This is a genomic window from Acinetobacter sp. GW821-FHT09D10, from assembly GCF_059416285.1.
The window spans coordinates 198,248-313,590 of sequence record NZ_JBWKOW010000004.1 but is presented as its reverse complement, the minus strand read 5'-3'; the positions used below and the strand labels follow the sequence as shown (position 1 = coordinate 313,590).

The 115,343-nt window shown below is 38.8% G+C and carries 108 protein-coding genes and 4 tRNA genes; 55 read left to right on the top strand and 57 right to left on the bottom strand.

The genetic code is table 11. The features are described 5' to 3' along the window. Positions 1–58: 58 nt before the first annotated feature. Both sodB and AC07M3_RS12255 read right to left on the bottom strand, forming a co-directional pair. Positions 59–685 (bottom strand): superoxide dismutase SodB, encoded by a 627-nt coding sequence (sodB, locus tag AC07M3_RS12260; protein WP_003650584.1) that lies wholly within the window; start codon positions 683–685, stop codon positions 59–61. Positions 686–830: 145 nt separating this feature from the next. Next, on the bottom strand, positions 831–1,589 hold the full coding sequence (locus tag AC07M3_RS12255) for a Nif3-like dinuclear metal center hexameric protein (protein ID WP_209734064.1): 759 nt from the start codon (positions 1,587–1,589) through the stop codon (positions 831–833). Positions 1,590–1,783: 194 nt separating this feature from the next. On the opposite strand from AC07M3_RS12255, the gene AC07M3_RS12250 reads away from it, so the two are divergent. Beyond that, the gene (locus AC07M3_RS12250; protein WP_004643516.1) at positions 1,784–2,959 is read left to right on the top strand and encodes a S1C family serine protease; all 1,176 of its coding nucleotides are present in this window, start codon (positions 1,784–1,786) and stop codon (positions 2,957–2,959) included. A gap of 43 nt (positions 2,960–3,002) precedes the next feature. Here AC07M3_RS12250 and AC07M3_RS12245 read toward each other — a convergent pair whose 3' ends face one another. From AC07M3_RS12245 to ahcY, 6 genes are all read right to left on the bottom strand, one after another. Then, positions 3,003–4,241, bottom strand: a complete 1,239-nt coding sequence (locus AC07M3_RS12245; protein WP_494567417.1) for a multifunctional CCA addition/repair protein — start codon at positions 4,239–4,241, stop codon at positions 3,003–3,005. A gap of 91 nt (positions 4,242–4,332) precedes the next feature. Continuing rightward, entirely contained in the window at positions 4,333–6,603 is a 2,271-nt protein-coding gene (locus tag AC07M3_RS12240; protein ID WP_003650593.1) for an NADP-dependent malic enzyme, read from the bottom strand. A gap of 237 nt (positions 6,604–6,840) precedes the next feature. Continuing rightward, a complete protein-coding gene (locus AC07M3_RS12235) occupies positions 6,841–9,693 on the bottom strand; it encodes a putative bifunctional diguanylate cyclase/phosphodiesterase (protein ID WP_494567416.1) in 2,853 nt (950 codons plus the stop codon). Between the two features lie 135 nt (positions 9,694–9,828). Next, complete coding sequence (locus AC07M3_RS12230) at positions 9,829–10,551, bottom strand: 16S rRNA (uracil(1498)-N(3))-methyltransferase (protein WP_307011595.1); 723 nt, start codon at positions 10,549–10,551, stop codon at positions 9,829–9,831. An 18-nt stretch (positions 10,552–10,569) separates the two neighbouring features. Beyond that, positions 10,570–11,406 carry a methylenetetrahydrofolate reductase [NAD(P)H] gene (gene metF, locus AC07M3_RS12225; RefSeq protein ID WP_004643512.1) on the bottom strand — a complete coding sequence of 279 codons (837 nt, stop codon included), beginning with the start codon at positions 11,404–11,406 and terminating at the stop codon, positions 10,570–10,572. Between the two features lie 74 nt (positions 11,407–11,480). Further along, positions 11,481–12,863 (bottom strand): adenosylhomocysteinase, encoded by a 1,383-nt coding sequence (gene ahcY / locus AC07M3_RS12220; RefSeq protein WP_494567415.1) that lies wholly within the window; start codon positions 12,861–12,863, stop codon positions 11,481–11,483. A 223-nt stretch (positions 12,864–13,086) separates the two neighbouring features. On the opposite strand from ahcY, the gene AC07M3_RS12215 reads away from it, so the two are divergent. Beyond that, positions 13,087–13,623, top strand: coding sequence for a cysteine peptidase family C39 domain-containing protein (locus AC07M3_RS12215; RefSeq protein ID WP_494567414.1), 537 nt, complete (start codon positions 13,087–13,089; stop codon positions 13,621–13,623). A 38-nt stretch (positions 13,624–13,661) separates the two neighbouring features. Here the strand turns inward: AC07M3_RS12215 and AC07M3_RS12210 are convergent, their stop codons facing one another. The 3 genes from AC07M3_RS12210 to lipA all read right to left on the bottom strand — a co-directional run bounded on the left by AC07M3_RS12210 (position 13,662) and on the right by lipA (position 17,910). Further along, positions 13,662–14,045, bottom strand: coding sequence for a carboxymuconolactone decarboxylase family protein (locus AC07M3_RS12210; protein ID WP_000043120.1), 384 nt, complete (start codon positions 14,043–14,045; stop codon positions 13,662–13,664). A 106-nt stretch (positions 14,046–14,151) separates the two neighbouring features. Next, positions 14,152–16,614 (bottom strand): acyl-CoA dehydrogenase, encoded by a 2,463-nt coding sequence (locus AC07M3_RS12205; RefSeq protein WP_494567413.1) that lies wholly within the window; start codon positions 16,612–16,614, stop codon positions 14,152–14,154. 282 nt (positions 16,615–16,896) lie between these two features. After that, on the bottom strand, positions 16,897–17,910 hold the full coding sequence (gene lipA, locus AC07M3_RS12200) for a lipoyl synthase (protein WP_003650609.1): 1,014 nt from the start codon (positions 17,908–17,910) through the stop codon (positions 16,897–16,899). Positions 17,911–18,106: 196 nt separating this feature from the next. Between lipA and sthA the strand changes: the two genes are divergently transcribed. Continuing rightward, positions 18,107–19,519, top strand: coding sequence for a Si-specific NAD(P)(+) transhydrogenase (sthA, locus tag AC07M3_RS12195; RefSeq protein ID WP_003650611.1), 1,413 nt, complete (start codon positions 18,107–18,109; stop codon positions 19,517–19,519). Positions 19,520–19,762: 243 nt separating this feature from the next. Here the strand turns inward: sthA and AC07M3_RS12190 are convergent, their stop codons facing one another. The 4 genes from AC07M3_RS12190 to map form a co-directional block, all read right to left on the bottom strand. Beyond that, positions 19,763–20,977: an MFS transporter gene (locus tag AC07M3_RS12190; RefSeq protein ID WP_494567412.1), complete on the bottom strand. Its 1,215-nt coding sequence runs from the start codon at positions 20,975–20,977 to the stop codon at positions 19,763–19,765. Positions 20,978–21,145: 168 nt separating this feature from the next. Further along, a complete protein-coding gene (locus AC07M3_RS12185; RefSeq protein ID WP_151743294.1) occupies positions 21,146–22,492 on the bottom strand; it encodes an MFS transporter in 1,347 nt (448 codons plus the stop codon). A 414-nt stretch (positions 22,493–22,906) separates the two neighbouring features. Further along, positions 22,907–24,025 (bottom strand): OmpW/AlkL family protein, encoded by a 1,119-nt coding sequence (locus AC07M3_RS12180; RefSeq protein ID WP_494567411.1) that lies wholly within the window; start codon positions 24,023–24,025, stop codon positions 22,907–22,909. Between the two features lie 206 nt (positions 24,026–24,231). Then, entirely contained in the window at positions 24,232–25,056 is an 825-nt protein-coding gene (gene map, locus AC07M3_RS12175; RefSeq protein ID WP_004643502.1) for a type I methionyl aminopeptidase, read from the bottom strand. Positions 25,057–25,266: 210 nt separating this feature from the next. Here map and rpsB point away from each other — a divergent pair, with 210 nt between their 5' ends. The 6 genes from rpsB (at position 25,267) to AC07M3_RS12145 (ending at position 29,643) form a co-directional block, all read left to right on the top strand. After that, the gene (gene rpsB / locus AC07M3_RS12170) at positions 25,267–26,019 is read left to right on the top strand and encodes a 30S ribosomal protein S2 (RefSeq protein WP_092706280.1); all 753 of its coding nucleotides are present in this window, start codon (positions 25,267–25,269) and stop codon (positions 26,017–26,019) included. 139 nt (positions 26,020–26,158) lie between these two features. After that, positions 26,159–27,034, top strand: a complete 876-nt coding sequence (tsf, locus tag AC07M3_RS12165) for a translation elongation factor Ts (RefSeq protein WP_042897221.1) — start codon at positions 26,159–26,161, stop codon at positions 27,032–27,034. Positions 27,035–27,099: 65 nt separating this feature from the next. Next, positions 27,100–27,585: a DUF3465 domain-containing protein gene (locus AC07M3_RS12160; RefSeq protein ID WP_494567410.1), complete on the top strand. Its 486-nt coding sequence runs from the start codon at positions 27,100–27,102 to the stop codon at positions 27,583–27,585. 104 nt (positions 27,586–27,689) lie between these two features. Then, a complete protein-coding gene (locus tag AC07M3_RS12155; protein ID WP_092706273.1) occupies positions 27,690–28,514 on the top strand; it encodes an AraC family transcriptional regulator in 825 nt (274 codons plus the stop codon). A 93-nt stretch (positions 28,515–28,607) separates the two neighbouring features. Continuing rightward, on the top strand, positions 28,608–29,324 hold the full coding sequence (locus AC07M3_RS12150) for an AzlC family ABC transporter permease (protein WP_494567409.1): 717 nt from the start codon (positions 28,608–28,610) through the stop codon (positions 29,322–29,324). Position 29,325: 1 nt separating this feature from the next. Further along, positions 29,326–29,643: an AzlD domain-containing protein gene (locus AC07M3_RS12145; RefSeq protein ID WP_005039193.1), complete on the top strand. Its 318-nt coding sequence runs from the start codon at positions 29,326–29,328 to the stop codon at positions 29,641–29,643. A 44-nt stretch (positions 29,644–29,687) separates the two neighbouring features. Here the strand turns inward: AC07M3_RS12145 and AC07M3_RS12140 are convergent, their stop codons facing one another. The 11 genes from AC07M3_RS12140 to AC07M3_RS12090 all read right to left on the bottom strand — a co-directional run bounded on the left by AC07M3_RS12140 (position 29,688) and on the right by AC07M3_RS12090 (position 38,851). After that, positions 29,688–30,137, bottom strand: a complete 450-nt coding sequence (locus AC07M3_RS12140) for an Mpo1 family 2-hydroxy fatty acid dioxygenase (protein ID WP_494567408.1) — start codon at positions 30,135–30,137, stop codon at positions 29,688–29,690. A 571-nt stretch (positions 30,138–30,708) separates the two neighbouring features. Beyond that, positions 30,709–31,320 (bottom strand): septal ring lytic transglycosylase RlpA family protein, encoded by a 612-nt coding sequence (locus AC07M3_RS12135; protein ID WP_045430069.1) that lies wholly within the window; start codon positions 31,318–31,320, stop codon positions 30,709–30,711. A 289-nt stretch (positions 31,321–31,609) separates the two neighbouring features. After that, positions 31,610–32,611, bottom strand: a complete 1,002-nt coding sequence (mltB, locus tag AC07M3_RS12130; RefSeq protein ID WP_092706268.1) for a lytic murein transglycosylase B — start codon at positions 32,609–32,611, stop codon at positions 31,610–31,612. Positions 32,612–32,630: 19 nt separating this feature from the next. Then, positions 32,631–33,773 carry a rod shape-determining protein RodA gene (gene rodA / locus AC07M3_RS12125; protein ID WP_494567407.1) on the bottom strand — a complete coding sequence of 381 codons (1,143 nt, stop codon included), beginning with the start codon at positions 33,771–33,773 and terminating at the stop codon, positions 32,631–32,633. A gap of 127 nt (positions 33,774–33,900) precedes the next feature. Further along, a complete protein-coding gene (locus AC07M3_RS12120; protein ID WP_133747034.1) occupies positions 33,901–34,551 on the bottom strand; it encodes a hypothetical protein in 651 nt (216 codons plus the stop codon). A 23-nt stretch (positions 34,552–34,574) separates the two neighbouring features. Beyond that, the gene (gene queF, locus AC07M3_RS12115; protein WP_494567406.1) at positions 34,575–35,387 is read right to left on the bottom strand and encodes an NADPH-dependent 7-cyano-7-deazaguanine reductase QueF; all 813 of its coding nucleotides are present in this window, start codon (positions 35,385–35,387) and stop codon (positions 34,575–34,577) included. Continuing rightward, on the bottom strand, positions 35,384–36,157 hold the full coding sequence (locus AC07M3_RS12110) for an ABC transporter permease (protein WP_016137528.1): 774 nt from the start codon (positions 36,155–36,157) through the stop codon (positions 35,384–35,386). The genes queF and AC07M3_RS12110 overlap by 4 nt, the downstream gene beginning before the upstream one ends. After that, positions 36,154–37,089 carry an ABC transporter ATP-binding protein gene (locus AC07M3_RS12105; protein WP_003650650.1) on the bottom strand — a complete coding sequence of 312 codons (936 nt, stop codon included), beginning with the start codon at positions 37,087–37,089 and terminating at the stop codon, positions 36,154–36,156. The genes AC07M3_RS12110 and AC07M3_RS12105 overlap by 4 nt, the downstream gene beginning before the upstream one ends. Before the next feature lie 116 nt (positions 37,090–37,205). Further along, positions 37,206–37,282 (bottom strand) — tRNA-Arg (locus tag AC07M3_RS12100). A gap of 101 nt (positions 37,283–37,383) precedes the next feature. Further along, positions 37,384–38,016, bottom strand: coding sequence for a hypothetical protein (locus tag AC07M3_RS12095; RefSeq protein ID WP_494567405.1), 633 nt, complete (start codon positions 38,014–38,016; stop codon positions 37,384–37,386). Between the two features lie 148 nt (positions 38,017–38,164). Further along, positions 38,165–38,851 carry a 3'-5' exonuclease gene (locus AC07M3_RS12090; RefSeq protein WP_004643492.1) on the bottom strand — a complete coding sequence of 229 codons (687 nt, stop codon included), beginning with the start codon at positions 38,849–38,851 and terminating at the stop codon, positions 38,165–38,167. Positions 38,852–39,099: 248 nt separating this feature from the next. On the opposite strand from AC07M3_RS12090, the gene AC07M3_RS12085 reads away from it, so the two are divergent. After that, entirely contained in the window at positions 39,100–40,329 is a 1,230-nt protein-coding gene (locus AC07M3_RS12085; protein WP_494567404.1) for an alpha/beta hydrolase, read from the top strand. A 59-nt stretch (positions 40,330–40,388) separates the two neighbouring features. Here AC07M3_RS12085 and AC07M3_RS12080 read toward each other — a convergent pair whose 3' ends face one another. Beyond that, positions 40,389–41,219 (bottom strand): DUF695 domain-containing protein, encoded by an 831-nt coding sequence (locus AC07M3_RS12080; protein ID WP_494567403.1) that lies wholly within the window; start codon positions 41,217–41,219, stop codon positions 40,389–40,391. Positions 41,220–41,378: 159 nt separating this feature from the next. Between AC07M3_RS12080 and glyA the strand changes: the two genes are divergently transcribed. Beyond that, positions 41,379–42,632 carry a serine hydroxymethyltransferase gene (glyA, locus tag AC07M3_RS12075; RefSeq protein WP_003650657.1) on the top strand — a complete coding sequence of 418 codons (1,254 nt, stop codon included), beginning with the start codon at positions 41,379–41,381 and terminating at the stop codon, positions 42,630–42,632. A 62-nt stretch (positions 42,633–42,694) separates the two neighbouring features. On the opposite strand, the gene AC07M3_RS12070 is transcribed toward glyA, so the two are convergent. From AC07M3_RS12070 to AC07M3_RS12060, 3 genes are read right to left on the bottom strand one after another with little or no spacing between them, the layout of a single operon-like run. After that, positions 42,695–44,170 carry an efflux transporter outer membrane subunit gene (locus AC07M3_RS12070; RefSeq protein ID WP_494567402.1) on the bottom strand — a complete coding sequence of 492 codons (1,476 nt, stop codon included), beginning with the start codon at positions 44,168–44,170 and terminating at the stop codon, positions 42,695–42,697. Between the two features lie 12 nt (positions 44,171–44,182). Further along, entirely contained in the window at positions 44,183–47,362 is a 3,180-nt protein-coding gene (adeG, locus tag AC07M3_RS12065) for a multidrug efflux RND transporter permease subunit AdeG (RefSeq protein WP_080027504.1), read from the bottom strand. 6 nt (positions 47,363–47,368) lie between these two features. Further along, entirely contained in the window at positions 47,369–48,589 is a 1,221-nt protein-coding gene (locus AC07M3_RS12060; protein WP_494567401.1) for an efflux RND transporter periplasmic adaptor subunit, read from the bottom strand. 197 nt (positions 48,590–48,786) lie between these two features. Here AC07M3_RS12060 and AC07M3_RS12055 point away from each other — a divergent pair, with 197 nt between their 5' ends. From AC07M3_RS12055 to AC07M3_RS12035, 5 genes are all read left to right on the top strand, one after another. Then, positions 48,787–49,815, top strand: coding sequence for a LysR family transcriptional regulator (locus AC07M3_RS12055; RefSeq protein WP_209734041.1), 1,029 nt, complete (start codon positions 48,787–48,789; stop codon positions 49,813–49,815). Positions 49,816–49,990: 175 nt separating this feature from the next. After that, positions 49,991–50,776: an ABC transporter substrate-binding protein gene (locus AC07M3_RS12050; RefSeq protein ID WP_133747001.1), complete on the top strand. Its 786-nt coding sequence runs from the start codon at positions 49,991–49,993 to the stop codon at positions 50,774–50,776. Between the two features lie 91 nt (positions 50,777–50,867). After that, the gene (locus AC07M3_RS12045) at positions 50,868–51,557 is read left to right on the top strand and encodes an ABC transporter permease (RefSeq protein ID WP_494567400.1); all 690 of its coding nucleotides are present in this window, start codon (positions 50,868–50,870) and stop codon (positions 51,555–51,557) included. After that, on the top strand, positions 51,554–52,267 hold the full coding sequence (locus tag AC07M3_RS12040) for an ABC transporter permease (protein WP_494567399.1): 714 nt from the start codon (positions 51,554–51,556) through the stop codon (positions 52,265–52,267). Before AC07M3_RS12045 ends, AC07M3_RS12040 begins: the two co-directional genes overlap by 4 nt. Before the next feature lie 12 nt (positions 52,268–52,279). After that, on the top strand, positions 52,280–53,056 hold the full coding sequence (locus tag AC07M3_RS12035; RefSeq protein ID WP_017387976.1) for an ABC transporter ATP-binding protein: 777 nt from the start codon (positions 52,280–52,282) through the stop codon (positions 53,054–53,056). Positions 53,057–53,128: 72 nt separating this feature from the next. On the opposite strand, the gene abeS is transcribed toward AC07M3_RS12035, so the two are convergent. Further along, positions 53,129–53,458: a multidrug efflux SMR transporter AbeS gene (gene abeS / locus AC07M3_RS12030; RefSeq protein WP_003650669.1), complete on the bottom strand. Its 330-nt coding sequence runs from the start codon at positions 53,456–53,458 to the stop codon at positions 53,129–53,131. 258 nt (positions 53,459–53,716) lie between these two features. Next, positions 53,717–55,177, bottom strand: a complete 1,461-nt coding sequence (locus tag AC07M3_RS12025) for an aminotransferase-like domain-containing protein (protein ID WP_307011723.1) — start codon at positions 55,175–55,177, stop codon at positions 53,717–53,719. Positions 55,178–55,408: 231 nt separating this feature from the next. Between AC07M3_RS12025 and AC07M3_RS12020 the strand changes: the two genes are divergently transcribed. Continuing rightward, positions 55,409–56,278 (top strand): PhzF family phenazine biosynthesis protein, encoded by an 870-nt coding sequence (locus tag AC07M3_RS12020; RefSeq protein ID WP_494567398.1) that lies wholly within the window; start codon positions 55,409–55,411, stop codon positions 56,276–56,278. Positions 56,279–56,331: 53 nt separating this feature from the next. On the opposite strand, the gene AC07M3_RS12015 is transcribed toward AC07M3_RS12020, so the two are convergent. Then, a complete protein-coding gene (locus tag AC07M3_RS12015; protein ID WP_080027497.1) occupies positions 56,332–57,111 on the bottom strand; it encodes a ferredoxin--NADP reductase in 780 nt (259 codons plus the stop codon). A 101-nt stretch (positions 57,112–57,212) separates the two neighbouring features. Here AC07M3_RS12015 and tsaA point away from each other — a divergent pair, with 101 nt between their 5' ends. Beyond that, on the top strand, positions 57,213–57,944 hold the full coding sequence (gene tsaA / locus AC07M3_RS12010; RefSeq protein ID WP_494567397.1) for a tRNA (N6-threonylcarbamoyladenosine(37)-N6)-methyltransferase TrmO: 732 nt from the start codon (positions 57,213–57,215) through the stop codon (positions 57,942–57,944). Between the two features lie 8 nt (positions 57,945–57,952). Here the strand turns inward: tsaA and AC07M3_RS12005 are convergent, their stop codons facing one another. Continuing rightward, the gene (locus AC07M3_RS12005; RefSeq protein WP_151826461.1) at positions 57,953–59,224 is read right to left on the bottom strand and encodes an MgtC/SapB family protein; all 1,272 of its coding nucleotides are present in this window, start codon (positions 59,222–59,224) and stop codon (positions 57,953–57,955) included. Between the two features lie 288 nt (positions 59,225–59,512). Here AC07M3_RS12005 and tfpB point away from each other — a divergent pair, with 288 nt between their 5' ends. The 4 genes from tfpB to AC07M3_RS11985 all read left to right on the top strand — a co-directional run bounded on the left by tfpB (position 59,513) and on the right by AC07M3_RS11985 (position 63,815). Then, positions 59,513–61,270 carry a type IV pilus assembly ATPase TfpB gene (gene tfpB, locus AC07M3_RS12000; RefSeq protein WP_494567396.1) on the top strand — a complete coding sequence of 586 codons (1,758 nt, stop codon included), beginning with the start codon at positions 59,513–59,515 and terminating at the stop codon, positions 61,268–61,270. A gap of 80 nt (positions 61,271–61,350) precedes the next feature. Beyond that, the gene (locus AC07M3_RS11995; protein WP_092706227.1) at positions 61,351–61,710 is read left to right on the top strand and encodes a NirD/YgiW/YdeI family stress tolerance protein; all 360 of its coding nucleotides are present in this window, start codon (positions 61,351–61,353) and stop codon (positions 61,708–61,710) included. 105 nt (positions 61,711–61,815) lie between these two features. After that, positions 61,816–62,478 (top strand): response regulator transcription factor, encoded by a 663-nt coding sequence (locus AC07M3_RS11990; protein WP_307011655.1) that lies wholly within the window; start codon positions 61,816–61,818, stop codon positions 62,476–62,478. Beyond that, a complete protein-coding gene (locus AC07M3_RS11985) occupies positions 62,475–63,815 on the top strand; it encodes a sensor histidine kinase (RefSeq protein ID WP_494567395.1) in 1,341 nt (446 codons plus the stop codon). The genes AC07M3_RS11990 and AC07M3_RS11985 overlap by 4 nt, the downstream gene beginning before the upstream one ends. Positions 63,816–63,887: 72 nt before the next feature. On the opposite strand, the gene hemP is transcribed toward AC07M3_RS11985, so the two are convergent. After that, complete coding sequence (gene hemP, locus AC07M3_RS11980; protein WP_002118129.1) at positions 63,888–64,058, bottom strand: hemin uptake protein HemP; 171 nt, start codon at positions 64,056–64,058, stop codon at positions 63,888–63,890. A gap of 136 nt (positions 64,059–64,194) precedes the next feature. Here hemP and AC07M3_RS11975 point away from each other — a divergent pair, with 136 nt between their 5' ends. Next, positions 64,195–65,097 (top strand): NUDIX domain-containing protein, encoded by a 903-nt coding sequence (locus tag AC07M3_RS11975; RefSeq protein ID WP_494567394.1) that lies wholly within the window; start codon positions 64,195–64,197, stop codon positions 65,095–65,097. A gap of 25 nt (positions 65,098–65,122) precedes the next feature. Here AC07M3_RS11975 and AC07M3_RS11970 read toward each other — a convergent pair whose 3' ends face one another. Both AC07M3_RS11970 and mrcB read right to left on the bottom strand, forming a co-directional pair. Continuing rightward, entirely contained in the window at positions 65,123–65,674 is a 552-nt protein-coding gene (locus tag AC07M3_RS11970) for a tetratricopeptide repeat protein (RefSeq protein WP_005039368.1), read from the bottom strand. 21 nt (positions 65,675–65,695) lie between these two features. Further along, positions 65,696–68,092 carry a penicillin-binding protein 1B gene (mrcB, locus tag AC07M3_RS11965; protein ID WP_494567393.1) on the bottom strand — a complete coding sequence of 799 codons (2,397 nt, stop codon included), beginning with the start codon at positions 68,090–68,092 and terminating at the stop codon, positions 65,696–65,698. Between the two features lie 185 nt (positions 68,093–68,277). Here mrcB and AC07M3_RS11960 point away from each other — a divergent pair, with 185 nt between their 5' ends. The 3 genes from AC07M3_RS11960 to AC07M3_RS11950 all read left to right on the top strand — a co-directional run bounded on the left by AC07M3_RS11960 (position 68,278) and on the right by AC07M3_RS11950 (position 69,925). After that, positions 68,278–69,186, top strand: a complete 909-nt coding sequence (locus AC07M3_RS11960; RefSeq protein ID WP_003650688.1) for an NAD(+) kinase — start codon at positions 68,278–68,280, stop codon at positions 69,184–69,186. Beyond that, positions 69,183–69,455 carry a YeaC family protein gene (locus AC07M3_RS11955; protein ID WP_004643467.1) on the top strand — a complete coding sequence of 91 codons (273 nt, stop codon included), beginning with the start codon at positions 69,183–69,185 and terminating at the stop codon, positions 69,453–69,455. Before AC07M3_RS11960 ends, AC07M3_RS11955 begins: the two co-directional genes overlap by 4 nt. Positions 69,456–69,517: 62 nt before the next feature. After that, the gene (locus tag AC07M3_RS11950) at positions 69,518–69,925 is read left to right on the top strand and encodes a hypothetical protein (RefSeq protein ID WP_003650692.1); all 408 of its coding nucleotides are present in this window, start codon (positions 69,518–69,520) and stop codon (positions 69,923–69,925) included. A 38-nt stretch (positions 69,926–69,963) separates the two neighbouring features. Here the strand turns inward: AC07M3_RS11950 and AC07M3_RS11945 are convergent, their stop codons facing one another. After that, the gene (locus tag AC07M3_RS11945; RefSeq protein WP_151798857.1) at positions 69,964–70,959 is read right to left on the bottom strand and encodes a glycosyl transferase family protein; all 996 of its coding nucleotides are present in this window, start codon (positions 70,957–70,959) and stop codon (positions 69,964–69,966) included. A gap of 503 nt (positions 70,960–71,462) precedes the next feature. On the opposite strand from AC07M3_RS11945, the gene AC07M3_RS11940 reads away from it, so the two are divergent. Beyond that, complete coding sequence (locus tag AC07M3_RS11940) at positions 71,463–72,821, top strand: dicarboxylate/amino acid:cation symporter (RefSeq protein ID WP_056481146.1); 1,359 nt, start codon at positions 71,463–71,465, stop codon at positions 72,819–72,821. A gap of 163 nt (positions 72,822–72,984) precedes the next feature. Continuing rightward, on the top strand, positions 72,985–74,130 hold the full coding sequence (locus tag AC07M3_RS11935) for an acyl-CoA dehydrogenase family protein (protein WP_003650697.1): 1,146 nt from the start codon (positions 72,985–72,987) through the stop codon (positions 74,128–74,130). Between the two features lie 50 nt (positions 74,131–74,180). Here the strand turns inward: AC07M3_RS11935 and AC07M3_RS11930 are convergent, their stop codons facing one another. After that, positions 74,181–74,807 (bottom strand): hypothetical protein, encoded by a 627-nt coding sequence (locus AC07M3_RS11930; RefSeq protein WP_494567392.1) that lies wholly within the window; start codon positions 74,805–74,807, stop codon positions 74,181–74,183. Between the two features lie 108 nt (positions 74,808–74,915). Continuing rightward, the gene (locus tag AC07M3_RS11925) at positions 74,916–75,860 is read right to left on the bottom strand and encodes an alpha/beta hydrolase (protein ID WP_494567391.1); all 945 of its coding nucleotides are present in this window, start codon (positions 75,858–75,860) and stop codon (positions 74,916–74,918) included. Positions 75,861–76,045: 185 nt separating this feature from the next. Between AC07M3_RS11925 and pheA the strand changes: the two genes are divergently transcribed. The 4 genes from pheA (at position 76,046) to AC07M3_RS11905 (ending at position 81,651) form a co-directional block, all read left to right on the top strand. Then, positions 76,046–77,155, top strand: coding sequence for a prephenate dehydratase (gene pheA, locus AC07M3_RS11920; RefSeq protein WP_003650703.1), 1,110 nt, complete (start codon positions 76,046–76,048; stop codon positions 77,153–77,155). 107 nt (positions 77,156–77,262) lie between these two features. Further along, on the top strand, positions 77,263–79,509 hold the full coding sequence (locus AC07M3_RS11915) for a bifunctional prephenate dehydrogenase/3-phosphoshikimate 1-carboxyvinyltransferase (protein ID WP_494567390.1): 2,247 nt from the start codon (positions 77,263–77,265) through the stop codon (positions 79,507–79,509). Between the two features lie 127 nt (positions 79,510–79,636). Further along, complete coding sequence (locus AC07M3_RS11910) at positions 79,637–80,020, top strand: hypothetical protein (protein WP_004643460.1); 384 nt, start codon at positions 79,637–79,639, stop codon at positions 80,018–80,020. Positions 80,021–80,190: 170 nt separating this feature from the next. Beyond that, positions 80,191–81,651, top strand: coding sequence for an aminoacyl-histidine dipeptidase (locus tag AC07M3_RS11905; RefSeq protein ID WP_494567389.1), 1,461 nt, complete (start codon positions 80,191–80,193; stop codon positions 81,649–81,651). A gap of 34 nt (positions 81,652–81,685) precedes the next feature. Here the strand turns inward: AC07M3_RS11905 and rtcA are convergent, their stop codons facing one another. From rtcA to AC07M3_RS11875, 6 genes are all read right to left on the bottom strand, one after another. Further along, entirely contained in the window at positions 81,686–82,732 is a 1,047-nt protein-coding gene (gene rtcA / locus AC07M3_RS11900) for an RNA 3'-terminal phosphate cyclase (protein ID WP_494567388.1), read from the bottom strand. Positions 82,733–82,991: 259 nt separating this feature from the next. Further along, entirely contained in the window at positions 82,992–83,450 is a 459-nt protein-coding gene (locus AC07M3_RS11895; RefSeq protein WP_336236616.1) for a DIP1984 family protein, read from the bottom strand. A 4-nt stretch (positions 83,451–83,454) separates the two neighbouring features. Continuing rightward, complete coding sequence (locus tag AC07M3_RS11890; protein WP_494567428.1) at positions 83,455–84,081, bottom strand: DUF5677 domain-containing protein; 627 nt, start codon at positions 84,079–84,081, stop codon at positions 83,455–83,457. 33 nt (positions 84,082–84,114) lie between these two features. Then, positions 84,115–84,315 (bottom strand): hypothetical protein, encoded by a 201-nt coding sequence (locus AC07M3_RS11885; protein ID WP_494567387.1) that lies wholly within the window; start codon positions 84,313–84,315, stop codon positions 84,115–84,117. Positions 84,316–84,319: 4 nt separating this feature from the next. Next, positions 84,320–85,588 (bottom strand): RtcB family protein, encoded by a 1,269-nt coding sequence (locus AC07M3_RS11880; protein ID WP_068526844.1) that lies wholly within the window; start codon positions 85,586–85,588, stop codon positions 84,320–84,322. Positions 85,589–85,842: 254 nt separating this feature from the next. Next, a complete protein-coding gene (locus AC07M3_RS11875; protein WP_494567386.1) occupies positions 85,843–86,817 on the bottom strand; it encodes a ribonuclease Z in 975 nt (324 codons plus the stop codon). A gap of 67 nt (positions 86,818–86,884) precedes the next feature. Between AC07M3_RS11875 and rtcR the strand changes: the two genes are divergently transcribed. Beyond that, positions 86,885–88,489: an RNA repair transcriptional activator RtcR gene (gene rtcR, locus AC07M3_RS11870; RefSeq protein ID WP_494567385.1), complete on the top strand. Its 1,605-nt coding sequence runs from the start codon at positions 86,885–86,887 to the stop codon at positions 88,487–88,489. A gap of 60 nt (positions 88,490–88,549) precedes the next feature. On the opposite strand, the gene AC07M3_RS11865 is transcribed toward rtcR, so the two are convergent. Next, positions 88,550–89,182 (bottom strand): alpha/beta hydrolase, encoded by a 633-nt coding sequence (locus tag AC07M3_RS11865; protein WP_309949269.1) that lies wholly within the window; start codon positions 89,180–89,182, stop codon positions 88,550–88,552. A gap of 125 nt (positions 89,183–89,307) precedes the next feature. Between AC07M3_RS11865 and yaaA the strand changes: the two genes are divergently transcribed. Together yaaA and AC07M3_RS11855 are read left to right on the top strand one after the other, a co-directional pair. After that, positions 89,308–90,081 carry a peroxide stress protein YaaA gene (gene yaaA, locus AC07M3_RS11860; RefSeq protein ID WP_494567384.1) on the top strand — a complete coding sequence of 258 codons (774 nt, stop codon included), beginning with the start codon at positions 89,308–89,310 and terminating at the stop codon, positions 90,079–90,081. A gap of 19 nt (positions 90,082–90,100) precedes the next feature. After that, entirely contained in the window at positions 90,101–90,730 is a 630-nt protein-coding gene (locus AC07M3_RS11855; RefSeq protein WP_494567383.1) for an HD domain-containing protein, read from the top strand. Positions 90,731–90,857: 127 nt separating this feature from the next. On the opposite strand, the gene AC07M3_RS11850 is transcribed toward AC07M3_RS11855, so the two are convergent. The 5 genes from AC07M3_RS11850 to AC07M3_RS11830 all read right to left on the bottom strand — a co-directional run bounded on the left by AC07M3_RS11850 (position 90,858) and on the right by AC07M3_RS11830 (position 93,589). Beyond that, complete coding sequence (locus AC07M3_RS11850) at positions 90,858–91,643, bottom strand: thiazole synthase (protein ID WP_005039404.1); 786 nt, start codon at positions 91,641–91,643, stop codon at positions 90,858–90,860. Between the two features lie 13 nt (positions 91,644–91,656). Next, positions 91,657–91,854 carry a sulfur carrier protein ThiS gene (thiS, locus tag AC07M3_RS11845; RefSeq protein WP_003650729.1) on the bottom strand — a complete coding sequence of 66 codons (198 nt, stop codon included), beginning with the start codon at positions 91,852–91,854 and terminating at the stop codon, positions 91,657–91,659. Positions 91,855–91,867: 13 nt separating this feature from the next. Then, positions 91,868–92,233 carry a DUF423 domain-containing protein gene (locus AC07M3_RS11840; protein ID WP_003650731.1) on the bottom strand — a complete coding sequence of 122 codons (366 nt, stop codon included), beginning with the start codon at positions 92,231–92,233 and terminating at the stop codon, positions 91,868–91,870. A 110-nt stretch (positions 92,234–92,343) separates the two neighbouring features. Further along, entirely contained in the window at positions 92,344–93,210 is an 867-nt protein-coding gene (rpoH, locus tag AC07M3_RS11835) for an RNA polymerase sigma factor RpoH (RefSeq protein WP_003650733.1), read from the bottom strand. Positions 93,211–93,343: 133 nt separating this feature from the next. Continuing rightward, positions 93,344–93,589, bottom strand: coding sequence for a sulfurtransferase TusA family protein (locus AC07M3_RS11830; protein WP_004643450.1), 246 nt, complete (start codon positions 93,587–93,589; stop codon positions 93,344–93,346). A gap of 375 nt (positions 93,590–93,964) precedes the next feature. Here AC07M3_RS11830 and AC07M3_RS11825 point away from each other — a divergent pair, with 375 nt between their 5' ends. Then, positions 93,965–94,177, top strand: a complete 213-nt coding sequence (locus AC07M3_RS11825; RefSeq protein WP_000126912.1) for a cold-shock protein — start codon at positions 93,965–93,967, stop codon at positions 94,175–94,177. A gap of 102 nt (positions 94,178–94,279) precedes the next feature. Next, a complete protein-coding gene (gene rhlB, locus AC07M3_RS11820; protein WP_003650737.1) occupies positions 94,280–95,431 on the top strand; it encodes an ATP-dependent RNA helicase RhlB in 1,152 nt (383 codons plus the stop codon). Positions 95,432–95,469: 38 nt separating this feature from the next. On the opposite strand, the gene AC07M3_RS11815 is transcribed toward rhlB, so the two are convergent. Then, a complete protein-coding gene (locus AC07M3_RS11815) occupies positions 95,470–95,850 on the bottom strand; it encodes a hypothetical protein (RefSeq protein ID WP_005046134.1) in 381 nt (126 codons plus the stop codon). A gap of 209 nt (positions 95,851–96,059) precedes the next feature. Between AC07M3_RS11815 and AC07M3_RS11810 the strand changes: the two genes are divergently transcribed. From AC07M3_RS11810 to AC07M3_RS11755, 12 genes are all read left to right on the top strand, one after another. After that, positions 96,060–96,635 carry a nitroreductase family protein gene (locus AC07M3_RS11810; protein ID WP_003650741.1) on the top strand — a complete coding sequence of 192 codons (576 nt, stop codon included), beginning with the start codon at positions 96,060–96,062 and terminating at the stop codon, positions 96,633–96,635. Positions 96,636–96,669: 34 nt separating this feature from the next. Then, positions 96,670–97,743: an NAD(P)H-dependent glycerol-3-phosphate dehydrogenase gene (locus AC07M3_RS11805; RefSeq protein ID WP_003650743.1), complete on the top strand. Its 1,074-nt coding sequence runs from the start codon at positions 96,670–96,672 to the stop codon at positions 97,741–97,743. Positions 97,744–97,799: 56 nt separating this feature from the next. Next, positions 97,800–98,255 (top strand): SixA phosphatase family protein, encoded by a 456-nt coding sequence (locus AC07M3_RS11800; protein WP_494567382.1) that lies wholly within the window; start codon positions 97,800–97,802, stop codon positions 98,253–98,255. Between the two features lie 23 nt (positions 98,256–98,278). Beyond that, the gene (gene gspL, locus AC07M3_RS11795) at positions 98,279–99,418 is read left to right on the top strand and encodes a type II secretion system protein GspL (protein WP_494567381.1); all 1,140 of its coding nucleotides are present in this window, start codon (positions 98,279–98,281) and stop codon (positions 99,416–99,418) included. Beyond that, positions 99,418–99,897 (top strand): type II secretion system protein M, encoded by a 480-nt coding sequence (locus AC07M3_RS11790; protein WP_092706174.1) that lies wholly within the window; start codon positions 99,418–99,420, stop codon positions 99,895–99,897. The genes gspL and AC07M3_RS11790 overlap by 1 nt, the downstream gene beginning before the upstream one ends. Before the next feature lie 89 nt (positions 99,898–99,986). Beyond that, positions 99,987–100,991 (top strand): quinone-dependent dihydroorotate dehydrogenase, encoded by a 1,005-nt coding sequence (locus AC07M3_RS11785; protein WP_494567380.1) that lies wholly within the window; start codon positions 99,987–99,989, stop codon positions 100,989–100,991. Positions 100,992–100,997: 6 nt separating this feature from the next. Next, on the top strand, positions 100,998–101,585 hold the full coding sequence (locus tag AC07M3_RS11780) for a CvpA family protein (RefSeq protein WP_080027468.1): 588 nt from the start codon (positions 100,998–101,000) through the stop codon (positions 101,583–101,585). A gap of 25 nt (positions 101,586–101,610) precedes the next feature. Next, positions 101,611–103,152, top strand: a complete 1,542-nt coding sequence (gene purF, locus AC07M3_RS11775) for an amidophosphoribosyltransferase (RefSeq protein WP_003650754.1) — start codon at positions 101,611–101,613, stop codon at positions 103,150–103,152. A 78-nt stretch (positions 103,153–103,230) separates the two neighbouring features. Further along, on the top strand, positions 103,231–105,120 hold the full coding sequence (locus AC07M3_RS11770) for a M48 family metalloprotease (protein ID WP_494567379.1): 1,890 nt from the start codon (positions 103,231–103,233) through the stop codon (positions 105,118–105,120). Positions 105,121–105,220: 100 nt separating this feature from the next. After that, the gene (locus tag AC07M3_RS11765; RefSeq protein ID WP_494567378.1) at positions 105,221–105,868 is read left to right on the top strand and encodes a hypothetical protein; all 648 of its coding nucleotides are present in this window, start codon (positions 105,221–105,223) and stop codon (positions 105,866–105,868) included. 11 nt (positions 105,869–105,879) lie between these two features. Continuing rightward, positions 105,880–106,845, top strand: a complete 966-nt coding sequence (locus AC07M3_RS11760; RefSeq protein WP_494567377.1) for a 2-hydroxyacid dehydrogenase — start codon at positions 105,880–105,882, stop codon at positions 106,843–106,845. 142 nt (positions 106,846–106,987) lie between these two features. Next, positions 106,988–108,415 carry a M48 family metalloprotease gene (locus AC07M3_RS11755; RefSeq protein WP_494567427.1) on the top strand — a complete coding sequence of 476 codons (1,428 nt, stop codon included), beginning with the start codon at positions 106,988–106,990 and terminating at the stop codon, positions 108,413–108,415. Positions 108,416–108,502: 87 nt separating this feature from the next. Here the strand turns inward: AC07M3_RS11755 and AC07M3_RS11750 are convergent, their stop codons facing one another. Together AC07M3_RS11750 and rpsU are read right to left on the bottom strand one after the other, a co-directional pair. Beyond that, the gene (locus tag AC07M3_RS11750; RefSeq protein WP_199964481.1) at positions 108,503–108,949 is read right to left on the bottom strand and encodes a GatB/YqeY domain-containing protein; all 447 of its coding nucleotides are present in this window, start codon (positions 108,947–108,949) and stop codon (positions 108,503–108,505) included. A 25-nt stretch (positions 108,950–108,974) separates the two neighbouring features. Continuing rightward, positions 108,975–109,190 carry a 30S ribosomal protein S21 gene (gene rpsU, locus AC07M3_RS11745; RefSeq protein WP_001136722.1) on the bottom strand — a complete coding sequence of 72 codons (216 nt, stop codon included), beginning with the start codon at positions 109,188–109,190 and terminating at the stop codon, positions 108,975–108,977. Positions 109,191–109,335: 145 nt separating this feature from the next. Between rpsU and tsaD the strand changes: the two genes are divergently transcribed. Next, positions 109,336–110,346 (top strand): tRNA (adenosine(37)-N6)-threonylcarbamoyltransferase complex transferase subunit TsaD, encoded by a 1,011-nt coding sequence (tsaD, locus tag AC07M3_RS11740; RefSeq protein ID WP_133746962.1) that lies wholly within the window; start codon positions 109,336–109,338, stop codon positions 110,344–110,346. 8 nt (positions 110,347–110,354) lie between these two features. On the opposite strand, the gene AC07M3_RS11735 is transcribed toward tsaD, so the two are convergent. Both AC07M3_RS11735 and AC07M3_RS11730 read right to left on the bottom strand, forming a co-directional pair. After that, positions 110,355–111,452, bottom strand: coding sequence for a DUF6670 family protein (locus AC07M3_RS11735; protein WP_494567376.1), 1,098 nt, complete (start codon positions 111,450–111,452; stop codon positions 110,355–110,357). Between the two features lie 110 nt (positions 111,453–111,562). Further along, a complete protein-coding gene (locus AC07M3_RS11730) occupies positions 111,563–112,444 on the bottom strand; it encodes an ATP-binding protein (protein WP_004643432.1) in 882 nt (293 codons plus the stop codon). A 177-nt stretch (positions 112,445–112,621) separates the two neighbouring features. Here AC07M3_RS11730 and AC07M3_RS11725 point away from each other — a divergent pair, with 177 nt between their 5' ends. From AC07M3_RS11725 to AC07M3_RS11705, 5 genes are all read left to right on the top strand, one after another. Further along, positions 112,622–114,130 carry a DUF3336 domain-containing protein gene (locus AC07M3_RS11725; protein ID WP_199990484.1) on the top strand — a complete coding sequence of 503 codons (1,509 nt, stop codon included), beginning with the start codon at positions 112,622–112,624 and terminating at the stop codon, positions 114,128–114,130. Next, the gene (locus AC07M3_RS11720; protein WP_494567375.1) at positions 114,117–114,923 is read left to right on the top strand and encodes a protein kinase domain-containing protein; all 807 of its coding nucleotides are present in this window, start codon (positions 114,117–114,119) and stop codon (positions 114,921–114,923) included. The genes AC07M3_RS11725 and AC07M3_RS11720 overlap by 14 nt, the downstream gene beginning before the upstream one ends. A 102-nt stretch (positions 114,924–115,025) precedes the next feature. Next, positions 115,026–115,110, top strand: a tRNA-Leu gene (locus AC07M3_RS11715). A 53-nt stretch (positions 115,111–115,163) separates the two neighbouring features. Continuing rightward, a tRNA-Trp gene (locus tag AC07M3_RS11710) sits at positions 115,164–115,237 on the top strand. 27 nt (positions 115,238–115,264) lie between these two features. Next, positions 115,265–115,343: transfer RNA gene (locus tag AC07M3_RS11705), tRNA-Leu, on the top strand.

The following is a 115,343-nucleotide window of genomic DNA, read 5'->3' as shown; positions in this document are numbered from 1 at the left end:
AGGTACTAAAAATAAAAAAACCACCCCAAATAGGGTGGTTTTTTATAAAGAAATAAAATTATTTCTCTACACCAGCTGGTTGACCTGCAAGTTTTGCATTCGCATAGTCCCAGTTCACAAGGCTTTCTAAGAAAGTTGCGATGTATTTAGGACGTAAGTTACGGAAATCGATGTAGTAAGCATGTTCCCATACGTCAATTGTTAATACAGCAATTTGACCATGTGCAAGTGGAGTGTCTGCATTAGAAGTTTTAGTAATAGATAATTTACCGTTTACTTCATCAGCAACTAACCAAGCCCAGCCTGAACCGAATTGAGTTGTTGCAGCAGCAGCAAATTCTTCTGCAAATTTTTCGTAGCTACCAAAAGCTTCTTCAATTTTAGCAGCGATTGCGCCAGTAGGCTTACCACCACCATTTGGCTTCATAGAATTCCAGTAGAATGTATGGTTCCAAACTTGAGCAGCGTTATTGAAAATACCAGCTTTAGATGCATCACCAGCAGTTGCTTTAATGATTTCTTCTAAAGTTTTACCTTCAAGGTCAGTTCCTTTGATTAAGTTGTTTAAGTTAACAACATAGGTATTGTGGTGTTTATCGTGATGGTATTCTAAAGTTTCTTTACTAATATGTGGCGCTAAATCATCATAGCCATATGGAAGTGCAGGTAAAGTAATGGTTGTCATGTTCCTATTCCTTGCATTTGCTGGGTTATACAATTAAGTGGCTCTATTGTAAATGATTCTGTTCACAATAGGGCATCGTTTTAAAGAACTATACACAATAAAGATCTAATTAATACGCATAACACAGATTGAAAAAAAGACTTAATTAAATCGGATTATTCAATTCAAAATATTCGGCTTCAATTGCAAACTGCTTTGAAATTGCTTGGGCTAAACGTTGAACTCCATAACGTTCGGTTGCATGATGACCACATGCAAAATAGTGAACTCCTAATTCTTTTGCTTCATAGAAAGTTCGTTCACTGACTTCGCCTGAAATATAAGCATCGCAATTTTGCAAAGCCGCTTTAGCAATAAAATCTTGAGCACCGCCAGTACAGAAACCTACTTTTTGAATGCTTTGCTTCTCGGCTGGTAAATGAATCACTTTAAAATCAAAGCTATCTTGTAATTTTGTTTTAAACTCTTCAACAGAAACAGCTTGCTCTAAATATCCAATATTTCCAATTGGATGTTTTTCGGCTAAATCGAGTGGTTCTAAATGGTGTAAGCCCAATTTTTCTGCAATGGCTACATTGTTACCCAAACTTGGATGTGCATCTAAAGGTAGGTGATAAGCCACGAGTGAAATATTATTTTGAATCAGCTTTTTAATGCGGTTACCGCGCATTCCTGTAATTGGGTACGGTTCGCCTTTCCAAAAATAACCATGATGTACGAGTAATAGATCAGCATTCTGAGCAATAGCTGCATCAATCGCATCTTCGGAAGCAGTAACGGCACAAACGATACGTTTTACTTCAGTTGAACCTTCAATTTGCAGGCCATTTGGTGCGTAATCTTTAAATTCTGCTGCTTTTAAGGTTTGATCGCACCACTGAATAATTTCATGCAAATTCGCCATGATATTTCCTGAATTGAGTAGTAAATAATTGCTAAAGCTATAGAAACATATTTTGTTGTGTAACTAAAGCTAGACAAATCTTTTTTGAGTTTTTTATGTATATCGACATATTTAATTTAAAATGCTTAACTGAAAACTCTTTTTGTTCAATATATTAATTTAATTAAAAGCTTCTTTGCGTAGAGGATATGAACGTGCGCCGCACCTTTACATGGTTACCTTGGGTGTTACTTATTATTGTAATTGCCAGTTTTATTGCATGGCAAAAATACCATCAGCCGAAACCAACTGTTGCAGTTGATGGGGTGCAAATGCCTGCCGAAAAAGTTGAACCACTGGTTGATACTTCACGAGCGGGTGGGGTGGTGTCTTATAGTGCTGCGGTAAAAGTTGCAGCGCCGGCAGTTGTTAATATTTTTACGACCCAGAAAGTTAAACAAAATCATCCATTGTTAAGTGATCCCGTATTCCGCGAATTTTTTGGAAATCAGGTTCCTGAACAACAACAGCAAAATGAAAATAGTTTAGGCTCTGGGGTTATTGTTCGTGCTGATGGTTATATTCTTACCAATAATCATGTGATTGCCCAGGCCGACCAAATTGTAGTTGCATTGCGTGACGGACGTCGTGCAGAAGCAACTATTGTTGGAACAGACCCTGATACGGATTTAGCCGTAATTAAAATCGATTTAGATAAATTACCCGTGTTGCCATTTAAGCTCAGCGGTAATGAAGTGGGTGATGTTGTCTTAGCAATTGGTAATCCATTTGGAGTAGGGCAAACGGTAACTCAAGGTATTATTTCTGCCACTGAGCGCTCTGATTTAGGCATCAATACCTATGAAGATTTCATTCAAACAGATGCTGCAATTAACCCTGGTAACTCAGGCGGAGCTTTAATTGATGTCGCTGGTAACCTAATTGGGGTAAATACCGCTATTTTCTCGCAGTCAGGCGGCTCTTTAGGTATTGGTTTCGCAATTCCAGCTAAAATTTGCCAACAAGTATTAAACTCGATTTTGAAAGATGGTCGTGTTGTACGTGGATGGTTGGGCATTAGTCTAGTACCGCCTACACAAGAAGATGTATTAGCACCAAAACAACAAATTGGTGTGGTCGTTGCTGATGTTTTGAAAAACGGTCCAGCAGCATCTGCGGGCATTAAAGTTGGTGATAAAATTATTCAGGTGAATAATGAATCAATTACCTCAGCTTCTCATTTGATTAATTACGTTGCATTACAAGCGCCTAATAGCGAAATTAATGTGGTGGTTGAGCGAGCTGGGAAGCAAGAAAACTTTGTGGTAGCAGTTGGGGAAAGAAAAAACCAAAATACTCAATCTCAATATATACCACTGCCTAAACAGTAAAAACAAAAAAGCCTCGTAATGAGGCTTTTTTTATTGGCTTAAATTAAGAATGTGTGGGTGTTTGATGTTGATGTTTGAAGGCAGTTAAAGCATCAATGCGACATTGAATTAACATTTCACCAATTTCAGCACCCTTAATATTCTCGGGTAAGTCCTGAACTTTAATAGAGCGAACCACTTGCATCGCATCTAACATATACTGAGCTTGAGGATAAGGACGATCTTCTAAACCTAGTCTTCCTCTAGCATCACACTCACATGCCTGTACAAAAGCTTCCACTCTCTCAGGGCGACGTAATACATCTAAACGCTGTAATAAACGCCATACCGTTCCGGGTTTTAACGACATAATCTGATGACATTTTAGATGTTCTTTACACACCGATAATGCCAACTGTCGAGTTTGAGTGGGAACCTTTAAACGTTCACATAATTCGGTAACGGGTTTCACTCCACGCTCTTCATGCATGATATGGCGAGGAAGTTCATCTATAGGCGTTAATGCTTTACCCAAATCATGTACTAAAACAGCAAACCGAACATCAAGCGAGTAGTTTGACTTACACGCTTGCTGTAAAGACATTAGGGTATGTATGCCGCAGTCTACTTCTGGGTGATATTCTGGACGCTGTGGTACACCAAACAAAGCGTCGATTTCAGGGAAAAGATGTTTTAAGGCACCGCAATCACGTAGTGTCTGAAAATAAATATCTGCATGATCTTCTAAAAGCGCACGTGAAGTCTCTTTCCACACACGTTCTGGTGTTAAGGCGTCGAGTTCACCTGATTCAGCCATTGTTTGCATCAATTGTAAGGTTTCAGATGCAATATGAAAGCCATATGAAGAATATCGAGCTGCAAAGCGTGCCACACGTAAAACACGTAAAGGATCTTCAGCAAAAGCTTCTGAAACATGTCGTAAGGTTTTATTTTCTAAATCAGTCTGACCACCATAGGGGTCATATATTTTGCCATCTTGATCCATTGCTATGGCATTGATGGTTAAATCACGGCGAATTAAATCTTCTTCTAAACTTACAGTGGTATCGGTAAAAAACTGGAAACCGTGATAGCCCTTACCGGACTTTCGCTCAGTACGTGCAAGTGCATATTCTTCTTTAGTTTTAGGATGAAGAAACACAGGAAAATCTTTGCCTACAGGTTGAAAACCTTGGGCGAGCATATGTTCAGGCGTTGCTCCGACCACAACATAATCTTTTTCTTGATAGGGATGCCCAAGTAGAGAATCTCGGACGGCACCGCCTACTAAATACACTTGCATGAAAAAACCTCTATTCTTCAAGCAATCATGCTACAGAATAGAGGTTTTCTCAAGTCATTAGACAGGCTTTTCGTAAAAAGCTCTTTCTAAATTACTTTTCTTGTTGTTGGATTTCAGCAACAGTTAAAGCAGTCATATTGATAAGACGACGAGTCGTTGCTGTCGGTGTCAAAATATGAACAGGTTTTGCTGCGCCAAGCAAAATTGGACCAATAGTAACGTTGTTACCAGAAGTCGCTTTCAACAAGTTAAATGAAATATTTGCTGCATCTAGGTTTGGCATAATTAGCAAGTTTGCAGAACCTTTAAAACGTGAACCAGGGAATGCAAATTGACGAATATTTTCGTCTAATGCTGCATCACCATGCATTTCACCTTCAACTTCAAGCTCAGGAGCTTGCTCAGATAAAATACGATAAACTTCACGCATTTTTTGAGCGCTTGAATCAGTTTGGTCGCTACCAAAACTTGAGTGAGAAAGCAGTGCTACACGTGGAGTAATACCAAAACGACGTACTTCTTCAGCTGCCAAAATAGTCATTTCAGCAAGTTGTTCAGCAGTTGGGTTAGTGTTTACATAGGTATCTGCAATAAATAAATTACGATCTTCAAGCATTAATGCATTTAACGTGAAGAAGTTGTTCATGCCTTCTTTAAGACCGATAACATTGCGTACAAAGTCAAGGTGAATGTTATAGCTACTGTAAGTACCACATAACATACCGTCTGCTTTACCGAATTTAACCAGTAGAGATGCAATTAAAGTTGAACGGCGACGAGCTTCACGTTGAGCATATTCAACAGTGATGCCTTTGCGTTGCATTGTTTGATAGTAGTCTTTCCAAAACTCTTCATACATCGGGTTTTGTTCTTGATCTACAATCTCAATATTTACGCCATGTTGTAAACGTAGGCCTAATTTTTTGATATTTGCTTCAATTACAGCCGTACGACCTACTAAAATTGGTTTAGCTAAATCTTCATCAACAGCAATTTGTACTGCACGTAATACGCGCTCGTCTTCACCTTCAGCATATGCAATGCGTTTTGGATCAGCTTTTGCTTGAGCAAAGATTGGTTTCATCAAGAATGCAGAGTTATATACAAACTCAGACAATTTTTGACGATACACAGCGAAATCTTCGATAGGACGAGTTGCTACGCCTGAGTCCATTGCAGCTTTAGCAACAGCTGGCGCAATTTCTAAAATTAAACGTTGGTCAAGTGGACGTGGAATTAAATAGTCACGACCAAATGAAGCAGATTTTTCACCATAAGTTGCTGCATCAGCTTCTACATGAGCCATCCGCGCAATTGCATGTACACATGCAATTTTCATGTCTTCATTAATCGTAGTTGCACCAACATCAAGTGCGCCACGGAAAATGTATGGGAAACATAATGCGTTGTTTACTTGGTTTGGATAGTCAGAACGACCAGTTGCCATAATGACGTCAGAGCGTACTTCATGTGCATGTTCAGGTAAAATTTCTGGATCTGGGTTTGCTAACGCAAAGATAATTGGATTCTCAGCCATCTGTTTCACCATTTCTTTGGTGAGAATACCAGCAGCAGAAAGACCCAAGAACATATCAGCGCCAGTCATTACTTCATGAAGCTGAGATGCTGTAATATCTTGAACATAACGTTTTTTAGATTCGTCTAAGCCTTCGCGAGAAGTCGTTAATAGACCACGAGAATCGGCAACAATAATATTTTCTTTTTTAGCACCAAGCGCACAAAGCAAGTCTAAACATGAAAGTGCTGCTGCACCTGCACCTGAAGCTACGATTTTGATTTCATCAATTTTCTTATTTACAAGTTGCAATGCATTGAGCAAAGCTGAACCTACAATAATACTTGTACCATGTTGATCGTCATGGAATACAGGAATTTTCATGCGTTCACGAAGTTTCTTTTCGATATAGAAACATTCTGGCGCTTTAATATCTTCGAGGTTGATACCACCGAAAGTTGGTTCAAGAGAGGCAACAATATCTACGATTTTATCTGGATCGTTTTCTGCAATTTCGATGTCAAATACGTCAACACCAGCAAACTTCTTGAAGAGAACGCCTTTACCTTCCATTACAGGTTTAGAAGCCAATGGGCCAATATTACCTAAACCAAGAACAGCAGTACCGTTAGTGACTACAGCAACCAAGTTTCCGCGTGCTGTATATTTAGCAGCAGTAGAAGGATCACGTTCAATCTCTAAACATGGCGCAGCAACTCCGGGTGAGTAGGCTAGAGCCAAATCTCGTTGGTTGACAAGTTGCTTACTTGGGGTGACGCTGATTTTCCCTGGGTTTGGATATTCATGGTAATTTAAAGCGGCCTGTTTTAAAGATTGATCGTCCATCTGAGTCTCTATTTGATACAAAAAAGCAAACTAGTCAAATCACTCATTCAGGGGAAGGCAACTCGGTTCTTTTACTATGCTTTAATTTTTACCAATTAAGAGAATAGTAGACGAATTGCCAATAGCCCTGTAGTGAGCTAAATGCTAAAGAATATAACACTACTTCTTTATTTCTCACAGTCAAAAACGCTCATTTTTGGAAAAAGCAGCGTATGTAAAAATAGTCTGTGAGAACTATTAAGAAATAGGCGAATTTGTTTGTAGATAAGGGATAATCTGCTCAGCCGGTATAGGACGACTAAAGAAATAGCCTTGTAAAAAATCACATTGCTGTTTTTGTAGATAGGCAACTTGTTCCTCTGTTTCTACACCTTCGGCAACCAGTTTAAGCCCCATACTTTTACCCATCGCAATCATGGCATTTACAATGGCTTCTTGTTTGTGATCACCAATTTTAGAAATAAATGCTCGGTCAATTTTTAATACATCAATTGGGTATTCTGTCAGATATGCTAAAGAGGAATAACCTGTACCAAAGTCATCAAGAGCAATTGAAATATCTCGTTGTTTTATTGCATGCAATAAGGTTTTTACATTATCCGTGTTATCTAAGAGCGCGGATTCAGTAATCTCAAGTTCAAGATCTGAACCTTGAATATGATATTTCTGCAAAATTTCATCAATATCATTGAGTAATAAGCCTCGATGTATTTGCTGGGCAACAATATTCACTGAAACTTGAATGTTTGTGTAGCCTTGGCTTTTCCATTCTTGTAATTGTTTTCCAACTTTATCTAAAACGACTTTACCAATATCCGAAATCAGGCTACTGCGCTCAGCAAATGGTATAAACATATTTGGCATGACTAATCCTTTTTCGGGATGTTGCCAGCGAATTAATGCTTCAAAACCAATAACTGAATGATCGAGTAGACTAATTTTTGGTTGGTAATAAACAACAAATTCATTATTTTGAATGGCTTTACGTAACTCTTGCTCTAAATCGGCAGATTTATATGAGTGAGTTGTTTGATTGCAATAGTAAGAAATGGTATTGCCTCCTAAGCGTTTTGCTTCTGAAAGTGCTTGTTCTGCATGATTGTTTAGATGATCAATTTGTCGTCCATGCTCAGGAAAGCATGCTACGCCAATAGATGCCGTAATAAAATATTCTTGATTATCAATATAAAAAGGGGCATTGAGTGCCTGCAAAATATTTTGGCAATATTGCTCAATATTTGGATGAATTGGAGAAATTTCATAAATGATTGCAAAATCGTCACTATTTAAATAGGCAACCAAAATTGCATTAATATTGATTAAGCGTAACCGTTGTGCAAACTGTTTAAGAAGTTCATCACCACTATCATTATTTAAAAATTCATTAAAAGCGCGAAAACGGTCGATATTTACTCGTATCAATGCTAAGTTTTTAATGTTATATGATGGATTTACAAGGTATTGATGAAGTTGGTTGTAATAGTAAAGACGATTAGGCAAGTGAGTGAGACTATCGTAATTTTTTAAGTAAGATAGATGCTGTTCCTGACGTTTTTGCTCAGAGAGGTCTCGTGCAAATCCAATATAATTTGTAATTTGATTGAACTCATCTTTGACCACATTGATGTGTAACCACAAATATACGCTTTTGCCAGAACTAAACTTTTCGTCAAATTGGCCCATATATTCTCCGGTTTCGAGGAGCTGTTGGGTAATTGAACTATGAAATTGTTGTTGGAGTTCTTTTTGATTAATTGTAATGCTAAACAACTCTTTATTTAGGAGTTCTGTTTTAGAAAATCCAGTTAATTTCTCATAGTAAGGGTTAATATCAATATAGTTCAGGTGTTCATCTAAAATAAATATGCCTTCTGCAGCTTGCCCAAGCACAATTGCCGAGAGTCTTAAGTGTTCTTGATCTTTTTTCTCTTGATGTATATCTCGGGTCATACCAACCATACGAAGCGCTTTTTGTGTTTTGGGATCTCTTGTAATGACACGACCTACATCTTGAATCCATCGCCATGAACCATCTTGACGTAAGATTCTGAAATTGATATTAAAATGATCTGTAATTCCTTCTAAATGTTGTTTCAAGCGCTCATCAAAAAGTTTTTTATCGCTCGGATGTATGCGGTCTAAAATGCTATTGAGATAAATAACGGTCGTTTGAGTTTGTTTTTGTTGATCGAAAAAAGTAATTTCTAGTTTTTGATTTTCAATATCCCAGTCCCATGGCCGAATTCCAGCCGTTTCATGTGCAAAAGCTAAATTGTAGTGATGGCTTTCGAGTTGCTCATTCATTTTTGTGAGATCGTAAGTGCGTTCACGTACCTTTTGCTCAAGTAAGTGGTTATTAAATTGGAGCTGGGCTTCAATATCTTTCGATTTATTCACTTCTTGTTGAAGCTGGACACATAACTCTTCAGCCCATTGTGTATGTTGATCAGAAATTTGAACGAGCTGTTTATTTTTTAATAATAGTTTAGAAATCTTTTGATAGTTACGTTGAGTTGCGTATGCGCAGAGTACTGTAGCCACGAAAGTTAAATTATAGGCAAAATAAAAAGGTAGCTGAGTAATGGGCGTATGCGTAAATTGAGCGATCAATAGGGGTGATGTACTTGGAATAAATAAAAGATAAAAGTATCGAGGTTGTTGCGTTAAAAAAGTAAGACCAATGATATGAGCAGAAGTGATAAACAAGGCAATTAAAATATGAGCATCTGGTAGCGAAACCAACTCTGGTGGAAGATAAAAATGAATAACCGTAACGTTTATCCCAATTAAGATTCCTGAAATAAAACAAATACTTTGTAAGATAAGATCAGCTTTTTTAATAAAATTAATAGTGCGGTAGTAGATTAAAATATTTGGAACAAATAATAGGCAAGTAAAAGATGCAATAGTAAGGCCAAGAGACCAGCTAAATGTTGTTATTGAAGATGAAAAATAATAAGAAAAAATAGCATATGAGATCAGACATAGCAGTATTAAGCTAATCAAATACCAACGTATATATTGAATTGAAAGTTTTAGCTGCTCAATTTTTGTTTGATGCTGTAAATATTCTTCCTGAAGCCCGGACATAAGATTTTTCTATCCTATTTTTTTTACATATATACAGAAAGAATCTGATTTATCAGTGATAAAGAATTTGAAATTTTATTCATACAATAAAAGTAAATTAACTTTAAATAACGATTTAATCAATGTTCAATGAACTTAGCTGGATAAAAATCGATAATTTAAAATAGATAAGGCAACGACAGGCGCAGTTTCTGTACGTAAGACACGGTCACCAATACACCAATTCATAAAACCAGCTTGATTGGCTTGAGTAATTTCATTTTCACTTAAACCGCCTTCTGGTCCAATCAATAAGGCAAGTTCAGGTTGGATGCCAGCTAATACATCTTTTTGTTCTTTTTCTGGTGCTAAAACAAATTTTGATTGAGGAAGTTCAGAGGAATTTAACCATTCGTTAAGAGAAATAGGCGCTAATACTTCTGGAACTAGGTTTAATCCACATTGTTCACAAGCAGCAATTGCAACAGCTTGCCAGTGATCTAATTTTTTTTGATCTCGGTCGTATTTTAAGCGCATTTCACAGCGCTCACTTGTGAGTAACTGAATTTGACTTACTCCAAGTTCAGTTGCTTTCTGAATGGCATAATCCATTCGGTCACCTTTACTCATGACCTGACCCAGAACAGCTTTAAATGGGGCGCTACGGTTATTAGGGTTAAAATTTTCAATCGTGACAAATGCATTTTTTTTATTAATTTCGGTCAGTGTCGCGAGATATTCGCCACCTTGACCATTAAAGAGAGTAGCTTGTTCTTGTAATTGTGCACGTAAAACACGCACCCAATGATGAAATACTGTTTCTGTCAGTTGAATTGTTGAGCCAACTGTAAGTTCAGTTTCGATAAAAAAACGATTCATTGGGTACGCCTTACAAAATTAATTTAAACCAAGATCAACGACGAGTTGACGAGTTGGTTCGACTTGATTCATTGAATAGAAATGTAAGCTTGGTGCACCACCTGCGATCAAGCGTTCACATAGCTTCACAACAACTTCATGACCAAAAGCTTTAATACTCTCACTGTCATCGCCATACGCTTGTAATTGCTTACGGATCCAGCGAGGAATTTCTGCACCAGTACCATCAGCAAAGCGAATTAAGTTGCTGGCATTGGTAATAGGCATGATGCCAGGAGCTACCGGAATATTAACGCCAGCTTTTTCTAAGCGCTCAATAAAATAAAAGTATGAGTCTGGATTAAAGAAGAATTGAGTAATTCCTGCATTAGCGCCAGCTTGTACTTTTTCAATAAAACGTTGGATATCTGAATCAAGGTTCTCAGCTTGAGGGTGCATTTCTGGATAAGCTGCAACTTCAATATGAAAATGATCACCTGAATGCTGACGAATGAAACGTACTAAATCTTGAGCATAAGGAAGTTCGCCAAGTCCGACTTGACCAGACGGTAAATCACCCCGTAAAGCGACAATACGGTTAATGCCTTGCGCTTTATAGAGGTCGAGTAGCTCAGCAATACGAGCTTTATCATCACCAATACAAGAAAGGTGAGGAGCAACTGGCGTACCTTTGCCATTGAAATCATCAATAGCAGCAAGAGTACGTTCGCGAGTAGAACCACCAGCGCCATAAGTAATCGAGAAGAAATCTGGATTTAAAGGTTGTAATTCTTGATGAACAATACGAAGTTTTTCAGCACCGGCATCAGTTTTCGGTGGGAAAAATTCAAAAGAAATAGGTATACGTTTAGTCATGTCAAATCCTTGTAAACAGCGAAACAATATTTTTAGAAAAAAGGGCATTCGGTTCACCGTCTGCCCTTAAGTTCTTAGTATTTGTAAGCGTCAGACTTGAAAGGTCCCTCAACAGCAACACCTAAATAGCCGGCTTGCTCTTGAGTTAATTGAGTAAGTACACCACCGAAACCTGCAACCATTGCCGCAGCAACTTCTTCGTCAAGTTTCTTAGGAAGAACTTCTACACGAATTTTTGCAGCTTTTTCGTTTGCAGGAAGGTCAGCAAATTTCTCTTGGAATAAGTGAATTTGACCTAACACTTGGTTAGCAAAAGAACCGTCCATCACGCGTGATGGGTGACCAGTTGCATTACCTAGGTTTACAAGGCGACCTTCAGAAAGAAGGATAAGGTAGTTATTTTCGTCTTCAGAACGATAAACTTGGTGAACTTGTGGCTTAACTTCAACCCACTTGTAACCACGTAAATAAGCAGTATCAATTTCTGTGTCGAAGTGACCGATGTTACATACAACTGCACCAGCTTTTAAGCTATCTAACATTGCAGCATCACATACGTGGTAGTTACCAGTAGTAGTTACAACAAGGTCAGTGTTGCCAAGTAAGTCTTGGTTAATATCTTCTTTTTTGCCTGTTTGTACGCCGTTTTTGTATGGAGATACAACTTCATAGCCGTCCATACATGCTTGCATTGCACAAATTGGGTCAACTTCAGTTACACGAACGATCATGCCTTCTTGACGTAAAGATTGAGCTGAACCTTTACCAACGTCACCATAACCGATCACAAGCGCACGGCGACCAGACAAAAGCATGTCAGTTGCACGTTTGATTGCATCATTTAATGAGTGACGGCAACCATATTTGTTGTCGTTTTTAGACTTAGTAACAGAGTCATTTACGTTGATTGCAGGTACTTTCAAAGAACCGTCTTTCCACATTTCGATAAGACGTTGAACACCTGTTGTGGTTTCTTCAGTAATACCGTGAATGCGTTCTAAAAGCGCAGGATATTTGTCATGAACAAGAGCAGTTAAGTCACCGCCATCATCCAAGATCATGTTGGCATCCCAAGGTTGACCATTAACATTGATTTGTTGTTCTAAACACCATACATATTCTTCTTCAGTTTCACCTTTCCAAGCGAAAACTGGAATACCGCGAGCAGCGATTGCAGCAGCAGCATGGTCTTGAGTCGAGAAAATGTTACATGAAGTCCAACGAACTTCAGCACCTAATTCAATAAGCGTTTCAATAAGAACCGCTGTTTGAATGGTCATGTGGATACAACCAAGAATTTTTGCGCAAGCAAGTGGTTTAGATGCTGCATAACGTTTGCGTAAACCAATTAAAGCTGGCATTTCTGCTTCAGCAAGTTTGATTTCTTTACGACCGTAATCAGCAAGTGAGATGTCAGCAACTTTATAATCTGTAAATGAAGCATTAACCGCGTTCATCAGGATCTCCTAGGGAAAAAATAGTATGGATCATTCTGTTCGCGGATGCCGTTGTTGGTTAAAAACGAGCGTTTAACCGATTGTCGAGCCTGGCAAATTGATCTTTAGTGCCGATCACTTGTCGCAGCATCCCTCGACTAGCGAAACATTGTACTTGGAAAAGCTTTTAGTGCCAATCCAGTTTTGTTTATTATCTGCTTAATTACGACTTTAGATTTAAATTATGGCCTTAAATATTCCCGAATCTTTGGCAAACCTCGAAGCGAATAGCGGTGTTTTTGCGGTTTGGATGGTACTTCGGCATCATGGGGTTCAAATTGATATTTCCGAGCTGATTCAAATTTGTCGATATGATGAAGACGGCACTTATACAATTGCCTTGGCTGTTGCTTTAAAGAAATTTGGGTTTGAGGTGTCATTTCATTCGGATAAAGACCCAAATATTAGCCCAAGCGAACGCATGAGTTATAAAGAAGCAAATGTATTGAAAATACCAACGAGCCCAGCGTTAAGCTATCAGGATATTCAAGTTGAAATTCAAAACGGGAAAATGATCATAGTCTATTACGACACTTTAGAAGGTATCGGAAATCAGTCACTCATTTATTCTATAGATCAAAATGAAATCTGCTTTTTTGATAGTTTTGAACCAATGTCAGCGGCAGTCTTTGAAAAGCAACGTCAAGTGGAAGGGATTTGTCGTCAGGCTATCGTGATTGATGATCGTAATTTTCAGATGCATTCAATCAAATTGAATTAGACAAAAAAGAGCCAGTAGCTTGCTGGCTCATATTAAAGTTATTTTTGTTGATATTCTTGAATCACCTCTAAAGCCGCTCGAAAGGCTTCTTGAGTAGCAGGGGCACCGCAATATGGCAGACTATGCAATAACGTTTCTTGAATTTCTTCAACTGTACAACCATTGTTGAGGGCGCCGCGAACATGGCCTTTGAGTTCTGTTGGTGACTTAAGTGCGGTTAACATTGCCAAAGTAATTAATGAACGATATTTACGCGGTAGCACACCTTCACGCTGCCAAGTTGAACCCCATGCATGTTCATTAATCCAGTCTTGCAATGGCTGAGTAAATGGTACCGTATTCTCTTGCGCACGTTTTACAAAAGCTTCTCCCATCACTTCTGTGCGAACTTTTAATCCATTTTCGTAATCTTGCTTAGACATTAATTTCTCCTAAAAATAAAAGCGTCGATTGACGCTTTTATGGCTGTTTATTAATTAATGCGAATCAAAAATGATTGCAATAGTGAATTAGTGGAGGCATCAGTCACTAAATTTGATGAGGGTTCGATAAAGGAAGATCTTTATTTAAGTTTTCATCAAAAATATCTGTAAGCATGCTGTCGAATCGAATTGCGTTGTATTGCAATAATTGCTGAGCTTCGCTTTCAGAAATAAAACCTTCTTTTGTAGCGTTTTCGATATTCTCCTCGAAAGTAAGTCCTTTAAATTTGCCTTTAGATTCAGCTTTTTTAAACTTATCCCAAAGTGGTTCAATGGTTCGTAAAATCTGGAATGCATGTTCTAAACGACCTGTCACATCATCGGCTTTGGTTGAGTAAAATACATGATGTTTGAGTTGTTCTCTAAAAGGATGCTCTTGCATCATGAGTTCAGCAACTTGCTGTTTTAACTCATCATCGGGTTTTGAAATCATACGACCAAACGGGAAACAGATCCATTTCACAAATGCTGCGGGGAGTTTAGCTGGGAAGTTTTCAAATAAACCCCAAAATGCTTCCTGAATATTCAAGAAAGCTTTTTGCAGAGCTAATTTAGCGTGAAGTTGTTCAGCTTCAGTTTTTTGACCAGCTTCATAAAATTTTAAAATTGCAGTAGAAATAAAAAGGTGCGCATGAATATCGGCCAAACGTCCTGACAGCATCTCTTTGCGTTTTAAGTCTCCTGCGAGTAAGCCAAGCGCCATATCTGCAACTAAAGCAAAGTTGGCACTAAAACGGTTAATCGTCTTATAGTAACTGGCAGTAAATTGATCTACTGATTGAGGAGCATCGCTTGAACCACCTGTCCAACCATAAGCAAATGATTTTGCGCCACGGTTAAAGGTGTAGGCTAAATGTTTAAATAACAGATCATCGAATTTTTTGACTGAAGTGCTTTTATCTTCAGACTGAAGTAGTTGCAACTCTTCAAAAAGGTAAGGATGACAACGCATTGAGCCTTGACCAAAAATCATCAATGAACGGGTTAAAATATTTGCGCCTTCCACTGTAATTGCAATTGGAATTGCTTGATAGGTGAGTGCAAGGAAGTTACGTGGCCCAAGTTGAATTGCGCGTCCTCCGGCAATGTCCATTCCGTGATTAACCACTTTGCGCATCGTTTCAGTGGCATAATATTTTGCCATGGCGGTCATTACGGCGGGTGTTCCACCTTGATTTAATCCGCAAGTGACTAAATAACGGAATGCCTCAAGCATATAGGCATCACTGGCAATTTCACTGGTTGCTTCTTGTACGCCTTCAAATTTACCTACTGAGATATTAAATTGCTGGCGAATTTTCGCAAAAGCACCAACGGTTAAATAGCTCATTTCACCAGCAGCGGTTGCTAGGGCTGGAAGTGAAATACCACGGCCAACACCTAAACATTCCATGAGCATGCGCCAGCCTTTACCGGCATTTTCTTGCCCACCAATAATCCAGTCAATTGGAATAAAAACATCTTCTCCTTCTACTGTTCCGTTCATAAATGGAGAACCTGGAAAATGACGTGCTCCTATTTTAACCCCCGCATGACTTGCAGGAATTAATGCACAGGTAATGCCGTATTCTGTTTTATTTTTATCGCCGAGTAGGCCTTCAGGGTCATACAGTTTAAATGCGAGGCCGACAACTGTGGCAATTGGGGCAAGCGTAATCCAGCGCTTAGAGAAATTCATGCGTAGACCAAGAACTTGAGCACCTTCATATTCGCCGTAACAAACAACGCCTGAATCTGGAATGGCGCCAGCGTCTGAACCCGCTTCTGGACTGGTTAAACCAAAGCACGGAATTTCTTCACCTTTGGCAAGACCGGGTAAATATTGTTGTTTTTGAGCATCGGTACCGTAATGCATGAGCAGCTCACCCGGTCCCAACGAATTTGGAACCATACAACTCACCGCGGTGGTGAGTGAGCGTGAAGCAATTTTGCTCATAATACGACTTTGTGCGAATGAGCTAAATTCTTTACCACCAAACGATTTCGGAATAATGAGTCCTAAAAAACCTTTATCTTTAATAAATTGCCAAACTTCAGGAGGAAGATCTTTTAAGTGATGATGAATTTCCCATTCATTGAGCATGCTACAAAGTAGTTCAACTTCATTGTCTATAAAACTTTGCTCTTCTTCTGACAACGTTGGGTAGGGATACTTTTCAAATTGAGACCAATCAGGTGCTCCCATAAATAATTCTTTTTCCCACCAACTGGTACCAGCCTCTAAAGCCTCTTGTTCTGTGGTACTAATGCTCGGCATTGAATTCGCTAACGTCTTATAGGCTGGCTTGGTAATCAGGTTAAATCGTAATGGCTCAACTAAAATAATGATGCTGAGCGCAATAATTGGAATACCTAAAAGCAGAGACCATGGTGTTAGCAAGAACGCCGAAAGTATGGCAATAATAATGGCCACACCGCTACCAAGAACTTTATTTAAGTTAAAAAAGAAAATTGCCCATACTGCAATAAGCTGAATAATAATACTTAATATAAAGAGTAGGAAAATCATACTTGCTCCTTACTAGCTAAGCCCTCAAGTGGATGAAGTTACAAAAGCGAGGAGATATTTAAGGCTTAACTAGCTATTTTGTTGCTGTTTAAATTTGAGTTTTTATGTCGCAAATATTGATGTATATGCTAGAGCAGGGATATATCGTACTTTTAGGTATAAGATATTTTTGAGTGAAAGTGTAAGGGGTTATTTTATTGATTTGTCAAGAAATGTTATTGATTTTCTTATACAAATAAAAAGCCCTCTAATACAGAGGGCTTTTTATAAATATTTAATTTATTAAGCTTCGACGACCTGAACAGCAATTTTCTTAGCAGGATCTACTTTACGACGAACTTCTGGTACTGGTTCACCATGATATTGGCGATCAGCAAAGTAACTTGAACGAACCATTGGTGCAGACCAAATATTTCTAAAACCAAGTTTGCGGCCATGCTCTGCATAACGTTCAAATTCTTCTGGCGTTACAAAGCGGTCAATTGGTGCGTGCTGTTTAGAAGGCTGTAAATATTGACCAATAGTGACATAGTCCACATCATGAGCGCGTAAGTCATCAAGTAATGCAATGACTTCTTCTTCAGTTTCACCAATACCTACCATCAAACCACATTTCGTTGGGATATCTGGACAATATTCTTTAAACATTTTGAGCAAGGTTAAAGAATGTTGGTAGTCTGAACCTGGACGCATTGCTTTATATAAGCGAGGTACCGTTTCAATGTTATGGTTAAATACGTCTGGCGGACATTCAGTCATAATGCGTAAAGCAATATCCATACGTCCACGGAAGTCAGGTACTAAAATCTCAAGCAATGTAGTTGGGCTAAGCGCACGAGCTTCTTTAATACAGTCCACAAAGTGTTGTGCACCGCCGTCAAGCAAGTCATCACGGTCAACAGAAGTAATTACTGCGTACTTGAGTTTCAGATTGGAAATGGTTTCTGCCATGTGACGAGGTTCGTCAGCATCTAATGCATTTGGACGACCATGTGCAACATCACAGAAAGGGCAACGGCGTGTACAAATATCGCCCATGATCATGAATGTTGCCGTACCGCCACCAAAACATTCTGGGAGGTTAGGACAAGCTGCTTCTTCACAAACGGTATGGAGTTTTTGAGCACGTAAAGTCGTTTTAATACGCTGAACTTCTTCTGGTGCCGTCATCTTGACACGAATCCAGTCAGGTTTACGCGGCACTTCAACCGTAGGTACAACTTTTACAGGAATTCTTGCGACTTTTTCTGCGCCACGAAGTTTTACACCCTGTTCAGGTTTACGGTGTTCTGACATATTTAACTTTTCCACTCGTTTATAGAGACATTGACATTGTATTATAGCGAAGTTCTTCAGTTAATAGCGGAAAATAACTATTCATATAATAAATGTGGTTATTCAGAAATATAGGGTTGAGAAATACATAAATTCACCGCATATTAGTCATAATCTATTATAAAATATGGTCATTCAAGAGAGGAAGGAGCTTTCAATGCCACGTAAAAAAGAGGTCGTTAGTGGGAATTTCGTTAAATACGATGCGGTAGTTCTCGGTTCTGGACCTGCAGGTGAAGGCGCGGCAATGAAGCTTGCAAAAGCGGGTAAGCGTGTTGCAATTGTAGATGTGCGTGATCAACTTGGTGGCAACTGTGCGCACGTAGGGACGATTCCAAGTAAAGCATTACGTCAAACAGTTTCTAGTATTATTCGCTATCAGCGTGATCCAATGTTTCAAAAAGTAGGTGAATGGAAACAGTTCACCATGAAACAGGTTTTGCGTAATGCACATAAAGTGATTCAACAACAGGTTGATACACATACACGCTTTTATGACCGTAACAAGATCGGTGTATTCCACGGGCGTGCATATATTCAAGATAAAAATACAGTTTTAGTTTTTAGCCATGAAGGCATTAAAGAAACAATTATTTGTAAACAAGTTGTGATTGCGACAGGTAGTCGTCCTTATCATCCGCAAGGTCTCGACTTTGACCATCCTCGCGTATTTGATTCGGACAAAATTCTTGATCTTGATTACTCAATTCAAAAAATCATTATTTACGGCGCAGGTGTTATTGGCTGTGAATATGCCTCAATCTTTATTGGTTTAGACCATAAAGTTGACTTGATTAACACTCAGCAAAAACTATTAAGTTATTTAGATGATGAAATTGCTGATGCTTTGTCTTATCACTTGCGTGAACAAGGTGTCTTAATTCGTCACAATGAACAAATGGATCATCTTGAAACGTTTGATGACCATGTGGTTCTACATTTACAAAGTGGTAAAAAGATTAAAGCCGATGCCATTCTTTGGTGTAATGGCCGTTCAGGAAACACAGAAGGTTTAGGCCTTGAGAATGTTGGGTTAGTACCAAATAGCCGTGGTCAACTTTCAGTAAATGATCAGTACCAAACTGAAGTTGAAAATATCTATGCTGCTGGTGATGTGATTGGTTGGCCTTCATTAGCTTCGGCTGCTTATGACCAAGGGCGCTGTGCTGGCGCAAACATGAGTGGTGAAGATGCTAAACCAGTACGTGATATTCCTACAGGTATCTATACCATTCCGGAAATCTCATCAATTGGTAAAAATGAACAGGAATTAACGGAAGAGAAAATTCCGTATGAAGTAGGTCAAGCTTCTTTCCGTCATTTAGCTCGTGCACAAATTACGGGTGATACAGTGGGTGAGTTAAAGATTCTTTTCCACCGTGACACTATGGAAATTTTGGGTATTCACTGTTTCGGTAATAACGCTGCTGAAATTATCCACATTGGGCAAGCAGTTATGCACAGCCCAAATAATACCTTGAAATATTTTGTTGAAACGACATTTAACTATCCAACAATGGCTGAAGCATATCGCGTAGCTGCGCTCAATGGTATGAATCGCTTGTTTTGATTTTAAATAAGTTTTTAATAAAAAAGCCCGCAAATCTGCGGGCTTTTTTATTTGCATTAGATCATAAGATTTTTATATTTTTATGACAGTTCTGAGGAGTGATTTACGTGCTTTATATTTTAGTGGGCACAAAATGCTTGGTTAAAATATTCAAATAAATCTGGTGTTTGTTTCCATAAAATTATAGAAAGTACCAAAAACGCAACGATGATAAAAGCCATAATTGTTTTCAAAAGTAAGGCATTATGCGTCATGAATAACTGCCTCCTCATTAACAAAGAAGTGAACAATCACTCCTAGTATACTTAAGGCTATAGAACATAGCCAAATCGCATTGTAATTACCTGTTAAGTCATGGTTAACGCCGCCAAGCCATCCACCAAAGAAAGAACCGACTTGGTGGGTGAAAAACACAATACCACTCAGCATCGATAGATATTTTACCCCAAACATATTTGCCACAATGCCATTTGTGAGCGGAACTGTAGACAGCCATAAAAGGCCCATAATGACGCCAAAAGCATATACCGTATAAGTGCTTAAAGGTAATAGTAAAAAGGCAATGATCGCGATGCCACGGCTGCCGTAAAGCGCCATTAATAGTTTAGGTTTAGAGAAACGATCTCCTAACCAACCAGCACCGTAAGTTCCTACTACGTTAAATAGGCCCACCAATGCCAGAAATACAGTGCCAGTAGTTGCGTCAAATCCGTGATCAATTAAATAACCTGGCAAGTGAACGCCTAAGAAGACAACTTGGAATCCACAAACTAAAAAGCCTAAAGCTAACCACCAGAAGGGCTTATGTTTTCTGGCAATGTTAAGCACTTGTTTAAATGTGAGTTGAGGCTGCGCAATTGCTTTTGGTGTTTGGTTGCTTGACCCTTTTAACATAAGCGCTAGCGGAATAATCAAAGCAATTAATAGCGCACTCACCATTAGGGCTGCTGACCATCCCACCGTTTTAAGTAAGAGCAGGGTGGAGGGCAGCATAATAAATTGACCAAAAGATCCTGCTGCACTGGCAATCCCCATTGCCATGCTTCTTTTTTCTGGTGGAGCAGCTCGACCTACTGCACTGAGTAAAACCGTAAATGAGGTTGCTGATAAAGCTAAGCCAATAATTAGCCCTAGACTTAAATTTAAGATTAATATGCTTGAACTAAAGGCCATTAAGAGTAGGCCGAGGGTATAAAGTAGCCCACCAATAGCGACCACAATTTTACTACCATATTTGTCTGCGATTGCGCCGGTAAAAGGTTGAACGACTCCCCAGATCAGGTTTTGCATAGCAATGGCAAGACTAAAAACATGTTGTCCCCAACCAAACTCATGACTCATCGGTACTAGATAGAGTCCGAAACCATGTCTGACTCCTAGAGAAAGAGCTAGAATAATTGCACTGCCAATCAACATATAGATGAGGGGCTGAGAAAATTGATTGCCAGTTTTAGTCATGATTAATGGAAAATTATAATAATGTGATGATTTATTGTAGAAGATATATCGAGTAATATCGATATGTTTAGATAGAATATTTAAGGCGAGCTAAAGAGTAAGTAGGGCTGTTTTGGTTTGTGAAAAAAAAGAAGCAGAAATCATTTTGATCTCTGCTTCTTGTAAAAATTAAGCTGCGGAATTACGTTCAAGTAATGCTTGTTCAAAAAGAACTTGTTCTTTTTCTTTATGTTCGGTGGTGAAGCGAATTAAAATTACGCTACAGCCTGCGACCATAACCAGACCACCTAAAATAAACAGGCAAGTTTGAACATCAAGCAATCCTTTGAGTAAGAAGCCAGCTGCGACAGCACCAACGTTACCACCTGCACCAATAATTCCTGCAACTCCGCCTAATGCATTACGGTCAATAAATGGTACGAGTGCATAAGTTGCACCACAAGCCATATGAGTAAATAGTGCAAAAATGGTCATAGAAATGATTGCGAGAGCAACAGCATTCATTTGTGAGAAGAGTATTAAGAATAAACCTTCACCTAAGATCATGAGTACGAGCACTTTTGTACGACCATCTAATCCTTTTTTGAGAGCTACTTTATCTGAGATGATCCCACCAAGTGCACGAGCAAATAATGCCAGCAAACCAAAGATTCCTGCAGTTAAACCAGCGGTTTTCAAATCCATTTTGAACTGATCAACATAGTACATTGCTGCAACGTTATGGATGAAAATCTCAATACCGAAACTTGCGCCATATGCTAAAAATAAAATCCAGACACGATAGTTACGAGCGGCTTGCATTAAAATTGCCGTACCACCTTTTTTACCACTACCAACCTCAATACCTTGTGCGCGGACTTCTTTAAAGTTTCCTTGAGGACAATCTTGAGTTAATTTCCAGTAAAGGATGCCAACAATAACCATCATTACGCCTGGTACAATTAATGCTACACGCCATCCCATGGCTTGCTCAACACCAAACATCACAATTGCACCGAGCAATAAAGGCATTAATGCTTGAGTTGCACCCCCACCAGCATTTCCCCAACCAGCCGCCGCTGCATTTGCTGTACCTACAATGTTAGGAGCAAACATCACACTTGTATGGTATTGGGTAATTACGAAGCTTGCGCCAATTGCGCCAATGAGTAAGCGAAAGAACAGAAAAGATTCATAACTATTGGCAGCAGCTACACCAAATACTGGAATACTGCCGACTAATAGGAGGGTGGTGTACGTAATGCGTGGACCATATTTATCGCAGAGTGGTCCGACAATAAGTCGAACTAAAATCGTAATGGCAACAGCAGCAATATTAATATTGGCAATTTGGTCTTTTGTTAATCCAAACTCACCTTTAATAACGGGCATTAATGGTGCACACGCAAACCATGCGAAGAAACATACAAAGAAAGCGAGCCATGTCATGTGGAAGGCACGCATTGCTGGAGTTGAAAAACTGAATAATTTAATCTCAGTTGCTTTTTTTGCATCTAGATTTACATTTGAAGACATACGCCGTCCCCCTGAACTGAACGAAATTTAATTTGCATGGCAATAAGTTGCCTATCTGCAGACCGATCAGAGCGGACATCGTTGGCCGTCTTGGTTTATTCATTGAATCAGCGTTGATTCATTATGCTATGAATAAAGCAAAGGGCGTGCCAAAAAATGAATTTTACTAAAAAGGAAAAATTACTTTCTAATTTTGTTAAGTTAGTTTGTGAAGATAAAAATAACTAAAAAAAGAAGATCGAAATGAGAAGAGGGTTATAAGAGTATAGGGAGTTAGTTTTATCTGTTGTGTTTATAAAAAATGCTCATTTTTTTAGCATTTTGATTTAAAAAGAAGCAATTTTTAGACGGAATAGATTGAAAGAAAGCTATAAAAACGTGCGTAAGTTTTTATAGCTTTGAGATTAACAACGACTAGAAACGATAACCGACACCAACATATGAAATGAGTGGGTCAATATCAATTTTGGTATTCGCTTTAATTAGCTCTTTACCTGTATTTTGGTCAGTCACATAGATTTTTGCTTCACTATTCATTTTGGAATACGAAACTGAACCAACAGCAAACCAGTTTGGGTTAAAGTCATAAGTTGCACCTAAAGTTACAATAGGTGCAAAAGTATCCGTCGCCTCTAGTTTCACGATAGGATTCGCTGATGATGTTTTGCGATCTAATGCTGCCCCAGCTTTACCATCATGGATATTCTGGATCATGTGACCCGCTTGAATTAAATCAGCTTCAATACCGGAATTCATTTTTAAATCATTAAAGTATGCATACATCACGCCAGCTCCGATATAAGGACGGAACTTATTTACACCTGTTTTACCAAATTGATAATGTAGTTCAACGGCTGGTAACCATGCGCGTGCGGTCGCAGCCTTGCCTCCCTGAGAAAGATCAGTAATATGAAGGTCTTGTTTTAAAGGAATATCTCCACCCGCATTGGAAATTCCACCTCCTATGATTTCTCCAATTGAAGATCCATCTTTTAGTGGAGTCGCTTTTCCAGAAAGGGGAGCGTAAATATTACCTTTTCCATTAATATCTACTTTAGGGGGAATACCACCTTTAATTTCTAAAGATAAATTGTCCGTAAAGTTGTAGTTAAACATAAGACCAACAGTGTCAACATCACCAGCTTCTAAGCCAGAACCTTGTTGTTCCCATTGAGAAAGACCATTAACTTCTGCTGTACCAGCAAGTGATGAGGGAAGAGTATCTGTAAACTTATCAAGAAGGCTAATAGTGCTATACCAGAATTTTCCTGAAGTTTTACTTTGGTCGATTGCATCTAAAACGGCTTTTGTAGATACATCTCCAACTTTAGATTTTGTACCTTCTGCAACGCTAGTATTGATATTGACAGGGTTTCCTGAGCCTTGAGGCATTGCATGTAACCAGCCAGCAGAGACTGAAAAACGTTTGAAGCCATCACCATCTTTTAAACTAAAATATGGAGAAGCGGCTGAGGTGACTGTTGGCAGAGCAAAAAAGGCAGCTGTCATACAAAATAATGACTTTTTCATCATAAAAGGACTCCATGTCCGGCATTTGTTTACTGATTTTTATTGAGCCAACCATACCGTGTTTTATAAAAATGATTGTTTATTAAAAATTAATAATTGTAATTTTTTTGAAATAATTGTTTATATTTAGCAATATTTATTAATTAAAAATAAATAATGAATAATAAAAGGCTACATAAAGTAGCCTTTTATTAAATGTAATTAAATTATTAGTTGAAGCGAGATAAGTCTTCTTCAGGGCGTGCAGTTAAAACTTCAATGCCCGTTTGAGTCACTAAAATAGTATGTTCATATTGAGCTGAAAGTTTATGGTCTTTCGTTACAACAGTCCATTTGTCGCCTAACAGTTTAGTTTGCCATACGCCTGCATTTACCATAGGTTCAATGGTAAAAGTCATACCTGCTTCCAGACGCATACCGGTACCAGCTTGACCATAATGTAATACTTGAGGTTCATCATGGAACACAGTTCCAATACCGTGACCACAATATTCACGTACTACACTAAAACGCTCTGATTCGACATATTTTTGGATTGCATGGCCGATATCACCTAAATATGAACCATCTTTAACAGTTGCCATACCTCGGTACATTGCTTCTTGAGCAACCTTGCATAGACGATTAGCCAAAATAGAGGTTTCGCCACCGATGACATACATCATGTTTGTATCGCCGTGATAGCCATCTTTAATGACAGTTACGTCAATATTCAGGATGTCGCCATTTTTTAAGATTTTATTTTCAGAGGGAATACCATGACAGACAACATGGTTAACCGAAGTACAAATAGAGTGCTGAAAAGCAGGGCGTCCAGGAGCGCCACCATAGCCGACACAGGCAGGAATAGCATGCTGTACATTTTCAATGTGATTACGGCAAATGGTATCAAGTTCAAGTGTGCTCACACCTGCCTTAATATAGGGCTTGATCATCTCTAGAACTTCAGCCGCCAGTCGTCCTGCAATGCGCATTTTTTCAATTTCATCTGGAGTTTTGATTAATCGACGTGGAGCTGTATAAGTACTGTTCATGATCTCTAAAAACTTTTGGTAATTTACAAGTGTCTATGGTATAAATAGCCGCCCATTTTATCAAATGCTTTTCGTGAATATCTTTTACGAACAATTTTGATAGATGGCGTAAAAAATCCGCACATATATCGTCACATTACTCTGGGTGCCTGTAAAAGGGTGGAGAATGCGGATATATGGAGGCCTAACCCAAACTTTAAGGTAAAGAAAATGGCAGATTACAACGTAAGCATGCGCGACCTTCTTCAAGCTGGCGCGCACTTTGGTCACCAAACACGTTTCTGGAACCCAAAAATGCGTCAATACATTTTTGGCGCGCGTAACAAAATTCACATCATCAACCTTGAGCACACTGTTCCTGCGTTAAATGATGCTTTGAACTTCGCTAACCAATTAGCAAGCAAAAAGAACAAAGTTTTGTTTGTTGGTACAAAACGTGCTGCTTCTAACATCATCCGTGAACAAGCTCAACGCGCTGGTCAACCATATGTAGATCACCGTTGGTTAGGTGGTATGTTGACGAACTGGAAAACACTTCGCCAATCTATCAACCGTTTAAAAGATCTTCAAACTCAATCTCAAGATGGTACTTTTGCTAAGCTTACTAAACGTGAAGCTTTAGAACGTGCTCGTGAGATGGAAAAACTTGAGCGTTCTTTAGGCGGCGTTAAAAACATGGGTGGTTTACCTGACGCGTTATTTGTAATCGACGTTGATCACGAAGCGATTGCAATCAAAGAAGCGAAGAACTTGGGTATTCCTGTTATCGGTATCGTTGATACAAACTCTAACCCAGACAACGTTGATTACGTTATTCCGGGTAACGACGATGCGATCCGTGCAGTAACTCTATATGCTTCTGCTATGGCTGATGCGATTCTTGCTGGTAAAGAATATGCTCAATCACAAGCAAATGCACAAGCTAAAGGCGAAGAAGCTGCTAAAGAAGCTCCAGAGGCTTAATGCATTTTGATGCAAAATTGTCATTTTTGCGACATGTAATGGTGGCAAATTAAGCGTCAAGAAAGCAGAACGGTCCAGAGAACACTTTGGGCCGTTTTTGTTGAACAGATTTATTTTCTACCGTATTTAGGAGAACAACATGACTGCAGTTACTGCGAGCATGGTAAAAGAATTACGTGACCGTACTGGTCTTGCAATGATGGAATGCAAAAAAGCATTAACAGAATCTAATGGTGATGTTGAATTAGCGATTGATAACCTTCGTAAATCAGGTCAAGCAAAAGCTGCTAAAAAAGCAGGTAACATTGCTGCTGACGGTGCAATCACAATCGTTCAAGAAGGCAATAAAGCGATTCTTTTAGAAGTAAACTGTCAAACTGACTTCGTTGCTAAAGACGAAAACTTTGCTGGTTTCTCTGCTAAAGTTGCTGCTGCTGCACTTGCTGCAAATGAAACTGATGCGACTAAAATTGCTGAATTGAAACTTGAAGATGGTGCTACTGTTGAAGAAGCACGTATTGCTCTTGTTCAAAAAATCGGTGAAAACATCCAAGTTCGTCGCGCGAAAATCGTTGAAGGCGAAAGCTTGGCTATCTACAAACACGGTTTAAAAATCGGTGTTGTAGTTTCTTATACAGGTGATGCTGATACTGGTAAAGGTATTGCAATGCACGTTGCTGCATTCAACCCAGTTGCTGTGAATGCTGAAGCTGTTCCTGCTGACCTTATCGCTAAAGAAAAAGAAATTGCTGAAGCGAAAGCGTTAGAATCTGGCAAACCAGCTAATATCGTTGAAAAAATGGTAACTGGTTCTGTTGATAAATATTTGAACGAAGTTGCTCTTGATCGTCAAATGTACGTTATCGACAACGACAAAAAAGTTGCTGATGTATTAAAAGCAACTGGTACTACTGTTGTTAACTTCGTACGTTTCGAAGTTGGTGAAGGTATCGAGAAGAAAGTAGAACTTAGCTTCGCTGAAGAAGTTGCTGCTGCTCAAGCTGCTGCGAAGTAATTCGTATCACGATAAAAAAAGCCCCTTTGGGGCTTTTTTTATCTCGACTAAAATGAGGGCTTAGAATGATAAATAAAAAAAATCTTAGTATTGGCAGCGTCATTATTTTATTGGTTGCTGCATATTTTGGTCTGGATTTATCTGGGCATAAGCAAAATCAATCGCCATCATCAACTATATCTGAAGCCCAGCATACAGAAACTACATTACCAAGTAATGGGGTCGACAACATAAAAGCTGCTCATGAGCAGAGACAAAGTAATGTTCAAGTGCAGGGAAGTGGTCGAGTAAAAGCAATTTTAAGGGATGATAATGATGGGTCGAGACACCAGAAATTTATTCTTGTTTTAAAAAATGGCCTTTCAATTTTAGTCGCACATAATATCGATTTAGCACCTAAAATTCCTAATTTAAAAAAAGGTGACGTGGTAGAGTTTTATGGCGAATATGAATACAACCCTAAAGGTGGTGTATTGCACTGGACACATCGTGATCCACAAAGTCGTCATGAAAGCGGTTGGCTCAAACATGATGGGCAAATCTATCAATAAAGCCGAATAAACGAATAAAGAGATTGTTTTTATAGAGCAATTTTATTCTATTCAGTTTCTTAAAACATGCTATGGTTTTTTTATTGAATGGATGAGACGTATTTATGCAGCGGGAGCAAGCCGATTATCTGCATGTGCGAGAGCTGGGCGGTTTAGAGTTATTAAAAGCACATTATCACCAAACGCAATTTTCGAAGCATACTCATGAAGGGTATTGTATTGGCGTGATTGAAGAGGGCGCACAGTCTTTTTTTAGGACAGGCCAGCTACATGTAGCTCCCAAAGGCGATATTATTTTAGTAAATGCTGACGAGATTCATACGGGTTCATCTGCTGTTGAGTCGGGTTGGCGATATCGGGCGATTTATCCCACACCTGAAATGTTGGAAGAAGTCAGTCAAGATTTTTTTGAAAATTCACGTGGGGCGCCGTGGTTTCCTCAAGCTGTGATTCGTGACTTGGGTTTAGCCCAACAACTTTGTTTACTCTTTGATTTATTGGAACAAAAAGATAATTTCTTACTCAAAGAAACAATGTATTTGTCTACTTTAGCCTGTCTAATGAAGCGACATAGTAAATCAAATCAGACTTTTTGTGAGTTGCCAGAGGCATATTCAAAAATATTAAGAGTTAAAGAGTTACTGGTAGAAATGCCTGAAACGAATTTTTCTTTGCAAGATCTGGCTGACATGGTGGGCTTGAGCGCATGGCATTTCTTAAGACAATTTAAAAAATATGTGGGCTTGCCACCTCATGCTTGGCTTGTTCAAGCGCGCTTACAAAAAGCAAGACAATTATTAAAACAGGGTGACCAAATTGCAATGGTGGCACAGCAGTGTGGCTTTTCTGATCAAAGCCATTTTAATCGCCACTTTAAAAAAGCAATGGGCGTGACGCCAACTCAATATGTAGCTAGTCTAAATAACTAAATTATTAAAAATTTATTTACAGCAATTTTATTCAATATAAGTCGGCTTTCATCAAGCATGTTATAGAGATGCTTCTTATATTGGATTCTATATATGAATATTCAGCTTAATCAGTCGGTTGAGTTTTCAAAAAATAAGCCATCCTATGTTTTTTTACGCGGTGCAATGGATATTTTACCGTTGTCAATTTCTGTCATTCCATGGGCAATTTTAGCAGGCTCTATGGCAATTCATGCAGGTTTATCTTTTTATAAGGCACTTGCGATGTCAGGAATTGTCTTTGCTGGAGCAGCGCAATTAGTTAGCTTGAGCATGGTTATGGAGGGTGCATCCACTTTTACTATTTATGTGACGATTTTCTTTTTAACGGCTCAGCATTTTATTTATGCATTAACTTTAAGAAATGACATTTCTATTTTGCCTCTTTCGAAGCGATTAAGTTTGGGCTTTTTATTAACAGATGAATTATTTGCGGTATGTGCATCCAGTGAAAAAAGGCAGCCAGAATATTTGTTGGGTGCAGGCCTATCTTTTTATTTATTCTGGGTAGTGTTTAGCTTGGTAGGAATACTTTTAGCAACAGTGATTCCTGATTTATTAAATTATCATTTAGATTTTTCAATTGTGGCTATTTTTGTTGCCATGATCGTACCGTTATGTAAGGGGTTGCCTGTACTTGCTGGTGTGCTAATGACCTGTTTTAGCGGATTTTTCTTTAAATTTTATCAGGTTGAAGGGGCGATTTTAGTTTCAGGATTACTAGGGATGTTGGTTGCTGTGTTAACTGAAAAAATAGAGAAGGAGCGATAATATGTCTTGGTTCATGATTTTAGGCTTGGCAGCAATCGTCTTTTTTAATCGTTATTATTTTTTAGAGCCTAACGTTAAAATTAAACTGCCTCTTATTATGAATAAGATGCTTAATTATTCTGCTCCCTGTTTATTAACAGCAATTTGTATTCCGATTGTTTTTTTTGATGGCGATAATTTAAAAGGAGTTTTAGATAATTCTTATATTTATGCAGCAATCTTTTGTATTGTGATTTCCATTTATCTAAAAAGAGTGCTTTTAAGTGTTATCGCTAGTTTAGTTTTTTTCTATTTTATAAATTTTCTAATAAATCAGTAAAATGTAAAAAGCTGAATCGAGATGATCCAGCTTTAATTTAATCATTAGGAAAGAGCGTGTTTTTGTCTGCTTTTCCATTTAGGTAAGATTTTTCCTAGATAGGCATCCATGCACCAAACTGGTCCAATCAGTAGAAATTGTAAATCTTTAAAGAAAGATGGCTTTTTGCCCTCGATTTTATGGCCATAAAACTGTCCGACCCAAGCAACTACAAAAATAGCGATATAAAATCCTATTCCTACAGGTAGGGTGTAAATAAGCCACGCCATAACCACCAGTAAAGCAGCCATTGCAACAGCAAGTACAAGATCTAAACGTGCATAAAATACGAGAGTCAGTACAAGTAATAGGGCTGTGAGTAAAGCGCTGAAATGGGCAATGATTCCAATAATAGAAAATAAAATAGCAGGAACGCAGAGCCAGTGAATTTGCTTGTTTGTTGGGTTTTGATGGCTTTCGCTATATTCATCAAACCATTCTGTAATGGATTTCATTAATGGCACACTCCTTGTTTTAGCTTTGATTTATTTTTTCTGAGTATATTTTATCCTGTTCTTAAGGTGAGCGACAAGAAACCGGTATTATTCAACTATAGGAACTTGGCAATAAAGATTTAAAAAAGAACATGAGAAAAACGTAATGTCTGGGTGATAGAAAAAGTACTCAATGTAACCTTGAGAATGATGCAATATTTCAGAATATTTTTTATAGGTTGCTAGATGATGAAATCATCAAAAAAAGTGTGATTTTGAGATAGGTGGGAAAATTGCATGAAAAAGCTCTACTTATCTGCTCTAAAAACGCCATAATTAGCCTTAATTTTATAAAAATGGTACTAGGGTAGCGGAAATTTAATAAAGTCACTCTAAACGCAATTTAGAAGCAAAATAAGCTTGGATAAGATAAACGTACTTTTTTGTGTAAAAAATATTCAAATTTAAGGGTGGAGAAGGGCTAAAAAAGATAATTTTTTAAACCTAAGTTAGAAATTATTTTTATAGTTTAAAACATAAAAAAGCCGCAGAAAAAATTGCGGCTTTTTACATGAACTCTAGAGGCTATAACTTATGAAGTAGGACCATCAACACGTTCAATATTTACTTTTGCAGTTCCAGCATTGGTAATGCCAAGACGTTTAGCTGCACCGTATGATAGGTCAAGTACACGATTGCCATGGAAAGGACCACGATCATTTACTTTTACAACCACACTTTTACCATTGTCTTTGTTGGTTACTCGGATGTAACAGTTTAATGGTAAGCTACGGTGAGCAGCAGTGAGAGCATTCATATCGAATGTTTCACCATTTGCTGTTTTACGACCATGGAATTGACGACCATACCATGAAGCCATGCCAGTTTGGCTAAACTTACGAACAGTGTTTGAAGCTACTGTGTTAAGTTTTTCAATCACTGAAGGCTCATCTTCAGGGATTTCAATTTTTGCTGCGATCGCTTGACGACGAATTTGGTCGCCAGAACGTTCAGTGATTGAAAGACTGTTAATGTTAGAAAAACGAGAATTAAAATTTTGAGTATCTTTACTCAATACACGAGCTGCTAAATTAGAGCCATCTACATCATTATTTAATGATGAAGATTGCACCATTTCAGCGTGCAATGGGGCCATACTTAAACTAGCCGTCAGTGCAAGAACGTATTTCAGCGATAACTGCATTTGTATAAACTCCTGAGAACATGTACTTTTTTCTTTCAGCGATTGACTGAAATTTAAAGTGAACATGTCTGATTATTCACTTTTGCAATTGCTACATTGGGGTGGATAATATTCATCGCTTACGGAGAGTGTCTAGTCTTTAACGAGAAATCGTTACAAAAAGGGCAAAAACTTACAGTTCCGGGTTAAAAAATAATCAAAAGTGTAACAAAATATTAAATTTGTGCATATTGTGAACTATTTAACAAAAATATTTATTGACTTTTACATAACTCACAAAAAAGCTAGCCTATCGGCTAGCCACTTCTGTGCCTAATAACCATACAGCTGTAGCATACATACGACTCTTATTATAGGTCGTAATCACTTGAAAATTCGGGTAAGTTAAATAGTAAATCGGACCATTATAGTCTTGTAATTGAATAACATTCACCATATCCAGATCATCAATTTTAACTAAAGGATTTAATGGTGAAATACCTAGTGTCTTTAATGCACCATATGGAAAAGGCTGAGTTAAATCTTTAGCAATAATACTTTCCGGATTTGAGCCTGTGTAACGCGCCATAAACCCGATAGGTTGATCGCGTTGCCATCCTTGTTTTGCTAAGTAGTTTGCGATTGAACCAATTGCATCTTCCGCAGAGTTTCTTAAGTCGATATGCCCATTACCGTCATAATCGACACCATATTTACTAATATTGCTCGGCATAAACTGTGGATAGCCAATTGCACCTGCGTAGGAACCTACAATACTATTTGTTGGGTAACCTTCTTTATAAGTCCATGCAATAAGAGCAGCTAACTCATCACCAAAATATTCAGCACGGCGAGGATAGCCAAAAGCAAGTGTGGCTAAGGCATCACGTGTAATAAAAGAACCTTTATTCGCGCCATAACCTGTCTCAACACCCAAAATACCTAAAATGACTGCTTGAGATACACCGTATTGTTGTTCAGCGCGATTTAAAGCATCTGCATATTGGTTTTTAAAACGGACACCACGTTGAATTGTCCCTTCAACCAAAAACATAGAACGATAATCATACCAAGGTTTGCTTTCACCTGGACGAGTCATAATATTTAGAATGTTTGGTAAATTTTTTGCACCACTCATGGCTGCATCAACTTGATCGCCACTTAACCCATAAGCACTCATCGTTTTTTGTTTAAAATTTACATAATCAGGATGTGTTGCAAAATCGTTGGCCTGAGCGAAGTGACTTGTACTGATTAAACCAGTACACAAAGCGAGCATTTTTAAAGTTTTATTTAAGTGTTGAGACAACATATCGTTTTAAAATTCCAGATTATCGATGTGTATGAATGGACATGACTAAACCAAAGGTGGCCATTAAAGTAATAATAGCTGTTCCGCCATAACTCATAAAAGGTAAAGGAACACCTACTACAGGTAAAATACCACTGACCATTCCCGCATTTACAAATACATACACAAAAAATGACAAACCAAAGGCGCCAGCAACTAAACGTCCATAGTTATGGAAGCTTTGTAAACCGATTTGGAATGTTCTAAAAATAATAGCAAAATAAAGAATAACTAAAATAAGTACACCGATGAGCCCAAATTCTTCGGAATACGCGGCAATAATAAAGTCGGTATGACCTTCGGGTAAAAAGTGCAAATGTGATTGAGTTCCTTCAAGAAATCCTTTGCCCGAAAAACCACCAGAACCAATCGCAGTTTTAGATTGAATAATATTCCAACCTGTACCGAGTGCATCCGCCTCTGGGTCAAGCAATGTTAAAACCCTTTGGCGTTGATAGTCGTGTAAAAGAAATTCCCAAGCAATCGGAATGATGATTGCAGCACAAGCTCCTGCGGCACCGATCATACGCCATGATAGTCCACTTAAAAATAAAACAAATATGCCACTTGCTAGCACTAACACTGATGTCCCTAAATCTGGTTGTTCTGCAATTAGTAAAAAAGGAATACCAATTAACATTAAGGATAAAACAACTTGTGAAAAGCTAGGGGGAAGGGGCTTACGTGCTAAAAACCATGCAACCATCATGGGCATACCGATTTTCATGAACTCACTGGGTTGGACACTTCCGAAACCAGGAATATCAATCCAGCGCTGAGCACCCATTCGGACTTCGCCAAACACCATGACTGCCACAAGTGAAAATAAGCCAAACAAATAAAAATATGGAGAAAAAGCTTGATAGACCTTGGGCGGAATTTGGGCTAAACCAAACATAACTAAAAAGCCAATACCAAAACTCATGGCTTGTTTACTCACTAACCCTACATCCTGTGCAGAAGCACTATATAGTACGGTTAAACCTAATAGAGCATTTAAGAGCAGAAATAGGCATAACCAAGGGTCAACATGGAGTTGTTGCCACTTTGATGGTTGCATAGCGGTGCTAAGACCATCTCGAGGAGCTTGGCGTAAAAATTTATATTGTGGGCTAGGAGACATGCGGCGTTAACTAAGGTCAATCAGTGCTTGGCGCATGCTAACATAAACGTGGTGAATGGCAATGTATATCAATATTTTGCAATAAAAAAACCTAGCTCACGCTAGGTTTCCGATGGTCTATTTTTTATTAGTTAAAGAATAGACCATCATGGTATTCAGCCATCGCTTTAAGTTCAGTGCGATTTAAGCTTGGAATCAGTTTGTCGATTGCAATGTGAACAGCTTTTGTTACAGCTGCTGCACCAATATCTGCTGCTTTACGCTTGATCATACCGAGGTCTAATGTCTTGTTAAAATCAGACATGAAGTGTTTGATCATCGCATCGCCGAATTGTTTATATAATTCAGCTAAAGCAGCTTTATTAATGTCATTGCCTGCTTCAAGCTCAGTAAAGTTATGCTTAAGGTTAGTCACTAAACCTGCATCTAAATTTACGCCTATTTTATATTGGCCTTGTGGGTCTTTAAATAAGCTTTTTTCAGAAAACTCTACTGACTGTTTAACCACATCATTTGGTGCTTTGCTTAGCAATTGCTTTAAAAGAACAGCAACAGTTGATTTGACATAGCCTGCTAGTTTTTCGGCAGTATCGCGCTTTTCACTTGCAGGAAAATGCTGAACTAACTGAATTAAGACATTATCAATAATCTCTTCATTGAGTTGTAAAGCAATCTTATCGCGAAGTGGATATAAAGGTTCACTAGAATTTTTATTCGCAATTCCAGTTTGTATATCGTTCAATAAGCCTTCAGAAGGGGTAAAACCAAAAAACGGCATGGTATATCCTCAAATTATTCGTTTTATTGTCGTGCCAATCGAATCGGTTTTGGCATCCATGAAAGATCCGATACTCGGCAAGGGTTAATATCAAGTCCGCCGCGACGAGTATAAGTTGCATAAACCATCAGCTTTTCAGGCTGTAGATTTTGCCAAATATCGGCAAAGATCTGTTCGACACACTGTTCGTGAAAGCCGTTATGCTGACGGTACGAGATAATATAAGCTAAAACACTACGATAACAAGGTTTTTTGCCTTTAAAACGAATAAAAACTGTACCCCAATCCGGTTGTCCCGTGACTGGGCAGTTACTTCTTAAAAGATGAGAATACAATTCAACTTCGACTTCTTCACCAGACTCATCTAGTTTTAAAAGAGTAGCATCAGGATGTTGTTCTAAACGCTCTGGAGTGAGGTCGTCAACACAAATACCTTGAGGCTTAGAAATCTCTAAATCATCTACTTGAAATAGGGTTAATTCAACTTTTGCACCAGCCGCCACCGAGAGGTCTTTTTCAACAGTTTCAATAAATGATTGTTTAGACTCAAACTGAGTGAAGTTAAGACTATTGAAGTAAAGTTTTAATGACTTAGATTCAATCAAATTCGGTGAAGATGCAGGTAGCGTAATTCTGCCAATAGCAACTTGCGGAATACCATGAGCGTTTAACCATGAAATTTCAAAAACATGCCACCAATCTTTACCTTGTGTGATGCCTTCAATATGCGAGTAGGCTTCACGAGACTGAGCACGAGCAATTGGAAATAAAACATCAGGTTGATAATTAGTTGGATATTGGGTTTCTTTACCCAACAAAGACTGTTCGACACTCATTCACGCATTCCTGAACCACGAGCAAGTAAATAGTAAGCAATTCCGTAAAGTACAACACAGCATGATGTCACAATGATTAAAGAGAATGAAACATTCACATCACTATGACCTAAAATGCCGAAACGGAAAGCATTAACCATATAAACAATAGGGTTAATTAAAGAAAGTTTTTGCCAAAAAGGACCAAGGGAACTAATGGCATAAAACACACCACCTAAATAAGTTAAGGGTGTAAGAACAAAGGTTGGAATAATAGAAATATCATCAAATGATTTTGCATAGACTGCATTAATAAAACCACCTAATGAGAAAAGAACCGAAGTAATTAGGACTGTATATATAGTTACGAACCAGTTGTGTATGAAAAGGTCAGTAAAGAACATGCTCATTGCAGTTACAATTGTGCCAACTAATACACCACGGCAAATACCACCGATCACATAGCCCCACAAAATAATATGTAGTGGCACAGGACTCATGATGAGTTCTTCAATACTTTTTTGGAATTTTACGCTAAAGAAACTGGAAGACACGTTGGCATAACTATTAGTAATGACAGCCATCATAATTAAGCCAGGCACAATAAATTGCATATAGCTCACGCCACCCATTTGTCCAATACGTGAACCAACCAAATTACCAAAAATGACAAAGTACAAACTCATCGTAATTGCCGGTGGTAATAAGGTTTGTGGCCAAATGCGTAGAAAACGGCGTACTTCTTTACGAACTATGGTCCAGAGAGCAATTTGCAGTTGGCTAAAATTCATTTTGCCTCTCCTTCAAGATTTTTCTCGACCATTTTGACAAATAACTCTTCTAGACGGTTCGATTTATTACGCATACTGTGAACACGAATACCTTGAGATTCTAATAACTGGAATAGGTCATTCAATGTATGCGCTCTATCCATCGTGACTTCTAAAGTATTGCTATCAATTAAGTTGAACTTGACACCAATAATGTTTAACTGGAGCGGTCCAATCGGTTCGGCTAAATCGAAGATAAATGATTCTTCATTGAGCTGATTAAGGAAGCTCTTCATGCTGGTATCTTCTTTAATTACACCACGGTCAATGATCGCGATGCGACGACACAACATTTCTGCTTCTTCTAAATAGTGGGTCGTTAAAATAATAGAAGTACCGCTTTCGTTCATTTCGGTCAGAAAATCCCACATAGAACGGCGTAATTCAATATCTACACCAGCAGTAGGTTCATCTAGAATAAGAAGTTTAGGCTCATGCATCATGGCACGGGCAATCATCAGACGACGCTTCATACCGCCAGACAGCATACGTGCTTGTATATTACGTTTTTCCCACAAACCGAGTTTTTCTAAATAATGTTCGGCACGTTTTTCTGCAATCTTCTTGTGGATACCGTAATAGCCAGCTTGAGTGACTAAAATATCGAATGTTTTTTCAAACTGCCCGAAGTTAAATTCTTGAGGAACGACACCAAGCTGCTGTTTTGCCAGAGATGGATGGGTGTCGAGGTTGTGCCCAAAAATCTCAACTGTTCCTGAGGTTTTTTTTGTGAGGGAGCTGATAATACCAATGGTTGTTGATTTGCCGGCACCATTTGGGCCTAACAACGCATAAAATTCACCTTCAGGCACAGTGAGGTTAATACCTTTTAACGCCTGAAAACCATTACGATATGTTTTGGACAAATCTCTTAAAACCAAAGCATCAGTCATGAAATTCTCACATTATGAAAGAGGGGTATATTTTGAGCGATAATGATTAATAAACCAAGTAAAATAGTCGGAATTTTATAAAATTAAGATAAATTGAGAAATTATTATATAAAAGCTGGTGCGCCCGGCGGGGATCGAACCCACGACCCCAGGTTTCGGAAACCTGTACTCTATCCAACTGAGCTACGAGCGCATGTGTGGGGCACATCATAGGAAAAAAACACTTGCAGGTAAAGCACGAAATACGTGCCAAGTGATTTTAATGCTTAATTAAACAGCAAGTTGTTCAATATTTTATATGCTTTGTGAGAGAAGCTGAATTGAATAGTTAATTGTACGTAAAGCTCTTGCAAGTTCTTGAGGGGGAATGCGTGATTCTTGCAAACTGGTAATCCATTGCATTTGACATAATTTAAGCTCTTGTATTGTTGCAGTTTTCTCTATTTTTTGAACAAGCGGTTTAGTCATTAGTCCGCAATAGCTGCTAAGTGTTTTTATCATTAACTGTTGTATTTCTTCGAAAGAAAGAGCCTCAGAAGATATTACTGGTTGAAAATATGTAGTACTGGACTGATCTAAAGTTTTTTGCTCGGAAAGTTGGATTTCTCCAACAAGATGAGGGGAATGCGGTATAGAGCTAATAACAGATTCTTTTTGATTTTCTTCTATTTTATTTATTGGTGATGTTTTAAAAATAATTTCTTCATTAGTAGATGTTTCGGTAGAGGCAATTGGGGCAATAAGTTCTAAGTCCATAAGCTGTTGAATCAGCTCTGGAGAAGCAATACGTTTTTTAAATTCACCATTTAAGTTTTGAAAATCTTCATGGTCTATTAAGAGTAATAAACGTCTTTGTTTTGCATTTAAAACAATATTGCGTTGTTGAAGCGCAACTCTTCCCAAATTGGTTCTATAAAAACCAGCCATTACTTTTCCCCAATATAAAAAATAAATCAGACTGTTCAATCTTGTGAGTTGAACAGTACTGTTTTTAATAAAATATAAATGGGGTTAATAATAAAACTTAAAAATGACAATATGATGAATAATCTATAAATATCATTTGGTTAAAATCTTAAAAGGCACTTTCTAATGCTTTTCGAAGATAGACATCAAGCTCATCTTGGCGTAATAACCATTGAATATAGTCTTTAGGAAGTTCAGCAATTGCTGTGCCTTTATGCTTACCAAAGTTAACAGTAGTGGGGATACGTGCTTCTTCAGAAACTCGGTAGAGCTCTTCAATATCTTGAATATTTAGATGATAGACAATATGCATCAAAATATTAGCAGTCAAAATAATATCGGCATCAGCACGGTGAGCACCTTTAAGCATTTCTCGAGCTTTACTGCTGCCTTGAGAAATCATATAGATCAGTGCTGAGATATTATGAGCCTCTGCATCTGCCCAAACTTTACGTGCTAAAGCTAAAGTACAAATCGGTTTAATATTCGATACATCAACACCACAACGAGCAATCGCGGCAATATCGTAATCAATATTGTGGCCAATAATATAAGTTGTGGTCTCTGGCAATTTAAAGGTTTTATAGTGAGGCTGGTTTTCTAAATCTGTTTCTAATATGTGGTGTACTGCCATTGCAGCATAAGAGATAGGCGCACCCACTTGATATAACTGATCAAACAATTTGCTTTTATCTAAGGTCAGTTTACCTTCATTAAGTTCGATTGGAGCATACGCAATTTCAATAGGCAAACCATTTAGTGTATGAGTTTCTGTATCTAAAATAATGGCTTGCATATCTGGCCCTTTAAATAATTTACGAGTAGCTATGAATGGTAACAGTTGGCTATTCACTTTAAAACATGAAGTGCAACTAGAAAGTGATGAGAATGACAATTTATATTAAAAATAGAGTCTTTCATGGATTAATTTCATCAAATAGAACTTGCGAAAAATAAAGATTAGGCGTAATTATTTTTAAGGCATTGGAAAATGTTGATTAAAAAACTAAAGCACAACAAAAATGGAATTTAAGGGATATATCAATGAAAATAAAACTATTAATGACCAGCGTTCTTAGCACAAGTTTATTTTTAGTGGCTTGTGGTGGAAGCAGTAGCGATGATGACACGCCGATTGTTGATCCATCAGGGACTCCTGTCAATAACATTCAAAATCCAGTTGTTAAAGTTGATGCCTATACAAGTACCAACTTGGGAACAGTAGCTGCAGAAAGTAGCATTTTAACTTATAAAATGTTGGGCCAAAGTGGGCAAGAGGTGCAGGCAACCAGTTTGGTATTCACACCAAATACACCGCCACCAGCAGGCGGTTGGCCAATTGTAGTTTGGGCACATGGGACAACCGGTGTAGCAGATGCTTGTGCACCAAGTAAAGCAGCTTTAGCAGATAGTACAAAAGATTTAATTAGTAAGTTACTTGCAGCGGGTTATGTTGTTGTCGCACCTGACTATGAAGGGTTAGGTACCCCAGGCATACATCCTTTTTTAAATGTTAAAAGTGAGGCCTTTTCAATTACGGATGCTGTAGTTGCAACGCGTAACTATTTATCACAGCGTAATTTATTAACTTCAAAAAAATGGCTTACAGTTGGGCATTCACAAGGGGGACATGCTGCGTTGAGTGCTGCACAATATGCGAGTCGTGCGCAGCTAGACTATAAAGGTACGGTAGCGGTAGCACCAGCTTCTAATTTAGGTTTTATTTTAATTGCGGGTGAACAAGCTGTTGCAAATGAGACCTTGGATAAAAAGATCCCAATGTATGCACAGCTTGATACATATACAGCTTTAGTTACAGCTGGCATTCGAAATACACAGCCAAGCTTTAATTATTCGCAGGTATTTACTTCACAAACAGCAAGTACTGCGCAGCAGGCAGAAACGATTTGTGCAGGGCCATTAGCGCAGGCTTTTGTAGCTAATATGCAAACATATGCTGGGACTCATGGTGGAACATTGGATGGTTATACACGTACACAAACTAACTTTATGGGTGTTCCAATTGTTAAAACCTTTTTAGATAAAGATTCACAGCCACTACAAGTAAAAGTCACTACACCGATTATTATTTATCAAGGAGTGGGTGATACGACAGTTCCTAAAGTTGCAACGGATATCTTGATATCTAATGCCACAGTAGTAGGTACTAAAATTAATAGTTATGTGACTGGTAACTGGGACCATGGTACGGTCATGAGTACTAATGTAGACAACATCGTTGGAAATGTTCAGAATTTATTGACAGCTCAATAATTAAGAAATAGAGCGGAGCCCAGAGTGCACTTTGAATGGGTGGACTTTGGGCTTTTAAGCTAATTCCTAATTACTTGAGTTTCCCAGCCATCATATTCAGCATTAGATTGTTGGGCTAATTCTAGGAGTTGCAAGGTGCACGCATCTATAGCTTGATGATGGACATGATCAATTCTCGAAATTTGTAATTGATAGGGTGAATCTTCTCGTTCCTTAACTTTATTTTGTTGAATAATTTCAAAACCTAACGGGTCAATCATTTTTAGAAATATTGCTCTATCATTTTTATTTTTGAAGTAAATCCAATGATGCACAGGGCGGGCGATTTCAAGTGAATCCCCTTGTTTTTGAAGGTTCTCAATTACAGAGTTATTAGCAATAGTTTGTATGATTTCTTGACTTGGGTACATATAATCAAAATAAGTTGACCAGCTTGGATCAACTTTTTGACCAAAGCGATAATTATAGTTTGGATAAGATTGCATGACTTGATTAATGATGTGATTTATATCTATTCCTTCTTCGCAATAAAAATAAAAATCTCTTAAGTGATTATGAGTTAGACGTCCAACATACAGGATAGGAAGCGCAGTTGTGAGTGCTGGAATGATTTGATCTTCAATTTGAATAAGATGATTAAACTCTTCGCTAGAAGATAAACCATCCTCTCTTGATTGATTCATCTGTATTTCAAACCAAAGCAATGTTGGTCGATATGTTAGAGGAGCAATTTTAGCTAAAGCCAGATTTAGAAAGTAGCTTGCAGGTTGTTCATCTATTTGACACATATAACAATTCCAATCCTCGGGAATTACTAAAGCATGATCGGCTGGTTGAAAATTAGTTGTATGAGTCTTTTTTTTTGACCAAAATTTATCTAGTAATCCCATTTAGATTTCCTTTTTATCTAACTTTATAGCATAACCAGTAAAATGGGGGAAATTCATGGATAATTAAGTAAATATCAATCTGTGCAAGGACAAACTTCGTGTTACAATATGCACCAATCTTAGCACGGCTTAAAAGCCCTACTTATAGGACCCCCGCTAATGTTTGCCAATATTTCCATTTCTGAATTTGATCCAGAATTAGCTCAAGCAATTGCTTCTGAAGGTGAGCGTCAAGAAGCACATATCGAGTTAATTGCATCTGAAAACTATTGCTCTCCTGCTGTGATGGAAGCGCAAGGATCAAAACTTACGAACAAATATGCAGAAGGTTATCCAGGTAAACGCTATTATGGTGGTTGCGAGTATGTGGATATCATCGAGCAAATGGCGATTGATCGTGCTAAAGAACTTTTTGGTGCAGATTACGCAAACGTTCAACCACACGCTGGTTCACAAGCTAACTCTGCTGTTTATCTAGCGCTTCTTAACCCAGGCGATACTGTTTTAGGTATGAGCTTGGCTCACGGTGGTCACTTGACTCACGGTGCAAAAGTAAGCTTCTCTGGTAAAACTTATAATGCAGTTCAATACGGTCTAAACTCTGAAACAGGTGAGATCGATTACGAAGAAGTTGAACGTTTAGCATTAGAGCACAAGCCACGTATGATCGTTGCTGGTTTCTCTGCTTATAGCCGTGTTGTAGATTGGCAACGTTTCCGTGACATCGCGGACAAAGTTGGCGCTTACCTTTTTGTTGATATGGCTCATGTTGCAGGTTTAGTTGCTGCGGGTGTATATCCAAACCCAGTTCAAATTGCTGACGTAACCACAACTACGACTCACAAAACGCTTCGTGGTCCACGTTCTGGTTTAATCCTTGCGAAAGCGAATGAAGAAATCGAGAAAAAACTTCAATCAGCTGTATTCCCTGGTAACCAAGGTGGTCCATTGATGCATGCGATTGCTGCTAAAGCGATCTGCTTCAAAGAAGCAATGTCTGATGACTTCAAAGCTTACCAACAACAAGTTGTGAAAAATGCTCAAGCTATGGCTGAAGTGTTAATCGCTCGTGGTTATGACGTTGTTTCTGGTGGTACTGACAACCATTTATTCTTGTTATCTTTAATTAAACAAGACGTAACTGGTAAAGAAGCAGATGCTTGGTTAGGTGCTGCTCACATTACTGTTAATAAAAACTCAGTTCCAAATGATCCACGCTCTCCATTTGTGACTTCTGGTATCCGTATCGGTACTCCAGCAGTAACAACTCGTGGTTTCGGTGAAGCTGAAGTACGTGAACTTGCTGGTTGGATCGCTGATGTGATTGACAGCAAAGGTGACGAAAAAGTTATTGCTGACGTAAAAGCGAAAGTTGAAACTGTTTGTGCAAAATTCCCTGTATACGCACAATAAGTTGTAGATATAAAAAAAGCGCCATATGGCGCTTTTTTTATATCTAGTTAATTACGTAAGAATTAACTTTTAGTTTTTACCGATGACTCTGCATCGTGCCATCCACCACCTAATGCCCGAATTAAATCTACACTAGCCATCATTCTGCTACCATTAAGCTGTGCGGAAAGTTGCTCTTGTTGCAAAATAGTACGGTCAGAATCAATTACATCAAGATAGCTAATAGCACCTTCTCGATAACGTAGATGAGAAAGCTGATTTGCGTGACGAGAAGAGGAGAGTGCTTGGTTTTGAGCTTGAATTTGCTGATCGAGAATTCTTTGATCAGATAAACCATTTTCAACTTCGCGAAATGCATTCAGTACAGTTTGGCGATAATTCGCAACGCTTTCTTCATAGGATGCTCGCGCTTGAGCAACTCCAGCTTTACGTTGCCCACCATCAAATAAGGGCAAAGATAAAATAGTGCCTGCGACTGGCCCAAGCAAGAATGTGCGGCTCGACCATTTACCTAAATCACCTAAAGTTGATGATTCATAACCGAGTGCACCTGTTAGGTCTAGTTTTGGAAAAAAAGCAGCGCGTGCAATTCCAATACGCGCATTATCTGCTGCCATAGCACGTTCAGCAGCAGCAATGTCAGGCCGTCTTTCAAGCAAAGTTGAAGGTAGACCTGCTGGAAGGCGAATGCTGTTTGTTGTTAATGGTTGAGCTGCTAGATTGAAGTCAGCTGGCGTTTTTCCAAGTAAAACCGCAAGTGCATGTTCCGCAGTTGCTCGGTTACGGGTAATCGTTAGTGCATTGGTTTGGGCTGTAGCCAGTTCAGTCTGTGCGCGAGAAACATCTAATTCACTGACTAAACCATTGCGAAATCGAGTTTGAATTAGATCTCGAGTCTCACCAAGTAACTTAATAGTGCGATTATAAATTACTTGTTCAGCATCAAGCTGGCGAATTAGAAAATAGCCTTGAGCAACATCCGCTTGTAAGGCTAAAAGTGCCGACTGGTATAACGCTTCTTGTTGCTGTACATCAGCTGTTGCTGCATTGACACTACTAGCAATACGATCAAATAAATCGAGCTCATATGAAACACTAGCTTGAGCACGCCATAAAGTTTGTGCAGATGTATGCGCATTATCATCTAAACCCAGTGAAGCGGGAGATGGTTTTTGGCGAGTTGGGCCAAAGCCAGCACCAATACTTGGTAAGCGTTCCGCTTGCGCTGTTGAACGTAATGCACGTGAAGCCTGAATATTGGCAGCCACCGCTTTAAGGTTTTGGTTGCCAGCAATTGCTTGTTGCTCTAGTTCGTTTAACAGTGGGTCATTAAAAACACGCCACCATTCGCCACGAGATTGTGCATCGGCAGGTTGAGCAATTTTCCAGTTGCTATCTTCAAGTTTAGGGTCTGACTCTTTAAATTTAACAGGAACTATGACCTTTGCAGGTTGATATTCCGGCGCCAATGAGCAGCCTGCAAGGAGCAGGCTTCCCATGAGTGAGGACACTAACCATTTTTGTTTCAATGCTGGCATGAAATGTCCTCCTTAGTGATCATGTGGGTTAGCTAATGGCGCTTCATGAACGGCTGCCGAATGCAGTTTATGTTTGCTGTTGAGTGTACGAATCAGGACATAAAAGGCAGGGGTGAGGAATAAACCAAACAACGTTACTCCGATCATGCCAAAGAACACGGCAATACCCATGGCATGACGCATTTCAGAACCTGCACCTGTTGAGGTAACCAGTGGTACTACACCCATAATAAATGCAATTGACGTCATTAAAATTGGGCGTAAACGCAGACGACTTGCTTCAACTGCGGCATTAAATGCAGTTGCGCCTTGCATTTCAAGTTCCCTTGCAAATTCGACAATCAAAATGGCATTTTTACAGGCCAGCCCGACCAGTACCATCAGACCAATTTGGGTAAAGATGTTGTTATCTCCACCAGTAAGCCAAACACCGGTTAGAGCCGCTAAGATTCCCATTGGCACAATCAGAATTACAGCTAAAGGTAAAGTTAGACTTTCATATTGAGCGGCTAAAACTAAGAACACCAGTAATACACTGATCGGGAAAACCCACAGTCCTGCATTACCAGCCAAGATTTTTTGGTAGGTTAAATCAGTCCATTCAAACTTAATGCCGCGTGGTAAGGTTTGAGCAGCAATGCGTTCAACAGCAGCTTCAGCTTGGCTAGATGAATAGCCCGGTGCAGGGCCGCCGTTAATGTCCGCTGAGGTATAGCCGTTATAACGCACCACCATTTCTGGACCATAAGTTTGAGTCACGTTCACCAATGAAGATAAAGGCACCATTTGTCCGGCACTGTTGCGGGTTTTAAGCTGCAAAATATCTTCAGGGTTAGCACGAAAAGGAGCATCGGCTTGCGCTCGAACCTGATAAACACGACCAAAGCGGTTAAAGTCGTTAACGTACTGAGAACCTAAATAAATCTGCATGGTGTTGAACACATCGGTTACAGCCACACCTTGCTGCTTGGCTTTTACACGGTCCAGATCTACGTTCAGTTGAGGTACATTAATTTGATAACTTGAGAACATTGGACCAAGTTCAGGGGCTGATTGTGCCGCTTTCATAAAGTTTTGTGCAGCATCATTCAGTGCCGAATAGCCTAAGGCACCTCGGTCTTCAAGTTGGAGTTTAAAGCCGCCCATCGTACCTAAGCCCATCACTGGTGGTGGTGGGAAAACTGCAATATAAGCATCTTGAATTGCTGAGTATTTCTGGTTGAGAGCACCTGCAATTGCATTTGCAGATAAGTCTTTGGCCTTACGCTCATCGAATGGTTTTAACGTCACAAAGACAATACCGGCGCTTGAGCTGTTGGTAAAACCGTTAATGGAGAGGCCAGGGAAGGCAACAGCACTTTCTACCCCGGGTTGTTTGAGTGCGGTATCACTCATTTTACGAATGACTGCTTCAGTACGATCTAATGAAGCGCCGTTTGGTAATTGAGCAAAGCTAATTAAATATTGTTTGTCTTGGGCAGGAACGAAGCCACCCGGAACAATATAAGAAATACCAACGGTTAAGCCGAGAAGTGCTGCATAGACACCCATTGCCGATGCTTTATGAGATATGACACGACTTACGCCTTTACCATAGTTGTCTGACGCACGTGTAAATACGCGGTTAAACAGCGCAAAGAAACGTCCAAATATGCGGTTCATAATGCGTGTTAATGCATCAGGTTTAGCGTCATGTCCTTTCAGTAACATGGCAGCTAAAGCAGGAGAGAGAGTAAGAGAGTTAAATGCCGAAATGACAGTTGAAATGGCGATCGTCATGGCAAATTGTTTATAAAATTGCCCTGTTAAACCCGTCATAAAGGCTAGCGGTACGAATACTGCAACGAGGGTTAAGGCAATGGCAATAATTGGACCACTCACTTCTCGCATGGCGCGATAAGTTGCATCTCTTGGGCTTAAACCTGCTTCAATATTCCTCTCGACATTTTCGACGACGACAATCGCGTCATCGACTACAATGCCGATGGCAAGTACCATCCCGAATAGCGATAGCGCATTGATGGAATACCCAAAGGCAAGCATAAGTGCAAATGTACCAATAATAGAAACTGGTACCGCAAGCAATGGAATAATCGACGCGCGCCATGTTTGTAAGAATAAAATAACAACCACAACAACCAGTGCAATTGCTTCAAGCAAGGTATGAACGACTGCTTTAATACTAGAGCGTACGAATTGAGTTGGGTCGTAAACAATGTCGTATTTAATTGAAGATGGGAAATCTTTTGAAAGCTCCTTCATCGTGCTACGCACTTGATCGGAAACTTGCAAAGCATTGGCACCCGGAGCTTGGAAAATTGGAATAGCAACTGCTTGTTTATTATCAAGCAATGAACGCAAGCCATATTGTGAGGCTGCAAGTTCAACACGGGCAACATCACCCAATCGGGTAACCGCGCCATCGGGTGCAGTTTTTAAAATAATGTCTGCAAATTCTTGCTCAGTCGTTAAGCGACCTTGAGCATTCACTGAAAGTTGTACAGGTGAATTAGTTGGTGACGCACCAATTGTACCTGCCGCAACCTGAATATTTTGTTCACGGATTGCATTCACAATTTCAGTTGCTGTGAGATTACGTTGCGCTACTTTTTGTGGGTCGAGCCACACACGCATAGCGTAGTCACCAGAACCAAATAAACCGACTTCACCTACACCTTGTAAGCGTGCCAAACGATCTTTTACGTTCAGTACAGCGTAGTTACGTAAGTAAGTCATGTCGTAGCGGTTATCTGGTGAAGTCAGATGTACAACCATGGTTAAAGTGGGAGAGCTTTTTAACGTGGTGACACCTAAACGCTGTACATCTTCTGGTAAACGAGGCATTGCCTGAGACACACGGTTTTGAACCAACTGTTGAGCTTTATCTGGGTCAATACCGAGTTTGAAGTTCACGGTAATGGTTAAGTTACCGTCGCTGTTTGCTTGAGATTGCATATACAGCATGTCTTCTACGCCATTAATCGATTCTTCAAGCGGAGAGGCAACAGTTTCGGCAATTACTTTCGGGTTTGCACCCGGATATTGAGCACGTACCACCACAGATGGCGGTACAACTTCTGGATATTCGGAAATCGGTAACTGGAATACCGAAAGTAGACCAGCAAGTAAAATTAATACTGATAGCACACCAGCAAAGATCGGCCGATCAATAAAAAATTTGGAAATATTCATATGCGATTAACCTTTTGCCGGAGTTGATGTTTTTTCTGTTGGCTGAGGTTGAGGCGTGTTAGTACTTGCAGTGATTTGTGCATTCGGCATAGGGACGAGGTGTGGCGTAACAGGGTCACCCGGACGAATGCGCTGTAAGCCATTTACCACAATACGGTCGCCCGCTTGTAATCCGCTATTCACGATTTGCAAGCCATCTTGTTGTGCCCCAATTTTTATTTCGCGGTAAGCAGTCTGATTTTTAGCATCGACAACAACAACAAAGCGTTTATCTTGATCGACTCCAATGGCTGTTGGGCTAATGAGAATGGCTGAACGTGGTTGGCCACCACCCAGACGGATCCGAGCATATAAACCCGGTAATAAAACCCCATTTGGATTATCGAAAGTCGCACGAACACGAATCGTACCGGAGGTTGTGTCTAGGTTATTGTCGATTGAGTTGATAGTCCCTTCACGCGAGAAACCACTTTCATTGGCAAGTCCCATATAGACAGGAACTTGTGCAGAATTACGTTGGTTACTGATGTATTTGAGATAAGTTTGTTCATCAACATCAAAAGATGCATAGAGACGGGATACTGACACTAAACTCGTTAAAACTTGTGCTCCGTTACCCGCAGAAACCACATTACCCACGGTCACTTCAGCACGAGAAATTCTGCCGTTAACTGGTGCAGTAATACGGGTATATTCCAGATTTAAGCGTGCAGATTGAACGGCTGCTCTGGCTGCCTGTAGGTTGGCACTAGCTGAGCGTGCATTATTTTCTGCCAGATCAAGTTCTTGGCGTGATACAGCATTACTTTGAATTAGACGTTGAATACGGGAAAGATTGCTTGTTGTATAGGTGACTTGTGCTTCAGCTGAAGCGAGTTGAGCTTTGGCACGATTAAGTTCAGCTTCAAATGGGCGAGGGTCAATCGTAAAAAGCAAATCACCTTTTTGAATTAGACTGCCATCTTTAAAATGAACGGCAATGAGTTTGCCGGAAACCTGAGGCCGGATATCGACTTGATCAATCGCTTCTAGGCGACCGGAATATTCTTGCCAATCGGTAATGGTTTTACTAACAACAGGTGATACATCAACAGTGGCAGTTTGTTGGGCTGCGGCTGGTGCAGCTTTTGCATCGGCATTTTCATGTAAAAATATAAAACTACCGCCTGTTGCTAAGAGAGCAACAAGAACGGCAGACAGTGCGAACTGTTTGCGTGATAATGACATGGGGTGCTCCTACGAATTTGGATACCTGTTTTCAGACTTTTAGTTATGGTCCGTATGGGAGAAACAGGGTTTGGGGGATGGACGGAGCATAAAAGTTTGTCAATCACGAATAAATATATTAAATTCGATAACACTATTCGTATTTTTATAACAATTGATGTGTTTGAATTAAAAAATGCATTGATAGGAGTGTGCGTGTGGATCTATTTCATGCCATGAAAGTATTTAACAAAGTTGTCGAAACAAATAGTTTCAGTTTAGCGGCTGACAGTTTAGGCCTACCGCGTGCTTCTGTGACCACAACCATTCAGGGTTTAGAGAAACATTTACAAGTTCGCTTATTGAACCGAACCACTCGTAAACTCAGTTTGACACCCGATGGTGCGGTTTATTATGAACGTACTTCGCGAATTCTAGCCGATGTTGAAGATGTCGAATCGAATTTTCATGACTCGGAACGTGGACCACGAGGCCGACTACGTATTGATGTTAAAGCCTCGATTGGGCGGCTGATCCTGATTCCGATGCTTTGTGACTTTCATGCCAAGTATCCCGATATTGATTTGGTGATTGGAATGAGTGATCGTCCAGTGGATTTGGTACAAGATGCGGTGGACTGTGTCATTCGTATTGGTCAGCTGAAAGATTCAAGTTTGGTTGCACGTCGTATCGGAACAATTCAGTGTGTGACGGTTGCTGCACCCCGTTATTTGGCTGAACATGGTGAACCCCAAACCATTGAAGATCTACAAAAACATCAGGTCGTGCATTACTTTAATAGTCGTACCGGACGTAATATTGACTGGGATTTTATGGTTGATGGTGAGATTCATAGCGTTGGCGTGAAAGGGCGTGTTTCTGTCAACGATGGTGATTCTTATGTGGGGCTTGCAGTTCAAGGTTTCGGTTTAATTCAGTGTCCGCGTTTCATGGTTGTCGACCATCTGGAGTCGGGAGCCTTGAAAGAGGTTCTTACAGAGTGGCGGCCAGCACCAATGCCAATTTCTGTTGTTTATTTACAAAATCGGCATTTATCACCCAAAGTTCGTGTGTTTGTAGATTGGGTGGCTGAATTATTTGCGGGTTGCCATCTATTAAGTGGTTGCTCAATGTCATGGGATCAGAAATGTGAATTTGCTAGTGCCAAGGAACATAACCATGAATATACCATTCGGACATTGGTTGAAAATGAAAATATGGCAGAAGCCTATGCACTCAAAAATTAGCTTCATATTTTGAGTGATTTTTCAACAATTAATCACTTAATACAATCCACTGTTTAGTCATCTTCATAAATCCTTAATTTATGGTATAGAAATTGCAATTATTTCGGCAGAAGAGTAAGTTAGAAATACTCAAATTTTTATCACCTTATTTGGATTTTTAAGGAGAAGCTTCAAGATGGCAAGCTTTATGAAAAAAATGTTCGTTTCAACAACCTTAGTTTTGGCTGCTGTTGCGACGAATGTTCAAGCAAAGGATTGGAAGGTGATTCGTTTTGGTACTGAGTCCTCGTATGCGCCGTTTGAATATAAAACACCGGATGGCAAGTTAACTGGTTTTGACGTTGATTTGGGTAATGCCGTTTGTGCAAAACTCAAAGCGAAATGTGTTTGGGTTGAAAACTCTTTTGATGGGATGATTCCAGCACTTAAAGCGAAAAAATTTGATGGTATTCTTTCATCAATGACGGTCACTGATGAACGCGCAAAACAAATTTTGTTTAGTAACAAAATCTACAACACGCCAACGCGTATGGTTGCAAAAAAAGGCTCGCCGTTATTGCCTACAGCGGCCTCTTTGAAAGGTAAACGTGTAGGTGTACAACAGGGCACAATTCAAGAAACTTATGCTAAAACCTATTGGGCACCAAAAGGTGTAACCGTTGTACCTTATCCAGTCCAAGATTTGATTTATCAAGACATGATGTCAGGTCGTTTAGATGCAACTTTACAAGATGCAATCATGGTTGATGGTGCTTTCTTAAAACAACCAAAAGGCAAAAACTTTGCATTTGTCGGTGGCAATGTAGTTGATGCAAAAACACTGGGTGTAGGCGCAGCGATTGGTTTACGCAAAGAAGATGCAGATTTAAAAGCGAATATTGATAAAGCACTAGCAGCAATCATTGCGGATGGTACATACAAGAAACTAGAGAAAAAATATTTCTCCTTTAACATTTACTAATGATGTGAAAAATGTCGGCTGAGTGCCGACATTTTTAAATCTATTCTCATCTCATCAATATTAGATATTGTTTTTAAGGAGAAGATGAGTCATGTTTTTATCTGGCTATGGGCCACTCCTTCTCAGCGGGACATGGATGACCCTCCAGCTTGCGCTGTTGTCACTTCTGCTTTCTGTCATTATTGGCTTAATTGGTGCGAGCTCAAAACTCTCCAGTATTAAAGCCTTACGCTATATTGCGACCGCCTATACGACACTCATCCGTAGTGTGCCGGACTTGGTGATTATGCTGCTGTTATTTTATAGCTTGCAGTTGGGTTTAAACCAAATTACTGAATCACTGCAAATGGATCAAATTGATATCAATCCATTTGTGGCTGGTGTGATTACTTTAGCGTTCATTTATGGTGCATATTTTACCGAGACCTTTCGTGGTGCATTTCAATCGGTTCCAACGGGGCAAATTGAAGCAGCAAAGGCCTATGGTATGACCCCTTGGCAGGTTTTTCGCCGTGTATTATTCCCTCAAATGATGCGTTTTGCATTGCCAGGCATTGGTAACAACTGGCAAGTCTTGATTAAGGCAACCGCACTGGTTTCAATTATTGGCCTGACTGACATTGTAAAAATTACACAAGATGCAGGTAGAAGTACCATGCAACTGTTCTTTTTCAGCATCGTGGCTGCTGCGATTTATCTGGCAATTACCACGGTGTCGAACCTGATTTTAATGTGGCTTGAACGTCGTTATTCTGCTGGTGTGAGGAAGGGACAATTATGATTGAAATCCTTCAACAATATTGGCAGGCATACCTTTGGACTGATGGTTTACAAATGACCGGAGTGGCGATGACTGCTTGGTTATTGGTGCTTTCTATTGGTATTGGTTTTGTGCTTGCTGTGCCTTTATCACTTGCACGAGTATCAGAAAATCTTTGGTTGTGTGGCCCAGTTTGGTTGTATACCTATGTTTTTCGTGGCACACCACTGTACATCCAATTGCTGATTATTTACTCAGGCATTTACAGCTTTGATTACATCCATGAACAGCAGACTCTCGATGCATTTTTTCGAGAGGGTGTAAATTGCACCATTTTGGCATTCGCGCTCAATACTGGTGCATATACCACTGAAATCTTTGCTGGAGCGATCCGTTCTATTCCACATGGTGAGATTGAAGCTGCACAAGCTTTCGGTATGTCCAAATGGAAACTCTATACCCGCATTATCATTCCATCGATGTTGCGCCGTGCTTTACCATTTTATGGCAATGAAGTCATTTTAATGTTGCATGCGACAACCATTGCATTTACAGCAACTGTTCCTGACATTTTAAAAATTGCGCGTGATGTGAATGCGGCAACCTATGACACCTTCAATGCTTTTGGAATTGCCGCAGTGTTGTATGCGATGCTGGCATTTATTTTGATTTGGCTATTTCGTAAGTTGGAAAAACGTTGGTTGGCATTTTTAAAGCCATCGAATCATTAGGAGACATAAATAATGGAACAAGTTGCAAAACTAGTGATTCGTGATTTACATAAGACATTTGGCGATCATGAAGTACTTAAAGGGATATCACTTGATGCAAATGCTGGCGATGTAATTAGTATCATCGGTTCATCTGGTTCAGGTAAAAGTACCTTGCTACGTTGTATTAACTTTTTAGAACAACCAAGCAATGGCACTATTAAACTTAATGGTGAAAAACTACGCACAGTCTTTGATAAAAAAGGCAATTTAAAAGTGGTTGATCCAAAGCAACTACAAAAAATGCGTACCCAGCTCATGATGGTGTTTCAGCATTTTAATTTATGGTCACACATGACGGTGCTAGAAAATGTTATTGAAGGACCAATTCATGTACTTGGGGTAAAACGTGCTGAGGCAGAAGAGCGTGCACGGAAATATCTACGCAAAGTTGGTTTGCCTGAAAGCGTTGAAAGTAAATATCCTGCATTTTTATCTGGTGGTCAGCAGCAACGTGTAGCGATTGCTCGTGCTTTGGCTATGGAACCTGAAGTCATGTTGTTTGATGAACCAACCAGTGCGCTTGATCCAGAGTTGGTGGGTGAAGTACTCAAAGTAATGCAGGGTTTGGCTGAAGAAGGACGTACCATGATTGTGGTGACACATGAAATGGGCTTTGCGCGTCATGTATCTAATCAAGTGATTTTTTTACATCAAGGGAAGATTGAAGAACAGGGTCATCCTGATGAAGTACTCAATAACCCGAAAAGTGAGCGTTTAAAGCAGTTTTTAACTGGCAGTTTAAAATAAGCTTTTTATACCGAGTATGGTGAAGTCTTTATAAAGCACTTTCATCATACTCGGTTGCTTTTTAATTATATTTTAAAGATGGGTATTTTTAGAAAACACATTAATAATGATAATGCCTGCGATCATTAAAGTGAGACCAATGCAGGCCGCTAAGTCTAAATGCTGTTTGTAAAATATCCAGCCAATTGCAGAAATTAAAATAATGCCCGCGCCAGACCAAATGGCATATGCAATTCCGATCGGAATTGTTTTTAGCGTCAGAGACAATAAATAAAAGGCAATTGCATAACCCACAACAGTAATAATCGAAGGAATTGGAACAGTAAAACCTTGAGATGCTTTTAAAGCTGAAGTTGCAATGACTTCACAAGCAATCGCAATTGCTAAATAAAGATAAGACATGGGGAGCTGCGCCAGAATGAGTTTTAATCAATCTATATGAAATGTTGAAATGGTTTGACCAGTTTTAACGATTGTGCAATTTTTTTGGTACACAAATACAAGTAAATTAAACTGAACTGATCATTTGATTTTATCACTTGCAAAACGGTATAAACCATTAATTATATTAAAAACTAATCGCAATGATTAAAGTGCTATGTTTTACCTACATCATAAGCTAGGGTTGATGCTGTCATATCTCTTTTCGCATGCTGTAAATTACGAATGAGTAGCGATTTTGCCCATATTGTTTTGAGATGAAAGCATATTTTTTGCTAACTCTCCTAAGCGCATCAAAGCATTTAACATTTTGGGGTTCAACTCAAAACACGCCGCAATACGTAAGCAATGACTAAAACGTTTATCAGCCGAACATAAAATTCCCGGCATACATAAGATTTTTTCATCCATTGCCTGATGAAAGAGTTCTAGCGTATCAATAGATTCTGGTAGCTCTAACCATAAAATAAATCCAGCTTGTGGGCGACTGACTCGAGTACCGACTGGGAAATAGCGACAAATATAAGACTTAATGGTGTCAATTTGTTGTTGATAGCGTTTTTTGAGCTGCCGTAAATGCAGGTCATAACCACCATTTTCCAAGAAAAGTCCTAAGGTTTCAGTGAGCAAAGCAGGCTCGGCCACTGTTGTTGTAAATTTCAGTTGCTGCACAATATTACGAAAGCGCCCAGCTTCTAACCAACCAATTCGATAGTCGGGTGCTACAGTCTTGGTGTAGCTACTACATACCAACACCCATCCATTTTGATCAAATGCCTTAATGTTGGGTAAAAGAGGTTCGGCAAGTTGCAATTCGGCATACATTGCATCTTCAATGACGGGAACCTGAAACTGATTAGCTAGCTCTGCCAAGCGACGGCGGCTGCTTTCAGGCATGCTGAAACCGAGGGGATTGTGTCCTGTTGGAATCGTTAATATGGCTTGTACGCTTTGAGATTTTAAGAGCTCTTCAAGTGTATCTAGACACATGCCTGTATGCGGCGAAGTGGGAACTTCTATAATTTTTCGGCCTAAATTATGAAGGAGCGGGTACAAGTTATGAAAAGTAGGGATCTCAAGGGCAATGCTATCACCCGCTTGAGTTGTTGCCATAATCGCAAGACTTAAAGCCTCCATGGTGCCATGAGTCAGCACAATGTCATCTGCTGAAAGAAACATACCGAGCTGTAAGCTTCGTCTAGCAATTTGTGTGCGTAGTCGTGTTGACCCAGGTGGTAAGGTATAGCTTTTAAAAATATCTGGTTGTGTCCGTAAAACTTGAGCAGTTAAGCGTTTTAAACGTTCAATCGGGTAGAAATTTTCTCCTGAGGGGCAAGCTAGGGCCAAATTAATATAGGTTGGGTCCATTTGCTTTTTAACGATTTGTGCGAGGAAGCAGCTAATACCTGAAAGTGGCACTTTTTCTTCACTGACATAACGTTCTTCGAGTTCTAGCAAGTTTGAAGGTGCATGACAAACATAGTAACCAGATTGAGGACGAACAGAAATCAAACCTTGATCTTCAAGCTGACGATAAGCTTCTTTTATGGTGTTAATGCTGACCTGATAATGGTTTGCACAGTCTCGTATTGAAGGTAGACGCGAACCAATAGGCTGCCTTCCATTATGGATTTGATGGATTAAGTCATCACTCACTTTTTTATATTTGTACATATCAATTCATTAAAAAGCCAAAGCAATGGGTACACTTTATAGTGATCTGTTATTTATCTCAAATATTGTGATTACTTTAGGTTAGTCCATTTAATCGAGATCTGAACTCAAAAAGTGTGTCTATTATTTTTCATATTAACTGATACTGTAACCATTAAAGATATCTCAGTAAGATCAAAAGCATGGTGAGGATTTAAAACCATAATTTTTTAATATCAAAATGAGTAGGAGTGGTCTATGTCCGTTGTAGCATTTAAACAAGTTGATGTTTTTACTTCACAAGCATTTAAGGGAAATCCTGTCGCGGTGATTATGGATGCCAGTACCTTAACATCTGAGCAAATGCAGGCGATTGCCAATTGGACCAATCTCTCTGAAACTACATTTGTACTGCCTGCCACAGATTCGCAGGCCGATTATCAGGTTCGAATTTTTACTCCGCAAAATGAATTACCATTTGCAGGCCATCCTACAATCGGCACAGCCCATGCTTTACTTGAAGCTGGTCTAATTACTGCTAAAGAAGGAAAATTGGTACAGCAATGTCGTGCAGGTTTAGTTGCTCTTACGGTAAGTGAATTGAATCATATTTCCTTTGAACTACCACAACCTAAAATTACGCCATTAGATACTAAACAGACTCAAAAATTGGCAGAGATTTTAAAATGTCAGATTGACACTCAATGGAATGCTGCATTGGTTGATGTTGGAGCGCGTTGGGTTGTATTACAAGCTGTCAATGCCGAAGCTGTTTTAGCGACTCAACCAGATTTCGCTGCTTTAAAACAACATGATTTAGAAATGAAAGTTGGTGGAGCGACGGTTTATGGTTTTTATGAAAATAATGATGAGCAAAAACATATAGAAGTTCGCTCATTTGCTCCTTCAATTGGAATAAATGAAGATCCAGTTTGTGGTAGTGGTAATGGTAGCGTAGCATCTTTTATTCGTTACCATGGTATTTTGCCTGCACAAAATGATCAGGTACTTTCTTCACAAGGTCGCGTTTTAGGACGTGACGGACAGCTTCAACTAAATTTATATCAAGATAAAATTTTAGTGGGTGGAAGCGCTGTTACCTGTATCGATGGCACGATTAACTTATAAAACAAATATAAAAAAACCGAGGACTTGGCCTCGGTTTTTTTAATTAGAAAAACTTATTTTTCTACGAACGCACGTTCAATTACGTAGTCGCCCATTACGCCCATACGAGGTGATTCAACTAAACCGTGTTGGTCAAGTAACGCAGCAACATCTTTCAAGAAAGCAGGACTACCGCAAAGCATTGCGCGGTCAGTTTCACGGTTAAATCGTGGTAAACCAACTTTTTCAAATAAAGCACCAGTTTCAATTGCAGTGGTAACACGGCCTTGAGTGTGAAAAGGTTCACGAGTTACAGTAGGGTAGTAAACAAGCTTGTCTTTAATGCCTAACTCTTCAAAGAATTCATGGTTTGGAAGTTCATTCAAGATAAGGTCTTGATAAGCTAATTCAGAAATATAACGTGTACCATGAACAACAATGACTTTTTCAAAGCGTTCGTAAGTTTCTGGGTCACGAATAATTGACAAGAATGGAGCAAGACCAGTACCAGACGATAAAAGGTACAAGTTTTTACCCGGTAAAAGGTCATCATGAACCAAAGTACCTGTTGGTTTTTTAGAAATCAGAATCTCATCGCCAACTTGTACTTTTTGCAAAATCGAAGTTAAAGGACCATCTTGTACTTTAATTGAGAAGAATTCTAACTCTTCTTCGTAGTTTGCACTTGCAATCGAATACGCACGCATTAACGGTTTGCCATTCACTTCAAGTCCGATCATTACGAACTGACCATTTTTAAAACGTAAGCTAGTGTCGCGTGTAGTTTTAAAACTGAAAAGGGTGTCATTCCAGTGGTGAACATGAGTAATGCGTTCGACGTTAAAAGCAGCCATTAAAGGTCTCGATCACGATTAAAAGAAAACAGATTGCTATTCTAATCTAAATTCATTCCCGATAAACTGAATATATTTAATTGTGTTTATAAGAAAAAGTGATGATCAATTCTGTCACCTTCCCGATAATCGGCCATATGTGCTCTCCATATCGAGAAAAATTCGGTATTCCACGCCAGCCTAATTTGGTCAATATCGAGTCATATATCGACATGGTAGAACCTTATAACGACTTGTTGGCTTTTGAAGGAATTGAACAATTTAGTCATCTCTGGCTAGTTTGGCAGTTTCATGACAATAAAAATCAGGGGAGTGCAGATAAATTCCGTCCGCAAGTTCGTCCTCCACGTTTAGGAGGTAATGAAAAAATTGGCGTATTTGCTACACGTAGCATGTATCGACCATCTCCAATCGGACTGTCAGTTGTAAAGCTGAATAAAGTGGAAAAAGTTGGAAAGTCAGTCCGAGTGTACGTCACTGGCAGCGATTTATTAGATGGAACTCCAATTCTAGATATCAAACCCTATATTCAATATTCTGATGCGATTGCTGAAGCACAAAGTGGTTATGCACATGCAGAACCAGAGCGTAAATCGGTCATTTGGTCTGAACCTGCTCTAAATGCTCAAAAATATTTTTTAGAAAACAAAGAAATGAATGATCAATATCTTGATGAGCTTGAGCAGGTATTGGCTTTAGACCCTCGGCCTGCCTATCAAGAAGATCCAGACAGAATTTATAAAATGAAATTTTCAAGTTTCGATATTCATTTTAAAGTCGGTCAGCTTGAAGTTACTGTAGTGGATATGGTGAAAGCTTCTGCTGTGCAATAAATTCTATTTTAGAACCAATGGATGTTGAGCCAAAGTAAAGTAATAAAAATAGCCATATGAATGAGCTGGGCGGGAACGAAAGCAAGTGCATAGGGCAGCCCGCCCGAAATTGCAGAGTTTATACTTTTGGCTATGGCATGCACTGCAAAGCCTCCCATAAAAGCAATTAATAAAGGGGACATATGAGCACTATCAGGTTCACCTTGTACAATTACCGCGATAATAGCCGCATGTATTTCAAATAAAGATGCGAGTAGGGTTCCCGCAATTAATCCGGCATCCCCTAAATATAAATTTAAGCCATAGACCCCCGACTGAATGATAGCGAGTGTTGCAGCAATAATAATGGCTTCTTTAAGACTAAACATTCTTGAATCTAATTCTGGAGTCGAAGTGCTAGGTTCGGCTTTTCGTAATAAAATGAAGGCCCAGACAGCTAAAACAACTAATGCAATAAGTGTAGGAAATATAATTAGCTTAAACCAAGCAAAGCTAATACCGATCACAATAATTAAAGTTTGAATAAGCGTTGAAACGCAAGACATCAGGGCTGCACCCGCGTTTGTTGTTGCATTTGCTCGACCAGAGCGTACTTCTAAACCTAAAGTGGCAATTGCCACTGTACTAGAAACAAAGCCTGAAGCCAAAGACGAAAGTAATAGCGCATTTTTAGAAGATAATAATCGTTTAGCAATATGAGCTAGTGCCTGTACAAATAAAATTAAAGTGAGCAATTTTAAAATAACATGAGGATTTAAAACTGGTCCCCAAAACGGCTTATTCGGGACTAAAGGTAAAGCAATTAAAAGTAGGGCGAGTAGAAAAATTCCATCGCGCAATTCTGCTTCGGTAATCCACTGACTGGCGATACCATGCATAGACTGCTTAGCTATTAAGATAGCGGTCATGATGACTGCTAAACTTGCTGCCAATGAAATATTCCAAATACAGAGTGCTCCAATGAAATAAGTCATGATAAATGCAAGTTCGGTAGTAACGCCGGGATCATTTGGCTGGTTTTTGAGGGAAACGATGCTGATTGCACCGATGATTAAAGCTCCAACAATCCCAATTGAAATGCCGAATAAAAAACAGATCGCGCCTAATAAAGCACTAATTGCAAAAGATCTGAAACCAGCGAAAGTTTTATATTCGTGTTTGAGTTTACTGCGCTCTCGTTCTAAACCAATTAATAAGCCACAGCCAAGGGCAGCAGCAATTATAGTAATGAATTCCTCAAAGGATGCAGTTTGTAATGACATTGTCATTGGAAGTTCCATATTACTTCCTCTTATGCTTATCGTTATATGTGGATTTTAATCATTTTAAAATCATGTGTTCGTTTCCAGTTTATGCTTTTTATTATAGTCAGCATAGTATCTTTTTTAGGCATAGCAACATACAAAATATTTTTATAAACATGACCTATGACGCAAAAAAATATCAAGTTGAGAATTGGTTTAATTATTTGAAGTTGAAGGATATTTAAATAATGGATTTAACGATTTTGGGGTGAGCTAAATCTAAAACATCTCTGCTATATTATGAAAATATATTGGGGATAACGCATGAATGCACATGTAGAAATAGATACCTATTGGTGTCTAGAACAACTATTACAAGAAGGCCGTATCACAGAACGAGATAAATTACTGGTACAGTCAAGCCACCGCCAAAAAGATCAGTTGAAATGGCACCCATTACAGTGGATTGCACATTTTAATTTAAAAGATCAGCAGCACACACAGGCCCATTTAAGTTTAAACCGTTTGTGTTTATGGTTTGCAGATCGAGTTCAACTTCCTTTATTTGTGATTGATCCTTTAAAGGCGGATGTGAGTGCTTTAACTCAGGTAATGTCGCAAGAATTTGCCATTCGTAATCATATTTTAGCTGTTGAAATTCATGCCGATCGAATTGTGATTGGAACAGACCAGCCATTTCAAACAGATTGGCTCAATAATCTTGAACGAAGTCTAGCTCCTAAAAAAATTGAGCGGGTATTATTAAACCCTGAACAATTACAGCGTTATTTACGCGAATATTATCAGGTCAGTCGAGCGGTAAACTCAGCTCAAAAAGATGCAGCTCATGACCGTGAAAATAAAAATGTTGAGGCTCTTTTACAACTTGGGGATAGTCAAAACCCAGATGCCAATGATCAGCATATTGTGAAATTAGTCGACTGGATTTTACAGTTTGCGTTTGAGCAGAGTGCCAGTGACATTCATATGGAACCGCGTAAGGACAATGGCAAAGTCAGGTTCCGTATCGATGGTGTTTTGCACACCATTTACAACATGCCTTCAAATACGCTAACCGCAGTGATTGCTCGTATTAAAATTTTAGGACGTTTAAATGTCGCCGAAAAGCGCAAACCGCAAGATGGTCGATTAAAAACTCGGACGCCAAAGTGGCAAGAAACAGAGCTACGTTTATCAACCTTGCCAACAGCCTTTGGTGAAAAACTGGTTATGCGTATTTTCGATCCCGATGTGCTGGTACGTTCTTTTCATCAACTGGGTTTTGAAGAGAGTTTATTACAACAGTGGCAACAATTAACAAAAAATAGTCATGGCATTATTTTAGTCACTGGTCCTACAGGTTCAGGTAAAACGACAACGCTATATTCTTCGTTAAAGCAGCTCGCAACTGATCAGGTCAATGTCTGTACTATTGAAGATCCAATTGAAATGTTAGAGCCTAGTTTTAACCAGATGCAGGTCAACAATGCAATTGAATTAGGCTTTGCAGATGGTGTACGGGCACTCATGCGTCAAGACCCCGATATTATTATGATTGGGGAAATTCGTGATCAAGATACAGCCAATATGGCAATTCAAGCAGCATTAACAGGGCATTTGGTGTTGTCGACTTTACATACTAATGATGCGCCGTCTAGTCTGACCCGTTTACACGATTTGGGCGTGCAGCCATTTTTAACAGCAGCCACAATTCTAGGCGTGCTCGCGCAGCGTTTAGTACGCCAGCTTTGCCCACACTGTAAACAGCAAACTCATATTAATGAGGACGAGTGGCAGCACCTAACATTCGACTACATTATGGAAATGCCAGAAAAAGTTTATCAGGCAGTAGGGTGTGAACAATGTCGTCATACAGGTTATAAGGGACGAGTCGGTATTTATGAATTTATGCCAGTCAGTCTTGAGCTTAAGCATCTTATTAGTAGCCATATGACTTTAAATGATTTAAGGACACAAACTAAAAAAGAAGGTATAGAACCCTTAAGAATTGCGGGTGCTCGTAAAGTCATTGATGGTCTTACGACATTAGAAGAGGTTTTACGGGTTGTGCCATTAAATTAAGTTTTTCTTAAGATTCACCTCATTTATGCCTGATGTAATTGCTTTATCCCAAGAGGAAACCATAAACAGAGGGTAATTATATGAATATGCTTAAAGTGATGTTGTTGACTGCTGGTATGACTGCTGCTGGCGTAGTTGTAGCGAATACACCAGTGAATCAGGCCGCAATTGCTCCGGCAACTGTCACCACAGTAAAACAGGCATTAACGTCTAAAGATAGTACACCGATAAAATTACATGGTCAGGTTGTAAAGTCTTTAGGTGATGAAAAATATCAATTTCGTGACAAGACAGGTAGCATTACGGTTGATGTAGATGATGAACTTTGGCAAGGTCGTCCTATTTCACCAAATACAAATGTAACTTTAATTGGTGAAGTAGATATCGACTATAAGCCTTTAAAACGTGTAGAAATTGATGTAGATCAAGTTCAGTTTTAATTAATAATCATAGATGTATTGCCTTTAGCCGCATTTTAATAATGCGGCTTTGCTTTTTCTAAAAAGGCTTGGCAAGATCAAATCAGGATATAACAGGAAAAACAGATGAGAATTTTGCTTGCAGAAGATGATCGCTCTCAAGCTGAAAGTATTCAATCGTGGCTAGAGTTAGACGGTTATCAGGTAGATTGGGTCGAAAGAGGTGATTATGCGCTTACAGCAATCGAGCAGCATGACTATGATTGTATTTTGCTTGATCGGGGGCTGCCTCAACTGGCTGGTGAAAAAGTTTTAACAACGATCCGCCATAAACAAAAAAATGTTCCTGTTATTTTTATTACGGCGCGTGACAGTATTCATGACAGGGTGGAAGGACTAGATTTAGGCGCAAATGATTATTTGGTTAAGCCTTTTAGCTTAGAAGAGTTATCTGCTCGAATCCGTGCTCAATTACGTAAGCAAACGTTGAGTCAGCAATCAGTATTAACGTGGGGAAATCTGCAACTCGATACACAAGCAAAAGTTGTATCATGTGCTGGAAAGTCCATTGAGTTAACAGCTAAAGAGTTCCAAATTTTACGTAAGCTTATGGTTCATCCTGAGCATATTATTACCCGTGATCAATTAGAAGAAGCGCTCTATGCATGGGGTGAAGAAATTGAAAGTAACGCGATAGAAGTATTTATTTATCAGCTCCGAAAAAAAATCGGAAGTAGCAGCATTAAAACCATACGGGGGTTAGGCTACCGTATGGGAGATTTAAAATGAAATCTAATCGCTCATCCTTGCAGTCGCAACTGGTTAAAACCACGATGTGGAGTAGTGTCGTGGTGGGCTTGCTGGCTTTAAGCTTACTCACCATATTTTCTGTTTATCACAACATGTCAGTGCAAGACGAAATCATGGATGAAATTTCAGATACTTTGCTGGTTTCTGATCTTTCTCAACACTCTATGAAACAGTTTGATGAGCTCAGTGACGAATTTGATATTCAGTATGAATTATTAAGTTCTGGGCAGTTACTTACTCACTCTCATAGCTATCAGCACGAGCTTTTTGAACAAGGTAATTTATCAGAAGGTTTTTCATATTTTTGGTTTGATGGTCAATTATGGCGTAGTCTGGCTGCACAACAAGACGACTCTCAACTACAAGTTGAAGTTTTTCAGCCAATGAGTACACGTATTGAAGAAGTACTTAAAGCCCTTGCTGGATATAGTGGCCTTATGGTGTTGTTCTGGCTGCTACAATGGGTCATTGTAAGTTGGCGTACGGAGCAACAATTGGCTGCGTTAAATTTACTCTCTAAACGTATTGCCCAAAAAACAGCATCAAATTTAGAACCAATTCAAGACCCAGATGTTATTACAGAAATTCAACCTGTGATTGATGCGCTAAACCAATTACTTGCAAGGTTGCAAAGGGCTCTCGTTGCTGAACAGCGTTTTACCGCAGATGCCTCTCATGAGTTACGATCTCCATTATCTGCTATACAAATGCGTCTTCAGGTTTTACAGCGTAAATATCAACATGTTCCGGAACTTCATCAGGACTTTGAGCGTACACAAGAAGACGTTTCTAGAAGCACAAAAATACTTGAAAACTTACTCCTTCTGGCTCGCTTAGAACCCAATGAAGCAGAGCAGCCACAACTTCCCAAGACGATTATCGATTTAAATTATTTATTGGCTAGAGTCATTGAAAATGTAACTTTAGATGCGCAAGCTAAACAAATGTTGATAGAAACAAATACCTTGTCGACAGAAACTAAAACCTTTGCGAATGAAGAATTACTATTTATTGCTTTTAGAAATTTATTTGATAACGCCATTCGTTATAGCCCGACTTTAGGCTCTATTCATGTGGAGATTAGTCAGCATGAACAGCAAATTAAGGTGTCTATAGAAGATACAGGCAATGGTGTAGATGATGAAGTGCTATTACGTTTAGGGCAGCGTTTTTTTCGAGTCTTAGGTACTCAGCAGCAAGGTTCGGGGTTAGGAATTTCAATTACCCGAAAAATTATTGAATTGCATAATGGCACATTACGTTTTATGCATGCTGAACAAGGTGGTCTAAGAGCAGAGATTATTCTTCCGTCATAAAAAATAGCATGGTTACCCATGCTATCCATTTTTTGTTTTCCCACGAATATTATTGAAACGCGAGTGTATTTTTTATTTAGTTAAAATTAGACGGTTGTTGCGAGTGAGGCGTAAACGATATTCCTCGCCAGCATGCATAATGCGGATTTCACGGCCTAATGCAAAGAGGTTATTAGAATGTAACATTGGTAAGGCGTGAGCTGTGTCATTGTTACGGGTAAATAAGCTAAAAGGTGCGTTCATTTGTTGTGCTCCGTGGTATGTTCTTGAACGATTTAAATGATAATCATTATCGAATAGATCTGTCAATGAGATTTTTAAAATTTTATAAAATGATAAAATTTGCTTACACTTGAGAAAAGTTTTAGAGAGTAAAAAGATGCCCAAACCAATAGTCGATGTCGCTATAGCAATCTTGATCCATCGTGGAAAAATATTAGTAGGATGGCGCGAAGAGCAGCAGCATCAAGGTGGAAAGCATGAGTTTCCAGGAGGAAAGGTTGAGCAGGGTGAAACACCAGAAGAAGCCTGCCGCCGTGAAATCTATGAAGAAGTGGGTATTGGTTTAAAAGATTGGCATCAGTTTGATTATATTCACCATGAATATGACGACATTATTGTCAATTTACATTTATTTCATAGTTATGTGCCTGATGAACTATTAAATCTTATTCATCAGCCATGGGCGTGGTACACACGGGAACAGTTACTTCATTTAAACTTTCCAAAAGCCAATAAAGACATCATAAAAAGACTCTATTGGCCTCATCTCATCAAAATCAGCAATATGCTTACACCTGTAGAAGGCAGTGATGCTTTATTGTATTGGCGTATAGAAGAAGCTGATGCTGATCAGAGATATTTAGAACAATTAAGTGCTTTAGATGAAAATCAGTTATCAAACTTAATTATTAATACAGATATTTGGCAGCAGTTGAGCCATGAGTTAAAGAAACAGATTAAGACCGTTCATTTAAAACAATCTCAGCTCATGAACTTGCATAAGGGCGATTTAACAGTAGGCTTACGTTATATTGCAGCTTGTCATGATGCGGTTTCTTTAAAGCAGGCTGAGCAGATTGGTTGTGATGCTGTTTTTATTAGTCCTGTAAAACCGACAACCACCCATCCAGAAGCCTTGGCATTAGGTTGGGAGCGTTTTGCTGATCTCGCCCAAAATAGCCAGATTCCGGTTTTTGCATTGGGGGGAGTGCATCCTGATGATTTAGCTACTGCACAACAGCATGGTGCCTATGGCTTAGCAGGTATTCGTAATTTCTAATAAGAAAATAGAAAAGCATTAAAAGCTAGAGGGCTTTTAATGCTTGTTGCGCTTCTTGAACAGTTTTTTGATTATTGCGTTGTTGTCCAGCTTTTAAGATGGTCAACCAAAGTTGCTTTTTCATTGCCTGACTTTGAGCAAAACTTAAACCACGTCGTGCTAGAGACTCGGCATTAGAATATTGCTGTTTATGATTTGCCGTAAGCGCAAGAAATAGATATGTTTCTGCGGCTTGTGGGGCTAAACGCTGTGCTTGAAGCGCATAGCGTTCAGCTTCTGACCATTGCTGGTTTTTGTAAGCCTGTTGGGTTTTTTGCATTAAGACTTTAAATGCAGGTAACTGGCTGCCATCATCATTAAAGTGTTGCGGCTTTTTTTGCTGAGGAACAATAACCTGCAAGTTCTTGCGGTGAATTTCCGGATGATCATAAGGCGTAATTTTTACACCTGATGGAGTTTCTGTGCTCTTTTTCGCTGGTGGAGCAGGTGCTTTGTCTTTGGAGCCAGATTGATCAGGCAAAGTTGTACAGCCGACCATAAGTACAGCACCAATATAAAAAACACCTTTCTTCAACATATCCTACTTTCCTGTTAACGCTTAGTTGTTATAACTACCACTTGAAATCACACGTGAGTTATTTGACAGATCTTGTTCCATCTGGCTTTCACTTTCACGAATATAACTGTCGGTATTATCATCTTGAGAGTCAGGAATTGTGTTATCACTTTGTGGCGTATATGTTGGATCAACTTGATAATAAGGTGCTCCACATGGCGTAGCACGGTGCGGAACCGTATGCGTTAGCATCGGAATATACATAGCGCCATCACAAGCCTGAGCAGATAAATCACCCGTTGCACGGTCAATCCACTGCCACTGTACAGTGTCTGGTTGACGTATATTCACAGGAGTTTGGCGTAACTGTTTCATCACGTTAGTCCATACTGGCAATGCACCAGATGAACCTGTTAATCCTGTTACTTTGTTGTCATCTAAACCTAACCAAACTACAGCAACGTGATTACCCGAATAACCAGCAAACCATGAGTCACGTGTATCGTTAGTCGTACCTGATTTACCAGCCAATTTTAAAGCTGGAGATAAGCTGCTATAGGCTGAACGACCAGTACCCGAAGACATGACCTGTTGTAAACCATAATTCATGATATAGCCAACAGCCGGATCAATCGTTTGTTGAACATTAAGGCCATAACGGTCAAGCAGACGACCATTCGCGTCTACGACAGATCGAATCGCACGAGTTGGATATTTAAAACCGCCTGTAGCGAAGTTCTCATAAATTCCAAGTACTTCCATTGGTGACATATTGACTGCCCCAAGGAAAATAGAAGGGTAGGCAGGAATCGTTGACTCAACACCAAACTTTCTTAAATTATTGCTAAATGTAGATAGACCAAATTCTTGACCCAAGCGTACAGCAGAAAGGTTGTATGAATTTGCTAATGCCTCACTCAGACTTACTACACCATGTCCACCACCGCTATAGTTTTTAGGTGTCCAGCTCTTACCACCATCTACAGGCACACTGATCGGCGCATCTTCAATTTGGCTTGCCCAGTTATAACGTCCAGATTCAATAGCACTTAAATAAATCACAGGTTTCAATAAAGAACCGACTTGACGTTTCGCATCTAAAGCACGGTTAAAACCAGTAAAGTCTTGTGTAGAACCAACCGCTGCAATTAACTCACCGTTTTCAGGATGTGCAATCAGTACAGCACCTTGTAAGTTTTTCAAACGCGCTGGATTACTGTTAGCCAAACGGTCTACTGAAGCTTTAAAAGCATTTTGAACTTGAGTTTGAGTAATTGGATCTAAGGTCGTAAAAATACGTAATCCCTGATTGGTTAAATCACTTTCTTGATACTCTGTACGTAATTGACGACGTACAATATCTAAAAAGTCTGGGAATTTTGCAGGCCCTAAACTTGGTTTACTTAACACATTTAAAGGACGTGCAATTTCATCTTCATATTCAGCTTGAGTTAAATAACCCATCACACGCATGTTATTTAACACGGTATCGCGACGTTTTTTTGCACCTTCAGGGTTTTTCCAAGGGTTATATAAAGAAGGGCCTTGCACTAAACCGACTAAATAAGCTTGTTGTGCAACACTGAGTTCACGTAGCGGCAGGCCGAAATAAAATTGTGAAGCCAAACCATAACCATTAATTGAATAGCTACCATTTTGGCCCAGATTCACTTCATTTAAATAGGCTTCTAAAATTTCATCTTTGCTGTAATGCAGTTCGATGAGTAAAGCCATTAATGCTTCATTGACTTTACGTTTGAGTGTGCGTTCAGGGGTGAGATAGAAGTTTTTAACTAATTGTTGAGTCAGGGTTGAGCCACCTTGACGTTTTCCACCAGTGACATTACTCACCAATGCACGAGCAGTACCACGAATTGAAATACCATGATGATGATAAAAATTGCGGTCTTCTGTAGAAATTAAAGCTTCAATGAGGGGTTTAGGGACATTATTCAGTTTAATGAGTACACGGTCTTCATTGTGTTGAGGATAAATTCCTCCAATGAGTAGCGGTTCCAAGCGTGCAACGCCGGTTGAAGAGGGTTTAGTACTTCTAACTTCAACAACTTGATCATTTGCAAAACTTAATTCTAAGACTTGTTCTGGTTCAACGCTGTCACCGTAGTCAAAACCCCGTGTGTGGATATACATATTGCTGCCTTGAGCAACATAGCTTCCAGACTTGTCATAATTACTTGAAGTTTTGTAACCCAATAACTTTAATTCTTGAGTGAAATTTGCTTGAGAAATAGGCGCGTTGTTATAAATTTCCAAAGGTCGTGCAAACACTTTGGCAGGAATATCCCACCGCTGTCCTTCAAATTTTTCACGGATAATATTATCTAAACGAATCAGATAGATACTAAGAGCAATAAAAGCACCAATGACCAAAATGGAAAAGATTAGTGCAAAGAAACCGATACCACGTTCAAACTTCATAAAAATGAGATAAAACCCTAACAATGCCTGTAATGATGCGATAGCTTGTCATCAATTTGCAATGATAAAACTGTGAATAATTGGAAAAGTTAGATTGAATTTTACAGCATCTTGTAGTTATGTTTTTTTAAATTAATCGGGTTAATGTTATTATAGCCGAGTATCGCAGCGGAGCTTACTCATTCGTGCAAATTTCACATAAGTCCTTCAGAAACGTCGGGTTAATCGGTCGACCAGATAAATCATCAGTTGTAGAAACACTATGTTTAATTCATGATCATTTATTGAACTTAGGTTTGAACCCCATTTTTGATCAGGAAACAGCCGAATTAGTGCCTTATGATCATGCACAGATAGTAAGCCGTCATTTATTAGGTGAAGTTGCTGATTTAGTTATTGTGGTTGGAGGCGATGGTTCTCTACTCCATGCAGCCAGAGCATTGGTCCGTTACAATACCCCTGTTATTGGCATCAACCGTGGGCGATTAGGTTTTTTAACTGATATCAAACCTTCAGAAGCGATTTTTAAACTTGACCAAGTGCTTCAAGGGCATTTTCAACTTGATCGCCGTTTCTTACTTGAAATGGAAGTACGAACAAATGGCGAAGTTATTTATGATGCAATCGCTTTAAATGATGTTGTTTTGCATTCGGGTAAGTCCGTCCATATGATTGACTTTGAACTCAACATTGATGGTCAATATGTTTATCGTCAGCATAGCGATGGTTTAATTGTTTCTACTCCAACAGGATCAACTGCCTATGCTTTGTCAGGCGGTGGACCAATTTTACATCCAAGTATGGATGCGATTGCATTAGTTCCAATGCATCCCCATACATTGTCATCACGTCCCATCGTAGTCGGCGGGCAAAGCGAAATTAAAATCGTTATTCGCGAAAATCGGGTATTACCGATGGTGAGTGCAGATGGGCAACATAGTATATCGCTCAATGTCGGAGATAGTTTACACATCCGTAAACATCCATTTAAACTAAGTTTATTGCATCCACCAGGTTATGATTTCTATATGGCCTGCCGTACCAAACTTGGTTGGAACCAAGATTTTGAATCTTTTCAAAGAGATGAATCATGAATATTGAACAAATGCTATCTGTTTTAAACCCTGAAATTGTAGAGCGTTTAAAAACAGCAGTAGAAATTGGTAAATGGCCAAATGGCGTTGTTTTAACAAAAGAGCAGCGTGAGACTTGTATGCAAGCTGTTATCGCTTGGGAGTTGAAAAACTTACCAGAAGAACAGCGTAGCGGCTATATTGACCGTGGTACGAAAGAAGAAGGTGAAGAGTGTGATGATGATCATCACAAGCATGAGCCAGAATTTAAACCAATTCGTTTTGTTTAATTTAAGAAGCTCAGTGATTACTGGGCTTTTTTTATGTTTATCAAAATATAATAAAGAATCCTATGAAACGTTTAAAACCTATTTACGTACTATTATTTCTAATATTGTTTAGTGGTGCTGCATTAGCCAAACAGCCGATTGAATGTTTACTCAACGTGAAGGTTGTTGCGAGTCGGAAATACACTTCACCTCAAGCTAAATATACAAGTATAAAGAACGACGGTTATCCCATGTTATTGATTGGGATTCAGGTGCTGGAGTCGCAAACAATACGAAGCTCCCAAAAGATCAAAGCGCATCATTTATATTGTAAGACACTTATTGGTCAACAACGAGATGCTTATCTTTCGGGTTCCTACGATTCTAATAAGATTACAATCAAAATAGGTGATCACTTGAAACTAAGAAATATTCATTCTTCAGGTCAGGAATATCCATTTTGGCCAGATTTTTATTATATTGAACCTTAAAACCAAGGCTATCCGATATAACCTTGGTCATTCATATATTAGAAACGACTATTCCATAACGCTTTTGCTTTCAGCATTGCCTCTTCAAAACTAGTAACAACTCCCATGGTATATAACGCGATTCCGATGGTTTCTGTTACTGCCATTTCACCGTATTCATGGTGCTGCTGACCTAACCATACTGCTTTAAAAGTTGCTAAATCTAATTCTTCTTCAGTTGGACTACGTTCAGGTGTGAGCTTTGGTAACTCATGTTCATAGAGTTCACCATTTTTAATACCACAAATGAGTGTTTTTGCATCTGGATTTCGCTCAAATTCACCGCCTTCACCCTTAATGACTGCACTATTTTGATAGCCTAAGCGCAGTGCACTATGTTGATGGGAAGTTCTATAAGCTGGATGGAATATAGCTTGTAAGGTGGCTTTTGCATTAAAAGGATTTATTAAGCGGGCTAAAGTATGAATAGGCGAGCGTAATCCCATCACATTTCTTAAAGAAATCAGTTCACTTAAAACAGGTGAAATCACGTCTAAAGGTAAGTAAGCGAAATTTTGCTCTGCTAACTGAGTACGAACTTCTTGTTCTGAATGACAAATTGGATAACCAAGGTATTCTAAAACCTGCTCGGTATAGACGCGGTTAAGGGTATGGCCTGATGCACCGTGCATAACAATTTTATAACCGTGTTGAGCAAGGGTGAGGGCTGCTAACAAGAACCACGGATAATGTTTACGTTTACCTGCATAAGATGACCAGTCTAAATCAACTTCTAAAGGCTGGAAATTAAGCTGGTCTCTAGTCGCTTGAACAAATCCTGCGAGTTCATCAATAGATTCTTCTTTAACCCGAAGCAGCATTAAAAAAGCGCCTAACTGCACATCAAGCACTTCACCTTTTAAAATCATGGTAAACGCTTGATACGCTTCTTCATAGCTTAAAGAGCGTGAACCACTTTTTCCTTTACCTAAAATACGGACATATTGAGCGAAGGGGTGTTCAGCATCTTTATAGATATTACGTTTAGTATTCATCGTAGTTCAAAAACAATAAAAATGATGGGATGCAGGCAGCTCAAAATGAAATGTCCACAAGTATTTAATCAATATGACATAAAAAACTGTCGAAAAAATATCAAAAGTGTTTCTTATACTAAAGTCTTAGGGCCACATGAGTGTTTTTTGCGCGTATTAGCCAAAAATTTAATCGAATCATTATTTAATTCGAGTACACTTTCTCGTGCTTTTTTGAGCACTCATATCATAATTTTCTGTGATTCTCCTATATCTTCAGCTTTTTATTAAAAAGTAAGAGGTTATTTCTAACTACTCAAAGTGGTTAGGAACTTCAGGTATTCTCCTGTTTTAGAAAACAGCTTTTTTGTTTTCATTGAGGTAGTAGGAAGGTTTTTTGTTTACAAAGAACCGTTTCCCTTTTGCGGTGTTCATGTGAAAGGTTAGGGCTGTGTATTCGTAAAGAATAGACGTTTCATTTTGGTATTTCCAACGGACTTGGAAATATAGATTGAAGTAAAGTTATGGCTAAAAAACCGATTTATAAATCACTTTATTTTCAAGTGATTATTGCGATTATTGCGGGTATCTTGGTAGGGCATTTTTCCCCAAGCTCAACGCAAATTGTCAATGGTGTCGAACAGCATATTCCAGGTTTAGGTGAAAAACTCAAGCCATTAGGTGATGCCTTTATTCGTTTGATCAAGATGATCATCGCACCCGTTATTTTCTGTACCGTGGTGAGCGGTATTGCTGGTATGGAAAGCATGAAGTCAGTCGGAAAAACTGGCGGCGTTGCGTTGTTATACTTTGAAGTTGTTTCAACAATTGCACTTCTAATTGGCCTTGTTGTAATTAACATCGCTAAACCGGGTGTAGGGATGAATGTTGACCCTACTACTCTTGATACTTCGGGCATTCAAAAATACGTCAGTTCTGGTGAGTCACAATCCACCATTGATTTCTTAATGCATATTATCCCTGATACGGTGGTTGGTGCATTTGCAAATGGTGAAATCCTACAAGTCCTTCTTTTTGCAATTCTCTTTGGTTTTGCTTTACATAAATTAGGTGATGCAGGACGTCCAGTTTTAAAATTTATTGATCAAGTTGCACATGTGTTCTTTAACATTGTGAACATGGTAATGAAACTGGCGCCGATTGGCGCATTTGGCGCAATGGCATTCACCATTGGTAAATATGGTGTTGGTTCACTCGTACAATTAGGGCAACTCATTATTTGCTTCTATATTACGTGTTTACTCTTTATCTTCTTGATCTTGGGTACAATCAGCCGTATTAGTGGATTTAGTATCCTCAAGATGATTCGTATGATTCGTGAAGAGTTATTAATTGTACTTGGTACATCTTCTTCTGAATCTGTTTTGCCGCGTATGTTGCGTAAACTCGAAATTGCAGGTTGTGAAAAATCTGTAGTCGGTTTAGTTATTCCAACAGGTTATTCATTTAACCTTGATGGAACGTCAATCTATTTGACCATGGCTGCGATCTTTATTGCCCAAGCAACGAATACTCAGCTTGATATTCAACATCAGATCACTTTGTTATTGGTACTCTTAATCTCATCTAAGGGGGCGGCGGGTGTAACTGGCTCTGGCTTTATTGTTATGGCAGCAACTTTGTCTGCTGTAGGACATATTCCTGTTGCAGGTTTAGCATTGATTTTAGGTATTGACCGTTTCATGTCAGAAGCACGTGCTTTAACCAACCTTGTCGGTAACTCTTTAGCAACGATTGTTGTTGCTAAATGGGTGGGTGCTTTAGATAAAGATAAGCTGAATGAGGCTTTAAACAATCCTGATGAAGTCGACAGAAAAATGATGGAACAAAAAACTCCTCAAGTCGCTGAAGGTCTAGATTAATTCGAATAAACCTATATAAAAAAGGAAGCTATGGCTTCCTTTTTTATTGGCTGACTGAAAAGTACAGTTTTAATGAGCAGCTATGCCATGACAGTTGCTTGAAAAATGATTAGCATGCACAACAACGAGATTCGATAAAACAATAAAGCTGAAGGAAAATATTATGTTGGCATACGATGCAGATTTAGAATTATTCCGTGATAATTTTAAGCGTTTTATGGGTGAGCATATTGCACCACACTACGACCAATGGGAACGTGAAGGCATTATGCCTCGTTCTGTTTGGAACCAATTGGGCGAAAATGGCTATTTATGTGTGGATGTCCCTGAAGAATACGGTGGTTATGGGGTTCCGACATACTATTCATTAATGTTGGTTGAAGAGTCTGCACGTGCCGGTTTTTGTGCATTATCAACAGCCATTTCTTGCCACTCTGAAATTGCTGCACCCTATATTTTACACATCGGGACAGAAGAGCAAAAACAATATTGGTTACCGAAAATGGTAACAGGTGAAGTTGTTGGTGCAATTGGTATGACTGAACCAGGAGCAGGTTCGGATTTACAATCAATGCGTACTAGCGCCATCTTGCAAGATGATCATTATGTATTAAATGGTTCAAAAACATTTATTTCAAATGGCCAACATGCTGACCTTGTTGTTCTTGCGGTAAAAACAGATCCTCAAGCCCGTGCTAAAGGTGTGTCTTTATTATTGGCAGATACTCACTTAGAAGGCTTTAAAAAAGGAACCAACCTCGACAAAATCGGCCTGCATTCTCAAGATACATCTGAGTTGTTTTTTGACAATGTGAAAGTGCCTAAAAACCAGTTACTTGGTCAAGCTGGGCAAGGTTTTGCTTATTTAATGCAAGAATTACCACGTGAACGTACTGCAATTGCATCCACTGCAATTGGTGCAATCCGCGGTGCAATTGATTTGACAACGGCTTACGTAAAAGAACGCCAAGCATTTGGTCAACCCATTTCACAATTCCAAAATACGCGTTTTGTTTTGGCGCAAGCGAAAATTGATGAACTTGCTACAGCGGCTTTTTATGAAAGAAATATTGCTCTATATCAAGAAGGTAAACTAGATGTAGAAACGGCTGCAGCATTGAAAAGTTTCAGTAGTGATATGCAAATGAAAGTTGCAGATAACTTGCTTCAGCTTTTTGGTGGTTATGGTTATATGACCGAATATCCAATTTCTCGTTTCTTTGTAGATGCCCGTATTCAGCGTATTTACGGTGGTACAAATGAAATTATGAAAGAAATCGTAGCGCGTGGATTAATTGGCAAAGCCTAATTAAGCAGAGTAAAAACAGCCTGTCCTAGAACAGGCTGTTTTGTTTTTAACTATTTGGTCTTCTGTTGAATGACAGGGTAGTCTTGTTGTTTCGGTAATTGCTGTAATGCATGGTTCATCTTTTTTAAAAACTCATCGGCTTCATCTTGACGAAATGAGTCTTCGGTATACTCACTGCGTTTTTGAAAGACGACACCACAACCAGTTATTTCCATATTTTTAGGATTAAATGACCAGTCATTAGGATCCTTTAGGTTAATGTTTAAATCACTTTCACAACTTTTCCATAAACGTAAAAACTCATTTGATAATTCTGTTTTAAATCCTTTCGCAGGATAGACTGAAAATCCTTTCATTTCGGGATTATAAAACTGTATAAACATGTCTACTGGCATGCCACCCCAAACGATTGCTGTATTTTCTGGTAACGCAATAGCTGTTAAATTTTTCTCTTTTAAGGCATGTATTTGCTGAAATTCCTGCCTAAAATGTTGTGACTTGTAAGTGAGTTTAGTCTGGGCTGGCACGGGAATGCCCCGAACTTGATTACTGGCAGTAGTTATATAGTACGGGGACGGATCAGTACCATTGCATCCTGCGATTAGGGGGCAGCCACCACAAGCCGTGAGACTGACACTAATTAAACTCAGTAGACCTAAAACAATAATTTTATTCATTCTATTTTACTGTTGTTATGACATCTTCAGACAGTATAACTAATTCTCTCGATTAAGAGCTTTGCCTTTAAGAGGAGTGAAATGCTGCTCTTAAAATTTAAGTGCGTTTTACTCAGCTGTTTGCTGTGTAGGCTCATCAAATAAAGATTTGCAGTTTTCTAAATTTTGGCATGCAGCAAACATAAGTGCTTTCGGCAAACTCGCATACAAATTGGTAATATGTTGTTCAGCAGGATTATAAAAATGCCAATAAGCAAATTGGGCTGAGCGGCGATTTTCCAAAGCTTTAAAGAAATCTTTTTCGTTAAAGTTATGAGCAGATTGAGTACGAGGTCCTCCTTGCTCATGAGTGCCGACTGTAGTCAAAAGCATCGGAGAATTACTTTGTTTTTGACTTTGCCAATGGTTTAATTTTTGAAATAGCATGCCTTGATCAAACCAGAGGGAAGGGCTGGCTGCGATGTAACGTTGAAATGCTTTAGGTTTTTGAAAAAAATGATAAAGAACAAACAAGCCTCCAAATGAGTGGCCATAAATACTTTGCTGTTGGTTATTAATTGGAAACTGTTTGGCGATTTCCGGTTTGAGCTCATCGTTTAAAAATGTGATGAACTGGTCCGCACCACCATACTTATATCTGCCTTGCTTTTGAAATTCAGCAGAAGATTTAGGGGTATAGTCATAAGCACGTTTTTGTACATCAAAAGTTTTTTGTTTGGGGTAACCGACCGCAACGATCATGAGCGGGTCTAAACCTAATTTTGTAGAACCTGCCCCAATAGATTGAGCGATATTGACTGCACTTGGAAAGGTTGCATTGCCATCTAATATATAAAGTACTGGATAACCATATTGGGGTGGGGCAACGGGTGGTTTATAGACCTGAATCAAATAATCATGGCCAGTATTTTTAGAGTTAATTTGAAATTGTGCCTGATTGTTTTGAAAAACAATTTTTGATTGATTTTGTGTAGAAGTTTGAGCCAAAACAGAGCCACTTACTAATGAGCTCAAAAGAAAACTGCAAGATAAAAAGAAAAATGAGTTATGCATAATAAACAAGAATAAAATTTATTACGCAAATGATAAATGAAAATCATTATCAAATAAAGCGATCTGAGGAATCCGACCAAGATGGTTTAATGAAAAAAGCCAATACAGCCATATTGCCTAACAAATCAAAGCAGACTATTGTTATACTCTCGTTTAAAAGATGATTTTGCTGAGGCTGCATTCCAATGATCAACGATGATCAAAACAAAACGACTTCTCTTAGTTTAGAACAAATTCGCGAAGATATTGATAGCGTGGATCAACAGATTCAAGAATTATTAAATCGACGCGCAAGCCTTGCTGAAGCAGTTGCGAAAGCTAAATTTGCTTCCGAAGAGAATCCTTTGTTTTATCGTCCTGAACGTGAAGCACAAGTATTACGCAAAGTAATGGAGCGCAACCAAGGTCCTTTGTCTGATGTAACCATGGCGCGTTTGTTCCGTGAAATTATGTCTGCTTGCCTTGCTTTAGAAGCACCGCAAAGTATTGCATTTTTAGGGCCAGAAGGTACTTTTACTCAATCTGCTGTACTTAAGCATTTTGGTAAAGATGCGGTTGTACGCCCACTTCCAACTATTGATGAAGTCTTCCGTGAAGTAGAAGCGGGTAGTGCCCATTACGGTGTAGTTCCAGTTGAAAACTCATCTGAAGGTGTTGTGAACCATACTTTAGATTGCTTTAAAACATCGAATTTAAACGTGATTGGTGAAGTTGAATTACGTATTCATCATCAATTCCTTGTATCTGAAAATACACGTAAAGACAGTATTAAGCAGATTTATGCGCATCAACAAACTTTGGCTCAATGTCGCCAATGGTTAGATGCACATTATCCGGGTGTTGAGCGCGTTGCTTTAAACTCAAATGCAGAAGCTGCACGCCGTATTCGTAATGAATGGCATTCGGCAGCGATTGCATCTGATATTGCAGCAGGTATGTATAACCTTGAAATCTTACATAGCAATATTGAAGATAATCCGGAAAATACAACCCGTTTCTTAGTGATTGGTCGTGAAAAAATTCCACAAAGTGGCAATGATAAAACCTCATTATTGATTTCAGCGCATGATCGTGCGGGTGCTTTATTAGAAATTTTAGCACCATTTGCAAAACATAATATTAGCTTAACAAGTATTGAGACTCGTCCAGCATTACCTGAAAAATGGGCATATGTATTCTTTATCGATTTAGAAGGTCATATCGAACAAGAGAATGTTGCTGCTGCGATTAATGATATTCGCCCAATGGTGAAAGAGATTCGTATTTTAGGTTCTTATCCTGCCGCTGTTCTGTAATTACTTATGTTGGAATAATGACATGCATCAAGATAAGCATGTCATTATGCTTAAAAACAAATTGCTCAATGGTTTAAATATCTTTGAGCAAAAGCAAAGTTGAAGTTATGTCACAACCCCTATTTAAAAAAGTTGCATTTATTGGTTTAGGACTCATCGGGTCGAGTTTAGCTCGTGTTATTGTTGCAGAAAAGTTGGCGACAACTATTGTGGCATCTACACGCTCACATAAAACTTTAGAAGATGCAAAATCACTTGGCTTAATACACGAAGGATTTTCTGATCCAGTTGAAGCTGTGAAAGGGGCAGATTTAGTCGTTTTAGCCTTGCCAGTGCGCGCTACGCAAAAAGTGCTTGAGCAAATTAAACCTTATTTGTCAGCAACCACAATTTTAACCGATGTGGGAAGTACAAAAGGTAATGTCGTTGATGCAGCAAAAGCTGTATTTGGGACAGATTTACCAGAAGGTTTTGTGCCAGGGCATCCTATTGCGGGTAGTGAACATACAGGCGTTCACGCGGGTAAAGTTGACTTATTTGCAAATCATAAAGTGATTTTAACGCCGTTACCAACAAGTGCAGAATGGGCTGTTGATAAACTGATTCAACTTTGGTCGGCAGCAAAAGCTGAAGTCATTTGTATGGATGTTGCCAAGCATGATGAAGTGCTGGCACATACGAGTCATCTACCACATTTAATGGCATTTAATCTGGTCGAGCAACTTGCGAACCGTGAAGATAATTTCGATATTTTCCGTTATGCAGCAGGTGGTTTTCGTGACTTTTCGCGGATTGCTGCTAGTGATCCCCAAATGTGGCATGACATTTTCTTTGCCAATAAAACAGCCATATTAAATGCTGTAGATGGCTTCGAAAAGCAGCTTACCGTACTTAGAAAATTGATTGAAAATGAAGACTCTCATGCATTAATGGGGTTGCTTGGCCATGCTCAGGCAGCCCGTCAACATTTCAATCATATGTTAGCCAAAAAACCTTTAATGGAGAAAAATAAGGTGACACAGCAATTCAGTATCTTACCGGGAAATAAAACTTTTAAAGGTAAATTTACCGTACCGGGTGACAAATCTGTGTCACATCGCTCCATTATGTTTGGTGCTATTGCCGAAGGCACTACGCATGTCACTGGCTTCCTTGAAGGTGAAGACGCGTTAGCAACTTTGCAAGCTTTCCGTGATATGGGTGTAAGCATTGAAGGCCCTAAAAATGGTGAAGTAACCATTCATGGTGTAGGCATGCATGGCCTAAAAGCACCTGCAAGTGCTTTGTATATGGGTAACTCTGGAACAAGCATGCGTTTGCTTTCAGGGATGTTATCTGCACAGAAATTTGATTCAGTCATGACAGGTGATGCTTCACTTTCTAAGCGTCCAATGGAGCGTATTGCTAAGCCATTGCGTTTAATGGGCGCGCAAATTCAAACTACAGGTGAAAAAGGCACACCACCTGTAAGCATTACTGGTGCTCAGCAATTAAAAGGTATTCAATACGATTTACCTATGGCATCGGCTCAAGTGAAGTCTGGTATTTTACTTGCAGGCTTATGGGCTGAAGGTGAAACTTCGGTCACTGAACCAGAGCCAACTCGTGATCATACTGAACGTATGCTTCGTGCATTTGGTTATGATGTTAAGACTGAGGGCAACAAAATTTCCCTTGTTGGTGGCGGTAAATTAGTAGGTACTGACATTCAAGTGCCGTCTGACATTTCATCTGCTGCTTTCTTTATGGTGGGTGCTGCAATTACTGAGGGTTCCGATGTTGTTCTGGAAGCTGTAGGTATTAACCCAACACGCACTGGTGTGATCGAAATTTTAAAACAGATGGGTGCTGACCTGACTGTTGAAAATGAACGTATTGCTGGTGGTGAACCTATTGCTGATATTCATATTAAAGGCTCGCGTACACTTAAAGGCATTCATATGCCAGAAGACCAAGTGCCTTTAGCAATTGATGAATTCCCAGCTTTATTTATTGCAGCAGCTTGTGCAGAAGGACAGACCGTATTAACTGGTGCAGCAGAGCTTCGCGTGAAAGAGTCTGACCGCATTCAGGTCATGGCAGATGGCTTAAAAATCATGGGCATTGACTGCACACCAACTGAAGATGGCATCATTATTGAAGGTAAGGGTAAGTCTGGCGATTGGTCACCAATTTTTACTGGCGGTGAAGTTGAATCACACCATGACCACCGTATTGCCATGAGCTTTAGTATGGCAGGCCTTCGTAATTCTGGTCCGATTACGATTCAGGGCACTGAAACAGTTGCAACAAGCTTCCCAACTTTTACTGAGTTGGCGAATCGTGCAGGCTTAACGATTGAAGTTAGCCAATAACTTTTTACCTAACACATTTTATAATTGCTAACACAATAGCAACGGCAGCAGCGGGCTAAATGCTTGGCTGCTGTTTGTTTATTGCTTATGCTAAGCGCAGATAATGATAATAGTGTTAGGACAAAGGATGAAAAAATTACAATTTATTGCCAGTTGCCCACAACATGGGGTGCTTGATCATCCACCAAATGAATGCCATATCACCCAAGAATATGTAGCGGCTCTATTATTTAAACAATTGGGACATTATGGCTTTGATGCGCAACATATTGTGCATGAACATGAAAAAGTAGAAGTGAGTATTGATAATCATCTTTTACCCTTGTCTATTACTTGCCAAAAAACAGACCATGATGGGCATTTGATGTGTGAAATCTCTGCCAATCCAGATGAAGAACAAGACTGGTTTGAGAAAATTGAAACACAAAGCATTATTCGTCAGCTCGCGCAGGCTGTTGAAAATAGTTTGAAAGCCGATCAAAGCTTTTCAGCATTTGAATGGAAAAATTAAATAAAACGATTCTTAAAACTTTTTCATTAAGTACGGCTTTTAGAAAAGTCGTACTTTCTGTTTAAATTAAATATAAAAATACAAAATCTTTACTCAAATCTCTACCTATCTTTAATGTGTTGTGTATATTGAAATTATTAAGATATTTACATAATTAGAGTGTGGTTTTCATGACACAAGTTGATATTGCAGCGTTATCTCCTCAAGTTGTTTGGCAGCATTTTCAAACACTTTGCACTATTCCTCGTCCATCAAAGCATGAACAGCAACTTCGTGAGTTTTTACAAAACTGGGCTGAAAGTCGAAATTTAGAAACTTATGTAGATGAAGTGGGTAATTTGATTATCCGCAAGAATGCGACTGTAGGTAAAGAACATGTATCTGGAGTCATTCTTCAAGGCCATTTAGATATGGTCACACAAGCCAACACAGGTACTGTACATGACTTCTTTAAAGACCCGATCCGTCCAGTGCTTGAGAATGGTTGGTTAATTGCCAAAGACACCACTTTAGGCGCTGATAATGGCATTGGGGTAGCCTTAGCTTTGGCAGTATTAGATTCAAGTGATATTGCTCATGGTCCTATTGAAGTTCTTTTAACAGTTGATGAAGAAGCAGGCATGAGTGGTGCGCGCCTTTTACAGGCAGGTGTGCTAAAAGGCAAATGGTTATTTAATATTGATACAGAAGAGTGGGGCGAGTTATATCTGGGGTGTGCTGGTAGTATTGATGTTGAAGTCGAGCAGCCACTTAATTATGAAAAAATCCCTGAAAACTTGACCATTGTAAACATTCAGGTTGCTGGCCTTAAAGGTGGTCACTCTGGTGTAGATATTCATTTAGGACGTGGCAATGCCAATGTTATTCTGGCCCGCTTTTTAAATGAGTATTTAGCAAAGCTTGGTGGAAGACTTGTTGAGTTTGGTGGTGGTTCAGCTCGTAATGCACTACCTCGCGAAGCTGTAGCAACCATTGCAATTTCATTTAACCAATTACCTGAACTAGAAAAATTACTTGCTGAATATCAAACGACATGGAAAAAACAGCTACAGGGTATTGATGACAATCTACAATTAACTATTCAACCGAATAGCGCTGACGTGACGGGAGTGATTGCTCAACAGCAGCAAAACGAATGGTTGCAAGCTTTGGCAACAAGCCCATACGGCGTTGCAAGTATGAGTCAAGCTCTTCCAGATGTGGTTGAGACTTCAAATAATATTGGGGTTGTAAAATTAAATCGAGAGGGTGGAAAAGCTGTCTTAATGGTCCGCTCAATGGTGAACCAAGAAGCTGAAGATTTTGCAAAGAAAATTCAGGCGCATTTTAGTCAATTTAATATCGCTTCTACACTCACGCCGTTGGTTTCGGGGTGGACGCCAAATCCAGATTCGGCTGCTTTAAAGTGCTTACAACAAGCCTATCAAAAGGCGTTTAACATTGAGCCCAATCTCAAAGTAATTCATGCAGGCTTGGAGTGTGGGATTATTGCCGAGCACTATCCAGATTTACAGATGGTTTCATTTGGACCTGATATTCAAGGTGCACATGCACCGGGTGAGCGAGTAAAAGTTGATACTGTAGATAATTGCTGGAAGTTGTTGGTGACGGCTTTGGCATCTGTAGAGTAATTTTTTAGAAATAAGAAGCTCATTAGTGAGCTTCTTAAACGTTGACCTTTACATGAAAATGATTTGTACCTAACTCGATAAATTTGATTTCACAATCAATAAATTTTTCAATCATAGCTGCTTGAGTGCGAGTATGTTCGCTAATACATTGTGCGGTGAACTCACCACCTTGACCTAAGGCCAAAGGCAATAACAACTGATCTGCTAAATACTCATCCACAGCAGTATTAGATTCCGTATATTGCTTCACTTGTTCAGCCAAATGATTGGCAATTTGTTCTGCACTTTTTCGCATTTCACCTAAAGCTGTAAACAGTTGAGTGTGATGTTGATGGGTGACTTTTACGTAAACTGTATTACCTTGGCTGATTCCATTCAGCTGAAATTGCTGCTGAGAGCTTAAATTTAGCTTTTTACTTAATGTAGTTAATTCACGTTGTGCAATTTGTGCTTCTTCTGAAAGATTTAATACTGCTGCAAACGCTTCAGTACATTGCAAAGCACCACGATCTAATAAATTTAGTTTGTTGCGATGTTGCCACTGCTGAATCGTAACTTGAATTTCACCTGCACCAATAGGAAAGAAGCCTGCTTTGTTTAATTTAAAATCGACGTTAATGCCAAGTTTCGCTAGAGCAGGTAAAAAGCAGTGTTCAATAAAATCTGCTGTTGGTGCAAGCGGGTTATGTGTACCCCCTGAGATGGTGAGTTCACTAGCTTCATTTTGTAATAACAAAACAGGTAGAAGCGTTTGTAAAACCAGTGTTGTACTACCTGCGGAACCGATTTGAAATTTATATTTCCCACTTTGAACATGTTGAGGTACGAAATATAAACGTTGGCTGTGTAATTCAGCACCTTCAACATAAGCTTGGCTAATTTGTTGAGATGCCTGTACACAAACTAAATGTTGGCGCATTAAACCTGGTTTTTTACGTCCCGAGCGTATATTAATTAATTCAAAAGGCTGACCTGTAATCATTGAAAGGGCAAGGGCAGTTCTTAAAATCTGCCCACCGCCTTCACCTTGTGAGCCATCAAGTTGAACGGTTGTTGGCATATTTGCCAAAGCTTTATTCACTTCTATTTTCCTTATTTTCTAATTTAATGAACATACTGTCAGTACATGGTGGTGCGAAGTAACGTGTAACTTTGCTTTCGACAAAGGTTTACAAGGTGCATAGTGCTGAGCCTGATAAGTGAATATCGATGCACGGCTCACATGCTGCCATAGCCGCCTGAATTATTTTCAATCCCTCAGATCGGAGTAACGCGGGATCTTGTACTCGCCCAGTATGCCCAAACTTTGATTGTGAAAATGATTCCACAAAATCTATTGTTTATTCGATTAAATCAATTTGCCAGTTGGCAGCTTGAATTTTGATGTTTAAGTCACGGAGTTTCGCACTGATATCATCAGCCTGCTTTTGTAAGCTAGAAACAGGAATGACTTTCTTCCACTTAATTTCACGTGAGCTATAACGATCAGGTTCTCGATGTGTATTGGCAATCGCATCTATTAAGATCTTATGCTGTTCAGCATAACTATCTCTTAAGCTCAGTAGTGATAATAACGTTTTTCCATCTTCTAACTTTGCTTGAGCATTGGTTAGATGAATACGATAAATCAATTGATTGCTTTCCTGAGTTAAAGCAAATACCTGTTTGATGAGTTCATTTGGATCTTCACTAGGTTCATCACCGTCTTGTACCAATACATTGGCATTAATTCGTTGTTTTAACGAAGCGAGCTTTTTTTGTTGATCGCTTCGAAGTAAAAGTGCTTCTGCGAGTTTCATGTGATTAATCCAATTTTTTTGCAAATGGAATGTTCAAAAAATCTTTCATAATTTGTTCGAGTTCATTATTGAATTGAACTATATTAAAAACATTGATCGAAGCTTCGAGTAGTGAATAAATGCTTGAGTTTGCAAGGTCAACAGATTTACTAATCATTTCTAAAGATGCTGAACTTTGAAAGGGTTCTACATCTAATTTATCCTCAGTCATTTGATAATGGTAAGCTAAAGAAGATAAACCCCAATGATGGTAGTCTGAAAGAGGGACGTAATAATCGTGGTACAATTTTTCGAATTTTGGTGTTTTTAACGCCATATCTTTAATGGACATCCCTTTTTTCCAAGATGAGTAGTATTTCCCATCTTGTTTTTTGAAAGTTCTGTCCATTTCCTCTTGATAAGGTTTTAGTTGTTCAAATAATTCGTGTGGAATATCTTCTCCGTTTGTTTCGGCTAAAGTAATAAATTTTAGTGCTTCAACACAAGAATAAAGTCGCCACTCTCTAATTTTTTTCGGATCATGAGATAAATAGAAAAAGTATAGTCCTCCCTCAAACATACTTCTAGAAATTAGATTTATATCTGAGTTTGAATTTTTGGCTAAATCTAAGCAAGTTTTAAAATGAGTAATTAACCTTAATAATGTAATTTTGCATAAATAAGGTTAATTACTCAACATGTCACCTTTGCTACATTCAGAGATCTCAATAGCTAAATTGAGTAACCTATGTGAAATCTTTAGTTGTTTGTCAATTCTTTTTTCATAAATCATAGTTTTAACATTTTCAGAATTTGGGTATTTGGGCAAATCATCATTTGTTATATCTAAAGATATACATGCATTTTCAAAATCATTAGCATTCATAATTCTATCCTTTCACACAAACCACTTGTCTTAATGTATAAACCACTTCAACCAAATCGCTTTGAGCTTTCATTACATCTTCAATCGGCTTATATGCAGAAGGAATTTCATCAATAACTGCAGCATCTTTACGGCATTCCACACCTTCAGTTTGTGCAATCTGATCTTCCACAGTAAAACGTCGTTTTGCTTCAGTACGACTCATAACACGGCCTGCGCCATGCGAACATGAGCAGAAAGATTCCTGATTTCCAAGTCCACGTACAATAAAGGACTTTGCACCCATTGAGCCTGGAATAATTCCGTATTCACCTAGACGCGCACGTACTGCACCTTTACGGGTGACCATGACTTCTTCACCGTAGTGTTCTTCCTTTTCTACATAGTTATGGTGACAGTTCACTGCTTCCAAACGTGCCTGAAAAGGCTTTGGTACAATCGTAGCCAAGGCTTTAATTGCAGATTGCATCATGATTTCTCGGTTCTTCATCGCAAAGCGTTGAGCCCAACCTACAGCAAACCAGTAATCATCGAAATGTTCAGTGCCTTCGACTAGGTATGCTAAATCTTTATTTGGTAAGTTAATGAAATGTTTCTGCATATCTTTACGTGCAAGCTCAATAAAATGATTACCGATAGCATTTCCTACACCACGAGATCCTGAGTGCAACATAATCCAAACATGATCATGCTCATCTAAACAGATTTCGACAAAGTGGTTTCCTGTACCTAAAGTTCCCAAATGCTTGCGGTTATTGGTGTTTTTCAAACGTGGATGTTTGGCACAAATGTATTCAAAATCTGCAACCAAATCCGCCCAAGCTTGATCTACCATTTCTGGTGGAGTTTCCCATGACCCACGATCTCGCCCGCGTTTAGTCATTCCATGTGGGATCAAACGTTCTAGTTCAGTACGTAGAGCATGTAAGTTATCTGGTAAATCTGAAGCAGTTAAGCTTGTACGGGTTGCCATCATTCCACAACCAATATCTACACCCACAGCAGCAGGAATAATTGCCCCTTTGGTTGGAATCACACTACCAATAGTTGCTCCTAAACCGAAGTGTACATCTGGCATTACAGCCATCCATTTATAAATAAAAGGCATTTGAGCAGTTTGCAATAATTGTTGTTTTGAGTTGTCATCAACAAGCACGCCTTTAGTCCACATTTTGACTGGCATAGTTTTTTCATTTTGCAGAACTTGGTAAGCACGTTCTTGCTGCTTTTGTTCAAATTGAGCTTGTTGGTTAATTTCTTCAATGACAGACATTTTCTTTTCCTTTCAAAGCCTGCCTGCCAAGCGTTTGCAGGCAGGTGTTATTCACAATATCCCAATGATGTTGTGTGCTTTGTACTATTGCACTGAGTGTGCCAACTTTTTTAAAAAGCACTTAATTAAAATATAAGTTATTGAAAATAATATATAAAAATAATTAATTTCTCTGTGTGATTAATTTTATTGGAGATTTTAATGTTTAATATATATCTAAAAATATATTTAAATATCTTTTTGGATATATGTTTTTAATGGGCTTTACGATTTTTATCGACTTTTAAAAGCTGTCCAGCTTCGTTTAAAGTAAAATCATCAAAATCATTTGCTAAATAAAAATGACCTTTATAAAACTGGCGAACTTCTTCAATAATAGCGTGCTGTCCAGCTTTATCCTGATGTCTAGGGCTAAAATGCGTCAGAATTAAATTACCCAGAGATTGCTGCTCTGCAAATTCAGCCACCATTTTTGCTGAGCTATGCATTGGACCTTTTCCTACTTTATCTAAAACTGTTTGCAAGTAAGTTGATTCGTGAATAAGTAGTTGAGCATCTTTGCAAGCGTCTGCTAACAGTTCAGGTTGGTCATTATCTCCACCTATAACTGCATGAATTTGCTGGTTTTGAACTTTGATAAAGTCTTGAGCTTTTAAAGTTTGTCCGTCAAATTCAATATCATAGCCTCGTTTTAAATGGCCCCACATATCGCCTTGAGGTACGCCAAGCTGATTTAGAGCTTGGGTATCTAATTTCTTGTGAATAGATTTGATATAAATGCTAAAAGCAAAACTTGGAACACGATGGCTTAGTGGGTGTGCTTGAACAATGAATTCATCGGTGATCTGTTGTGGCTGAGTTGCTTCATTCACATCAATAAATTGCAGTGAATAGGGTAAGTGTAAGTCTGTAAGTTGCGCGGTGATTTCAAACCATTGTTGAATTTCTTTTGGCGCAATCACAATTAATGATTTAGTACGAGCATTCATGCCTGCACTTGCAAGTAAACCAACTAGACCATAACAATGGTCGCCGTGAGCATGTGTAATACAAATGGCAACTAGGTTTTGTAAGGAAAGCTTGGCTTGTTGAATGCGGTGCTGTGTACCTTCTCCTGCATCAATTAAAATCCAGTCCTTATTTTTACTGTTACGAACTGCTAATCCTGAGACATTACGTGTCAGGGTGGGTACACCTGAAGATGTGCCTAAAAAAGTAAAATGAAGCATATTCTTGGAATTTTTTAGTCAAATGCGTATTGTATATTATAGACACTTATAAAATTTTATAGAAATTATGGCGGATGCAAAGAAAACAGTCGTTATTGGCTTTGTCGGTTCTACACTTGATCAGGGAAGAAGGCCAGATCGCTGGCAGCGTTGGCGTCCTACAATTAGCCTGTTAATGCATGAAGATTTGCTTGTAGATGAATTGGTGCTTTTACATGATCGACAACATCATAATTTAGTTAAATCTATAGCAGCAGACGCAAAAGAAATTTCTCCACAAACACAGATTTCTGGACATAAGGTCAGTATTAAAGATCCTTGGGATTTTGCAGAGGTGTATGGGGCACTTTATGATTTTGTAAAAACCTATCCGTTTGATGTCGAAAAAAATAACTATTTATTGCATATCACTACGGGAACACATGTTGCTCAAATTTGTTGGTATTTATTGGTCGATGCACATTATTTGCCAGCTCAACTTATTCAGAGTTCACCTAATCAACAAAAGACCCCAGAAGGTGAATATAGAATTATTGATCTGGATTTATCTCGATACGATGTTTTAAAACAGCGATTCGATGATGAACAAAAGCAAAATTGGCAACAACTTAAAGAAAATATTTCTACTCATAATAAAGCCTTTAATCAGCTTATTGAGGAGGTTGAATTAGTTGCAACCCGCTCTAGTGCGCCTATTTTAATTATGGGTGCAACAGGTGTTGGTAAGTCTCATTTGGCAAAACAGATTTTTCAGTTAAAGAAAGATAAATTTCAATTAAGCGGTCGTTTTATTGATGTTAACTGTGCGACCTTACGCGGTGATAGTGCCATGTCCACTTTATTTGGTCATATAAAAGGTGCATTCACAGGAGCAGCTGCTTCTCGCGCTGGTCTACTAAAAAGTGCTGACCAAGGCATTTTGTTTTTAGATGAAATTGGTGAGTTAGGGCTTGATGAACAAGCAATGCTTCTTAAAGCGCTTGAAGACAAAAGCTTCTTTCCAGTTGGAAGTGATAAGGAAATTCAGGCCGATTTCCAACTAATAGCTGGTACTAACCGTGATTTGCGTAATGAGGTTCAAGCTGGCCGTTTTCGTGAAGATTTATGGGCTCGTTTGAATACATGGACATTCTTTTTACCAAATTTAAAAGACCGTGTAGAAGATATTGCACCCAATATTGAATTTGAGCTACAACGTTTTGCAGCAATTCATCAAAGACAATTGCGTTTTCAACGTGATTCTTTAGAAATGTATTTAAAATTTGCTAAATCAGCAGATGCATCATGGCAAGGAAATTTTAGAGATCTAGCCGCGAGCGTGACTCGTTTAGCAACTTTATCGCAAGGTGAGTTAATTCGCCGTGAAACTGTAGAAAAAGAAATTCAACGGTTAAAGCAACTTTGGCTTATTCAGACCGCATCTTGCAATGATGGAAATAGAGACGCAGACATTCTATTGAACTATTTGAGTTCTGAGCAATTAGAGCAAATAGATGAATTTGACCAGATTCAATTACGTGGGGTACTTAAAGTTTGTGAAAATTCAAAATCAATGGCAGAGGTGGGAAGACAACTCTTTTCGGTGTCTCGTCAACAACGTAATACAACGAACGATAGTGATCGAGTGAAAAAATATTTGGCCCGTTTTGGATTAAGTTGGAATAATTTTTAGTAGTTACAGGGCTTATGAAATGATGGACATAGACTCAATCTATGTCCATCAAACTACTGCTTATTTCATAATAATAAAGCGTGTAATGATTTGGCGAAGCTGTTTTAAATAGCCTGTAAAGAAGTGGTTAGCGCCCGGTAAAATCGTAATTGGGTGCTTTTGAGGTTTTGCCCATACAATTGCATCTGAAAGCAAGGTAATGTCATCTTGCTCACCATGAATGAGTAGAATATCACCTTGAATTTCTGGAGTTTTATAGTGGCGCAAACCCACTACGGTAGCCGTTGGTAAACCACACAAAATTAACTGTACTGGTCGTAATTCAGGATTAAGCTGTGCAAAGCATTTTGCCAAAACATGTGAGCCGAAGCTAAAGCCGCCTGCATAAAATGGCAAGCCTTCATGTAGCTTACGAACATGTTCAATTACGGCTAAAATATCTTCGGTTTCGCCATGACCTTCATCATGAATACCTTCACTGCCGCCTAAGCCACGGAAACTAGGGCGATAAACAATACAGCCATATTCATTAAAGATTTGGGTTAAAAGGGCGGGGACTTTATGTTGAGGGGTTCCACCTTGCAATGGATGCGGATGGCAAACAACCGCAAAGCCTTTGATTTCACCTTCAGGGCGGTCAACGAAAAGTTCAATTTTACCTACTGGACCCTGGATGAAAGTTTGCTCAGACATATAAGAACCGCTAAATAACAATACGTGATGCTATTTTACCGATAGTCGTCATTGAAAACACGAGTTAGCATTAAAAAATATCTACTGTTATAGTTGGGATTAAGAATAATTTTTTCAGGTTGTCTATGCTTGCTTTAATTTCTCCTGCAAAAACTTTAGATTATGAAACAGCGTTACCTACAGATGAGTTTACTCAGCCTCGCTTGTTAGAACACTCAGCACAATTAATTGATGTTTGCCAAAAACTTTCTGCTTCCGAAATTGCTAATTTAATGAGTGTGAGTGAAAAAATTGCCACACTAAATGCAGACCGATTTAGAGATTGGAAGCCCGAATTTGATTTTTCAAATGCTCGTCAGGCGATTTATGCATTTAAAGGGGACGTGTATACAGGTTTGGATGCCTATCATTTAAAAGATAAAGATATTGATTTTGCACAGCAGCATTTACGTATGCTATCTGGCTTATATGGTTTATTACGTCCTTTAGATTTAATGATGCCTTATCGTCTTGAGATGGGCACTAAATTAAAAAATTTACGTGGTCATAATTTGTATGAGTTCTGGGGTGAAATTATCACGAACCAGATTAATGAAGACTTGGCGGCAATTAAATCTGAGTTACTTGTAAATCTAGCTTCAGATGAGTATTACAAATCGGTCAACGAGAAGAAAATTAAGGCTGAAATTGTGAAGCCTGTTTTTCTTGACCAGAAGAATGGCAAATATAAAGTCATTAGTTTCTATGCGAAAAAAGCACGCGGTTTAATGGCTCGTTTTATGATTGAAAACCAATTAAATAAAGCTGAAGATATTAAAGCGTTCAACACCGATGGATACTACTTTGATGCTGAAAACTCATCAGCAAAAGAGCTAGTATTTAAACGCGATGAGCAATAATCCTGAGCGTGGTTAATATATGATGATGCAGCTTTACTTATTAAAACTGGAACATGTTTGGTTTGAGCTGCATCAGCATTATCATTTTTCTGAGCCACAAAAAATCTTAAATATACTCACCGCTGCTTATAGTGAAAAGCAACGGGCCTATCATACTGTTCAACATTTATATGAATGTTTGAGTTTGCTTGAGGCGATTCGTTCTCAATTAAATGATCCGTATGCTGTTGCGTTGGCTCTCTGGTTCCACGATGCGATCTATAACCCACAAGCTAAAGATAATGAGTTTAAAAGTGCTGAACTCTTTGAGCAATGTATGGCTCAAGATTTACCAGTAAATACCGTTCAGAAAATAAAGCAGTGGATTCTTGCCACGCAAAAACATGTACCGACTGATGAGTTAGATTTGCAATTTTTATTGGATATTGATTTAGCTATTTTGGCAGCAACTCCAGAACGTTTTATGCAATATGAACAGCAAATCCAGCAGGAATATGCTTGGGTCGATCCGGAAGTATATTCAATCAAAAGAAAAGAAGTTCTAGCGCATTTTTATCAGTCAGACCCACTTTATCAGACGACTTATTTTCAACAGAATTTTGGGTTAAGAGCAAAGCAAAATTTACAGAGGATATTAGGCATAGCCTAAGTAAATATAAAAATTTAGATCTGTTGATTTGAATAAAGCGATACAGATTTTAAAACTTTTAGAAAATTAAAAATGGTTATATGAGGGGGAGGAACCACTGAAAAATCAGTGATTCCTTAGAAATAAATTATTTAAAGAAATAACCTGTTTCTGGTGAGCTCGCATTTGCCATACGTTTACGTGGCATGCGACCTGCTAAAAATGCTTCACGCCCAGCTTCAACAGCTTTTTTCATTGCAGAAGCCATCAAAATAGGATTCTGAGCAGCTGCAATCGCAGTATTCATTAATACCCCATCACAACCAAGTTCCATTGCAATAGCTGCATCACTTGCTGTACCAACGCCTGCATCTACCAAAACTGGTACTTTTGCATTTTCTTTAATAATTGAAATAGTATGCGGGTTTAAAATTCCTAAACCTGAACCAATGAGACTGCCTAAAGGCATAATCGCAACACAACCCATACTTTCAAGTTCTTGAGCAATGATCGGGTCATCAGAGGTGTAAACCATAATCTCAAAACCGTCATCAATCAAAGTACGAGCCGCTTTTAAAGTCTCGGTTACATTTGGATATAAGGTCTTTTCATCGCCCAAAACTTCAAGTTTTACCAAGTTGTGACCGTCTAGAAGTTCACGCGCTAACATGCAAGTACGTACTGCGCTATCAGCATCAAAACAACCTGCGGTATTTGGCAAAATTGTATACTTTTCTGGCGGAATGACAGAGAGTAAATTTGGCTGATCTGGATGTTGTCCAATATTCACACGGCGGATTGCAACAGTAACGATTTCTGCACCACTCGCTTGAATGGCTAAATCTGTTTCATTTAAGTCTTTATATTTGCCAGTTCCTACCAATAAACGAGATTGAAAAGAACGTGAACCAATAATGAGAGGGGTGTCTTGCATGGATAACTCCGACTTAGCCGCCGCCAACAGCGTGAATAATTTCGATACGGTCATGTTGAGCGATAGAAATCTGCTCTAATTTGCTTTTTGGAATAATTTGCTGGTTGTATTCGACCGCAAATCTTTTTCCTTCAAGTGCCAAAGCCTGAATGAGCTGCATTAGGTTTTGACAAGGCGTGTCCGTTAATTCGCCATTTAAATAAATTTGCATGATCACATTCCAATTATTTTGCGTATTTGAGGGCATTCCAAGCCAAAACGAGCCATCCAGCTATCATAAATGCTCCACCAATTGGGGTAATTGCCCCTAAAATTCTCGGTAATCCAAGCGCCATGATATAGAGTGAACCACAGAAGAATAAAATACCAATCTGAATCAATATGAATGGCAATTTAATGGGGAGCGTAAGGATAACTTTGCTTAAAATACCAAGTGCTAAGAGACCTAAAGCATGGTAAAAAAAATAGTCGGTTGCAGTATGCCACCAAACAAGTTGCTCAGGACTCGCATGAGCTTTAAGACCATGTGCTCCAAAAGCACCCAACATGACTGCAAAGGCAAGATTAAGGGCTGAAATGGCAATCCACATAACAAAAAACGCAAATGAATAATGAAGGGCAACGTTATCATAGATTGGGTTGGCTAAACATAGCCAGATAAAACAAAAGGGCTAATCGCCCTTTTATTTTTAAACTTATTTTAGCTTGCAGACATGGCAATTTTAATTTTTTCCATTGCATTCTTTTCAAGCTGGCGAATACGTTCTGCTGATACATTATATTCGGCCGCTAACTCGTGGAGAGTAGATTTGTCATCATCTAACCAACGACGTTGTAAAATATTACGCGAACGGTCATCTAACTGATCCATTGCATTATGTAGGGCAGATGTACTTTGCTCTTCCCAGTCCTCATTTTCGACTAAACGGGCTGGATCATAGCGATTATCTTCAAGATACAATGCCGGTGCAGTATGTGGGGTGTCATCGTCGTCGTCACCTTGAGCTTCGAAAGCAGCATCATAAGCGGTTAAACGACCTTCCATCTCCAGAACTTGTTCTGCAGTTACATTTAAGTCATTCGCAATCGATTGAGCTTCTTCGAGCGTTAATTTTTTACTCGATTTTTTTAAACTACGTAAATTGAAAAATAATTTACGCTGTGCTTTGGTCGTTGCAATTTTGACAATACGCCAGTTACGGATAACGTATTCGTGAATTTCTGCCTTAATCCAGTGGACGGCAAAAGATACAAGACGCACGCCCATATTTGGGTCGAAACGCTTCACGGCTTTCATTAAGCCTAAATTACCTTCTTGAATAAGGTCGCCTTGTGGTAGGCCATAACCTGCATAGCTGCGCGCAATGTGAACGACGAAACGTAAATGCGACATTACCAGCATTTTTGCGGCATCAAGATCTTGGTCATAATAATAACGTTCAGCAAGTTCTTTTTCTTGCTCGGCCGTTAAAATAGGAATCTGATTGACAGTACTGATATATGCACCAAGGTTTACACCGGGCGCAGACAATGACAGGGGCATCAATTGATTGCTGCTGTCACTCATGATTTCTCCTTATAGGATCGGATGGGATAACCAATAAATTCATCTTAGTTTGAATCAGCTTCATAATTAAGGAAAATTGGGTAGAGAAATGTAAAATTTTATGCAATTTCTAATCTTTTAGTTTATCAAAGAATTATTGAGTTTCAATTAAATAGTGAAATTCTCTTTCGGATATATGTGTGGTTTGACACATAAAATGATGTAAACCACAGTAACGAGTTACATCTATTTCACTATGGGGGTCAGAAGATTTTAATAAAAATAGCTGTTTACCCGATACTTTTTTGAGTTCGCGTTTAAGCATTAATAAAGGCATCGGACAAGGTTGGCCCAAGGCATTAATTTCAATAAGTGCTGTAGTAGAAGAAGTGTTGGTCATTCATCATCAAAACAACTAAAAAGATTATTCTAACAAATTTTTTTATAAACACCGCACATTTTATAAAAGAAGAAACAAGCAATTACCTATAAAAAATATTGTAATAAGCTGTTTAAAAAAAGGACTAAAAATACGGGGAATAATTGAAAAAAATTCTATTAATTGTCATAAACCCGTGGTAAGCTCGAACCGTTTTAGGATTTACCGCACACTTAAATTGGTTTGAAAATCCTATAACAAATGGATGTAACCGGAAATTGTTGATAGTTTCACAGAATGATTACAAGCTTTAAGATTATAAATATTTTAAAAACTTGTTTGCTCTGCTGTTTGCAACACCGGAAGGTCCTTTTTTCAACATCTGAGGATTGACTTATGACAGCTCGCGAACAAGGCGTAGTAAAGTGGTTTAACGACACTAAAGGTTTTGGCTTTATTCAACGTAACGGCGGTGACGACGTATTCGTTCATTTCCGTGCAATCGTTGGTGATGGTCACCGTTCTTTACGTGACGGCCAACGCGTAGAATTTAGTGTAGTACAAGGTCAAAAAGGTTTTCAAGCTGAGAACGTTCAGCCTTTAGACTAATTCATCTTTTGATGAATCACGGACGCTCCAATTTTTGAATTGGGGCGTTTTTGTTTATAATGATCTTCTCATTAGAGAGATTGTTTGTTAGAGCACGTATTTATGACATCTGGTTTTGAAACCTTGAATTTACATCCGCAACTTAAAAAGGCGATTGATGCTTTAGGGTTTAAGCAAATGACCCCGATTCAGCAAAAGGTTTTAAAATATACGTTGGGCGGGCATGATGCAATTGGTAGAGCACAAACAGGAACAGGTAAAACTGCTGCTTTCCTGATTAGTGTAATTAATGACTTGTTACATAACCCGATTCAAGAGCAGCGCTTTCGTGGTGAGCCACGTGCCTTGATTTTGGCGCCTACTCGTGAATTGGCATTGCAAATTGAAAGCGATGCGAAGTTACTCACAAAATTTTCAGATTTACACGTCGTGACACTATTAGGTGGTGTAGATTTTGATAAGCAAAAGAAACAGCTAGATGCTAATTTTGTCGATATCATGGTTGCCACGCCTGGGCGTCTAATTGATTTTGTAGAACAAAAAGAAGTTTGGCTCGATCAAATTGAATTCTTGGTCATTGATGAAGCAGACCGCTTATTGGACATGGGTTTTATTCCTTCTGTAAAACGTATCGTGCGTTATTCCCCGCGTAAGGAAGAACGTCAAACCCTCATGTTCTCGGCTACTTTCAGTTATGACGTGCTTAATTTGGCGAGACAATGGTTGTTTGAACCAATCACTGTTGAAATTGAGCCTGAGCAAAAAACCAATAACGATGTTGAGCAACGTGTTTATGTAGTAGCTAAGCAAGATAAATATCGTTTGCTACAAGATATTTTGCGTGAAGAGCCTATCGATAAAGTCATGATTTTTGCTAATCGACGTGATCAAGTACGCCGTCTTTATGACCATTTAAAGAGAGATGGATATCGGGTCGGGATGCTTTCAGGTGAAATTGCTCAAGATAAACGTTTAAAAATGTTAGACCAGTTTAAGCAGGGTAAAAATAACATCATGATCGCAACTGATGTTGCTGGCCGTGGTATTCATGTCGATGGCGTATCTCATGTGGTTAACTATACCTTACCTGAGCAGTCAGACGACTATGTGCACCGTATTGGTCGTACAGGCCGTGCTGGGTCACAAGGTGTAAGTATTAGTTTTCTTTCAGAAGATGATGCTTTTTACTTGCCGGAAATTGAAAAAGCAATTGGTAAGAAATTGCCATTAACCCGTATAGAGGGTTATTGCTAATAAAAAAATCCCAATCATTTGATTGGGATTTTTTTTGATTAATTAATTTTGCAATAGAAAGTAAGTGTTGTTTGATAATCATCATCTTTTGCTAGAGATGCATTTTTACCAGTTAATGTGCCAATCACACCAGCTGCTGCTTCAACCATTTGGCCTGTTTTCTCGCTCACTACATCTTTTAATACACCGTTGTATGTTGTTTTTTCATCTACAACAACGGGCGTAGTATTTTTTGAACAAGTTTTTTGAGCGGCAGTAATCGCATTATTTTTTGCAATTAGATTTGTTTTACCAATGCCTGTGACTTCAAATTGATTATTTTCTTTTTGAACTGCCAAGGTGTTTTTAGGGGTAGTGGCACAAGCTCCTAGTAATAAAACAACACTACTCAACGCACTCGCTAAAATTATTTTTTTCATGTTTCACCTAATATCGTTAATCGTCAAAAGATCTCACTATTTGAACACAAGTTTTCTCATTGACTTTGAAGACGTTGTATTAGTTTTGATGTTTTGTCTTAAAAAAATGTCAAAGCATGAGCTCGTTGTTTTTATGTTCTAGATACAATGGTGGATTATCTGTAGATTATGCTAATCTATTTTGAATTTTTTGAGTTAGATCAATATTAATGACGGATTCAGCAACACAGATAATTCATCAGAATATTCACCAACGTCAATCTATTGGTCAATTGATTGAGCCTGCACCAAATGCAGATCAATTAGAGTTGGCTTTTCAAGCTGCTTTAACTGCTCCTGACCATCATAGACTTAAACCAACACGTTTTGTTGTTATCGAGGCTGAACAACGTGCTGCATTTGGTGAGGTTTTAGCAAAAGCACTGGCTGATTTGGGTGAAACTGACTCCGCGCAACTTGAACGAGTTAAGCAACATCCTTTCCGTGCGCCTTTACTCATTTTAGCGCTTACGCAATTGCAAGACCATCCTAAGGTTCCGCATTTTGAACAGATTTTAAGTACAGGGGCTGCCGTACAGAACCTTTTATTGTCTTTACAAGTTCAAGGCTTTTCCACCATGTGGCGTAGTGGCGCGGTTGTTGAATCAAATTGGTTAAAACAGCATTTAGGATTGCAACCACATGATTTAATTTCAGGTATTATTTATGTGGGCACAGCAGCTAAAGCGATTGCACCGCGTGCAGAGATTGAAAGTAAAGAATTTGTAAAGGTTTGGCAGGCTTAACGAGCCTCAAAAGTAAGAAATAGGATAATAAAGCATGGCTGAATTTAAGTTTACAGATTTAGTGGAACCTGTTGCGGTTGATAAAAAAACAGCATTACGTATTACTGTGTTAGGTGGAGGGAGCTTTGGTACGGCGATGGCCAATTTAGCTGCACGTAATGGTTGCGACACCATGATCTGGATTCGTGATGCCGAAACAGCAGAAGAAATCAATAAAACCCATATTAATAAACGTTATTTGCCAGACTTTGTTTTAGAGTCATCATTACGCGCTGTGTCTGACCTTGAACAAGCCGTGTGTGATCGAGATATTATTTTGGTGGCAATTCCTAGTCATTCATTTCGTGATGTATTAAAACAAATTGCGCCTTTTATTACGGCACAAGCGGTTGTCTCTCTAACGAAGGGCGTCGAGGCTAAAACTTTTAGCTTCATGAGCGATATTATTCGTGAAGAATTGCCAGAAGTTCCTTATGGTGTGTTATCTGGACCAAATCTCGCTAAGGAGATTATGGCTGGTATGCCATCTGGTACTGTTATTGCCAGTGATTCTGAATTAGTTCGTTATGCTGTGCAGCATGCTCTTCATAGTGCTTTATTCCGAGTTTTTGGTAGTGATGATGTGCATGGTGTTGAACTAGGGGGAGCACTTAAAAATATTTATGCAGTTGCAATGGGAATTGGTGCTGCTTACAAGATTGGTGAAAATACCAAGAGTATGATTTTAACGCGCGCCTTGGCCGAAATGAGTCGTTTTGCAGTCAAACAAGGGGCAAATCCGCTAACGTTCTTAGGTTTATCTGGTGTTGGTGATTTATTTGCAACCTGTAATAGTCCTTTAAGCCGTAATTATCAGATTGGTTATGCTTTGGGTTCAGGTAAAACACTTGACCAAGCGAGTAAAGAGTTGGGGCAAACCGCTGAAGGAATTAATACAATTGTTCAGGTGCGTGGTAAAGCAGAAGAACTAGACGTATATATGCCTATTACCAATGCCTTATATGAGGTTATTTTTGAGGGTGCGCCACCTTTAAATATTGCCTTATCTCTTATGAAAAATGGACACCGTAGTGATGTTGAGTTTGTTTTACCTCATCATGAAGTCTGAAGAAGAAATGTCATAAATTACGGTTATAATGCAAGAATTATTAACAAGGAATATTTATGCAACTGACATTGGTTCGTCATGGGGAAGCCGCTCCTCCAGTGAATGGTAATGACACTAAGCGTCCACTTACCGCTCGTGGGCATGCTCAAGCTGAGCACACAGCAACATTTTTAAAAGATATTGTTAAGCCTGATATTTTTGTAGTGAGTCCTTTATTGCGTGCTCAAGAGACATTGGCGCATATTCAAGCTTATTTTAAAGATGTTCCTGTGTTGTTATGCGATAAAATTAAACCGGATGATAATGCCAAAGAAGCAGTTGAGTGGTTGTCTCAGGTTCCTTATGAGTCAATTGTAGTCGTGTGTCATATGAACGTGGTAGGGCATATTGCTGAACTACTAACACATGAAAACTTTAATCCATTTGCACTTGCCGAAGCTCGAATTTATGATCAGGCTGTTATTGCAACTGGTTTATCAACACAAAAAAATAGTTTTATACCCACAATATAATTAAAAAGGTCATTTAGCCCATTATGCTGTATTTATGGATGCCTGAAACCAATGGAATATGGCATTGGTCTAACGGAGAAAACTGGTTGCAGGCAGCAAGTCTTGATCAATTAATACAAGACCTGCAATTACATCAAGGAAAAGAAGCTGTCATCTTTTTCCCTAGTCGCCATGCTCAGATACTCCAGCAGCACATGGCAAAGTCTCATTACAAGCAACTAGGGGCAGATGGTGTTAAATATTTGCTTGAAGAATTTGTAACTTTGCCTATTGATCATATGAAAGTGGTTCATCATTTTCATGCTGATCAACTCACCGTATTGGGAGTGGCAAAAACAACAGTGGAAACATGGCAGCATGCGATGGCTTTGCTGCCTATTAAACTCGTTGCTTTATTGCCGGACTTTCTAATTTTACCGGAACCTCAAGAGCAGCAAGTGGTCTTATGTAATATTGACCAGAAATTACTTGTGCGTGAAAGTAAATGGGTGGGTAATTCGCTAGATGACTTAGCATTGTTTTTGGAGTTTCAACCAGTCGAAGCTCATTATCAATATAGTGGTTTAACAACAGAGCAACTCGAAAGTCTGGTGGCAGCATCAGATGCCGAGCATCATTCTGAATTTATCTATCAATTTCAGGGCGTAGATAAACCTAAACAGCATCCTTTTAATGTTCTGCCTAAAGCTAAAGGGCAAGAGCACACGGTTTCTGGTTATTGGAAAGCGTGTGCCGCTATTGTTTTAGCAATTATAGTGGTCCAGTTTAGTTATGATTTTTTGCGTTGGATAAAGTTAAGAAATGTGGCTAATCAAACCGCCGAACAGACGGTCGAGCAATATAAATATTGGTTTGGTCCTTCAAGTCGGGTAAATGAGCAAAATATAAAAAGCCAATTTGAAAGTCATTTACGCATGAGTAAGCAAGGCGATACACAAGCACTTTCTTTATTGAGCCGTGTTGGACCTATTTTAATGCAAAGACAAATTTTAGCTCAGCAGTTAAATTATGATGCTTCAACACTAACTATGGCATTAAAAGCAAAGTCGGCAGATGATTTGCAAGCTTTAACACAGCAACTTAATCAGCAGGGATTCAAAGCAGAGCTAGGTAATGTTCAAGCCGATGGTGGTGGGGCAATTGGGGTGGTGAAAATACAATAATGAAAATGATAACTCAATTGCAAAACCGCTTTGACCAGTGGATTGAACAAGTCACTCAATATTTAGATCGTTTAACTGTACGTGAGCGGGTTATGGTGGTCTTTACTACAATTTTTGTTGTGGTTGCCATTGTGGGTGCTTCACTTTGGAAAATGCATTCCTTGGCAGAACAACAGCAACAACGGTTAAATGATTTAAAAGATTTAATGGTATGGATGCAGAGTAATGCAGTTACCATGAAACCAGCGAATGAACTTGAGTTAGGCCAATCGGAAAAGATACAACGAGTAGCTCAGCAACAAGGCTTAACAGTCACTTCTCAACAAAATGGTGAGCAGTTACAAATTATTGTTACTCATCAGAATTATGCAATTTTAGCGAACTTTTTAACCCAACTTGCGCAAATGGGCTTAAGTATTGAAAAAATGGAAATGGTTTCAAGTGATGGACAGATTAAATTAACAGCGACGGTTCAATAACATATTAAAATATGCTGTTCTTAAGCATGGTGTTTTGTGCTACCTGTGCCTATAATATGCCTACCTAAAATCAGTAGACTGTGATTGGTATGTTATATTCACTTGCTCGCCCGATGTTGTTTAGTTTAGCACCAGAGCGTGCCCATGAATTAACATTATCTATGCTTGATAAAGCACATAAGTTCGGCCTGCTGCGCCAGAGCGTAGAATCAAAACCAACAACCTGTATGGGAATTGAATTTCCAAATCCGGTAGGTTTAGCGGCTGGACTTGATAAGAATGGTGCACATATTGATTCTTTAGCCGGACTGGGTTTCGGTTTTATTGAAATTGGAACAATTACACCTCGTCCTCAGTCGGGTAATCCACAACCACGATTGTTCCGTATTCCTGAAGCGAAAGCCATTATTAACCGCATGGGTTTTAATAATGATGGTGTTGATAAACTTGTTGAGAATGTCAAAGCTTCAAAATTTAAAGGAATTCTAGGTATCAATATTGGTAAGAATGCAGATACGCCTGTAGAAAAGGCTGTTGATGATTACCTGATTTGCCTTGAGAAAGTTTATAATTACGCTTCTTATATTACCGTTAATATCTCATCTCCAAATACTAAGAACTTAAGAAGTTTACAAAGTGGTGATGCATTAACTGAATTATTGCAAACCTTAAAAGAAAGACAACTTGAGCTTGCCGAGCAATATAACCATTATGTTCCTTTGGTTTTAAAAGTTGCGCCTGATTTAACAGCAGAAGATGTTGAGTTTATTGCAGCGCAATTATTGCAATTTAAAATTGATGGTTTAATCGTTACCAATACGACTTTATCTAGAGATGGTGTAGAAAATCTTCCTTATGGTAATGAGTCGGGTGGCTTATCAGGTGCGCCTGTTTTTGAAAAAAGTACCGAATGCTTACGTTTATTTGCCCAAACGTTAAAAGGACAAATCCCGTTAATTGGCGTGGGTGGAATTTTGTCGGGTGAACAAGCAGTAGCCAAACAGCAAGCTGGAGCAACACTAGTACAGATCTATAGCGGATTGATTTATACCGGTCCTATATTAGTAAAGCAATGTGTTGCAGCCATGACTTAAGTGAATATGAACACAATTGATATCATCATTCTGATACTTTTGCTCATTGGGGGGCTAAACGGTTTGCGACAAGGATTTATCAAAGCCTTTGCGAACTTGGTAGGATGGATCATTGCATTAATTATGGGTGCAAAATATGCTGTCCTTCTTGCGCCGTCCATGTCAGGTTTAAGTCATGATCCGGTTGTTCAAAAAATTGCAGCTTTCGCATTTATCGCACTTATGATCATTGTTTTAACATGGATCGTCACTGCATTTTTAAATGGCCTCTTGAAAAGTCTGAAATTGGGGCCATTAAATCGTTTAGCGGGTGGTGCTTTTGGTTCTTTAAAAGGCTTGTTGGTTGTGTTGATTACAATGCAGGGCGTAGGGCCTTGGGTTGAAAGTTCACCACACTGGAAACAGTCCAAACTTATACAATTTTTACTGCCTTATGCGCCTTTAGCTACCGAATTGTCTAAAGATGCAGCAAGTGAGGCATTTCATCAAATAACATCTGGAGGTAGTGCATCAAGCACCCCTTCAAAACCAATGGACGAATCGGAAAATTTAGAAAACCGATCCGACCATTCGACAAAGAATCCTTTTTATTAATTCCTAGCTTGTCTGCGAGGTTGCTATGTGTGGAGTTGTTGGTATAGCCGGTAAATCGCCAGTGAACCAAATGTTGTTTGATGCTTTAACGATGTTGCAACATCGTGGGCAAGATGCAGCTGGAATAGTAACCTGCCATGAAGGCCGTCTTTTCCTTCGTAAGGATAACGGTATGGTGCGTGATGTTTTTCATACTCGTCATATGAGAGCATTACTTGGTAATTATGGTATTGGCCATGTACGTTACCCAACTGCTGGTTCTGCTAGCAGTGCTGAAGCACAACCATTTTATGTGAACTCACCTTACGGTATTACGCTTGCACATAATGGTAATTTAACCAATGCTGAAGACATTCATGATGACCTGTTTAAAACAGATTTACGTCATATGAATACAGATTCTGACTCAGAAGTTCTTTTGAACGTATTCGCGCATGAGTTGCAGAAGAACGGTACTTTAAACCCTACACCAGATGATATTTTCCATACAGTTACTCGTGTACACGAGCGCTGTCTAGGTGCATATGGCGTAGTGGCGATGATTACCGGTCATGGTTTAGTTGGTTTCCGCGATCCAAACGGTATCCGCCCACTCATTTATGGTTCACGTATGACTGAACAAGGCGAGATGGAATACATCATCGCTTCTGAGTCAGTTGCTATTACAGCGCTTGGTTTTAAAATTGAGCGTGACATTGAACCTGGTGAAGCAATTTTTATCACTGCTGATGGTGAATTGTTCACAAGACAATGTGCAGCTAATCCAAAATACCGTCCATGTATTTTTGAATATGTTTATTTTGCACGCCCTGATGCCATTATTGACGGAATTTCAGTTTATAAAGCCCGTTTAAAAATGGGTGAAAAGCTTGCTCATAAAATTTTACGTGACTGGGGTGAAGACCATGATATTGATGTGGTTATTCCAATCCCAGATACGAGCCGTACTTCAGCATTAGAACTTGCAAATATTCTAGGTGTTAAGTTCCGTGAAGGTTTTATGAAAAACCGTTATATCGGTCGTACCTTCATTATGCCAGGCCAGCAACAGCGTAAAAAATCTGTACGTCAGAAATTAAACCCTGTTGAGTTGGAATTTAAAGGCAAGAACGTTTTATTAGTTGATGACTCAATTGTTCGTGGTACTACCTGTAACGAAATCATCCAGATGGCACGTGATTCTGGTGCAAAAAAAGTATACTTTGCATCAGCTGCACCTCAGGTTATGTATCCAAACGTTTACGGTATTGATATGCCTGCTAAAACTGAGCTAATTGCTTCAGAACGCAGCGTAGAAGAGATCCAAGAAATTATTGGTGCGGATCGTTTGGTTTTCCAAGAATTGGAAGACTTGAAAAATGCTGTACGTACCAGCAAAGTGCCTGATCTAACTGAGTTTGATTGCTCTGTATTTGATGGAATCTATGTAACAGGTGATATTGATGGTGCTTATCTAAATAATTTGGAGCAGAAGCGTAATGATTCTGCTAAAAAGAAAAAAGATGGTTACATTGATGTTAATGTTGACGCAGCTTCTGTAGATCTAACAGGCATTAAAGAAGAATAGGAATAGCTGAAAAAAGTGGGTGTTTCCCGCTTTTTTCTTTTATGATGAAACCTAACAATGTAATTGGGATTATTTACATTGAAAGAAGTAAGCCACTATCTAATCGAAAATAAGAATATGGCATGGTCCATCACTATGTGTTTGGTTGCTGTGCTGCTTACTATTTTTATTTTAAATTTAATTTTAGGTTTGCTCGTTCATTTTTTTGATTATAGTCAGCCCATTTGGTGGCACACTTTAAGTCCTTATTTTGTCGCACTATTACTTTTTATTATGGTTTGGTCTGTAGTTACCGAACTTTATATCCTGCGTAAAGGTGGACATTCTTTAGCGAAACAACTTAAAGCACGTCGTTTGGTGAAAGAAGAAAGTACCCCAGAAGAACTTGCAGCATTAAAAATTACAGAAAATTTGGCGCAGAATTTCTCACTAAAAGTTCCAACTTTGTATGTTTTACCTGATGAGGTCGGGGTCAATGCACTCACAGCAGGTTTTCACCCTAAAGATATTGTGATTATTCTGACATGGGGAGCCTTGCAGAATCTGGATAAACTTGAACTATATGGTTTGTTGGGCCATGAGTTTAATCAGATTTTATCGGGGGAAGCAGTTGAAAACACTAAATTAAAGATTCTATATAGTGGATTAACAACCTTTAGTCAGTGGGGTAGTAAATTAGCGAAACAGGGTTTTAAACGCTATAGCCCAGGTTATAAGCATAAGTTTGAAACCGTCTTTGTTGCGGTGGGGGGTGTAATTTGGTTGGCAGGTAGCCTTGGGGTATTGATCACTCGATTCATTAAGTATTTAACTTTGAGTGGTCGCACATTTCGTAATGACCAAAAAACAGTACGATTATTAAAAAATAGTGCGAATACTCAGACTTTATTGCGTATTTATGTTCATCATTCCGGTTCTCAAATTCATAGTGCTTATTCAGAATCAATCGCACATATGTGTTTTGCAAACTCACTTAGCCCTCAAAGCTGGATGAATATTCATCCGAGTATTCGTGAGCGCATTTATGAATTAAACCCGACTTTGCTTCAAGATTTACAATTAGAAAATTTGAAAAAACTACGTAACCGTCCGTTATTTAGCTTATTTCATTTTTTAGAAGAATCTGAGAAGGAAATTTATATTCCGTGGTCATCGCCACAACCGCTGCCTTTACTAAGGTTGTCGCCTATTAGTTTTGCACTAAATGATGCCATTAAGCCTCTTAGTAGTGATGTGCGTCGCAATAAAAAGCGTCCTGAGTTAATTCAGCGTGCGCTACAAACAGCTACAGGGTCACGTGAAGTAATGGTGGCTATTTTGATGATTCGTCAATATCGAGAATTCATCCCTAAAGATGCGCCAGTTAGCCATGCCATTATCGATGCTTTATTAAATCTGGACGGTCGTATTCATATTCAGATATTCCATGATGCCTGTAAAAACATTGGACATATGCCGGCAAGCATTGCGCGGCAATTTCTCACAAAACTAGCGCTCATTATTCAAGAAGATGGCGAGATTGGGTTGCTGGATGCACTTTTGTTAGAACGGGTTAAATATGAACTGAGTTTGATGCCGCTGCATTTACCAACGGCATTTGAAGAAGTAAAACCCCAAGTTGTTCGCTTGGTTGATGCTTTACTTCATGTTCAACAAATTAACAGCCCAAATCAGTTAGAAGTCCGTGATCGTATTTTACGTTCTTTGCTCAATCCTGATGAAATGAATATTTATGATGAAATTTCGGATGAGCCTTTAGATCTTGCTGAAATTTTAAATGATATTGCGGGTTTATTGTTACGTGACCGTCTTAGTATTTTAGCGATTGCGGAAATGTGTTTGTGGAGCGATCGCATCATTACTCAAGATGAGTTGGATGTACTTGAATTGCTTTATTGGCGTTTCGGCTTTGAGACAGAAGAAATTGTTGAGCAAATGCAAAAAAGAAATAGTGTTATGATTATTTAAAAGACATCTACGATTATAAAAACAGCTGAACGAAATAAAACACTGAAAAAAAAACTGAAGCCCGTTAGAATGTAGATTGAGTAGAGGTATTGATTCAAACATGATTGGGCAGCAAAGAAATATACTGGCAACTTTAGGAATTGATTTATGGATTCCTAAGACACAGGTGTGCCAAAAAAATAATGCTCAAAGCCTTTGGCGAGATCATGTTGTTGAAGAACCTGAACCGATTATATTGCCTTCTGTAGAACCAGTCGTTCTTGAGCAGCCCACAAAGCCAAAAATCAACGAGATTCCAAAAGTTGAACCTGAAATTGTGGCGCCAGTTTCAATCGATGTTCAGCCCGTTATAGCACCTCACAATGAAGTGCAAGCGCCTGTAATTAAGATTGCATCATTTGAGTTGCAGGCTTTTTCTCTTGAAAAATGTGTTATTTTTTTAGATGTTACAAATTTAAGCGAAGAAGAAAAACAGCTTTGGAGCAACATACAAAAAGCAAAAATAGGGCAGTATGCTGAATTAAAATGGCCTTTCCCTTTAGCGACTTATCAAGATCAGCGGGGTGCTGGTTCATATATACAAGGCTTTTTAGATGCTGTCGCAGCAGAGAAAAAGATATTATGTCTTGGTGACTGTTCTTATATTCAACACGCGAATATTATTCATTTAGCAAGTTTAAAAGAGATGCTGGAGAAACCACTCCTTAAAAAAAGGTTATGGAAATTAATGCAAGATAACAACGAGTAGTAGGGATTTACATGAAAAAAGTTGTAGTATTTAGCCAAATTGATGAAGAAATTTTGTCTCGATTACAACAGAATTATCATGTTGTAGTTCTTAACCCAAAACTGGGTGATATTAATGAACAAATACGACAACACGTTGTAGATGCTGACGGGATGATTGGTGCAGGACGCTTACTGAATGAAAATAACCTTGCACCAGCCCAAAAACTAAAAATTATTTCATCTGTAACGGTGGGCTATGACAATTATGATCTGGCTTATTTAAATCAAAGAAAAATCTGGTTATCAAATACGCCTCATGTTTTAACAGAAACAACAGCTGATCTTGCTTTTACATTATTGCTAAGCGCTGCTAGAAAAGTTCCTTTTCTTGATCATTGGACAAAACAAGGCGAATGGAAAAGAACTGTAGGGCCTCAGCAGTTCGGTTTAGATGTTTTTGGAAAGACATTGGGAATTATTGGGCTTGGTAATATTGGAGCTGCAATTGCTCGACGTGGTTTTTATGGATTTAACATGAATATTGTTTACCATAATCGTCGTGAAAAGCCTGAATTAGCTGAGCCATTAAACGCACAATATCTTGGTTTGGATCAATTGCTACAACAGTCTGATTTTGTAGTAACCGCAGTTGATTTAAATAACGAATCGAAAGCTTTAATGGGCAAAGCTCAATTTGAGCTTATGCAAAAACACGCTATTTTTATTAATATTGCGCGCGGTTCGGTAGTTGATGAGCACGCTTTGATTGAGGCTTTGCAGCAAAATCAGATCTTTGCTGCTGGTTTAGATGTGTATGAAAAAGAACCTTTACAAGATTCAGCACTTTTTAAATTGCCGAACGTAGTCACTTTACCTCATGTAGGTTCAGCTACTGCTGAAACCCGTAAAAAAATGGCAAATCTTGCCTATAAAAATCTGGTTGAGGCTTTAGAGGATAAAACACCTAGATATCTGGTAAACCCAAACTTTATATAAGTGATGAATAACACTTCATTGCAAAACTAGTCGATTTCGAGTGATATAGTAAAAGTCTATTGATTGAACATCATTTTTTATGGTTCACATCAGTAGACTTTTTTTATGGTTTAATTTTAATAGAGAAAAACTTTTGAGATTTTTGCCAGTTATTTTAAGTGCGACTTTTATAGCAAATGCTGCGTATGCACAGTCTTTCGACCCTCGGTCATCTGCGAATCAGGTGGAAATTCCAAATATTGGAAGTGGGATAGGCTTGCTTGATCAACAAAAAGAAAAATTTATTGGTGAAAAAGTATTCCGTGAAGTTCATAAACAAATGCCAGTTATTCAAGATATTTGGCTCGAAGACCAATTTTTCCAAGTATTTTCAAGTATTTTGAGTGAGACCCAACTTGGTCAGCCTATTGGCCTGGTTGTTATTAAAGATCCACAAATTAATGCTTTTGCTGTTCCGGGTGGTCTATTCGCGCTTAATACTGGTCTTATTACTTCAGCTCGCAATATTGATGAAATTGCTGGGGTTATGGCGCATGAAATTGCACACGTATCTCAAAGACATTTTAGTCGTTCAGAGGAAGCCTTTAAGGGGCAAACTTTATTAAGTTTGGCTGGGCTTTTGGCGGGTGTGGCAATCGCTGCACAGGGCGGTGGAGATGCGGGGGCAGCAGTGATGTTGGGAACACAGGCTGCACTAATGGATCAACAATTAACATATAGTCGAAATCAGGAACGTGAAGCAGACCGTATTGGCATGCAATATATGTATGCAGCGGGTTATAATCCTCAAAGTATGGCAGACTATTTTGAAACAATGCATCGTGCGACGAGTCGGGTAAGTTTTTTACCGGATTTCTGGTTGACTCATCCATTGACTACTGAGCGCATGAGTGAAGCTCGACTTCGTGCGAATCAGATGCCTAAAGTTAAAAATCGTATATATGATGCCGATTTTGAAATTTTAAAATGGTACACAATGGTGGTTTCAAATCAGGCTACTGAAAATCAACTACAGAGTTTGGCCTCTCAAAAAAATATTGCTGGTCTTATCGCTTTGGCAGCTTTTTATACAAAACAAGGTGATTATGCGCAGGCACAGTCTACCTTAGATCAAGCAAAATCTAGTGGAAAACCTCTTGTTACGTTATTGCAGACAGATATTTATCTGGGGCAAAACAAGCTTGATCAAGCCTATTCTTCAATTGCTTCTACACAAATGACTATGCCTGAAAATAGGGCTTTTAGTTATAAATTGGCTGAAGTGTTGTTACGTCAAGGAAAATTTGCACAAGTTCAAACTCTGGTTCAACGGTTTATTAATAAAAACCCAAGAGATATACAAGGTTGGCAATTTTTACAACAAGCTGCTAATTTGGACAAGGCAGGATCTTTGAGAGCAGTCAACGTTCTACGCTATCGAGCAGAAGCTGAATATTGGTCGGGGAGTGAGGAAAATGCAATTAAATCAATGTTGCATGCCCAGCGATTAGCAAAAGACAATCAAGCAATGTCGGCTAGAATAGACAGTAGATTGAAACAAATGCAAGATGAGAGAAGAATGAAAATTTAAAGATATATTTTTCAAAATTTTCAGATATGCAAATGCGTACAAACTAAAAGAACTTTTAGCTTAAAGGAAAGAATTTAAGAGAGGAAATTAAGCTAATTTAGCTTTAATTTTTGCTGAAACTTGAGAAGGATCGGCACGCCCGGCTATGATCGGACGTAGAGAATTCATCACCTTACCCATATCTTTCATGCTAGTTGCTTCTTGAGCAGAAATCGTTTGCTCAATGAGAGAATCAAGCTCTTCCTCAGTCATAGCTTCTGGTAGAAACTGAGATAAAATCTCAGCTTCGGCTTGTTCTTTACTAGCTAAATCATCACGACCAGCACCTTCAAAGGCTTTGATCGATTCTTTACGTTGTTTAATTTGCTTTTCAATGACCGCAAGAACTTGAGCGTCGTCAAGCTCTTTGCGCTCATCGACTTCGATTTGCTTAATTGCTGCTTGTAGACCACGCAAAACCGTCACTGTTGCCATATCTTTGGCACGCATAGAAGTTTTTAATGCATCAGTAATTTGGTTTTTTAAAGTAGTCATAATTTAGCAGTCAATCACAAATTAATTAGTAAAGGCGAGTAGTACGTACAGATTCGCGAGCCAATTTCTTTTGGTAGCGTTTAACTGCAGCAGCTTTTTTGCGCTTACGTTCTTGAGTTGGTTTTTCGTAGAATTCGCGTTTACGAACGTCAGCTAAAACACCAGCTTTTTCGCATGAACGCTTGAAGCGACGGATAGCTACGTCAACTGGTTCGCCTTCTTTCAACTTAACTTGTGGCATGTAAAATCCTCTAGATTATGGATAAGATCAAGCACACTATTGTGCCGGATCACAAGTGAAGGTCAGTATTTTACTCATTTACAACTCATATCACAAGTCTATAATAGCGATTGCAATATTTTGACTCATATAAAAGGCAGTTTTGATGATTGTTTTAGGCTTGGAAACTTCTTGTGATGAAACAGGGTTGGCACTTTATGATAGCGAACTCGGCTTGCGGGGACAGGTTCTTTATAGCCAGATTAAACTTCATGCTGAATATGGTGGGGTAGTACCTGAACTTGCTTCTCGTGACCATGTTCGTAAATTAATTCCTTTAATGAATCAATTGCTTGAGCAAAGCGGAATAAAAAAGCAAGAGATTGATGCGGTTGCTTATACGCGTGGTCCTGGTTTAATGGGAGCCTTAATGACAGGAGCTTTATTTGGAAGAACTTTAGCTTTTTCTTTAAATAAACCTGCAATTGGTGTTCATCATATGGAGGGGCACATGTTGGCACCTCTACTTTCAAGTCAGCCACCCGAATTTCCATTTGTGGCTTTATTAGTTTCAGGTGGACATACACAATTAATGGCAGCTCACGGCATTGGTCAATATGAACTCTTGGGTGAGTCTATTGATGATGCAGCTGGAGAAGCTTTTGATAAAGTTGCAAAAATGATGAGCTTGCCATACCCAGGCGGTCCCAATATTGCAAAATTAGCTTTAAGTGGTAATCCGTCAGCATTTGAATTTCCGCGACCAATGCTTCACCAAGGTTTAGATTTTTCTTTTAGTGGTTTAAAAACAGCAGTTTCTGTGCAATTGAAAAAATTGAATGGTGAAAACCATGACGCCGATATTGCAGCTTCATTCCAAGAAGCAATTGTAGATACCTTGGTAAAAAAATCAGTAAAAGCTCTAAAGCAAACTGGACTGAAACGTTTAGTTATCGCAGGTGGCGTAAGCGCAAATTTACGATTACGTGAACAGTTGGAAACTTCATTGGCTAAAATTAAGGCACAAGTTTACTATGCTGAACCTGCCTTATGTACTGATAATGGTGCAATGATTGCTTTTGCTGGTTATCAACGTTTAAAAGCAGGACAACATGATGGTTTGGCTGTAACCACGACACCACGTTGGCCAATGACGGAACTCACTATTCCTGAGTAAAAGTATTCCTATTTAAAAGCTTCTTGGTTTTCGATATCAATGTATTCGATATAACCACGGCCTTGAACTTCATTGCCGAAGTAATTACCAGTAAATTTATAGCCACTAGCATAACCACGCCCATGACCATAGCGGAATGGGCAGTCAATTTCTGCCTGAATATTCAAAATAATTTGTTTATTCTCATTTCGAGCAATCCACGAAAAGTATTTCGGAAGTCGCATTTTTTCTCCAGTCGGTGAGATGTAGTCATCGACTTGATGAGAAATAACGTCAAAGCTAACATCTGTATAAATTTCAGCTGGCTGATCAAGATATCTAATATGGAGGGTGTAAGCGACCGTCTGTCCCGCAATATCTGCTTTAGTAAGAAGAAGTTGAGTGGTCTCGTTTAAATTAATAATTTGATAAGTAAAAAAATCAAGCGGCAGTTTATAAGCGTCAGGAAGAAGTTTGTTTATGAAACTATGTGGACCAGCTGCTCGTGCATATTCATACGTACAGAGTCCTTCACTTTCAATGCGTTCTGCTTGATAACTTAAAAAGCCTTTAAACTTTGCCAATAAACTAAAATGATCATAAATAGGTGTTTTTATAAACCACGAAACATGTGATGTAACATCAATATCAAAGTTGAAATCAAGCCCATCATAATGTCCATGGATATGAACTTGCGGGAATTTTCCTTGAATTGAAATCTCTTTGCCTAGTTCTATTAAGTTTCCATCTTTATTAATTTGTGTCTCTTTTGGAATGATATACGCCTTAAGCAAAGCTTGCTCAACCGCGGCAGTACTTGAAAAGAACGTGGCTATTTTTCTTGGGTCTTCATTAATTATGTCGTCATGATCAAAGGCTAGCGCACCGGGCGTGCCTAATAAAATCATAATGTTGAGATAACGATGTGGTTCGGGTAAAAGTGGAAAAAAGATACCGTAATGTGTCCAGCTATAATATTTTTCGTCAACTCGTGGGCGGATGATATGAGACTGAGTAAAAGGAAGAGTTGAGTATTTTTCTGCTTGATCCAAGGCGCCTTGCGCGAGCAATAAGCTTTTACCAAGGACTTTGCTGCCTATGGAAATTTTTGGCAATTGTTTTTTCATATATAAACCTAACTAAGGATAGGACTATCTTTGTTTTAGGTTATGAAAAACAACTGCCAAATCTAAGCGGTTTTCAAGCCAAAGCTAAGGCTTTGCGGGACATTCGTCGTTTAATTGTTAGACAACTGTTTTAACCCATTTAAACCAATCCAATGCTTTGAGAACTGGTAAGCAGCACGTCCAGAGCGTTGACCACGCATTTGGCACCAACGTAAACTCTCGGCACGAACTTCATCATTAAAAGGCATATTTGCCTTTTGAATATAATGTTCTACGATTTCTAAATATAAATTCTGATCCATTGGATAAAAAGATAACCACAAACCAAAACGATCTGACAAAGAGATCTTTTCTTCAATCGCTTCTTGAGGGTGTAGTTCAGTATATTGAGGAACATCGACCTTGGTTACAGGTGTATTTTCATGCATGAATTCGGGTAACAAATGGCGACGGTTACTGGTCGCATAAATAATAAAATTACTCGCACCAGATTGTAATGAGCCGTCCAATACACTTTTTAAACTACGATAGTTTTCATCTTCAGCATTAAAAGCCAAGTCATCGCAATATACGATGTATTTTTCAGGTCGATTTTGAATGAGTTTTTGAATTTTAGGTAAATCTGCCAAGTCATCACGTTCAATTTCAATTAAACGTAACCCTTGAGGGGCATATTCAGTCAATAAAGCACGAACAATAGATGATTTACCTGTACCACGTGAGCCCGTTAAAAGTACATCATTTGCTGGTAAGCCATTTAAAAATTGCAAAGTATTTTGAATGATTTTTTCTTTTTGGCGCTGAATGCCTTTTAAGTCATCTAAATAAATATTCTTTGGGGTATGGATGGCTTTAAGTTGCTGATTTTCCCATCTAAAAGCAGGTGCAGTAAAATCTGTTTCTTGTTTAGGTTCAGGTAAGACCTGCTGTAATTGATTTAATACAAGTGATAATGTCTGAACTAAATTGTCTGGTAAATCAATGGTAGCCATGGTAAGTCAATCATGTTAAACAGTAATTTACTAGGATACTAACACCGAAATTAACAGGCTGACAAAAAAGTTGTTGCTATACAGTTTATCGGTTTTGCAATTGATTGAAATCTTCAGACCGCGCATAGTGTGGTCATGTCTATTTAGTAAAATCATCTGTGAAGATGAGGACGAAATATGTTTGAAAAAATACGAAGTGATATGAATCCGCATCAGGCTTACCGTATCAAAAAATTACAACGTCAATTAGACATGGCTGAATCTTATGAAGAGTGGAAGTCTTTTGCATTAAAACTAGATGAAGAAACAGGGGTGCAAGAGTGGAAATTCGATAATAGTTCACCTTATTTTGATGCAGAACTCATTTCTTATCGATATACCTTACTGAAAAGATACCGCCAGCAACATCGAACGCTAGACCTCATTTATTTACTCAAAGAAGGCCTAACCTACGATATTGCAAATATTGGTCACCCAATGCTTTTTGCCGCAACGCATGTGGGGACAAAAAAATTAATTGAAGACTATATTGAAGAAGTTAGCCAAAGCTTGGCCTATATAGCTTCAAGTGAATGTATTACTTTCCAACGGAAAGAAAAAATTGAGTTTTTTGAAAATTGTGAAAAAGCATATGGACAACCGGCTCTTATGTTCTCAGGTGGAGCGACGTTAGGTCTTTTTCACACAGGGGTGTGTAAAGCTTTAATTGAACAAGATCTAATGCCTAAAGTGTTGTCTGGCTCAAGTGCAGGGGCAATTATGACAGGCATGCTTGGAACTTCTGCCAGTGAAGATGTTCAAAATTTATTAAATGGAGAACAATTCTTTAGTGATGCTTTTCATTTTAGAAAACTTCGTGAACTCATTAAGGGAAATGGTGGAATTGCCGATGTGCACTATTTGAAAAAATTCCTTGTTGAAAACTTAGGTGATCTTACTTTTGAGGAAGCTTTCAAAAAATCTGGTTTAAATATTAATGTTGCGGTTGCACCCTATGATGCAACAGAAAACCCGCGAATTATGAATGCCATTATGACCCCGAACGTTTTGGTATGGAGTGCTGTGTTGGCTTCATGTGCCGTACCTGTGTTATTTCCACCAGTGCGTTTAACCAGTAAACGTTATGACGGTGAACATACCCCTTATATGGCAAATACAAAATGGGTAGATGGCAGTGTAAGAAATGATTTTCCGCAAGAAAGAATGGCGCGTCTATATAATTTAAATTACACCATCGCCAGTCAAGTGAATCCGCATATTGTTCCATTTATGCAAAATGATGCAGACCGCTTTCGTAAGGATGTTTTAAGTTGGCCTGAACGTATTTTAAGACGTCAAGGCAAAGTATTGTCAATGGGAATAATGGACTTTACGCGTCAAAGACTTGGTTCTATTTCTCCGATTAGGAGATTGCTCGATCATGGATATGGCGTAATGGGGCAGCGTTATTATGGCGACGTTAATATTATTGCTAAATATGGCTTGAGTCACTATACCTATACTTTGCAAAACCCACGTCCACATTTGTTTAAACGTTTGCAACGAGAAGGGGAGCGCGCGACTTGGCCAAAAATTTCTTCGATTGAAACCCATGCTCGTATTGGCAAGACGATTCAGCATTGTTTAGAAGTTTTGCGTTTTGAAGAAAAGCAACAACAGCCAGACTCTTACTATGCTGAAGCATGATTTTGCTTCTCATATTGAAAACTTAACATGTGTTACAAAGCCCACAAGTTCAGCTTTAGGACGGCATCTATGGACATGTTCTGTAGATGCTAGAAATTACTGGTTAAAATATCATTTACCTGAAACGCATGTTAAAAGTGAGCAAGACTTTATACACGAACAATTGTTTTATGAAGAAATTAATCACAAGAAACCTGTGTGGCTTTTGCCCCATAAATTAATCGAAGTTAGTATCATTCCTCAGTTAAACCATTCTTTAGGTCAGGTTTTAATTTTACCTGATACTGATTTGTGGTTTGGTTCGTTGCCTAATGAGAATCATTTAACAGATGTTTACCATACGATTTGGTTCGCGCTAGATAAGCTCGCGGAACTTCATAGATTGGGTTGGATTCATGGAGATATTAAAAGAGAACACTTTCGAAAGTTTCAGCAAAAACCTTACTTGATTGATTTTGAGAAAGCGCGACTTTTGACCAGTTCAGATTCAGTCATGGATGCAACACCACGTTATATGGCACCTGAACTTTATCAAGGTCATCGCAAAAGCGTACAAAGCGATTTATATGCATTTGGAATTGTTTTGTATGAATGGTTAACCCAAACTCGCTTAGAAGCAGGGAGTTACTATGATTGGGCAGTATTGCATTGCCAAAATTTAACCATTCAATTACCAACACAGTTTATGAATTTTTATCCATTACTTTCAGGTTTATTGCAAAAACAACAAAAAAATAGGTTTGTAAATGCGTTTGAAGCGCTGAATTGTTTAAAAGCACATTCAAACTTATAAAAATCATTGATCTAGTATCTGTATACAATTTACACGGTCAGTTTTTTTTAGAAAAAAAACACTTGTCACTGTTAGATCTTATCGCTAATATACACAGCCATCGGGGGCGTGGCGAAATTGGTAGACGCACTGGATTTAGGTTCCAGCGCCGCAAGGTGTAAGAGTTCGAGTCTCTTCGCCCCCACCACTTTAAGTTAAATCTTAAAGTTGATTTGGATGTTAAGTCATCTAGATCTTGGAAGAGGATTGGTGTAATGGTAGCATGACGGTCTCCAAAACCGTTCGTCAAGGTTCGAGTCCTTGATCCTCTGCCACATTTATTTTAAATAAATGTCCCAGATGGGGGCGTGGCGAAATTGGTAGACGCACTGGATTTAGGTTCCAGCGCCGCAAGGTGTAAGAGTTCGAGTCTCTTCGCCC

Coding starts and splice junctions, on each gene's coding strand:
- AC07M3_RS11725 (WP_199990484.1), top strand. CDS start 112,622: ATGTTTGAAAAAATACGAAGTGATATGAATCCGCATCAGGCTTACCGT.
- AC07M3_RS12085 (WP_494567404.1), top strand. CDS start 39,100: ATGAAAATAAAACTATTAATGACCAGCGTTCTTAGCACAAGTTTATTT.
- AC07M3_RS12040 (WP_494567399.1), top strand. CDS start 51,554: ATGATTGAAATCCTTCAACAATATTGGCAGGCATACCTTTGGACTGAT.
- AC07M3_RS12060 (WP_494567401.1), bottom strand. CDS start 48,589: ATGTCATTATCACGCAAACAGTTCGCACTGTCTGCCGTTCTTGTTGCT.
- AC07M3_RS12240 (WP_003650593.1), bottom strand. CDS start 6,603: ATGGACGATCAATCTTTAAAACAGGCCGCTTTAAATTACCATGAATAT.
- AC07M3_RS11995 (WP_092706227.1), top strand. CDS start 61,351: ATGAATATGCTTAAAGTGATGTTGTTGACTGCTGGTATGACTGCTGCT.
- AC07M3_RS12005 (WP_151826461.1), bottom strand. CDS start 59,224: ATGGAACTTCCAATGACAATGTCATTACAAACTGCATCCTTTGAGGAA.
- AC07M3_RS11825 (WP_000126912.1), top strand. CDS start 93,965: ATGACAGCTCGCGAACAAGGCGTAGTAAAGTGGTTTAACGACACTAAA.
- rpsB (WP_092706280.1), top strand. CDS start 25,267: ATGGCAGATTACAACGTAAGCATGCGCGACCTTCTTCAAGCTGGCGCG.
- AC07M3_RS12035 (WP_017387976.1), top strand. CDS start 52,280: ATGGAACAAGTTGCAAAACTAGTGATTCGTGATTTACATAAGACATTT.
- AC07M3_RS12135 (WP_045430069.1), bottom strand. CDS start 31,320: ATGCAGTTATCGCTGAAATACGTTCTTGCACTGACGGCTAGTTTAAGT.
- AC07M3_RS12120 (WP_133747034.1), bottom strand. CDS start 34,551: ATGCCGTTTTTTGGTTTTACCCCTTCTGAAGGCTTATTGAACGATATA.
- AC07M3_RS11735 (WP_494567376.1), bottom strand. CDS start 111,452: ATGAAAAAACAATTGCCAAAAATTTCCATAGGCAGCAAAGTCCTTGGT.
- AC07M3_RS11830 (WP_004643450.1), bottom strand. CDS start 93,589: ATGACCAACACTTCTTCTACTACAGCACTTATTGAAATTAATGCCTTG.
- AC07M3_RS11785 (WP_494567380.1), top strand. CDS start 99,987: ATGTTATATTCACTTGCTCGCCCGATGTTGTTTAGTTTAGCACCAGAG.
- AC07M3_RS11780 (WP_080027468.1), top strand. CDS start 100,998: ATGAACACAATTGATATCATCATTCTGATACTTTTGCTCATTGGGGGG.
- AC07M3_RS11905 (WP_494567389.1), top strand. CDS start 80,191: ATGACACAAGTTGATATTGCAGCGTTATCTCCTCAAGTTGTTTGGCAG.
- AC07M3_RS11865 (WP_309949269.1), bottom strand. CDS start 89,182: ATGTCTGAGCAAACTTTCATCCAGGGTCCAGTAGGTAAAATTGAACTT.
- AC07M3_RS11750 (WP_199964481.1), bottom strand. CDS start 108,949: ATGACTACTTTAAAAAACCAAATTACTGATGCATTAAAAACTTCTATG.
- AC07M3_RS12090 (WP_004643492.1), bottom strand. CDS start 38,851: ATGCAAGCCATTATTTTAGATACAGAAACTCATACACTAAATGGTTTG.
- hemP (WP_002118129.1), bottom strand. CDS start 64,058: ATGAACGCACCTTTTAGCTTATTTACCCGTAACAATGACACAGCTCAC.
- AC07M3_RS12145 (WP_005039193.1), top strand. CDS start 29,326: ATGTCTTGGTTCATGATTTTAGGCTTGGCAGCAATCGTCTTTTTTAAT.
- rpoH (WP_003650733.1), bottom strand. CDS start 93,210: ATGAGTGACAGCAGCAATCAATTGATGCCCCTGTCATTGTCTGCGCCC.
- AC07M3_RS11985 (WP_494567395.1), top strand. CDS start 62,475: ATGAAATCTAATCGCTCATCCTTGCAGTCGCAACTGGTTAAAACCACG.
- AC07M3_RS11840 (WP_003650731.1), bottom strand. CDS start 92,233: ATGTGGATTGCCATTTCAGCCCTTAATCTTGCCTTTGCAGTCATGTTG.
- lipA (WP_003650609.1), bottom strand. CDS start 17,910: ATGTCAGAACACCGTAAACCTGAACAGGGTGTAAAACTTCGTGGCGCA.
- AC07M3_RS11850 (WP_005039404.1), bottom strand. CDS start 91,643: ATGCAAGACACCCCTCTCATTATTGGTTCACGTTCTTTTCAATCTCGT.
- AC07M3_RS11730 (WP_004643432.1), bottom strand. CDS start 112,444: ATGGCTACCATTGATTTACCAGACAATTTAGTTCAGACATTATCACTT.
- AC07M3_RS12155 (WP_092706273.1), top strand. CDS start 27,690: ATGCAGCGGGAGCAAGCCGATTATCTGCATGTGCGAGAGCTGGGCGGT.
- tsaA (WP_494567397.1), top strand. CDS start 57,213: ATGATCAATTCTGTCACCTTCCCGATAATCGGCCATATGTGCTCTCCA.
- AC07M3_RS12255 (WP_209734064.1), bottom strand. CDS start 1,589: ATGGCGAATTTGCATGAAATTATTCAGTGGTGCGATCAAACCTTAAAA.
- sodB (WP_003650584.1), bottom strand. CDS start 685: ATGACAACCATTACTTTACCTGCACTTCCATATGGCTATGATGATTTA.
- AC07M3_RS12185 (WP_151743294.1), bottom strand. CDS start 22,492: ATGTCTTCAAATGTAAATCTAGATGCAAAAAAAGCAACTGAGATTAAA.
- AC07M3_RS11950 (WP_003650692.1), top strand. CDS start 69,518: ATGAAACGTTTAAAACCTATTTACGTACTATTATTTCTAATATTGTTT.
- AC07M3_RS12045 (WP_494567400.1), top strand. CDS start 50,868: ATGTTTTTATCTGGCTATGGGCCACTCCTTCTCAGCGGGACATGGATG.
- rhlB (WP_003650737.1), top strand. CDS start 94,280: ATGACATCTGGTTTTGAAACCTTGAATTTACATCCGCAACTTAAAAAG.
- AC07M3_RS12235 (WP_494567416.1), bottom strand. CDS start 9,693: ATGTCCGGGCTTCAGGAAGAATATTTACAGCATCAAACAAAAATTGAG.
- AC07M3_RS12080 (WP_494567403.1), bottom strand. CDS start 41,219: ATGGGATTACTAGATAAATTTTGGTCAAAAAAAAAGACTCATACAACT.
- AC07M3_RS12160 (WP_494567410.1), top strand. CDS start 27,100: ATGATAAATAAAAAAAATCTTAGTATTGGCAGCGTCATTATTTTATTG.
- gspL (WP_494567381.1), top strand. CDS start 98,279: ATGCTGTATTTATGGATGCCTGAAACCAATGGAATATGGCATTGGTCT.
- AC07M3_RS11970 (WP_005039368.1), bottom strand. CDS start 65,674: ATGTTGAAGAAAGGTGTTTTTTATATTGGTGCTGTACTTATGGTCGGC.
- AC07M3_RS11855 (WP_494567383.1), top strand. CDS start 90,101: ATGATGATGCAGCTTTACTTATTAAAACTGGAACATGTTTGGTTTGAG.
- mrcB (WP_494567393.1), bottom strand. CDS start 68,092: ATGAAGTTTGAACGTGGTATCGGTTTCTTTGCACTAATCTTTTCCATT.
- AC07M3_RS12215 (WP_494567414.1), top strand. CDS start 13,087: ATGGCCTTAAATATTCCCGAATCTTTGGCAAACCTCGAAGCGAATAGC.
- AC07M3_RS11895 (WP_336236616.1), bottom strand. CDS start 83,450: ATGAAACTCGCAGAAGCACTTTTACTTCGAAGCGATCAACAAAAAAAG.
- AC07M3_RS11975 (WP_494567394.1), top strand. CDS start 64,195: ATGCCCAAACCAATAGTCGATGTCGCTATAGCAATCTTGATCCATCGT.
- metF (WP_004643512.1), bottom strand. CDS start 11,406: ATGACTAAACGTATACCTATTTCTTTTGAATTTTTCCCACCGAAAACT.
- AC07M3_RS11760 (WP_494567377.1), top strand. CDS start 105,880: ATGAAAAAAGTTGTAGTATTTAGCCAAATTGATGAAGAAATTTTGTCT.
- AC07M3_RS11720 (WP_494567375.1), top strand. CDS start 114,117: ATGCTGAAGCATGATTTTGCTTCTCATATTGAAAACTTAACATGTGTT.
- tsaD (WP_133746962.1), top strand. CDS start 109,336: ATGATTGTTTTAGGCTTGGAAACTTCTTGTGATGAAACAGGGTTGGCA.
- AC07M3_RS12210 (WP_000043120.1), bottom strand. CDS start 14,045: ATGTCTAAGCAAGATTACGAAAATGGATTAAAAGTTCGCACAGAAGTG.
- glyA (WP_003650657.1), top strand. CDS start 41,379: ATGTTTGCCAATATTTCCATTTCTGAATTTGATCCAGAATTAGCTCAA.
- AC07M3_RS12110 (WP_016137528.1), bottom strand. CDS start 36,157: ATGAATTTTAGCCAACTGCAAATTGCTCTCTGGACCATAGTTCGTAAA.
- AC07M3_RS11885 (WP_494567387.1), bottom strand. CDS start 84,315: ATGAATGCTAATGATTTTGAAAATGCATGTATATCTTTAGATATAACA.
- AC07M3_RS12180 (WP_494567411.1), bottom strand. CDS start 24,025: ATGATGAAAAAGTCATTATTTTGTATGACAGCTGCCTTTTTTGCTCTG.
- sthA (WP_003650611.1), top strand. CDS start 18,107: ATGCCACGTAAAAAAGAGGTCGTTAGTGGGAATTTCGTTAAATACGAT.
- pheA (WP_003650703.1), top strand. CDS start 76,046: ATGATCAACGATGATCAAAACAAAACGACTTCTCTTAGTTTAGAACAA.
- AC07M3_RS11940 (WP_056481146.1), top strand. CDS start 71,463: ATGGCTAAAAAACCGATTTATAAATCACTTTATTTTCAAGTGATTATT.
- AC07M3_RS11815 (WP_005046134.1), bottom strand. CDS start 95,850: ATGAAAAAAATAATTTTAGCGAGTGCGTTGAGTAGTGTTGTTTTATTA.
- AC07M3_RS11805 (WP_003650743.1), top strand. CDS start 96,670: ATGGCTGAATTTAAGTTTACAGATTTAGTGGAACCTGTTGCGGTTGAT.
- AC07M3_RS12205 (WP_494567413.1), bottom strand. CDS start 16,614: ATGATTTTCCTACTCTTTATATTAAGTATTATTATTCAGCTTATTGCA.
- AC07M3_RS11945 (WP_151798857.1), bottom strand. CDS start 70,959: ATGAATACTAAACGTAATATCTATAAAGATGCTGAACACCCCTTCGCT.
- AC07M3_RS11990 (WP_307011655.1), top strand. CDS start 61,816: ATGAGAATTTTGCTTGCAGAAGATGATCGCTCTCAAGCTGAAAGTATT.
- purF (WP_003650754.1), top strand. CDS start 101,611: ATGTGTGGAGTTGTTGGTATAGCCGGTAAATCGCCAGTGAACCAAATG.
- ahcY (WP_494567415.1), bottom strand. CDS start 12,863: ATGAACGCGGTTAATGCTTCATTTACAGATTATAAAGTTGCTGACATC.
- AC07M3_RS11875 (WP_494567386.1), bottom strand. CDS start 86,817: ATGCTTCATTTTACTTTTTTAGGCACATCTTCAGGTGTACCCACCCTG.
- tfpB (WP_494567396.1), top strand. CDS start 59,513: ATGAATGCACATGTAGAAATAGATACCTATTGGTGTCTAGAACAACTA.
- yaaA (WP_494567384.1), top strand. CDS start 89,308: ATGCTTGCTTTAATTTCTCCTGCAAAAACTTTAGATTATGAAACAGCG.
- AC07M3_RS12105 (WP_003650650.1), bottom strand. CDS start 37,089: ATGACTGATGCTTTGGTTTTAAGAGATTTGTCCAAAACATATCGTAAT.
- AC07M3_RS11810 (WP_003650741.1), top strand. CDS start 96,060: ATGACGGATTCAGCAACACAGATAATTCATCAGAATATTCACCAACGT.
- AC07M3_RS12015 (WP_080027497.1), bottom strand. CDS start 57,111: ATGGCTGCTTTTAACGTCGAACGCATTACTCATGTTCACCACTGGAAT.
- AC07M3_RS11925 (WP_494567391.1), bottom strand. CDS start 75,860: ATGCATAACTCATTTTTCTTTTTATCTTGCAGTTTTCTTTTGAGCTCA.
- rtcR (WP_494567385.1), top strand. CDS start 86,885: ATGGCGGATGCAAAGAAAACAGTCGTTATTGGCTTTGTCGGTTCTACA.
- AC07M3_RS12245 (WP_494567417.1), bottom strand. CDS start 4,241: ATGCAAGTGTATTTAGTAGGCGGTGCCGTCCGAGATTCTCTACTTGGG.
- rodA (WP_494567407.1), bottom strand. CDS start 33,773: ATGTCTCCTAGCCCACAATATAAATTTTTACGCCAAGCTCCTCGAGAT.
- AC07M3_RS11910 (WP_004643460.1), top strand. CDS start 79,637: ATGAAAAAATTACAATTTATTGCCAGTTGCCCACAACATGGGGTGCTT.
- AC07M3_RS12140 (WP_494567408.1), bottom strand. CDS start 30,137: ATGAAATCCATTACAGAATGGTTTGATGAATATAGCGAAAGCCATCAA.
- AC07M3_RS12070 (WP_494567402.1), bottom strand. CDS start 44,170: ATGCCAGCATTGAAACAAAAATGGTTAGTGTCCTCACTCATGGGAAGC.
- AC07M3_RS11930 (WP_494567392.1), bottom strand. CDS start 74,807: ATGAATAAAATTATTGTTTTAGGTCTACTGAGTTTAATTAGTGTCAGT.
- AC07M3_RS11790 (WP_092706174.1), top strand. CDS start 99,418: ATGAAAATGATAACTCAATTGCAAAACCGCTTTGACCAGTGGATTGAA.
- AC07M3_RS11800 (WP_494567382.1), top strand. CDS start 97,800: ATGCAACTGACATTGGTTCGTCATGGGGAAGCCGCTCCTCCAGTGAAT.
- mltB (WP_092706268.1), bottom strand. CDS start 32,611: ATGTTGTCTCAACACTTAAATAAAACTTTAAAAATGCTCGCTTTGTGT.
- AC07M3_RS11880 (WP_068526844.1), bottom strand. CDS start 85,588: ATGTCTGTCATTGAAGAAATTAACCAACAAGCTCAATTTGAACAAAAG.
- AC07M3_RS11955 (WP_004643467.1), top strand. CDS start 69,183: ATGAATATTGAACAAATGCTATCTGTTTTAAACCCTGAAATTGTAGAG.
- AC07M3_RS12150 (WP_494567409.1), top strand. CDS start 28,608: ATGAATATTCAGCTTAATCAGTCGGTTGAGTTTTCAAAAAATAAGCCA.
- AC07M3_RS12190 (WP_494567412.1), bottom strand. CDS start 20,977: ATGACTAAAACTGGCAATCAATTTTCTCAGCCCCTCATCTATATGTTG.
- thiS (WP_003650729.1), bottom strand. CDS start 91,854: ATGCAAATTTATTTAAATGGCGAATTAACGGACACGCCTTGTCAAAAC.
- AC07M3_RS12050 (WP_133747001.1), top strand. CDS start 49,991: ATGGCAAGCTTTATGAAAAAAATGTTCGTTTCAACAACCTTAGTTTTG.
- AC07M3_RS12230 (WP_307011595.1), bottom strand. CDS start 10,551: ATGAATCGTTTTTTTATCGAAACTGAACTTACAGTTGGCTCAACAATT.
- AC07M3_RS11935 (WP_003650697.1), top strand. CDS start 72,985: ATGTTGGCATACGATGCAGATTTAGAATTATTCCGTGATAATTTTAAG.
- adeG (WP_080027504.1), bottom strand. CDS start 47,362: ATGAATATTTCCAAATTTTTTATTGATCGGCCGATCTTTGCTGGTGTG.
- abeS (WP_003650669.1), bottom strand. CDS start 53,458: ATGTCTTATCTTTATTTAGCAATTGCGATTGCTTGTGAAGTCATTGCA.
- AC07M3_RS11915 (WP_494567390.1), top strand. CDS start 77,263: ATGTCACAACCCCTATTTAAAAAAGTTGCATTTATTGGTTTAGGACTC.
- rpsU (WP_001136722.1), bottom strand. CDS start 109,190: ATGCCACAAGTTAAGTTGAAAGAAGGCGAACCAGTTGACGTAGCTATC.
- map (WP_004643502.1), bottom strand. CDS start 25,056: ATGAACAGTACTTATACAGCTCCACGTCGATTAATCAAAACTCCAGAT.
- AC07M3_RS12020 (WP_494567398.1), top strand. CDS start 55,409: ATGTCCGTTGTAGCATTTAAACAAGTTGATGTTTTTACTTCACAAGCA.
- queF (WP_494567406.1), bottom strand. CDS start 35,387: ATGAGTGTCGAACAGTCTTTGTTGGGTAAAGAAACCCAATATCCAACT.
- tsf (WP_042897221.1), top strand. CDS start 26,159: ATGACTGCAGTTACTGCGAGCATGGTAAAAGAATTACGTGACCGTACT.
- AC07M3_RS11765 (WP_494567378.1), top strand. CDS start 105,221: ATGATTGGGCAGCAAAGAAATATACTGGCAACTTTAGGAATTGATTTA.
- AC07M3_RS12095 (WP_494567405.1), bottom strand. CDS start 38,016: ATGGCTGGTTTTTATAGAACCAATTTGGGAAGAGTTGCGCTTCAACAA.